This is a genomic window from Kocuria salina (genome assembly GCF_013368965.1).
GTDB classification, from domain to species: Bacteria; Actinomycetota; Actinomycetes; order Actinomycetales; family Micrococcaceae; genus Kocuria; species Kocuria rosea.
Genome location: NZ_SSSF01000006.1, coordinates 170,711 through 274,147, shown reverse-complemented (window position 1 = coordinate 274,147; position 103,437 = coordinate 170,711). Strand labels below are relative to the sequence as shown.

97 protein-coding genes and 1 tRNA gene (1 of these 98 running past the window's edge) are annotated in these 103,437 nt (G+C 74.2%); 51 read left to right on the top strand and 47 right to left on the bottom strand.

Features of this window, described 5'->3' with window-relative positions; translation table 11 throughout:
• The first annotated feature begins 147 nt into the window (after nucleotides 1-147).
• The 6 genes from E7Z53_RS13645 (at nucleotide 148) to E7Z53_RS13620 (ending at nucleotide 4,793) form a co-directional block, all read left to right on the top strand.
• Nucleotides 148-744, top strand: a complete 597-nt coding sequence (locus tag E7Z53_RS13645; protein WP_217905759.1) for a superoxide dismutase family protein — start codon at nucleotides 148-150, stop codon at nucleotides 742-744.
• A 102-nt stretch (nucleotides 745-846) separates the two neighbouring features.
• A complete protein-coding gene (locus tag E7Z53_RS13640) occupies nucleotides 847-1,659 on the top strand; it encodes an alpha/beta fold hydrolase (protein WP_176337974.1) in 813 nt (270 codons plus the stop codon).
• Nucleotides 1,660-1,823: 164 nt separating this feature from the next.
• Nucleotides 1,824-2,762, top strand: coding sequence for an SDR family oxidoreductase (locus E7Z53_RS13635; protein WP_017834107.1), 939 nt, complete (start codon nucleotides 1,824-1,826; stop codon nucleotides 2,760-2,762).
• A gap of 107 nt (nucleotides 2,763-2,869) precedes the next feature.
• Nucleotides 2,870-3,679: a hypothetical protein gene (locus E7Z53_RS13630; RefSeq protein WP_176337973.1), complete on the top strand. Its 810-nt coding sequence runs from the start codon at nucleotides 2,870-2,872 to the stop codon at nucleotides 3,677-3,679.
• Nucleotides 3,676-4,149 carry a phage holin family protein gene (locus tag E7Z53_RS13625; RefSeq protein ID WP_017834106.1) on the top strand — a complete coding sequence of 158 codons (474 nt, stop codon included), beginning with the start codon at nucleotides 3,676-3,678 and terminating at the stop codon, nucleotides 4,147-4,149. The genes E7Z53_RS13630 and E7Z53_RS13625 overlap by 4 nt, the downstream gene beginning before the upstream one ends.
• The gene (locus E7Z53_RS13620; protein ID WP_176337972.1) at nucleotides 4,146-4,793 is read left to right on the top strand and encodes a DUF3618 domain-containing protein; all 648 of its coding nucleotides are present in this window, start codon (nucleotides 4,146-4,148) and stop codon (nucleotides 4,791-4,793) included. Before E7Z53_RS13625 ends, E7Z53_RS13620 begins: the two co-directional genes overlap by 4 nt.
• 100 nt (nucleotides 4,794-4,893) lie before the next feature.
• Here E7Z53_RS13620 and E7Z53_RS13615 read toward each other — a convergent pair whose 3' ends face one another.
• Both E7Z53_RS13615 and E7Z53_RS13610 read right to left on the bottom strand, forming a co-directional pair.
• Nucleotides 4,894-5,733: a GDSL-type esterase/lipase family protein gene (locus tag E7Z53_RS13615; RefSeq protein WP_109222293.1), complete on the bottom strand. Its 840-nt coding sequence runs from the start codon at nucleotides 5,731-5,733 to the stop codon at nucleotides 4,894-4,896.
• 76 nt (nucleotides 5,734-5,809) lie between these two features.
• On the bottom strand, nucleotides 5,810-6,829 hold the full coding sequence (locus E7Z53_RS13610; RefSeq protein ID WP_109222292.1) for an LLM class flavin-dependent oxidoreductase: 1,020 nt from the start codon (nucleotides 6,827-6,829) through the stop codon (nucleotides 5,810-5,812).
• Nucleotides 6,830-6,966: 137 nt separating this feature from the next.
• On the opposite strand from E7Z53_RS13610, the gene E7Z53_RS13605 reads away from it, so the two are divergent.
• The 4 genes from E7Z53_RS13605 to E7Z53_RS13590 all read left to right on the top strand — a co-directional run bounded on the left by E7Z53_RS13605 (nucleotide 6,967) and on the right by E7Z53_RS13590 (nucleotide 9,847).
• Nucleotides 6,967-7,662: an alpha-ketoglutarate-dependent dioxygenase AlkB family protein gene (locus tag E7Z53_RS13605; protein ID WP_109222291.1), complete on the top strand. Its 696-nt coding sequence runs from the start codon at nucleotides 6,967-6,969 to the stop codon at nucleotides 7,660-7,662.
• Between the two features lie 22 nt (nucleotides 7,663-7,684).
• The gene (locus E7Z53_RS13600; RefSeq protein WP_035930494.1) at nucleotides 7,685-8,236 is read left to right on the top strand and encodes a flavin reductase family protein; all 552 of its coding nucleotides are present in this window, start codon (nucleotides 7,685-7,687) and stop codon (nucleotides 8,234-8,236) included.
• A 170-nt stretch (nucleotides 8,237-8,406) separates the two neighbouring features.
• Nucleotides 8,407-9,123 carry a flavin reductase family protein gene (locus E7Z53_RS13595; protein ID WP_017834100.1) on the top strand — a complete coding sequence of 239 codons (717 nt, stop codon included), beginning with the start codon at nucleotides 8,407-8,409 and terminating at the stop codon, nucleotides 9,121-9,123.
• Nucleotides 9,124-9,250: 127 nt separating this feature from the next.
• On the top strand, nucleotides 9,251-9,847 hold the full coding sequence (locus tag E7Z53_RS13590; protein ID WP_176337971.1) for a YceI family protein: 597 nt from the start codon (nucleotides 9,251-9,253) through the stop codon (nucleotides 9,845-9,847).
• A gap of 93 nt (nucleotides 9,848-9,940) precedes the next feature.
• Here E7Z53_RS13590 and E7Z53_RS13585 read toward each other — a convergent pair whose 3' ends face one another.
• On the bottom strand, nucleotides 9,941-10,171 hold the full coding sequence (locus E7Z53_RS13585; protein WP_126346562.1) for a hypothetical protein: 231 nt from the start codon (nucleotides 10,169-10,171) through the stop codon (nucleotides 9,941-9,943).
• Nucleotides 10,168-10,569 carry a cell division protein CrgA gene (locus E7Z53_RS13580; protein ID WP_017834097.1) on the bottom strand — a complete coding sequence of 134 codons (402 nt, stop codon included), beginning with the start codon at nucleotides 10,567-10,569 and terminating at the stop codon, nucleotides 10,168-10,170. Before E7Z53_RS13580 ends, E7Z53_RS13585 begins: the two co-directional genes overlap by 4 nt.
• 142 nt (nucleotides 10,570-10,711) lie before the next feature.
• On the opposite strand from E7Z53_RS13580, the gene E7Z53_RS13575 reads away from it, so the two are divergent.
• On the top strand, nucleotides 10,712-11,350 hold the full coding sequence (locus E7Z53_RS13575) for an anthranilate synthase component II (protein ID WP_017834096.1): 639 nt from the start codon (nucleotides 10,712-10,714) through the stop codon (nucleotides 11,348-11,350).
• A 22-nt stretch (nucleotides 11,351-11,372) separates the two neighbouring features.
• Here the strand turns inward: E7Z53_RS13575 and pknB are convergent, their stop codons facing one another.
• Genes pknB through E7Z53_RS13540 form a run of 7 tightly spaced genes read right to left on the bottom strand, consistent with a single transcriptional unit; the run spans nucleotide 11,373 to nucleotide 21,146 of the window.
• The gene (gene pknB / locus E7Z53_RS13570; protein ID WP_035930253.1) at nucleotides 11,373-13,415 is read right to left on the bottom strand and encodes a Stk1 family PASTA domain-containing Ser/Thr kinase; all 2,043 of its coding nucleotides are present in this window, start codon (nucleotides 13,413-13,415) and stop codon (nucleotides 11,373-11,375) included.
• 3 nt (nucleotides 13,416-13,418) lie between these two features.
• Nucleotides 13,419-15,176 carry a protein kinase domain-containing protein gene (locus tag E7Z53_RS13565; protein ID WP_176337970.1) on the bottom strand — a complete coding sequence of 586 codons (1,758 nt, stop codon included), beginning with the start codon at nucleotides 15,174-15,176 and terminating at the stop codon, nucleotides 13,419-13,421.
• Nucleotides 15,173-16,618, bottom strand: a complete 1,446-nt coding sequence (locus E7Z53_RS13560; protein ID WP_017834093.1) for a peptidoglycan D,D-transpeptidase FtsI family protein — start codon at nucleotides 16,616-16,618, stop codon at nucleotides 15,173-15,175. The genes E7Z53_RS13565 and E7Z53_RS13560 overlap by 4 nt, the downstream gene beginning before the upstream one ends.
• Nucleotides 16,615-18,375 carry an FtsW/RodA/SpoVE family cell cycle protein gene (locus E7Z53_RS13555; protein WP_109243679.1) on the bottom strand — a complete coding sequence of 587 codons (1,761 nt, stop codon included), beginning with the start codon at nucleotides 18,373-18,375 and terminating at the stop codon, nucleotides 16,615-16,617. The genes E7Z53_RS13560 and E7Z53_RS13555 overlap by 4 nt, the downstream gene beginning before the upstream one ends.
• On the bottom strand, nucleotides 18,372-19,868 hold the full coding sequence (locus E7Z53_RS13550) for a PP2C family protein-serine/threonine phosphatase (RefSeq protein WP_017834091.1): 1,497 nt from the start codon (nucleotides 19,866-19,868) through the stop codon (nucleotides 18,372-18,374). The genes E7Z53_RS13555 and E7Z53_RS13550 overlap by 4 nt, the downstream gene beginning before the upstream one ends.
• Nucleotides 19,869-19,871: 3 nt before the next feature.
• Nucleotides 19,872-20,369, bottom strand: a complete 498-nt coding sequence (locus tag E7Z53_RS13545; protein ID WP_017834090.1) for an FHA domain-containing protein FhaB/FipA — start codon at nucleotides 20,367-20,369, stop codon at nucleotides 19,872-19,874.
• Entirely contained in the window at nucleotides 20,370-21,146 is a 777-nt protein-coding gene (locus tag E7Z53_RS13540; RefSeq protein WP_176337969.1) for an FhaA domain-containing protein, read from the bottom strand. It abuts the gene before it with no gap.
• A 172-nt stretch (nucleotides 21,147-21,318) separates the two neighbouring features.
• On the opposite strand from E7Z53_RS13540, the gene E7Z53_RS13535 reads away from it, so the two are divergent.
• The 3 genes from E7Z53_RS13535 to rraA are packed head-to-tail and all read left to right on the top strand — an operon-like array spanning nucleotide 21,319 to nucleotide 24,117.
• On the top strand, nucleotides 21,319-22,029 hold the full coding sequence (locus E7Z53_RS13535; RefSeq protein WP_035930236.1) for a PepSY domain-containing protein: 711 nt from the start codon (nucleotides 21,319-21,321) through the stop codon (nucleotides 22,027-22,029).
• 4 nt (nucleotides 22,030-22,033) lie between these two features.
• On the top strand, nucleotides 22,034-23,596 hold the full coding sequence (locus E7Z53_RS13530; protein WP_176337968.1) for an MDR family MFS transporter: 1,563 nt from the start codon (nucleotides 22,034-22,036) through the stop codon (nucleotides 23,594-23,596).
• Between the two features lie 41 nt (nucleotides 23,597-23,637).
• Complete coding sequence (gene rraA / locus E7Z53_RS13525) at nucleotides 23,638-24,117, top strand: ribonuclease E activity regulator RraA (RefSeq protein WP_176337967.1); 480 nt, start codon at nucleotides 23,638-23,640, stop codon at nucleotides 24,115-24,117.
• Between the two features lie 26 nt (nucleotides 24,118-24,143).
• On the opposite strand, the gene E7Z53_RS13520 is transcribed toward rraA, so the two are convergent.
• The 4 genes from E7Z53_RS13520 to E7Z53_RS13505 form a co-directional block, all read right to left on the bottom strand.
• The gene (locus E7Z53_RS13520; protein WP_035930231.1) at nucleotides 24,144-25,772 is read right to left on the bottom strand and encodes an amidohydrolase; all 1,629 of its coding nucleotides are present in this window, start codon (nucleotides 25,770-25,772) and stop codon (nucleotides 24,144-24,146) included.
• Nucleotides 25,773-25,906: 134 nt separating this feature from the next.
• A complete protein-coding gene (locus E7Z53_RS13515; protein ID WP_017834084.1) occupies nucleotides 25,907-27,943 on the bottom strand; it encodes an NADPH-dependent 2,4-dienoyl-CoA reductase in 2,037 nt (678 codons plus the stop codon).
• Nucleotides 27,944-28,015: 72 nt separating this feature from the next.
• Entirely contained in the window at nucleotides 28,016-28,252 is a 237-nt protein-coding gene (locus tag E7Z53_RS20020) for a hypothetical protein (protein ID WP_217905758.1), read from the bottom strand.
• A 340-nt stretch (nucleotides 28,253-28,592) separates the two neighbouring features.
• Nucleotides 28,593-28,817: a hypothetical protein gene (locus tag E7Z53_RS13505; protein ID WP_017834082.1), complete on the bottom strand. Its 225-nt coding sequence runs from the start codon at nucleotides 28,815-28,817 to the stop codon at nucleotides 28,593-28,595.
• Nucleotides 28,818-29,042: 225 nt separating this feature from the next.
• On the opposite strand from E7Z53_RS13505, the gene E7Z53_RS13500 reads away from it, so the two are divergent.
• The 4 genes from E7Z53_RS13500 to E7Z53_RS13485 all read left to right on the top strand — a co-directional run bounded on the left by E7Z53_RS13500 (nucleotide 29,043) and on the right by E7Z53_RS13485 (nucleotide 32,743).
• Nucleotides 29,043-29,606, top strand: a complete 564-nt coding sequence (locus E7Z53_RS13500; RefSeq protein WP_176337966.1) for a Dps family protein — start codon at nucleotides 29,043-29,045, stop codon at nucleotides 29,604-29,606.
• Nucleotides 29,607-29,620: 14 nt separating this feature from the next.
• A complete protein-coding gene (locus tag E7Z53_RS13495; protein ID WP_017834080.1) occupies nucleotides 29,621-30,457 on the top strand; it encodes an endonuclease/exonuclease/phosphatase family protein in 837 nt (278 codons plus the stop codon).
• A 307-nt stretch (nucleotides 30,458-30,764) separates the two neighbouring features.
• Nucleotides 30,765-31,490: a DUF1028 domain-containing protein gene (locus E7Z53_RS13490; RefSeq protein ID WP_017834079.1), complete on the top strand. Its 726-nt coding sequence runs from the start codon at nucleotides 30,765-30,767 to the stop codon at nucleotides 31,488-31,490.
• A 47-nt stretch (nucleotides 31,491-31,537) separates the two neighbouring features.
• Complete coding sequence (locus E7Z53_RS13485; RefSeq protein WP_217905757.1) at nucleotides 31,538-32,743, top strand: CapA family protein; 1,206 nt, start codon at nucleotides 31,538-31,540, stop codon at nucleotides 32,741-32,743.
• Between the two features lie 3 nt (nucleotides 32,744-32,746).
• Here the strand turns inward: E7Z53_RS13485 and E7Z53_RS13480 are convergent, their stop codons facing one another.
• The 3 genes from E7Z53_RS13480 to serA all read right to left on the bottom strand — a co-directional run bounded on the left by E7Z53_RS13480 (nucleotide 32,747) and on the right by serA (nucleotide 38,032).
• On the bottom strand, nucleotides 32,747-33,634 hold the full coding sequence (locus E7Z53_RS13480; protein WP_176337965.1) for an endonuclease/exonuclease/phosphatase family protein: 888 nt from the start codon (nucleotides 33,632-33,634) through the stop codon (nucleotides 32,747-32,749).
• Between the two features lie 157 nt (nucleotides 33,635-33,791).
• Entirely contained in the window at nucleotides 33,792-36,785 is a 2,994-nt protein-coding gene (locus tag E7Z53_RS13475; RefSeq protein ID WP_176337964.1) for a glycosyl hydrolase family 65 protein, read from the bottom strand.
• Between the two features lie 50 nt (nucleotides 36,786-36,835).
• Nucleotides 36,836-38,032, bottom strand: a complete 1,197-nt coding sequence (gene serA, locus E7Z53_RS13470; RefSeq protein WP_017834075.1) for a phosphoglycerate dehydrogenase — start codon at nucleotides 38,030-38,032, stop codon at nucleotides 36,836-36,838.
• 271 nt (nucleotides 38,033-38,303) lie between these two features.
• Between serA and E7Z53_RS13465 the strand changes: the two genes are divergently transcribed.
• Nucleotides 38,304-39,494 carry a M14 family zinc carboxypeptidase gene (locus E7Z53_RS13465; RefSeq protein ID WP_176337963.1) on the top strand — a complete coding sequence of 397 codons (1,191 nt, stop codon included), beginning with the start codon at nucleotides 38,304-38,306 and terminating at the stop codon, nucleotides 39,492-39,494.
• Nucleotides 39,495-39,585: 91 nt separating this feature from the next.
• On the opposite strand, the gene E7Z53_RS13460 is transcribed toward E7Z53_RS13465, so the two are convergent.
• Nucleotides 39,586-39,672, bottom strand: a tRNA-Leu gene (locus E7Z53_RS13460).
• A gap of 147 nt (nucleotides 39,673-39,819) precedes the next feature.
• On the opposite strand from E7Z53_RS13460, the gene E7Z53_RS13455 reads away from it, so the two are divergent.
• A complete protein-coding gene (locus E7Z53_RS13455; RefSeq protein WP_176337962.1) occupies nucleotides 39,820-40,677 on the top strand; it encodes a formate/nitrite transporter family protein in 858 nt (285 codons plus the stop codon).
• Nucleotides 40,678-40,680: 3 nt separating this feature from the next.
• On the opposite strand, the gene E7Z53_RS13450 is transcribed toward E7Z53_RS13455, so the two are convergent.
• Nucleotides 40,681-41,463 (bottom strand): metal-dependent hydrolase, encoded by a 783-nt coding sequence (locus E7Z53_RS13450; RefSeq protein ID WP_109222273.1) that lies wholly within the window; start codon nucleotides 41,461-41,463, stop codon nucleotides 40,681-40,683.
• 181 nt (nucleotides 41,464-41,644) lie between these two features.
• Between E7Z53_RS13450 and E7Z53_RS13445 the strand changes: the two genes are divergently transcribed.
• The gene (locus tag E7Z53_RS13445; protein ID WP_176337961.1) at nucleotides 41,645-42,235 is read left to right on the top strand and encodes an alpha/beta fold hydrolase; all 591 of its coding nucleotides are present in this window, start codon (nucleotides 41,645-41,647) and stop codon (nucleotides 42,233-42,235) included.
• Between the two features lie 25 nt (nucleotides 42,236-42,260).
• Here the strand turns inward: E7Z53_RS13445 and E7Z53_RS13440 are convergent, their stop codons facing one another.
• Together E7Z53_RS13440 and E7Z53_RS13435 are read right to left on the bottom strand one after the other, a co-directional pair.
• Nucleotides 42,261-42,548 carry a hypothetical protein gene (locus E7Z53_RS13440; protein WP_035925795.1) on the bottom strand — a complete coding sequence of 96 codons (288 nt, stop codon included), beginning with the start codon at nucleotides 42,546-42,548 and terminating at the stop codon, nucleotides 42,261-42,263.
• A gap of 77 nt (nucleotides 42,549-42,625) precedes the next feature.
• Nucleotides 42,626-43,273, bottom strand: coding sequence for an S-adenosyl-L-methionine-binding protein (locus E7Z53_RS13435; RefSeq protein WP_109268592.1), 648 nt, complete (start codon nucleotides 43,271-43,273; stop codon nucleotides 42,626-42,628).
• Nucleotides 43,274-43,484: 211 nt separating this feature from the next.
• On the opposite strand from E7Z53_RS13435, the gene E7Z53_RS13430 reads away from it, so the two are divergent.
• Nucleotides 43,485-43,958 carry an acyl-CoA thioesterase gene (locus E7Z53_RS13430; RefSeq protein WP_017834068.1) on the top strand — a complete coding sequence of 158 codons (474 nt, stop codon included), beginning with the start codon at nucleotides 43,485-43,487 and terminating at the stop codon, nucleotides 43,956-43,958.
• A gap of 24 nt (nucleotides 43,959-43,982) precedes the next feature.
• Here E7Z53_RS13430 and E7Z53_RS13425 read toward each other — a convergent pair whose 3' ends face one another.
• Together E7Z53_RS13425 and E7Z53_RS13420 are read right to left on the bottom strand one after the other, a co-directional pair.
• Entirely contained in the window at nucleotides 43,983-45,848 is a 1,866-nt protein-coding gene (locus E7Z53_RS13425) for a bifunctional sugar phosphate isomerase/epimerase/4-hydroxyphenylpyruvate dioxygenase family protein (RefSeq protein WP_176337960.1), read from the bottom strand.
• Nucleotides 45,848-47,290, bottom strand: coding sequence for an MFS transporter (locus E7Z53_RS13420; protein ID WP_176337959.1), 1,443 nt, complete (start codon nucleotides 47,288-47,290; stop codon nucleotides 45,848-45,850). The genes E7Z53_RS13425 and E7Z53_RS13420 overlap by 1 nt, the downstream gene beginning before the upstream one ends.
• Nucleotides 47,291-47,462: 172 nt before the next feature.
• Between E7Z53_RS13420 and E7Z53_RS13415 the strand changes: the two genes are divergently transcribed.
• A complete protein-coding gene (locus E7Z53_RS13415) occupies nucleotides 47,463-48,233 on the top strand; it encodes an IclR family transcriptional regulator (protein ID WP_126349817.1) in 771 nt (256 codons plus the stop codon).
• A gap of 15 nt (nucleotides 48,234-48,248) precedes the next feature.
• On the opposite strand, the gene E7Z53_RS13410 is transcribed toward E7Z53_RS13415, so the two are convergent.
• The 3 genes from E7Z53_RS13410 to E7Z53_RS13400 are packed head-to-tail and all read right to left on the bottom strand — an operon-like array spanning nucleotide 48,249 to nucleotide 50,202.
• Nucleotides 48,249-49,205, bottom strand: a complete 957-nt coding sequence (locus tag E7Z53_RS13410; protein ID WP_109222268.1) for an aldo/keto reductase — start codon at nucleotides 49,203-49,205, stop codon at nucleotides 48,249-48,251.
• Nucleotides 49,202-49,885 carry a tetratricopeptide repeat protein gene (locus E7Z53_RS13405; RefSeq protein ID WP_176337958.1) on the bottom strand — a complete coding sequence of 228 codons (684 nt, stop codon included), beginning with the start codon at nucleotides 49,883-49,885 and terminating at the stop codon, nucleotides 49,202-49,204. The genes E7Z53_RS13410 and E7Z53_RS13405 overlap by 4 nt, the downstream gene beginning before the upstream one ends.
• Nucleotides 49,886-49,938: 53 nt before the next feature.
• A complete protein-coding gene (locus E7Z53_RS13400) occupies nucleotides 49,939-50,202 on the bottom strand; it encodes a PLDc N-terminal domain-containing protein (protein WP_176337957.1) in 264 nt (87 codons plus the stop codon).
• A 146-nt stretch (nucleotides 50,203-50,348) separates the two neighbouring features.
• Between E7Z53_RS13400 and E7Z53_RS20015 the strand changes: the two genes are divergently transcribed.
• Together E7Z53_RS20015 and E7Z53_RS13390 are read left to right on the top strand one after the other, a co-directional pair.
• Complete coding sequence (locus tag E7Z53_RS20015; RefSeq protein WP_217905756.1) at nucleotides 50,349-51,329, top strand: YsnF/AvaK domain-containing protein; 981 nt, start codon at nucleotides 50,349-50,351, stop codon at nucleotides 51,327-51,329.
• 280 nt (nucleotides 51,330-51,609) lie between these two features.
• Entirely contained in the window at nucleotides 51,610-53,805 is a 2,196-nt protein-coding gene (locus E7Z53_RS13390; protein ID WP_095651302.1) for a catalase, read from the top strand.
• A gap of 110 nt (nucleotides 53,806-53,915) precedes the next feature.
• On the opposite strand, the gene E7Z53_RS13385 is transcribed toward E7Z53_RS13390, so the two are convergent.
• Nucleotides 53,916-55,298 (bottom strand): TIGR01777 family oxidoreductase, encoded by a 1,383-nt coding sequence (locus tag E7Z53_RS13385; RefSeq protein WP_176337956.1) that lies wholly within the window; start codon nucleotides 55,296-55,298, stop codon nucleotides 53,916-53,918.
• 178 nt (nucleotides 55,299-55,476) lie between these two features.
• Here E7Z53_RS13385 and E7Z53_RS13380 point away from each other — a divergent pair, with 178 nt between their 5' ends.
• From E7Z53_RS13380 to E7Z53_RS13370, 3 genes are all read left to right on the top strand, one after another.
• A complete protein-coding gene (locus E7Z53_RS13380; RefSeq protein WP_017834387.1) occupies nucleotides 55,477-56,055 on the top strand; it encodes a histidine phosphatase family protein in 579 nt (192 codons plus the stop codon).
• Nucleotides 56,056-56,189: 134 nt separating this feature from the next.
• The gene (locus E7Z53_RS13375; protein ID WP_176337954.1) at nucleotides 56,190-61,112 is read left to right on the top strand and encodes an NAD-glutamate dehydrogenase; all 4,923 of its coding nucleotides are present in this window, start codon (nucleotides 56,190-56,192) and stop codon (nucleotides 61,110-61,112) included.
• 8 nt (nucleotides 61,113-61,120) lie between these two features.
• Nucleotides 61,121-62,563 carry a phytoene desaturase family protein gene (locus tag E7Z53_RS13370; RefSeq protein WP_109222265.1) on the top strand — a complete coding sequence of 481 codons (1,443 nt, stop codon included), beginning with the start codon at nucleotides 61,121-61,123 and terminating at the stop codon, nucleotides 62,561-62,563.
• Nucleotides 62,564-62,570: 7 nt separating this feature from the next.
• Here the strand turns inward: E7Z53_RS13370 and E7Z53_RS13365 are convergent, their stop codons facing one another.
• Both E7Z53_RS13365 and E7Z53_RS13360 read right to left on the bottom strand, forming a co-directional pair.
• Nucleotides 62,571-63,179: a lytic transglycosylase domain-containing protein gene (locus E7Z53_RS13365; protein ID WP_035925826.1), complete on the bottom strand. Its 609-nt coding sequence runs from the start codon at nucleotides 63,177-63,179 to the stop codon at nucleotides 62,571-62,573.
• Between the two features lie 85 nt (nucleotides 63,180-63,264).
• Nucleotides 63,265-65,901 carry a multicopper oxidase domain-containing protein gene (locus E7Z53_RS13360; protein WP_176337953.1) on the bottom strand — a complete coding sequence of 879 codons (2,637 nt, stop codon included), beginning with the start codon at nucleotides 65,899-65,901 and terminating at the stop codon, nucleotides 63,265-63,267.
• A gap of 156 nt (nucleotides 65,902-66,057) precedes the next feature.
• On the opposite strand from E7Z53_RS13360, the gene E7Z53_RS13355 reads away from it, so the two are divergent.
• Nucleotides 66,058-66,558, top strand: a complete 501-nt coding sequence (locus E7Z53_RS13355; RefSeq protein WP_035925832.1) for a DUF456 domain-containing protein — start codon at nucleotides 66,058-66,060, stop codon at nucleotides 66,556-66,558.
• Between the two features lie 70 nt (nucleotides 66,559-66,628).
• On the opposite strand, the gene E7Z53_RS13350 is transcribed toward E7Z53_RS13355, so the two are convergent.
• The 6 genes from E7Z53_RS13350 to E7Z53_RS13325 form a co-directional block, all read right to left on the bottom strand.
• Nucleotides 66,629-67,996 carry a molybdopterin molybdotransferase MoeA gene (locus tag E7Z53_RS13350; RefSeq protein ID WP_176337952.1) on the bottom strand — a complete coding sequence of 456 codons (1,368 nt, stop codon included), beginning with the start codon at nucleotides 67,994-67,996 and terminating at the stop codon, nucleotides 66,629-66,631.
• Nucleotides 67,996-68,292 (bottom strand): DUF6457 domain-containing protein, encoded by a 297-nt coding sequence (locus E7Z53_RS13345; protein WP_109268599.1) that lies wholly within the window; start codon nucleotides 68,290-68,292, stop codon nucleotides 67,996-67,998. The genes E7Z53_RS13350 and E7Z53_RS13345 overlap by 1 nt, the downstream gene beginning before the upstream one ends.
• A gap of 39 nt (nucleotides 68,293-68,331) precedes the next feature.
• The gene (mobA, locus tag E7Z53_RS13340; RefSeq protein WP_035925839.1) at nucleotides 68,332-68,925 is read right to left on the bottom strand and encodes a molybdenum cofactor guanylyltransferase; all 594 of its coding nucleotides are present in this window, start codon (nucleotides 68,923-68,925) and stop codon (nucleotides 68,332-68,334) included.
• 4 nt (nucleotides 68,926-68,929) lie between these two features.
• Nucleotides 68,930-69,199: a MoaD/ThiS family protein gene (locus E7Z53_RS13335; RefSeq protein WP_017834396.1), complete on the bottom strand. Its 270-nt coding sequence runs from the start codon at nucleotides 69,197-69,199 to the stop codon at nucleotides 68,930-68,932.
• A 6-nt stretch (nucleotides 69,200-69,205) separates the two neighbouring features.
• A complete protein-coding gene (locus E7Z53_RS13330; protein WP_176337951.1) occupies nucleotides 69,206-70,384 on the bottom strand; it encodes a GTP 3',8-cyclase MoaA in 1,179 nt (392 codons plus the stop codon).
• 112 nt (nucleotides 70,385-70,496) lie between these two features.
• Nucleotides 70,497-70,826: a hypothetical protein gene (locus E7Z53_RS13325; RefSeq protein WP_035925846.1), complete on the bottom strand. Its 330-nt coding sequence runs from the start codon at nucleotides 70,824-70,826 to the stop codon at nucleotides 70,497-70,499.
• A 49-nt stretch (nucleotides 70,827-70,875) separates the two neighbouring features.
• Between E7Z53_RS13325 and E7Z53_RS13320 the strand changes: the two genes are divergently transcribed.
• Nucleotides 70,876-72,108 (top strand): molybdopterin molybdotransferase MoeA, encoded by a 1,233-nt coding sequence (locus tag E7Z53_RS13320; protein ID WP_176337950.1) that lies wholly within the window; start codon nucleotides 70,876-70,878, stop codon nucleotides 72,106-72,108.
• A gap of 162 nt (nucleotides 72,109-72,270) precedes the next feature.
• Nucleotides 72,271-72,657, top strand: coding sequence for a hypothetical protein (locus E7Z53_RS13315; protein WP_017834534.1), 387 nt, complete (start codon nucleotides 72,271-72,273; stop codon nucleotides 72,655-72,657).
• A 4-nt stretch (nucleotides 72,658-72,661) separates the two neighbouring features.
• On the opposite strand, the gene E7Z53_RS13310 is transcribed toward E7Z53_RS13315, so the two are convergent.
• Nucleotides 72,662-73,507: an alpha/beta fold hydrolase gene (locus E7Z53_RS13310; protein ID WP_017834535.1), complete on the bottom strand. Its 846-nt coding sequence runs from the start codon at nucleotides 73,505-73,507 to the stop codon at nucleotides 72,662-72,664.
• Between the two features lie 209 nt (nucleotides 73,508-73,716).
• Between E7Z53_RS13310 and E7Z53_RS13305 the strand changes: the two genes are divergently transcribed.
• The 5 genes from E7Z53_RS13305 to E7Z53_RS13285 are packed head-to-tail and all read left to right on the top strand — an operon-like array spanning nucleotide 73,717 to nucleotide 81,933.
• Nucleotides 73,717-77,442 carry a nitrate reductase subunit alpha gene (locus tag E7Z53_RS13305; protein ID WP_176337949.1) on the top strand — a complete coding sequence of 1,242 codons (3,726 nt, stop codon included), beginning with the start codon at nucleotides 73,717-73,719 and terminating at the stop codon, nucleotides 77,440-77,442.
• Nucleotides 77,442-79,115 (top strand): nitrate reductase subunit beta, encoded by a 1,674-nt coding sequence (gene narH, locus E7Z53_RS13300; protein WP_176337948.1) that lies wholly within the window; start codon nucleotides 77,442-77,444, stop codon nucleotides 79,113-79,115. Before E7Z53_RS13305 ends, narH begins: the two co-directional genes overlap by 1 nt.
• On the top strand, nucleotides 79,112-79,804 hold the full coding sequence (narJ, locus tag E7Z53_RS13295; protein WP_095651028.1) for a nitrate reductase molybdenum cofactor assembly chaperone: 693 nt from the start codon (nucleotides 79,112-79,114) through the stop codon (nucleotides 79,802-79,804). Before narH ends, narJ begins: the two co-directional genes overlap by 4 nt.
• Nucleotides 79,801-80,661, top strand: coding sequence for a respiratory nitrate reductase subunit gamma (gene narI / locus E7Z53_RS13290; RefSeq protein WP_017832127.1), 861 nt, complete (start codon nucleotides 79,801-79,803; stop codon nucleotides 80,659-80,661). The genes narJ and narI overlap by 4 nt, the downstream gene beginning before the upstream one ends.
• Before the next feature lie 24 nt (nucleotides 80,662-80,685).
• Nucleotides 80,686-81,933: an MFS transporter gene (locus tag E7Z53_RS13285; protein ID WP_176337947.1), complete on the top strand. Its 1,248-nt coding sequence runs from the start codon at nucleotides 80,686-80,688 to the stop codon at nucleotides 81,931-81,933.
• Nucleotides 81,934-82,028: 95 nt separating this feature from the next.
• Here the strand turns inward: E7Z53_RS13285 and E7Z53_RS13280 are convergent, their stop codons facing one another.
• Nucleotides 82,029-82,496: a pyridoxamine 5'-phosphate oxidase family protein gene (locus tag E7Z53_RS13280; protein WP_017832125.1), complete on the bottom strand. Its 468-nt coding sequence runs from the start codon at nucleotides 82,494-82,496 to the stop codon at nucleotides 82,029-82,031.
• Nucleotides 82,497-82,578: 82 nt separating this feature from the next.
• A complete protein-coding gene (locus tag E7Z53_RS13275; RefSeq protein WP_176337946.1) occupies nucleotides 82,579-83,787 on the bottom strand; it encodes a globin domain-containing protein in 1,209 nt (402 codons plus the stop codon).
• A 170-nt stretch (nucleotides 83,788-83,957) separates the two neighbouring features.
• Between E7Z53_RS13275 and moaC the strand changes: the two genes are divergently transcribed.
• The 8 genes from moaC to E7Z53_RS13235 all read left to right on the top strand — a co-directional run bounded on the left by moaC (nucleotide 83,958) and on the right by E7Z53_RS13235 (nucleotide 90,425).
• Nucleotides 83,958-84,455, top strand: a complete 498-nt coding sequence (gene moaC, locus E7Z53_RS13270) for a cyclic pyranopterin monophosphate synthase MoaC (protein WP_017832123.1) — start codon at nucleotides 83,958-83,960, stop codon at nucleotides 84,453-84,455.
• Nucleotides 84,452-84,991, top strand: a complete 540-nt coding sequence (locus E7Z53_RS13265) for a MogA/MoaB family molybdenum cofactor biosynthesis protein (protein ID WP_035925874.1) — start codon at nucleotides 84,452-84,454, stop codon at nucleotides 84,989-84,991. The genes moaC and E7Z53_RS13265 overlap by 4 nt, the downstream gene beginning before the upstream one ends.
• Nucleotides 84,988-85,440: a molybdenum cofactor biosynthesis protein MoaE gene (locus E7Z53_RS13260; RefSeq protein WP_035925876.1), complete on the top strand. Its 453-nt coding sequence runs from the start codon at nucleotides 84,988-84,990 to the stop codon at nucleotides 85,438-85,440. The genes E7Z53_RS13265 and E7Z53_RS13260 overlap by 4 nt, the downstream gene beginning before the upstream one ends.
• A gap of 5 nt (nucleotides 85,441-85,445) precedes the next feature.
• Nucleotides 85,446-86,618, top strand: a complete 1,173-nt coding sequence (moeB, locus tag E7Z53_RS13255) for a molybdopterin-synthase adenylyltransferase MoeB (protein ID WP_095651030.1) — start codon at nucleotides 85,446-85,448, stop codon at nucleotides 86,616-86,618.
• A gap of 118 nt (nucleotides 86,619-86,736) precedes the next feature.
• Nucleotides 86,737-87,798, top strand: coding sequence for an acyl-CoA dehydrogenase (locus E7Z53_RS13250; RefSeq protein WP_176337945.1), 1,062 nt, complete (start codon nucleotides 86,737-86,739; stop codon nucleotides 87,796-87,798).
• Complete coding sequence (locus tag E7Z53_RS13245; RefSeq protein WP_369597988.1) at nucleotides 87,795-89,153, top strand: PIG-L family deacetylase; 1,359 nt, start codon at nucleotides 87,795-87,797, stop codon at nucleotides 89,151-89,153. Before E7Z53_RS13250 ends, E7Z53_RS13245 begins: the two co-directional genes overlap by 4 nt.
• Nucleotides 89,147-89,860: a glycosyltransferase gene (locus E7Z53_RS13240; protein WP_176337943.1), complete on the top strand. Its 714-nt coding sequence runs from the start codon at nucleotides 89,147-89,149 to the stop codon at nucleotides 89,858-89,860. Before E7Z53_RS13245 ends, E7Z53_RS13240 begins: the two co-directional genes overlap by 7 nt.
• 106 nt (nucleotides 89,861-89,966) lie before the next feature.
• A complete protein-coding gene (locus E7Z53_RS13235; protein WP_017832116.1) occupies nucleotides 89,967-90,425 on the top strand; it encodes an SRPBCC family protein in 459 nt (152 codons plus the stop codon).
• Nucleotides 90,426-90,493: 68 nt separating this feature from the next.
• Here the strand turns inward: E7Z53_RS13235 and E7Z53_RS13230 are convergent, their stop codons facing one another.
• A complete protein-coding gene (locus E7Z53_RS13230; RefSeq protein ID WP_035925887.1) occupies nucleotides 90,494-90,913 on the bottom strand; it encodes a VOC family protein in 420 nt (139 codons plus the stop codon).
• A 173-nt stretch (nucleotides 90,914-91,086) separates the two neighbouring features.
• On the opposite strand from E7Z53_RS13230, the gene E7Z53_RS13225 reads away from it, so the two are divergent.
• A complete protein-coding gene (locus tag E7Z53_RS13225; RefSeq protein WP_017832114.1) occupies nucleotides 91,087-92,016 on the top strand; it encodes an NADP-dependent oxidoreductase in 930 nt (309 codons plus the stop codon).
• Between the two features lie 24 nt (nucleotides 92,017-92,040).
• Here the strand turns inward: E7Z53_RS13225 and E7Z53_RS13220 are convergent, their stop codons facing one another.
• Nucleotides 92,041-92,712, bottom strand: a complete 672-nt coding sequence (locus tag E7Z53_RS13220) for a hypothetical protein (protein WP_241482847.1) — start codon at nucleotides 92,710-92,712, stop codon at nucleotides 92,041-92,043.
• 173 nt (nucleotides 92,713-92,885) lie between these two features.
• Here E7Z53_RS13220 and E7Z53_RS13215 point away from each other — a divergent pair, with 173 nt between their 5' ends.
• Nucleotides 92,886-93,695: an SDR family oxidoreductase gene (locus E7Z53_RS13215; protein WP_109222255.1), complete on the top strand. Its 810-nt coding sequence runs from the start codon at nucleotides 92,886-92,888 to the stop codon at nucleotides 93,693-93,695.
• Nucleotides 93,696-93,762: 67 nt separating this feature from the next.
• Here the strand turns inward: E7Z53_RS13215 and E7Z53_RS13210 are convergent, their stop codons facing one another.
• Nucleotides 93,763-94,497, bottom strand: coding sequence for a GAF and ANTAR domain-containing protein (locus tag E7Z53_RS13210; RefSeq protein ID WP_017832111.1), 735 nt, complete (start codon nucleotides 94,495-94,497; stop codon nucleotides 93,763-93,765).
• A 225-nt stretch (nucleotides 94,498-94,722) separates the two neighbouring features.
• Here E7Z53_RS13210 and E7Z53_RS13205 point away from each other — a divergent pair, with 225 nt between their 5' ends.
• Complete coding sequence (locus E7Z53_RS13205) at nucleotides 94,723-96,006, top strand: glycosyltransferase 87 family protein (RefSeq protein ID WP_176337942.1); 1,284 nt, start codon at nucleotides 94,723-94,725, stop codon at nucleotides 96,004-96,006.
• The gene (locus E7Z53_RS13200; RefSeq protein WP_017832109.1) at nucleotides 95,999-97,213 is read left to right on the top strand and encodes an MFS transporter; all 1,215 of its coding nucleotides are present in this window, start codon (nucleotides 95,999-96,001) and stop codon (nucleotides 97,211-97,213) included. Before E7Z53_RS13205 ends, E7Z53_RS13200 begins: the two co-directional genes overlap by 8 nt.
• Before the next feature lie 25 nt (nucleotides 97,214-97,238).
• Here E7Z53_RS13200 and E7Z53_RS13195 read toward each other — a convergent pair whose 3' ends face one another.
• From E7Z53_RS13195 to E7Z53_RS13175, 5 genes are all read right to left on the bottom strand, one after another.
• Nucleotides 97,239-97,991 (bottom strand): PIG-L deacetylase family protein, encoded by a 753-nt coding sequence (locus E7Z53_RS13195; protein WP_017832108.1) that lies wholly within the window; start codon nucleotides 97,989-97,991, stop codon nucleotides 97,239-97,241.
• 101 nt (nucleotides 97,992-98,092) lie between these two features.
• Nucleotides 98,093-98,785: a signal peptidase I gene (locus E7Z53_RS13190; protein ID WP_052132859.1), complete on the bottom strand. Its 693-nt coding sequence runs from the start codon at nucleotides 98,783-98,785 to the stop codon at nucleotides 98,093-98,095.
• Entirely contained in the window at nucleotides 98,782-99,762 is a 981-nt protein-coding gene (locus E7Z53_RS13185; protein ID WP_017832106.1) for a hypothetical protein, read from the bottom strand. The genes E7Z53_RS13190 and E7Z53_RS13185 overlap by 4 nt, the downstream gene beginning before the upstream one ends.
• Nucleotides 99,763-99,784: 22 nt before the next feature.
• Entirely contained in the window at nucleotides 99,785-100,372 is a 588-nt protein-coding gene (locus E7Z53_RS13180; RefSeq protein ID WP_176337941.1) for a hypothetical protein, read from the bottom strand.
• A 98-nt stretch (nucleotides 100,373-100,470) separates the two neighbouring features.
• Nucleotides 100,471-101,076, bottom strand: coding sequence for an alternate-type signal peptide domain-containing protein (locus tag E7Z53_RS13175; RefSeq protein WP_035925899.1), 606 nt, complete (start codon nucleotides 101,074-101,076; stop codon nucleotides 100,471-100,473).
• 397 nt (nucleotides 101,077-101,473) lie between these two features.
• On the opposite strand from E7Z53_RS13175, the gene fdhD reads away from it, so the two are divergent.
• The 3 genes from fdhD to E7Z53_RS13160 all read left to right on the top strand — a co-directional run.
• Complete coding sequence (gene fdhD / locus E7Z53_RS13170; RefSeq protein WP_109268616.1) at nucleotides 101,474-102,331, top strand: formate dehydrogenase accessory sulfurtransferase FdhD; 858 nt, start codon at nucleotides 101,474-101,476, stop codon at nucleotides 102,329-102,331.
• Nucleotides 102,332-102,371: 40 nt separating this feature from the next.
• Nucleotides 102,372-103,106: a glutamine amidotransferase gene (locus tag E7Z53_RS13165; RefSeq protein WP_109222247.1), complete on the top strand. Its 735-nt coding sequence runs from the start codon at nucleotides 102,372-102,374 to the stop codon at nucleotides 103,104-103,106.
• A 178-nt stretch (nucleotides 103,107-103,284) separates the two neighbouring features.
• Nucleotides 103,285-103,437: the start of an ABC transporter substrate-binding protein gene (locus tag E7Z53_RS13160; protein WP_176337940.1), read on the top strand. The gene runs 1,164 nt beyond the window's last position; the window shows 153 of its 1,317 coding nt (coding positions 1-153); the start codon lies at nucleotides 103,285-103,287; its stop codon lies beyond the right edge, outside the window.

Below are 103,437 nucleotides of genomic sequence, written 5' to 3'. Positions count from 1 at the left end.
AGAAGGGTCGAGCCCCCGCACCACACGGTGCGGGGGCTCCCCGCATTTAACACCCTCCGTCCTCGTTGTATCCCCTCCGACCACGGCTTATGGTCGAGGACCAGGACCCGGTGACGACGAGGAGGAGCCGTGCGACGGAGCAGGCTGATGGCAGCAGTGATCGGAACGGCTGCTCTGGTGCTCGCCGGCTGCGGCGGGGGCGGTGACGACAGCGCCGTGGTCGAGGAGACGTCGGCCGCCCCGGAGGCGGCTCCCGGCTCCCGCGCCGTCCTCCAGGACGCCGAGGGCGCGGAGGTCGGCAGCGTCAGCTTCTCGGAGGTCGCCGCCGGCACGGAGGTCGTGGCCGAGGTGCAGGGACTCGAGCCCGGCTTCTACGGACTGCACGTGCACGCGACCGGCCTCTGCGAGCCCGACAGCGCGGCCCCGGGGGACCCCGGCACCACGGGCGCGTTCCTCTCCGCGGGCGGCCACCTCGGGAACGAGGACGCCGAGCACCCCGGCCACCGGGGCGACCTCCCCGGTCTCCTGGTGACGGAGGAGGGGGCGGGCTTCCTCACGACGGTCACCGACCGCTTCGGTGTCCAGGACCTCGTGGCCGACGACGACGGCAGCGCCGTGGTGGTCCACTCGGGCCCCGACAACCACGCCAACGTCCCGGAGCGCTACGCCCCCGGCGGACCCGACGAGGCCACGCTGGGCACGGGCGACGCCGGCTCGCGGCTGGCCTGCGGCGTCGTCGAATGACCGCGGGCCGTTCCGGCCGCGGGTGAGACCCGGCCCTGCGGCGGCGTCCTTCGCTACCCTGGGAGCGTTCCTGCCGTACGCCCGAGAGAGGGGTCTCCCACCATGCCCGACGTCAGTCCCGCCACCGCCCGGATCAACGGGGTCACCATGACCTACACCGACCGGGGGGAGGGGCCGGTCCTCCTCCTGCTGCACGGTCACGCCTACGACCGCAGCATGTGGACCCGTCAGGTCGAGGTGTTCGCCTCCAGCGGCTGGCGGGTGATCGCCCCCGACCTGCGCGGCTTCGGCGGGTCCGAGGTCACCGAGGGGATCGTCTACACCGAGGAGTTCGCGGACGACGTCGCCGCGCTGCTCGAGCACCTGGCCGTCGACCGGGCGGTGGTGGTCGGGTTCTCGATGTCCGGCCAGATCGCCATGGAGCTCCTCCACCGCCACCCCGGCCGGGTCCGGGCGCTGGTCGTCAACGACACCGTCCCCGAGGCGGAGGACGCCGCCGGCAGGCGGCGCCGCCACGTCGCCGCGGACGCCATGCTGACCGGCGGCATGGAGGCCTACGGCCGCAATGTCCTGGGCAAGATGGTCGCCGAGTCGACGGTGGAGACCCGCCCCGAGGTGGCGGCCGAGGTGCTGGCCATGCTCCAGAACGCCCCCGCGAAGGGGGCCGCCGCGGCCATGCGCGGGCGCGCCGAGCGCCGGGACTTCACCGAGCTGCTCCGCGGCGCCCGGATCCCCGTGCTCGTCGTGGTGGGCGCGGACGACGCCTTCGACGGCGGCGCCGGCCTGCGGATGACCGAGCTGGCCCCCGGGGCGGAGCTCGTCGTCGTCGACGGCGCCGGGCACACCCCCAACCTCGAGCAGCCCGCCGCGTTCGACGACGCCCTGGAGAACTTCCTACACCGTCTCGACGCCTGAGCGCGGTCACCCCGCGGCAGTACGCTCCTGCGCCCCGTGCCCCTCGGCGGTCCCTCCGTCACGGGGGCGCGGGGTGTCCTGTTCTCCCACAGAGAAGCCGTTGTCCTGCCGACCGCATCATCAGTATGCTGTCCAGATCAGTGCACGACGAGAGGAAGTGGAGCATGGCCGAGACGAACAGCGGCAACCCCGAGAACGCCGACCGCGAGACGGTGGACCAGCTCGCGTTCCAGAACCCCGTGACGCGATACCCCGTCCTGTCGCCCCCGAAGCAGGACCAGCCCGAGCCGGGCCTGGACGTCGAACTCGAGCCCAGGACCGACCGCGGGGAGCTCTCCTACCGGGGGACCGGCCGCCTGGAGGGGCGCAAGGCCCTGATCACCGGGGCGGACTCGGGCATCGGCGCGGCCGTCGCCATCGCGTTCGCCAAGGAGGGCGCCGACGTCGCCCTGAACTACCTCCCGGACGAGGAGCCCGACGCGCAGGTGGTCAAGGCCGCCATCGAGAAGGCCGGTCGCACGGCCGTCCTCCTCCCCGGGGACCTGACCGACAAGGACTTCTGCGCGGCCCTGGTCGACAACGCCGTGGACGGGCTGGGCGGGCTCGACATCCTCGTCAACAACGCCGGCAAGCAGGTGGCGGTCGAGAGCCTCGAGGACCTGAGCGACGAGCAGCTGGTCGACACCTTCACCGTCAACATCGTGGCGATGTTCCGGATCACCAAGGCGGCGCTGCGGCACCTGCCCGCGGGGTCCTCCATCATCAACACGACGTCGATCCAGGCGTACCAGCCGTCGCCGGACCTCCTCGACTACGCGTCGACCAAGGCGGCGATCAACAACTTCACCAAGGGCCTCGGCCAGCAGCTGGCGCCCAAGGGCATCCGTGTCAACGCCGTGGCGCCGGGACCGTTCTGGACGCCTCTCCAGGTCTCGGACGGGCAGCCGAAGGACGCGCTGCCAGAGTTCGGGCAGTCGACGCCCCTCGGCAGGGCCGGCCAGCCCACGGAACTGGCCCCCGCCTACGTGTTCCTCGCCTCCTCCGAGTCGAGCTACGTCATCGGCGAGACCCTCAACGTCAACGGTGGCAGCCCGTCGCCGTGAGGACGCGCCGATCCGGCGAAGGTCTTGGCTCCGTGGAGCCTTCGACCTAGGCTAGAACCAGCCCGCACCATCAGTGGACTTATGAAATGTTCCAGAAAGGCGGAATCATGACCACCAACCCCTATGACCCGACCCCCTACGACGCCGGCTCGAGCCACGCGGCCGACACCGGCACCTCGTCCAAGAAGGACGTCGCGGCGGAGCAGGGCAAGGCCGAGGCGAACCAGCTGAAGCACGAGGCCGCCGGCTCCGGCCAGCGCGTCAAGGAGACGGCGAAGGAGCAGGCCGGAGCCGTCAAGCAGGAGGCCACCGCCCAGGCGCAGAACCTCCTCGGCCAGCTCCGGAGCGACCTCAGGGACCAGGTGGCCCCCCAGCAGGAGCGCATCGCCTCGAGCGTCCGCTCCGTCAGCGACGAGATCAACGCCCTGTCCCGCGGTGAGAAGCCCGAGACGGACTTCGTCACGGGTCTGCTCGGCAGCGTCTCCGGGCGCGTCGACTCCATGGCCTCCTCCCTGGAGAACAAGGACGCCCAGGACCTGCTGCAGGACGTCCGCCGGTTCGCGGCCCGCCGCCCCGGGACCTTCCTGGCCCTCGCCGCCGGCATCGGGCTCCTCGCCGGCCGCGCCACCCGCGGCGTCAAGGACAGCGACGAGATCGCGACCGACCGCCAGGGCGCCAAGGAGTACTTCGGCGTCTCCGGCCGGCAGGACCAGGGCACTCCGGCCGGGACGGGCGTCGCCACCGGCGCCGTCTACGACCAGGGCTACGACCGCAACCTCACGGCGACCGAGACCTCGGGCTACACCCCGGCCGACCCCTACGCCTACCGCTCCGACGAGCAGGGCGAGGCGGCCCGCACCTACACCGACCGCGTGCCCGGCACCGTCTACCCGGACCAGGAGGGCGACCGTCGATGAGCCATCCCATTCCCCCCTCGGACGCCGAGGACAGGGCGGAGCACGAGTCGCTCGGTGAGATGTTCAAGTCGCTGAGCACCAACCTCTCCACCCTCATCCAGCAGGAGATCGCGCTCGCCAAGGCCGAGACGACGCAGGCGGTGCAGGAGGCCAAGCAGTCCGCCAAGGACACGGGCAAGGGCGCCGGCATGCTCGCCGGGGCCGGCGTGGCCGGTCACTTCGTCCTGCTCTTCCTGTCCCTCGCACTCATGTGGGGACTCAGCAACCTCGTGGGCCTGGCCTGGTCCTCGGTCATCGTGGCCGTGCTCTGGGCCGTCATCGCCGGCATCCTCGCCGCGATGGGCAAGAAGAACCTCAACGAGGGCAAGCGGGAGATGACCGAGGCGACCCAGGATCCGCTGCCCCTCACCCGCGAGACCGTCTCCGAGATCCCGGACACCGTGAAGCCCTCCAAGAAGGAGAACCGATGAGCCAGCAGAACCCCGAACAGATCCGCGCCGACATCGAGGCCACCCGCGCTCGGCTCGGCTCCGACGTCGACGCCGTCGCGGAGAAGGTGACGCCCGAGCGCGTCGTCGAGCGGCAGAAGGACAAGGTCCGCGGCAAGGTCCAGGACACCGTGCACGGAGTGAGGGAGCGAGTCATGGGTTCTTCCGACGACGAGTTCACGGTGGGCGGCTACTCCACCGGTGACGTCAGGGACGAGGCGGCGTACCGCGCCGACCAGGCCCGCGGCGCCGTGCAGAACGCCCCGGCCACGGCCAAGGCGAAGACCCGGGGCAATCCGCTGGCCGCCGGTCTGATCGCCCTCGGCGCCGGCTGGCTCGTCGGCTCGCTGCTGCCCTCCACGCAGAAGGAGCAGGAGCTCGTCGCCGACGCGGCGGACCGGGTGCAGCCCCACGCCCAGCACGCGGTCGAGTCCGCGAAGAGCGCCGCGCAGGAGGTCGCCCAGGACCTCAAGGAGCCGGCCCAGGAGGCCGCGCAGTCCGTCAAGGAGACCGCGCAGTCGGGCGCCCAGGAGGTCAAGCAGCAGGGCCAGGGCGAGGCCCGGCACCTGAAGTCCTCCGCCCAGGACTCGGCGCAGTCCGTCAAGGACGAGACGAAGAACGCCTGACCCGCGCCCGGCCGCACCCCGGCCGGGAACCGGTGACGCACCGGGCACGACGAGGCCCCCGGACCGACGGTCCGGGGGCCTCGTCGTGCCCGGGGACCGGTCAGCGGGCCCGGGCGGCGTGCCCGAGGAGCCCCGGGAAGTAGCCGGACAGGTAGCCGCGCTCGGTCGGGTGCAGGTTGTGGCTGCCGGCGTCGGGGCCGAAGAGGATCCACGGGTCAGCCGAGCCGACGCCGTGGCCGCGGAAGCGGTCGGTGACGTCCACGAAGACGGCGCCCTCCTCCTCCACGCCGGCCGCGAGAGCCGCGTTGAGCTCGTCGGTCCAGTCGTTGAGCTGGGCGGCCCGTTCGGCGGAGATCAGCGGGCTGTCCGCGCGGTCGTCGAAGAGGTGCGGATAGCCCAGCACCACGATGCGCGCGTCCGACGCCGCGTCGACGGCCGCGACGGTCTTGCCCGCGGAGGCGGCGGCGGACGCGATGAGCGCGGGGGCCTCCGCGAGCTTGGCGTCGCACGGCGCCGGACCGTAGGCGGCCTCGGCGGGGGCGCTGCACGCCTCGATGAACCCGCCCCACCCGATGTCGTTGCCCCCCAGGGTCAGTGTCACCAGGTCGGCCGAGTCGAGGGCGTCGGCGACCGGCTCCGTGGCGACGAGCTTCCGCACATGGTGCGTCTCGTAGCCGGCGCACGCCGCGTCCAGGGTCACCTCGATCCGGGGGTGCGCGTCCAGCTTGTCGACGTGGTCCCGTCCCGTGCCCTGGACGCAGCCGGGAACGCCCTCGACCGCCTGGAGCCCGCCCGTGCCGAAGGCCGCGGAGTAGGAGTCGCCGAGGTTGACGACCTCGACGGTGCGCGGGGCCGCGGCGGCGGGGGAGGCGGCCGCGCCCGAGAGGGCGAGCGCCGCGGCCAGGGCGGTGACGGTGCGTCGGGCGATGATTGAGGACATGGCGGGGACCTTTCGGGGGGCGGTGGCGCCTCCCGGGGGCGGCGCCGTGACGGCGGACGCCGGTGACTCCCTGAATTTACAGTCGCGACGCGGCGGAGGGAAGGTCTGTCCCGGCGTCCTGACCCCAGGACCCGGCCAGGAGCTCGAGGGAGCGCAGCACCTGCTCCTGGGTGGGGGACGCGGGGGCGATCATGAGCTCGTCGGCGTCCGCCGTGGCCGCGAAGTCCTCCAGGGCGGACCGGACCTCGTCGCCCGTGCCCGCGGCCGACCAGTGCAGCATGTGCAGGATCTGCTGCCCGGCGGGGCTGTCCATCACCATGTCCAGCTCGGCCTCGCTCAGCTCGCGGCCGCGGCCCACCATGGCGCGCACCCGTTCGCGCCGGGCGGTCCCGAGCTGCTCGGCGGCGTCCTTGGTGGTGTCCGCGGCGATGACGTTGACGGCCGCGACGACGTACGGCTCCGCGAGCTGCTCGGAGGGACGGAACCCGGCGCGGTAGGCGGCCACGGCGTCCACGAGCGCGTCGGGGGCGAAGTGGGAGGCGAAGGCGTAGGGCAGCCCGTAGGCGGCGGCGAGCTGGGCGCCGAACAGCGAGGAGCCCAGGATCGTGAGGGGCACGTCCGTCCCGGCGCCCGGCACGGCGCTGACCCCCGGGACGATCGAGCGGCCGCTGAGATAGCCCTGCAGCTCGCGGACGTCCTGCGGGAACTGCTCGGCGGCGGAGGGGTCCCGGCGCATGGCCCGCACCGTCCGCAGGTCCGTGCCGGGGGCCCGGCCCAGGCCCAGGTCGATCCGTCCGGGGTGCAGCTCGGCGAGCGTGCCGAACTGCTCCGCGATCACGAGGGGGGAGTGGTTGGGCAGCATGACGCCGCCCGCGCCCAACCTGACGGTGGAGGTGTGCGCGGCGACGTGGGCGATCAGCACGGCCGGGGCCGAGGAGGCGATCGTGGGCATGTTGTGGTGCTCCGAGTACCAGACCCGCAGGTACCCCAGGCGCTCGGCGTGCTGGGCGAGGCGCACGGAGTCGGCGAAGCTCTCGCCCACGGACGCGCCCTTGCGGACGGTGGCGAAGTCGATGACGGACAGGGGCAGCGGCACGGCGGACCTTTCACGGTGATCGGGAGACCCTCCACGCTACTCCTCTCCGCCCGGGACCGCCGTGGCGGGGCGCACACCGGTGCCGCCGCCCGCGGTGCCGGTGCGCGGTGTCGGCGGTCGCGGCTACGCTCGGCAGCATGATCGACCCCTCGACCCCGTTCTCGGCGCCCGAGCTGTTCGAGCTGCCCCGGGAGCGCGCGGAGATCGCCCCCGGCGCCGTCCACGTGCCGGGGTGGCTCGGGCCCGAGGAGCAGCGGGACCTGGTGCTCCGCTGCCGGGAGTGGGCCGTGGGCCCGGTGCCCATGCGGCACATGGTGCTCCCGGGCGGCGGCCGGATGTCGGTGCGCTCCACGACCCTGGGCTGGGACTGGGCGCCCTACCGCTATCTTCGCACCGGGGAGCGCAAGCGGGCACCGGACATGCCCCCGTGGCTGACCGAGCTGGGCCGCCGGGCCGCCCGGGAGGCCTACGGCCCCGGCAGCCCGGACGCGCAGGACTACCGGCCGGACACCGCCCTGGTGAACTTCTACGACGCGGACGCCCGGATGGGCATGCACCAGGACAGGGACGAGGCCTCCGCCGCGCCGATCGTCTCCCTCTCGCTCGGGGACACCTGCGTCTTCCGCTTCGGGAACACGCAGACCCGCTCGGCGCCGTACCGGGACGTGGAGCTGCGCAGCGGCGACCTCTTCGTCTTCGGCGGACCCTCCCGCTACGCGTTCCACGGGGTGCCGCGCATCCGCCCCGGCACGGGGGCGGCCGCGCTGGGCATGAAGGGCGGGCGGCTGAACCTGACCCTCCGGATGACGGGACGGTCCCGGCCGGAGCGCTGAGTCCCCGTGCCAGACTGGCGGGATGGAGCTCCCCGATCCCGCACCGGCCCACCTGATCGACCCGGCGGCGCCGGACGCCGAGGACGTCGGCGCCTACCGCCTGCTCGCCGCGGACATCGCCTCCGGCGTGGCGGTCGTGGCCGCCCGGCACCGGCGGCGGGACGTCGCCGCGACCGTGACCGGGTTCCTCGACGTCTCCTACGACCCGCCCACCATGCTCGTGAGCCTCTTCGAGGAGGGGCGGATCTGCGACGCGGTGGAGTCCTCCGGCGCGTGGACGCTCTCCGTGCTGCGCCGGGACCAGGAGGGCATCGCCAACTGGCTCGCGAGCCCCGGCAATCCGGTCGAGGGCCTGCTGGACGGCGTGCCCTTCCGGCGCGCGCCGCGCTCGGGGGCGCCCGTCCTGGACGGGGCGCTCGCGTGGTTCGAGCTCTCCACCGTGGCCGTGCACACCGCCGCGACGCACCGGGTCGTCGTCGGCGAGGTGACCGCGATGGGCCGCGGGGTCGCGGAGGCCCAGGCCGACGACCCGCTGGTGCACTACGCCCGCGGCTACCGGGGCCTGACCCGGTGACCCGGGGGCGCCGGACACGACGACGGCCCCCGTGCAAGACTGTGACGTCGGGTTTCTCCCGCCCCGTCAGCGGCGGAATCGATTGACTTCCGCTCCGGTTCCGGACGTAGCGTGGACCGGTGGGGCCGCCCGGCGGCACCGTTCCCACGGCTCTCCACGGAAGGACACTCATGGCGGCCCAGCACCACGAACGCCGGCCTCGTCGGGGGCACGGCGACGACGCGCCGGCCGGCGGCGCACCGGAGCAGAGCCCTGCGCGGACGCCCGAGCGGACGGCGGAGGAGCCGCGGCTGAGCGCGGTCCCGCGGCCCGGCCCCCCGGCCGAGCGCGCGGCCGCGTCGGTCGCCGACCTCGAGGTCCCGGCAGACCACCTCCAGGACCTGGAGCACGTGGGCGAGGCGTTCAAGGCGGCCTTCGCCCACCACCCCGCGGGGGTCGCGATCATCACCGCGCGGGGCCCCGAGGGGCCGGTGGGCCTGACGGCGTCCTCGGTGTCCTCCGTGTCGGCCGTGCCGCCGATCCTCGGCTTCTCCCTGCAGGCCCGTCAGGGCTCGGCCGCGCTGCTGGCCGAGGCCGACTCCTTCCTGGTGCACCTGCTGGACGCCGAGAACCTCGACCTCGCCCGGTCCTTCGCCGTCTCCGGGGCGCCGCGCTTCGGGGCGGACATGCCCTGGGAGTACCTGGAGACGGGGGAGCCCCGGCTGCTCAACGTCGCCCGGGTCCTGCGCGCGGTCCCGCTGGCCCGGATCAAGGCCGGGCCCGCCCTCGTGTTCAACGCCGCCGTGGTCGACGTCCTCGGCCACGAGGGCACGGGCGTCCCCCTCGTCTACCACCGCCGCCGGTTCCACGAGCTCAACGACCGCTCCGCCCTGGACCCCGAGGCCTGAGCACCCGGAGACGGGCCCCGAAGTCCCGGAAGAACTTCGGACTTTGTTGTTGACACATCACCAAGGTGCTCCTAGAGTAGTTGACGAAGCAACAACCTGCTCGCCACCGATCCCCAAGGAGAACACCATGTCCCAGCTCAACGGTCTCGTCCCCGGTTCCTGGACCTTCGACCCCGCCCACTCCGAGGTCGGCTTCACCGTCCGCCACGCCGGCATCTCCAAGGTGCGCGGCACCTTCGGCGAGGTCGACGCGCAGCTCGAGGTCACCGACCCGGTCGAGAGCTCGACCCTGAACGCCACGGTCCAGATGGCGAGCATCGACACCAAGAACGCCGACCGCGACGCCCACGTGCGCAGCGCCGACTTCTTCGCGGTCGAGGAGCACCCCACGATGACCTTCACCTCGACCGCCGTGGCCTTCGACGGCGAGGAGGGCACGATCACCGGTGAGCTGACCATCAAGGACGTGACCCGCACCGTCGAGCTCGCCACCGACTTCAGCGGCGTGGTCGTCGACGCCTTCGGCGTGACCCGCGCCGGCTTCTCCGCCGAGACCACCATCTCCCGCAAGGACTTCGGCATCACCTGGAACACCGCGATGGAGGCCGGCGGGGTCCTCGTCTCCGACAAGGTCGTCATCAGCCTCGACGTGGCGTTCACCGCGCCGCAGAACGACCCCGAGGAGACCGTCGAGGGCCAGGAGGCCGCCTCGGCCCAGGCCTGATCCCCGACGGGCGCGCACGGGAGCGGCCCGCACCCCTGCAGGGGTGCGGGCCGCTCCCGTGCGCGCCGTGACCGGTGCCGCGGGCCGGTGCGGCTAGCGGAGCTGCTGCACCAGGAACCAGATCGCGGGACCCGCGACCAGCAGCAGCAGCGCCCACCGGCGCAGCCGCACCTCGAACGTGGCGGCGTTGAACCGCCGCCCGTCCTTCGGCCGGGACTCGGCGATCTCGTCCTCGAGCGGCTTGGGGGAGGGCTCCTGCGACTCCTCGTGCGGGTCCTGGTGCGGGTCCTCGGGGCCGGTGCCGGCAGGGGGCACCGAGGTCACCGCCACTTCGTGGTCATGATCAGCCCCACCATCATCAGGGCCAGGCCCACCCCGATGTTCCACGTGCCGATCCCGGGCACGGGATAGGTGCCCTGGAAGAGGTAGTAGACGATGAGCCACAGCAGCCCGGCCACCAGCAGGCCCAGCATGATGGCCTTGTACCAGGTGGGCGTCGGGGCGTGGGTCTCCGGGGAGCCGTGCCGGGAGCGCTCGGTGAGCTCCTGCGCCACCGCGTTCGCGGCGGCCTCCGGGTCGAACGCGGTGGAGCCGCCGGGCAGCCCCTCCGCCGCCAGCCGCGCCAGCTCCGCGTCGACGGGCGGGGCGGCGGCCGGCGTCGACCGTCCGGAGCCGCCCGGACGGCGGGCCGGCTTCTTGCGGCGGTTCTTGGACTCGGGCACTGATCCTCCTGATCACCAAGCGGGCCGTCTTCACGGCGGGGGGTCCGGTGCACCAGTCTAGCCGCCCGGTGCGCGCCCTCCTGCGGACGCGTAAGCTGGACGGGCGCACGCGCCGAGAGGCACCCCACTCCCAGGAGATCCTGTGACCGTCAAGATCCTCGTCGTGGACAACTACGACAGCTTCGTCTACACCCTCGTCGGCTACCTCGAGCAGCTCGGTGCGAAGACCACGGTCATCCGCAACGACGACCTCGACGAGACCGCCGCGTGCGCGCTCGCCGACGAGCACCAGGGCGTCCTCCTCTCGCCCGGCCCGGGCGCTCCCGCCGACGCCGGCGTGTGCACCGCCCTGATCCGCCACGCCGAGCGGACGGGGCAGCCGCTGCTCGGCGTCTGCCTCGGCCACCAGGCCCTCGCGGAGGCGTACGGGGGAACCGTCACCCACGCCGAGGAGCTCATGCACGGGAAGACCTCCCGGGTGGAGCACAACGGCACGAGCGTCTTCGGCGCCGTGCCCAGTCCGTTCACCGCGACCCGCTACCACTCGCTCGCCGTCGTGGACCAGTCCGTGCCCGACGTCCTCGAGGTCACCGCCCGCACCCCGAACGGGGTGATCATGGGGCTGCGCCACAAGAGCGCCCCGCTGCACGGGCTGCAGTTCCACCCGGAGTCCGTCCTCACCGAGGGCGGCTACCTCATGCTCGGCAACTGGCTCGAGCTCGTAGGGCTCAAGGGCGCGGCGCGGGCCGCCATGTCGCTGTCCCCGCTGATCGCCGTCTGACCCTCGGCCGCCGGCCCGGACGTCAGTCGCGCCGGGGCCCTCGGTCCGCGCCCTGCTCGAGCGCTTCGCGGGCCCGGTCGGCCGCCTGCTGGGGGATCCCGTCCTGCTCGTCGTCGTCGCGCGCCTCGGTCTCGGGGGAGTCCTCCGGGGACGTCTCGGCGGAGTCGTCCGGGGTGCTGCCGGGCTCGGACTCCTCCTCCTCCGGTGCGGCGGTCTCCTCGGCCTCCTCCTCGTCCTCGGTCGCCTCCGGGGAGGGGGACGGGGTGGGCGAGGGGCTCGGCTCCGGAGCGGGCTCGGGCTCCGGGGCGACCGCCACGGTGAGCGTGATCGTCGAGCCCTGCGGCGCGGACTGTCCGGCGTCGACGCTCTGGTCCACGACCTGCCCGGCGGGCACTCCGGCCCGGGGGGTGGTGACGACCTCGGACGAGAGGCGGACCGCGTCCGCGCCGAGGGCCGCGACCGCCTCCTGCCGGCTCAGGCCCACGAGCTGCGGCACGGTCACCCGCCCCGTGGACAGCACGAGCTGCACCTCCGAGCCGCTCGGAACGGTGGTCCCGCCGGCCGGGTCGGTGGCGACCAGCATCCCCTGGGGCACCCACGGGCTGTTCGCCGTGCGGGTCGCCCCGGCCTCGAGCCCGGCGGCCTCCAGGGCGTCCCGCACGTCCTCCTCGGACCGGCCCGCGAGGTCGTCGGGGACCTCCACCTCGGCGGGCCCCCGCGAGACCGCGAGGACCACGGCGGAGCCCTCCTCGACCTGTGTGTCGGCCGTGGGATCGGTGCCCACGGCGTCGCCCTCGGGCACCTCGTCGTCGAAGACCTCCTCGCGCTGCGGCACGAGCTCCGCGTTGCGCAGCGCCGTCTCGGCCACCGCCGCGTCCATCCCCGCCACGTAGGGGACGGCGACGAGCGCGGGTCCGCCGCGCTGGTCCTGGACCCACTGGAGGGCCACGACCCCGAGGACGGCGAGGACCGCGAGGGCGAGCAGGCCGATCAGCGCCGCGCGCAGCGGTCGCCGTCGGCGGTCCCGCGCAGGGGTCGAGCCGCTGCCGGGGTCGTCCGCCGGCACCGGCGCCGCGGCGACCGCCGTGCCCGCCGCCGTCGGCGGAGCGGCCGCCCCGGCGGGCACGGGGACGGGCGGGAGGGTCTTGGTGTCCTCGTCCCGCTGCCGCACCGCGTGCAGGGGCTGGGTGGCCTCCAGGTCCCCCGGCACCGCGGGGCGCAGCTCCCGCAGCGCCCGGCGCATCTGCCCGGCGTCCTGGAAGCGGGCGGAGCGGTCCTTGGCGAGGGCCTTCGCCAGGAAGTCGTCGACGCGCCCGCCGAGCCGCGGGTCCAGCTCGGAGGGCGCGGGGGGATGGTCCCGGACGTGCTGGGCGGCGATGTCCACCGAGGACCCGCCCACGAACGGCGCCCGGCCCGTGAGCATCTCGAAGAGCACGCACGCGGCGGAGTAGAGGTCGGAGCGGGCGTCCACGGACTCGCCCCGGGCCTGCTCCGGGGACAGGTACTGCGCGGTGCCGAGGACGGCCTGGGCCTGGGTCAGGGCCGGCGAGGTGTCCTCCACGGCCCGGGCGATGCCGAAGTCCATGACCTTGATCTGCCGCTCGGGGGTGACGATCACGTTGGCGGGCTTGATGTCCCGGTGGACGATGCCGGCCCGGTGGCTGTACTCCAGGGCGTCGAGGATGCCCAGGGTGATGTCCACGGCCTCCTGGGGCGTCACGGCGTTCTCGTGGATCAGCTCCCGCAGGGTCCGGCCGGGCACGTACTCCATCACGATGAACGGCCGGTCCACGCCCTCGTCGGTCGTCGCGAGGATCTCGCCCGTGTCGTAGACCGAGACGATCGAGTGGTGGTTCAGGGCGGCCACGGACTGGGCCTCGCGCTTGAACCGCTCGTGGAAGGTGCCGTCCCGGGCCAGTTCGGGGCGCAGCACCTTGATGGCCACCCGCCGGCCCAGCCGCAGGTCCCGCCCCAGGTGGACGGTGGCCATCCCGCCGCGGCCGATGGTCTCGCCCACCTCGTAGCGGTCGTTGATGAGGGAGGGGACGGGGTTCCGGCCCGGCACGGCTCAGCCCTCCTGGCCGGGCCCGGTCGGTGTCGCGGTGGGCGAGGGCGATCCGGTGGTGGGGGCGGTGGTGGTCTCGGGCGCCGCGGCGACCCACATCTCGATGGTGTCGCCGGGGCGGACGGTGGACCCGCCCAGGGGCTGGGTGCGCAGCACGGTCCCGGGCTCGGCGTCCTCGGTGGTCTCGTCGTAGCGGATGATGTTCACGCCCAGGAGCCGGATCTCGTCGATCAGCGGGTCGGCCGGGCGGCCGACCATCCCGGAGGGCAGCTCCACGGTGTCCGGGCCGGTCGAGTAGACCACCGTGATGGTGGTGCTCCGCGCCACCTGGCCCACGGGGTTCAGGGACAGGACGGTGTTCTGCTCCTCGTCCGCGGTGCGGCCCTGCCGCTCCACGGGGAAGCCCAGGTCGGAGAGCTCCTGCACCACCTCGTCCACCGGCCGGCCCTCGTAGCGGGCGGCGAGGACCTCCACGGTGTCCGCGCCGGGCTGCTCCGCCGCCGGGGGCGTCGGCTCGCCGGGCACCGTCGAGGTCGAGACGGTGCCCGTGGGGGAGGGCTCCTGGCTCACGGGCGCCGGCTCGCGCAGCAGGAAGAACCACAGCAGCCCCGCCACGAGGAGCAGCACCAGGAGCACCGGCAGCAGCCAGGCCCACACCGAGCGGCGCTCCCGGCGCTCCTCGGGACGGGCCGGACCGGTGCCGGGGTCCTCCCCGGGGCCCTCCCCGGGGCCCTCCGGGCCGTCGACGACGTCCAGCTCGGCGGTGATGGGCCGTGGCCCGCCGGCGGCGGCAGCTCCGGTCGCCGCGGCGGCCGCGGTGCGGTCCCGGTCCAGCACCTGCGTCGGCTCGTCGCGCACGGGCTCGAACGCCTGGGTGGCGTCGTCGTCGGGCAGGTCGAGGAAGGGGCGCATCCCCGGGACGGCCGCGACCGCCGCGTCCTCGTCCCCGCGGCGGATGGCGTCCACGGCGGTGGCCAGGGCGCCGGCCGTGGCCGGGCGGTCCTTGGGGTCCTTCGCCAGCATCGACATCAGCAGCGCCCGCACGGTCTCGGGCACGCTGTCCTTCAGCGGCGGCGGCGGGTCGTTGACCTGCGCGAGGGCGATCGCGATCTGCGACTCCCCGGTGAACGGGCGGCGCCCGGCCAGGCACTCGTAGCCGATGATGCCCAGCGAGTAGATGTCCGAGGACCCCGTGGCGGTCTGACCCGTGGCCTGCTCGGGCGCGAGGTACTGGGCGGTGCCCATGACCTGCCCGGTGGCCGTGAGGGGCACCTGGTCCGCCAGGCGGGCGATGCCGAAGTCCGTGACCTTCACCCGGTTGTCCGGGGTGATCATGAGGTTGCCGGGCTTCACGTCGCGGTGCACCAGGCCCTGGGCGTGCGCGGCCGCCAGCGCCCGTGCGGTCTGCCCGATGTAGTTGAGCACGGTGTCCGGGGCGAGCGTCTTCTGCCGCTCGATGATGTTGGACAGCGGCTCGCCCGGGACCAGCTCCATCACGAGGAAGGCGGAGCCCTCCTCCTCGCCGTAGTCGAAGACGTTGGCCACCCCGGGGTGGTTCAGGAGCGCGGTGTGCCGGGCCTCGGCGCGGAAGCGCTGCAGGAAGTTCGGGTCCCCGTTGTACTCCTCCTTGAGGATCTTCACGGCCACGATCCGGCCCAGGACCCGGTCCTTGGCCTTCCACACCTCACCCATGCCGCCGATCGCGATCCGATCGGTCAGTGCGTAGCGCCCGCCCAGGACGGTGCTCGACGATGGTCTCACTTGTTCAACACCGCCTCGAAGAGTCGCTTGGCACCGGGACTGGTCAGGGAGGCGCCCGTCGCCACGTCCACGTCCTCGAAGACGACGGCGAGGGCCACCTGGGGGTCGTCGGCCGGCGCGAAGCCCGTGAACCAGGAGTCGTTGAGGCCTTCGTCCGAGCCGATCTCGGCGGTGCCCGTCTTCCCGGCCACCTCGACCCCCGGGACGGCCGCGCCGCGGGCGATGCCGTCCTCGACGACCTGCACCATCAGGTCCGAGACGGTCCCGGCGACGTCCGCGCTCGTGGAACGGCGCAGCTGCTCCGGGTTGAGCTCCTCGATCACGGACAGGTCGGCGGAGCGCACGGTGCGCACGAGCTGGGGCTTCATCTGCACGCCGTTGTTGGCGATCGTGGCGCTCATCATGGCCACCTGCAGGGGCGTGGTGCGCACGTCGTACTGGCCGATCGAGGACAGCGCGAGCTGGGCCTCGTTGAGCTCCTCGGGGAACACCGACGGGGTCACCTTGAGCGGCACCGAGAGGGGCTCCCCGTAGCCGAAGTTCCGGGCGGTCTCCCGGATCGCGTCCTCCCCGAGGTCCAGGGCGATCGAGGCGAACGGCGTGTTGCAGGACTGCTCGAGCGCGAACTCCAGGTCCGCCTCCGCACGGGCGGTGCAACCGCCGCCCACGTAGTTGGGCAGGGTCACGTCGGTGGCGGGCAGGGGCAGCTCCTGGGGGTTCGGGATCAGGGTCTCCGTGGTGTAGTCCCCGGACTCGAGGGCGGCCACGGTGTCGATGATCTTGAACGTCGAGGCGGGGGCGTAGAGGTCACCGGCGACGGCCCGGTTGACGAGGGGCGCGTCGGGGTCCGCGTTGAGCCGTTCCGCGGCGGCGATCACGGAGCCCGAGTCGTGCGAGGCCAGCTCGTTGGGGTCGTAGCCCGGGGTGGAGACCATGGCGAGGATCGCGCCCGTCTCCGGGTCGAGGGCCACGATCGAGCCCTTCCGGCCCTCGAGCACCTCGGCCGCGGTCTGCTGCAGCACCGGGTCGATGGTGAGCTCGACCGACGCGCCCGTGGGCTGGTTCCCGGAGAACATGGAGACCACGCGGTCGTAGAACTGCTCGTCGGAGGCGCCGGAGAGCTCCTCGCCGAGGGCCGCCTCGAGCCCGGTGGCGCCGTAGACGAGGGAGAAGTAGCCCGTGAGGTGCCCGTACGTCAGCGGGTCCGCGTAGACGCGCTGGTACTCGAAGTCGTCCTCCGAGGGCACGGAGGACGCCTTCGGGTCCCCGTCCACGAGGATCGCCCCGCGGTCCGCGCCGAACTGGTCGTAGAGGCTGCGGTTGTTCCACGGGTGCGCCTCGAGGGTGCGCGCCGCGACGAACTGCACGTAGGTCAGCGCGAGGAGCAGCACGGTGAAGATCGCCACGCCGGCCACCCAGGTGTGTCGGATCGCCCGGTTCACGATGCTCCTCCGTTCTCGGTGCTCCGGGACCCGCCGGGGCCCCTGCGGTCCTTGTCGGTGAGGCGGGACATCGCCTCGGTGGGGGTGCCGCCGTGGTGGTCCGCGTCCTCGGCGTCCCGGTGCCCGTCGAGGCCCGCAGCGGCGATCGGCTCGGTGGCGGCGGTGTCGGCGGGCACCGCCGGGCCGCGGGCCGTGTCGGCCCCGGTGCCCCGCCCTCCGGCGGCGCGGTCCACCCCGTCCGCCTGCCCCGCGTCCTGCTCGGGCCCGTCCGGATCCGTCCCGGGACGGCGGTCCCGGCGGCGTCCCGGGCGCTCGGCGCGCTCCTGCTCGTCGCGCCGCGCCGCCTCGCGCAGCGCGGCCTCGTGGGCGGCGATCTCGGCGAGGTCGGCCTCGGTGGCCGGACCGGTGACCACGGGCCGGCGGGCCGTGTGGGAGATCGCCAGGATGATCGCCGCGATGATCCAGTTGGACAGCAGCGAGGAGCCGCCCGCGGACATGAACGGGGTGGTCAGCCCGGTCAGGGGGATGAGCCGGGTGACCCCGCCCACCACCACGAACAGCTGCAGCACGATGACCGCGGACAGCCCCGCCGCCAGCAGCTTGCCGAAGGAGTCACGGGTGCCCAGGGCGGCCCGGAAGCCCCGGGTGACGAACAGGAAGAACAGCACGAGCACGGCGCTCAGGCCGATGAGCCCCAGCTCCTCGCCGAACGCGGTCATGATCATGTCCGAGTTGGCGTAGGAGACGAGGTCCGGCCGGCCCTGGCCGAGCCCCTGCCCGAAGAGCCCGCCGGAGGAGAGCCCGAACAGGCCCTGGACGATCTGCCCGGAGCCGCCCGGGGCCCGGTTGTACACCTCCGGGTCGAACGCGTTGAGCCAGGAGTCCAGGCGTGCCGCCACGTGGCCGAAGGTCTGGCTCGCGAAGAACCCTCCGACGGCCACGAGCAGCAGCCCGATGACGATCCAGCTGAGCCGGCTCGTGGCGAGGTAGATCATGGCCAGGAAGAGGCCGAAGAACAGGATCGCGGAGCCGAGGTCCCGCTGGAACACCAGCACGCCGATCGCGATGATCCACGCCGCGAACATCGGCGCCATGTCCCGGAACCGCGGCAGGCGCACGGGGCCGATCTTCTTGCCGGCCAGGAGGATGAGGTCCCGGTTGGTCGAGAGGTAGCCGGCGAAGAAGACGGCCAGGGTGATCTTGGCGACCTCCCCGGGCTGGAAGGTGCGCCCGCCCACGGAGATCCAGATCCGGGCGCCGTTGAGCTCCAGGCCGAGACCGGGCAGGAGGGGCAGGAGCAGCAGCAGCCCGCTGAGCACCAGGCAGATGTAGGTGATCCGCCGCAGCACCCGGTGGTCCTTGAGGAACCAGAGCACCAGGCAAGCGGCGGTCATGGCGAAGGCCGTCCACACCACCTGGGAGCCCGCGGCCGTCTGGTCCGTGGTGAGGTCGATCCGGTGGATCATGGCGATGCCCAGCCCGTTGAGGGCCACCACGATCGGCAGGACGTAGGGGTCCGCGTACTTGGCCCGCAGCCGCAGCACCACGTGCAGGACCAGCGCGCCGATGCCCAGGACCAGCCCGGAGACGAGGAGGTGCGGGTCCCCCGAGCCCACCTGGTCGGGGTCCACGAGGACGTTCGCGCCCACGCCGATGCCCACGGCGAGCACGAGCAGGAGCAGCTCGGTGAGCCGCCGCGGCTTCTGGCGGGGCTCGGCCTGCTCCTCCCGGGGGGAGGTCGCGGCGGGGGCGCTCATCCGTCACCCCCGGGAGAGGCCGCGGGCGAGGGGGTGGGCGAGGCGGTGGGGGAGGCGGTGGCCCGCTGGACGGTGCCCGTCGGGCGCGGCTCCGGGCCGGGCGTCTCCTCGGGCACGGACTCGCGCAGCTCGCCCACGATCCGCTCCGCCTCCTCGAGGCTGCCGGCGGGGATGGCGTTGCGGACCCGTTCCTGGGCGAAGCCCGGGAGGTCCTCGACCCGCAGGTCCGTGGCGCGCTCGAGGTCGCTGAGGCTCACGGGCCCCAGCGACTGCGAGACGCCGTTGTAGATCGCCACGTTGCCCTGCTGCTCGCCGACGTAGTACTGCGAGCTGATCCAGCCGCTCGTCAGCCAGCCCCCGGCCACGAGCAGCAGCCCTGCCGTGGCCAGCGCGAGCACGGCCACGGCGCGCCGGTGGCGGCGCCGGCGCGGGGACGGGACGGTGGCGTCGGCCCGGTGCAGCGCCGACTCGACGTCCCGCGGATCGGCCAGCGTGTCCGGGGCGGAGGTCTGCAGGAGGGTCGCGCGGCGCTCCAGGACGCTGTCGCTCACGGTGGGGATGCGCCCGGTCTGGGTGGCGTTGGCGGCGGCGCCCACCAACAGGTGGGGGCGCGCGGCGAGGTCGCGGCGCAGCGCGGCCGCCGAGGACTCGGCCTCGGCGGTCCCCTGCGTCCCGGCGTCCCCGGTGATCTCGTCCGAGGTGCGGGCGAACTCCGGGTCCGGGACGGCGCCGCGGGCCTCGCCGGCCTGCGGCACGGGGGCGGTGTCGTCGGTCTCGAAGACCTGGACGACCACCACGGTCACGTTGTCGGGGGCCCCGCGGTCCAGGGTCAGCTCCACGAGCGTGTCCACAATCTGGTTGAGGTCGTCGGTGGAGCCCAGCACCGAGTGGATGGTCTCCGGGCGGACCACGGCGTTGAGCCCGTCGGAGCACAGCAGCCAGCGCTCGCCGCGCTCCGGGCGGAGGGTCTCCACGTCGATCTCGGGGGAGGCGTCGACGTCCCCGAGCACGCGCATGAGGACGTTCTTGTGCGGGTGGGACTCGGCCTCGTCCGGGCGCAGCCGGCCCTCGTCGATGAGCCGCTGGACGAAGGTGTGGTCCTTGGTGACCTGGCGGAACTCGTCGCCCCGCAGCCGGTACGCGCGGGAGTCCCCGATGTGGGCCACGACGAGCTCGTCCTGGTCCGCGAGCAGGGCCGTGACGGTGGTGCCCATGCCGCCCAGGCGGGCGTTGCCCAGGACCAGCTTGGCGAGGTTCTGGTTGGCGTTCTGGATCTCGTCCGTGAGCACGGTGGCGCCGTCGCCGTGGTGGTCCGGGCGGTCGAGGCTCGTGAGGTCCATGACCGCGGAGGCCGAGGCGACGTCCCCGCCCACGTGCCCGCCCATGCCGTCGGCGACCACGGCGAGGTGACGGCCCGCGTAGGCGGAGTCGTCGTTCTTCGAGCGGACCCGGCCCACGTCGGAGCGCGCCGCGTAGCGGAAGGCGATCGCCATGCGTCAGGACCTCAGTTCCAGGACGGTCTTGCCCACCCGGAACGGGGTCCCGGGGTCGAGCGGCACGGCCCGGGAGAGGCGCTGCTGGCCGACGAAGGTGCCGTTGGTGGAACCGAGGTCCTCGAGGAACCAGCGGGAGCCCTGCGGGAACAGCCGGGCGTGGCGCCCCGAGGCGTAGTCGTCGCCGAGGGGCACGGTGGCCTCGGGGGAGCGGCCCAGCAGCACCGGGGCGTTGCCCAGCGGGTAGCTGCGGCCGCGGAGCGGGCCGTCGAGGACGACCAGGGTCTGAGGGCGGGAGCGCTGCCCGGTGCTGGGGCCCGCGGCGGGCGGCACCGGGTCCTCCACGGCGCCCCGGCGCTCGGCGCGGGACCTCGTGAGCACCGCCGGGAGCTTCCCGCCGACCGCCAGGTCACGCCCCTGGCTGGCGACGATGCTGAAGATGAAGATCCAGAGCAGCGCCAGGAAGCCGAAGCGGAGCAGGGTGACGGTGAGTTCGGACATTCAGCGGTTCCCCTTCGGGGTCAGGAGGCGGAACGTGATCCTGGTCCGACCCATGGTGATCACGGAGCCGTTGACCAGCTCGGTGCGGCCGATCACCCGCTCCCCGTCCACGTAGGAACCGTTGGTGGAGCCGAGGTCCACGGCCACGAAGTGCTCGCCCTGCCGCCGGATCTCGAGGTGCTTGCGGGACACGCCGGTGTCCTCCACGGTGATGTCCGCCTCGGCGGAGCGGCCCAGCACGATCGAGTCCGCGTTGAGGGAGTAGCGCGCGCCGTCGACGTCGAGCACCGGGATCCAGTGCGGCGCGGGCACGGAGCGCGTCGGCTCCCCCTCGTCCTCCTCCCGGCGGTGGCCGCGGGCGATCCGCTGCCCGCTCGGGGTGGCGGGGGTGTTGGGGGACTCGGCGGTGCGCTGGGCCGAGGAGTGGACGCGGAACTCGCCGGCCTCCACCTCCGGGTTGCGGGTGAAGGACACCTTCACCGCCCCCTGGAGCGTGTAGGCCTGGCTGCGGGCGTGCTTGATGACGACGTCGCACAGCTCCTCCGCGAGCGGCGTGCCCCAGTCCTGGGCGCGCGGGAAGTCCTCGTCCGAGAACTCCACGACGAAGACGTTGGGGGCCATGGTGCGGCCGGCGGAGATCGTGAACGCCTCCTGGTCGAGCTCCCGCCGGAGGGCACTGGCGATCTCGACGGCCTCCACCCGCTTCCGGGAGCCGGTGGAGAAGGTGGCGCGGACGGCCTTCTCGATGTTCTTCTCGAGGCTCTCGAGGAATCCCATGCCGCCTCCTTCCTGGCGTCGATCACGGTGCGCATGCACCCGGTCCCGGGTCAGGCGTTCTCCAGGATAGTAGACGCGACGCCTGTGAGCCCGGTGGGGGGTCCGCGCCGGGCGGGTCAGCGCCCCGGTCACGTCCTTGCCAGGGGGTCCGCAGGGGAGAAGAATCCCGGGTATGAAGCACACTGACCGAAGGCACCTGTCCCTGGCGGCGCTCGCCCTCTCCGCCCTGCTCCTCACGGGCTGCGGCGGCGACGGGGGTGACGGCGGCGCCGGAGGGGACGGCACCACCGCCCCGGCGGAGACCGGCGCCCCGGCCGACACCGCCACCCCCGACGACAGCGCGAGCCCGGACGACACCGCCACCCCGGACGACAGCGCGAGCCCCGACGACGACGGCACCGCCACGGCCTCCGGCTCGGCCTCGCCCTCGGAGAGCCCCGGCGACGACGCCACCGGCGGGTCCGGCGGCGAGGCGGCCGTCGTGGCCTCCGCGGTCGCCGCGGCCGAGGACGCGGTGGGCGGTGACGCCCAGGCCTTCGAGATCGGACGGGAGGACAGCCCGGCCAGCTGGGAGGTCACCGTCGCCGCCGACGACCGCGAGCACCAGGTGTACGTCTCGCAGGACGGCGAGGACGTGATCAGCCAGGAGGAGGAGGGCGGCCTCGACAGCGACGACGGCGAGAAGCTCGCCCAGGTCCGGGTGCCCCTCGACGAGGGGCTGGCCACGGCGCTGGAGACGGTCAACGGCACGGTCGACGAGGCGCAGCTCGAGACGGAGGACGGCACGACCGTGTGGGAGGTCGAGATCGACGAGCCGGACGGCAACTCCGTGGACGTGTTCGTCAACGTCGAGGACGGCTCCGTGCTGAAGATCGACCGCTGACCCCGTGGTCGCGGACCCCAGCCGCACGGAGCGCCGCCGGCTGCGGCTGACGTTCCTGGGCCTGCTCATGGCGGTCCTGCTGGCCGCCCTCGACCAGACGATCGTGGCCACGGCGCTGCCCTCGATCGTCGGGGACCTGGACGGGCTCGACCGGATCTCCTGGGTGGTCACGGCGTACGTGCTCGCCGCCACCGTGGGCCTGCCGGTCTACGGGAAGCTGGGCGACCTCTACGGGCGCAAGCGGATCTTCCTGCTGGCCGTCGTGGTCTTCCTGCTCGGCTCCGTGCTCTCGGGCGCCGCCCAGGACATGACGCAGCTCATCGTCCTCCGCGCGCTGCAGGGCCTGGGCGGCGGCGGCCTCCTGATCGGGGCGCAGGCGATCATCGCGGACCTCGTGCCGGCCCGCGAGCGCGGCCGGTACATGGGCGTGATCGGGGCGGCCTTCGGTCTCGCCTCGGTGAGCGGGCCGCTGGTCGGCGGGTTCCTCACGGACCTCGTGAGCTGGCGGTGGGTGTTCTACATCAACCTGCCGCTGGGCCTGGTGACGCTCCTGTTCATCCCCCGCTTCCTGCACCTGCCGCACGTCCCCCGGGGACGGGTGCGCCTCGACGTGCTGGGCACGGCGCTGCTGGCGCTGGGCAGCGTGGCGTTCGTGCTCCTCACCACGTGGGCCGGCACGGCGTACGCGTGGTCGAGCCCGCGGATCCTCGGCCTCGCCGGGGCGGTCCTGGTGCTCGGCGTGCTGTTCGTGCTGGTGGAGCGCCGCGCCGCGGAGCCGATCATCCCGCTGCACCTGTTCCGCGTGCGCAACTTCGTGGTGCCCACCGCGGCGGCCGTCGGCATGGGCGTGATCATGTTCGCGACCATCACCTACCTGCCCACCTACCTGCAGATGGTCGACGGCGCCTCGGCCACCACCGCCGGCCTGATGATGATCCCCGTGACGGCCGGGATGCTCGTCGGCACGATCGGCACCGGCCGCCGCATCGCACGCACGGGGCGCTACAAGCACTGGCCCGTGCTGGGCTCCGCGGTGATGGCCGCCGGGCTCGCGCTGCTCTCGCTGATCAACGAGTCCACCCCGTACGCCCTGACGGCCGCGGGGATGGCCGTCACCGGTCTCGGCATCGGCTGCCTCATGCAGAACCTCGTCCTGATCGTGCAGAACGCGGTGCCGCCCGCGGGGCTGGGGGCCGCGACGTCGTCGTCGAACTTCTTCCGCCAGATCGGGGCGTCCTTCGGGATCGCCGTGTTCGGCTCCGTCTTCGTCGCCCGGCTCGACGACGCGCTCGGGGGCCGCGCCGTGCCCGCCCTCGACCTCGACGCCCTGAGCCCCCAGGTGCTCGCGGGACTGCCCGCCCCGGTGCAGGAGGCCGTCGCGCAGGCCTTCGCCCAGGCGCTGCCGCCGATCTTCCTGTGGGGTCTCCCGGTCGCGGCGGCGTGCCTCGTGCTGTCCCTGCTCATCGAGGAGATCCCGCTGGGCACGACCGTGCCCGCCGCGCGGGAGGAGGCGCCGGGGCCGGCCGCGGCGCCCGCCGGGGCCGAGCGCGGCGGTTCCGCTGGCTAGGCTGGTGCCGGAACCACCACCGGATGCCTCAGGAGCAGCTCATGACCGATCCGCGCCCGTTCACCACCGCCGACCTCTACGACGAGCGCGGGGAGCAGCTGATGTCCTGCCCGCGCCAGTTCCTCGACCTGGGCGGGACGGCCGCGTTCACCGGGCCGGTGCGCACGGTCCGCTGCTTCCAGGACAACGGCATGGTGAAGGCCGTGCTCAACTCCCCGGGGGAGGGCGCGGTCCTCGTCGTGGACGGCCACGGCTCCATGGGCACCGCGCTCATGGGGGACATGATCGCCGAGTCCGCGGTGCGCAACGGGTGGGCCGGGGTCATCATCAACGGCCCCGTGCGGGACCGGGTCGCCCTGGCCGGGCTGCCCCTCGGGGTCAAGGCCCTGGGCTCCAACCCGCGCAAGTCCGCCAAGGACGGCGTCGGGGAGCAGGACGTGCCGGTCGTCATCGAGGGCGTGACCTTCCGCCCGGGCCGGACGGTGTGGGCCGACGAGGACGGGATCCTCGTGGAGGGCTGAGCGCTGTCCGCTCCGTCCGGCGCCGTTCAGCCGGCGCGGTGGGTGAGCCGGCCGCCGCGGTAGGTCGCGCGCACGCCGATGTGCTCCACCGACCCGCCCCGCCGGTGCACCTCGAGGGGGTTCTCCTCCAGCACCACCAGGTCCGCGAGCTTGCCCGGGGCGAGCGAGCCGATCCGGTCGAACATCCCCAGCGCCTTCGCGGCCTCGGACGTGTAGGCGGCGAGGGCCTGCAGCACGTCGAGCCGTTCCCCGGCGGGCCCGAAGCGCCGTCCGTCACCGTCGAGGCGGTCGGTCCAGGCCTGGACCGAGCGCAGCACGTCGCCGTCGGCGACCGGCCGGTCGGAGCTGCCCGCCAGCCGCACCCCGGCGTCGAGGAAGCTGCGGCCCCGGTAGGTCCAGTCCGTGCGCTCGGGGCCCAGGAGCCGGCGGAACTGGGCGGCCATGGGGCGCAGGAAGCCGATCTGCGGGGTCACCACGATCCCCGCGGCCGCGAGCCGCGGCAGCTGGTCCGGGCGGGTGATGCTCGCGTGCTCGATCCGGTTGGGCAGCCGGTGGCGCCCGTGCTCGTCCTGGCAGCGGGTGATCACGTCGATCGCGAAGTCGATGGCCCGGTCCCCGATCGCGTGGGCGGCCACCGACCAGCCCGCGCGGTACGCCGCGTGGATCGCCTCGGCCATCTGCTCGGGGTTCTCCTGGAAGTAGCCCGTCGAGTGGCCTCCGCAGAACGCCTCGGTCACGGCGGCGGTCTCCCCGAGCAGCGAGCCGTCCACGAACACCTTGACCGGTCCGAGCCTGAGCTCGTCGTCGCCGAAGCCGGTGCGCAGCCCGAGGTCGAGCCCGCGCTCGGAGCCGTCCCCGAGGCCGCTGATCCCGTGCAGGACGTCCAGCACGGGCATCACCTGGGCCCGGGCGTGCAGGACGCCGGCGTCCCGGGCCTGCTGGTAGGCCTGCAGCTCGGAGGGGTTGTGCCCGATCCACCCGGCGCCCACCCCCGCCTCGGCGAACGTGGTGATGCCCTCGGCGGCGTAGCGGGCGGTGGCGCGGTCGAGCGCCGCCACGATCCGGTCCACCGGGTAGGGGCGGAACAGCTCCTGCACCACGGCCTGGGCGGTCTCCTCGACCAGGCCCGTGGCGCGGCCGGTGTCGTCCCGCACCACCCGCCCGCCCACCGGGTCCGGGGTCCCCGGGGTGAAGATCTCCGCCCGCCGCAGCGCCTCGGAGTTCACCACCGCCGCGTGGCCGGACGTGTGCCGGACGAACAGCGGCGTGCGGCCCGTGATGCGGTCGAGGACGTCGATGTCGGGCAGCGACCCGCCCACGGTGGCGGGGAGGAAGCCGGTGGCCATGAGCCACTCCTCGTCCCGCGGCTTCGCGGCCATGCCGCGCTCCAGGGCCGCGTACAGCTCGTCCAGGGATGTGCAGCCGGAGAGGTCCACCTCCGCCAGGCCGAGCCCGAACCACGCGGTGTGGCAGTGCGCGTCCACGAACCCCGGCAGCACGGTGGCCCCGCCGAGGTCCACGGTCTCGGCCGCCGGCACGTCCGGGTCGTCGAGGACCACGATCCGCCCGCCGTGCACGCCGAGGCTCGACGCCGTCGGGCGGTCCGGGTCCATGGTCAGGACCGTGGCGTTGACGAGCAGGAGGTCGAGCTGCATGGGGATCCTTTCCGCGGGAGTGACCCCATCGTGGCACCCGGGGCCCGGTCCCGCACATCGCCGCACGGCGCGGCCCGGCCCCGCCCGGCCCCGCCCGGCCCTGCCCCGCCAGGCCGGGCCCGGGCCGGGAGCGGTCAGCCCAGGGCGGCGACGAGCTCCGTGGCCTGCCGGATCGCCCGCTTGGCGTCCAGCTCGGCCGCCACGTCCGCCCCGCCGATGAGGTGCACCGGTACGGCGCCGGTGTCGTGGCCGGTCCCCAGCAGCGTGTCGTGCAGCCGCCGCAGCGGCTCCTGGCCCGTGCACAGCACCACGGTGTCGACCGGCAGCACCTGCTCGACCGGCTCCGTGCCGTCGGGTCCCGGCGCGGTGAGGTGCAGCCCGTCGTCGTCGATCCGCCGGTACACGACCCCGCTCAGGGTGCGGACGCCGCCGGCCCGGAGCGAGGTCCGGTGGATCCAGCCGGTCGTGCGGCCCAGGCCGGCCCCGAGCTTGCCGGGGGAGCGCTGCAGCAGCGTCACCTCGCGCGCCGGGCGCCCGGGCCGGGGCTCGACCAGCCCGCCCCGGGCGGACAGCGTCGTGTCGACGCCCCACGCGCGGTAGAAGTCCGTGCCGGCGGAGTGCAGGAGGAACTCGGCGACGTCGAAGCCGATGCCCCCGGCGCCCAGGACCGCGACCCGGCGTCCCACGGGCGCCCCGTGCTGCAGGACGTCCCGGTAGCCCACGACCGAGGGGTGCTCCACCCCCTCGATCGCGGGCACGCGCGGTTCCACGCCGGTGGCGAGCACGAGCCGGTCGAAGCCGCGCAGGTGCCCGGGCCCGGCCTCCGTCCCGAGCCGCACCTCCACCCCCAGTTCGGCGAGCCGCACCCCGTAGTAGCGCAGCGTCTCCGCGTACTCCTCCTTGCCGGGGATGCGCAGCGCCATCAGGAACTGCCCGCCGATCCGGTCCGCCGCCTCGAAGAGGGTGACGGCGTGCCCGGCCTCCGCGGCGCCGACGGCGAAGGCCAGCCCCGCGGGGCCCGCGCCGACCACGCCGATCCGCTCGGCCCGGCGGGTGGGGCCGAGGCGCAGCAGGGTCTCGTGCCCGGCCCGCGGGTTGACCAGGCAGGACGCCGTGCGGCCCGCGAAGGTGTGGTCCAGGCACGCCTGGTTGCACGCGATGCACGTGTTGATGGTGTCCGCCCGGCCGCGCGCGGCCTTGACCACGAAGTCCGGGTCCGCGAGCAGGGGCCGGGCCAGGGACACCATGTCGGCGTCCCCGTCCGCCAGGATCCGCTCCGCGGTCTCCGGGGTGTTGATCCGGTTCACGGCGACCAGCGGGATCCCGACCTCGCCCTTGAGCCGGCGCGTCACCCAGGAGAAGCCGCCGCGGGGGACGACCGTGGCGATCGTGGGGATGCGCGCCTCGTGCCAGCCGATGCCGGTGTTGAGCAGGGTGGCGCCGGCGGCCTCGACCGCCCGGGCCAGTGCCACGACCTCCTCGAGCGTGGAGCCGCCGGGGACCAGGTCCAGCATGGAGAGCCGGTAGATGAGGACGAAGTCCGGGCCGGTGCGCTCGCGGACGCGGCGGACGATCTCCACGGGCAGGCGCATCCGGTTCGGGTAGCACCCTCCCCACTCGTCGGTGCGGTGGTTGGTCTCGGCGGCGACGAACTCGTTGATGAGGTAGCCCTCGGAGCCCATGATCTCCACGCCGTCGTAGCCGGCCTCCCGGGCGAGCGCGGCGGTGCGGGCGAAGTCCTCGATGGTCCGCTCGATCTCCTCCGCGGTGAGCTCGTGCGGCACCACGGGGCTGATGGGGGCACGCAGGGAGCTCGGGGCCACGGCGGCCGGGGCCTTGGCGTAGCGGCCGGAGTGCAGGATCTGCAGGGCGATCCTGCCGCCCTCGGCGTGCACGGCGCCGGTCACCAGGCGGTGCCGGGCCACCTCCTCGGGGGTGCGCAGGAGAGCACCCCCGGCCCGGGTGGCGCCCTCGGGGTTCGGCCCCACGCCGCCCGTGACGATGAGTCCCACCCCGCCCCGCACCCGCTCCGCGTAGAACTCCGCGAGCCGCTCGAACCCTCCGGGCAGCTCCTCGAGACCGGTGTGCATCGATCCCATGAGCACCCGGTTGGGCAGGGTGGTGAAGCCCAGGTCCAGGGGTGCGAGCAGGCGCGGATAGGGCACGGTCATCTGATACTCCTCGTCTCAGGTACTTGGTCACCGTAGGCGAGGAGTGAGCCGCCTCACAAGCGCGGCACGGGCTCAGAGCGCGGCCAGCAGGTCCTTCCAGGCCGCGCGCCACCGCACGACGTCCTCCGCGGAGGCCAGGCCGGTGTGCGCGAGGGCCACCGTGGCGCGGCCACCGGCCTTGGCGCCGATGTTCGCGGAGACCCTGGACCCGTCGGCGAGGCGAGCCCGCCAGTAGCGCCACTTCGCGGTGGCGGCGGTGGTGGGCGGCTGCTGGAACGGGACGCCGCCGACCTCCGTGCGGCCGGCCATGAGCGCGCTCCACCGGGCGAGCGCCTCCTCCGGGTGCCGGTCACGGTGCGGCTCGCGCTCGCCCCGAAGGTGCCGTCCCCGGCCTGACCGGGCCGGCGGGCGCCCGTGTGCTGCTCGTAGGCCACCGCGACGGCCTGCGCCCACCACTCGTGGTTGTCGACGGCGCCCTCGAGCTGCTCGGCCACTCGGCGGGCGAGCTCGGCGTGGCCCATCGTCCGGGCGCCGAGCTCGTCGAGCCGGGCCGTCCAGGTCTCCCACGGGACGCCGGTGGCCCGCGCGATCCCGGCGGTGCTGGTGCTGCGGGTGCTCATGGGACCCAGGGCAGCGGCGGCGCGCCGGGTCAGTCCCCGGCCGTGGGGCCGGGGCCGCCTGCCCCCGCGCCGAAGTCCGGGTCGGCGGGGTCCGCGGCGTCCCCCGCGCTCGGCACGCGCTGGCCGGCGTTGGTCTGGCCCAGGGGGTCCGGGGCCGTCTCGAGGTCGCGCGCCGGGGTGTCGGGGACGCCGACGTCGTCGGCCAGGTGCGGGTCGTCGGGGAGCTGGTCGCCGGAGGCGGGAGTCGTGTCCATGGGCCCCAGCCAATCAGTGGCTCCGCGTCCTGGCAAGGCCCCGATCAGGCGTCCTGCGGCGGGCGCGCATCCCCTGGATATCGCGGACAGCGAAGCGGATGGACAGGGTGCTGACAGTGGGTGGGAGGCGTGCCATAGTGGGGGCAGAGGCCCGTCCCGCGGGCCGCCCGCAGTTGTCGAGCCAGGCCGCCGCCCCGCGGCGGCCGGAAACACGGAGACGAACTCATGGCCACCCCGAACCAGCGCACCGCCCCCTACACCGTGCCCGGCCTGTCCACCGAGAACGGTCACGAGGTCGCCCAGACGCTCCAGCAGCGCCTGCACGCCCTCAACGACCTCCAGCTCACGCTCAAGCACGCCCACTGGAACGTGGTGGGCCCCAACTTCATCTCGGTCCACGAGATGCTGGACCCGCAGATCGAGCTCGTGCGCGGCTTCGTCGACGAGCTCGCCGAGCGCATGGCCACCCTGGGCGTGGGCCCCTCCGGGCTGCCGGGCGATCTCGTCCAGGCCCGCACCTGGGACGACTACTCGGTCCACCGCGCCACCGGCGTGGAGCACCTCGCCGCCCTCGACATCGTCTACAACGGCGTGATCGAGGACCACCGCGACGCGATCCAGAAGGTCGGCGAGCTCGACCCCGTCACGGAGGACATGCTCATCGGCCACGTCAAGGAGCTCGAGCTCTTCCAGTGGTTCATGCGCGCCCACCTCGAGAACAGCGGCGGCGACCTCCAGCACGGCGGCGCCCGCACGGAGCAGGGCGCGGCGGAGTCCGCCGCCCAGTAGTCCGCCCCGCGACCGTGGCAGCCCACGCCCGCCCCGGCCCCGCCGACCCCCGTGGTCCGCGGGGCCGGGGCGCGTTCACGGCCATGACCTTCAACGTCCGGCGTCCCCTGCCGAAGTACGGCCGGATGGCGCCGGACGCGTGGTTCACCCGGGCCCCCGCCGTGCAGGCCGTGCTCCGGGCCCACCGGCCGGAGCTGGTCGCCCTCCAGGAGGTCCTCCCGGAGCAGCTGCACCACGTCCGGCAGGCCCTGGGGCCGGACCACGTCCTCCTGGGCGGGGGCCGGGACGCCGACGGCGGCGGCGAGCGGTGCCTGCTGGCCGTGGACACCGCCCGCTTCCGGATCGAGCGCTGGCAGCAGCGGTGGCTGTCCGCGCTGCCGGAGGTCCCGGGGTCGAAGGTGCCGGGGGACCTCTTCCCCCGCACCCTGGTGCTGGCCGACCTCACGGACCGGCGCACGGGAGTGGCCTGGCGGGTGGGCGCCACCCACCTCGACCCGTGGCCGGAGCGGGCGCGGCTGCGCCAGCTGGCCGCGCTCCAGGGCCTCCTCCTCGGGTGGGACGGCCCCCTGGTGCTCCTCGGGGACATGAACGCGGCTGCCGGCCGCTCCCGCACCTGGGACGCCGCGCTCGCCGGCGGGCTGCGGGACACCCTGCCCCCGGACGCCGCGGGGACCTTCCCCCGCTACCGGGAGCCCGGGGCCAGGACGCCGCGCCTGGACTGGATCCTGTACGGCGGCCCGGTCCGCGTGCTCGACGCCCGGGTCCTGGCCGAGCGTCCGCGCGGGGTGTGGGCCTCGGACCACTTCCCGGTGCGGGCCGAGCTCGAGCACGACGGCGGCCCCGCCTCCTGAGGCCGGGACCGCCGTGCCCGGCACGCGGCGCTCCCCAGGGCGGCGATCCGTGCTCCGCGTGCCATCCGCCGCCTCCCGGTGGTAGGAATGAGCCGTCCGCCCGGGAGCACCCGGCAGGTGCTCCGTGCGGCCGCCCTGCCGGTGCGCACCCGGTCGTGGGTGTCGTCCCACCCTGTGCACCCGGGACGGCCCGCCACCAGCACCGCGGGCCCGGCGTGCCGGGGTGGAGGACGTCCCGCCCCGGTCCGCGCGGGGCATCCATCGACAACGAACCGGCCGGCACGGACGTGCCGGCCAGGAGGTGCTCGTGACCTACACCGTGATCGCCCGGAGCGCGGACTCCCGCCTGCTCGGCGCCGCCACGGCGAGCTGCTCGCTCGCCGTGGGCAACGCCGTGCCGGCCCTCGTGCCCACCGCCGGGGTGGTCGCCTCCCAGGCGTGGACCAACCGGCGGCTGCGCTTCGAGATGCTCCGCACCCTGCACCACGGGGGCACGGCCGAGGAGGCGATCGCGGCCCTGACCGACGCCGACCCGGACCTGGCGCTGCGCCAGGTGGCCGTCCTGCCCGTGGCGGGGCCCGGCGCCCACCTCACCGGCAGCCTGTGCACGCCCTGGGCGGGGGGCGTGGCCGGGGCCGACTTCGTGGTGATCGGCAACTACCTGACCGGCCCGGAGGTCGTCGAGTCGATGCGCGCCGCGATGGACGAGGCGCTCACGGGGTCCGGGCCGACCAGCACCGAGATGGCCGGCGCGCTCCTGGCCTGCCTGCGCGCGGGCCGGGACGCGGGTGGGGACAGCCGGGGGCAGCAGAGCGCCGCGGTGCTCGTGGCCGACACGCTCGCGGGCTTCCAGTACCCCGTGCTGCTCGACGTCGACCTGCGGGCCGACAACTCGCCCACCCCGCTGGAGGACCTGGAGGAGATGCTCGCGCTGAAGGGCAGGGCCCACCCGGCGCCGGCCGAGGTGGTGCCCAGCACCGAGGTCCCGCACCGTCCCGAGGACGAGGGGCTCTGGTCGACGGTCCTGTCCTGACCTCCCTCGGGTGGGCGGCCCCCGCCGGGGTGGCCTACCCTCGGTCCATGAGTTCTCGTCGTGTCCTCCCGCCGGTGCGCTACGGCCCCGCGGCGGGCCTGACCGCGGTCCTCCTGGCGGGGGCGACGGTCCTCGCCGGCTGCTCCCCGGAGCCGGCCGGGCCGCCGGCGAGCGCTCCGGACGGGACCGGGGCGGCGTCGTCGGCCCCCGCGACGCCGGAGGCGGCCCCGGACCGGCTGGAGGTCGTGGTCACCGGCGACGTCCTGCTCCACCCGGGGCTGTGGGCGCAGGCCGAGGCGGACGGGGACGGGGACGGGGAGCTGGACTTCGGCCCGCTCGTGGAGGGCCTGCGCCCGTTCACGGAGGACGCCGGCCTCGCCGTCTGCAACATGGAGACCCCGCTCGCCGCGGCCGAGGGCCCCTTCTCCGGGTACCCCTCGTTCGAGGTACCGCCGCAGATCGTCCCGGCGCTGGCGGACCTCGGCTACGACGCGTGCACCACGGCCTCGAACCATGCGGTGGACGCCGGCCCGGAGGGCCTCGAACGGACCCTCGACGTCCTGGCCGACGCCGGGATCGCGACCACCGGCACGTACCGCGCCGCCGAGGACGCGCGGGAGCCGCTGGTCCTGGACGCGGACGGCGTGCGGGTGGGCCTGGTGACCGGCACCTACGGGCTCAACGGCAACGTCCCGGACGCCGCGTGGCGCGTGGACCTGCTGGACGTCCCCGAGATGGTCCGCAAGGCGCGCGCGGCCCGGGCGGCGGGGGCGGAGATCGTGCTGGCCGCGGTGCACGCCGGCGAGGAGTACTCCTCGGCGCCCGACCGGCAGCAGTTCGAGGTCACGCACGCGCTCGCCGACAGCGGGGAGTTCGACTTCGTCTACGGCCACCACACGCACTCGGTGCTGCCGATCGAGAAGCGCGGGGACACCTGGATCGTGCACGGCCTGGGCAACAGCGTCTCGGAGCACGCCACCCGGGTGCCGGTCAACAACGAGGGTCTGACGGTCAGCATGTCCTTCGCGCGCGAGGACGGGGAGTGGGTGGCCGGGGACCCGGTGTGGACCCCGCACATCCTCACCCTGGACCCGATCCGGTGGTGCGCGCTGCCGGCCGAGGACGTCTGCCGCTCCCGCGAGGAGGACGCGGCGTCCCTGGCGCGCACCGCGCGGACCGTGGGGTTGATGGGGGCGGAGGCCGACGGCGCCCGCCCGTGGCGCCCGCTCGCCCTCGGTCCCGCAGGGGAGTAGCGCTCAGTCCCGGTCGAGGGTGACGAGCGCCTGCACCGGGGCGTGGTCGCTGGGGTGGCCCCCCGCGAAGCGGGCGGTGTTGATCGCGGCGCGGCGCACCTGGACGCCGGGGCCGGCCAGCACCCAGTCGATCCGCTCCTCGCCCTCCACGGCCTCGCCGTAGTCCGGGAAGGTGCCCCACGCGGGGGTGAGCCGTTCCTCGGCGGCCGTCCAGGTGTCGGCGAGCACCCCGGAGCCCACGAGCGTCTCGTACGCCCCGGAGTCCCCCGCCTCCGCGTTGAAGTCCCCGGTGACCAGGGTGGGGGTGTGCGGGTGGAAGCTGTGCACGAGCTCGACCAGGGCCTCCGCGCTGCGGTCCCGGGCGGTCTCGGAGTCGTGGTCGAAGTGGGTGTTGACGAGCACGAGGTCGGTGCCGGTGCCGCGGTCCAGGAAGCGGCCCCAGGTGACGATGCGCGGGATGTCGTTGCCCCAGGTGGTGGAGCCGATGAGCTCGGGGGTGCCGGAGAGCCAGAACTGGTCCCACTCCACCAGCTCCAGGCGCCGGGCGTCGTAGAAGATCGCGGAGTACTCGCCCTTGCTGCCCCCGGCGCGCCCGTAGCCGACCATCCGGTAGCCGGCGGGCAGCGCCCGCTCCACCGCCGGCAGCTGGTGGTGGAGGGCCTCCTGCACCCCGAGCAGCGTGGGCTGCTCGAGCTGCAGCAGCCGCGCCAGCCGGGGCACGCGGTCGGGCCAGTGGTCCGGGTTCCCAGCGTGCGTGCCGCTGTGGTGGAAGCGGATGTTGTAGCTCATCACGTGCAGGGCGCGGCCCGTGGCGGGACCGATGAGCGGCACCGCGGGATCGGCGACGCCGGGGGTCGTGGAACGGTCGAGAAGGACGGTGTCTGAGGACATCACTGCTCCAGGGTGGGGGAGTGCGGGGGCGTCGTCGTCCCATGGTGGACCGGGCGGCCCGACCACGGTGCCACCGAGGGGGAACCCCCGGTGATCATCCGGTGAACTCGTGGGGTCCTCCACGGGGACCGCGGCCCCGTGGCCGGCGGTGCACGGCTCAGGCATCGGTCACCGCCACGGGAAAGTGCCGGATCTGCCCGGCGGCGAGCTCGTGGACCTCGCCGTCGACGTTCACGCGCACGGGCTCGGCGGGGCCGGGGGCGAGGTAGAGCCGCAGCCCGGCGCGGGTGACCTCGACCTGGATGGGCTGGTCCCGGTAGCTGATCGAGAAGGACACCTTGGGCAGCTGCGGGGGGATCGCCGGGTGCAGCCACAGCATGTCGTCCCGGACCTCCAGGCCCGTGTAGCAGCGGGTGAGGATGTCCACGGAGCCGGCCATGGCCCCCAGGTGCACCCCTTCGCGGACCGTGTCCCCCTGGGCATCCACGAGGTCGCTGTTGAGCGCCCGGGTGAGGAAGGACCAGGAGCTGGGGCGGTCCCGGCGGGCCTCGACCCAGGAGTGCACCACGTTGGAGAGCGTGGACCCGTGCGAGGAGCGGTCGCAGTAGAAGGCGACGGTGGCCCGGACCGCCTCCGCCGGGAAGTCGTAGCCCATCTGCCCCAGCAGCTCCCGCAGCTCCTCCGCGGAGAACAGGTACAGCAGCATCAGGACGTCGGCCTGCTTGGCCAGCCGGTAGTCGTTCGTGGAGCGCCCCTCGGCGTCGAGGATGAGGTCGAGGCGTCCGATGTAGCCGTAGCGGGCCCGGTAGTCCTCCCAGGCGAGCTCCGGCAGCTCCTCGTAGCCCTCGAACTGGGCGAGGACGCCGCCGGCCAGGAACGGCACCCGCAGCCGGGTGCGGACCCGCTCCCAGCGGGCCACCTCGTCCTCCCGCAGGCCCAGGCGCCGCCACAGGGGCCCGCCGTAGTCCTGGCCGAGACGCTCGACCATCTCGACCGCCCGCGCGAGCAGCCACGCCGTCATGACGTTGGTGTAGGCGTTGTTGCGCAGCCCCGAGCCCGGCGCGCCCGGGGCGCCGTCGTGGAACTCGTCCGGGCCCATCACCCCCGTGATCACGTACCGGTCGTCCTCGGGGTCGTGCACCGCGAGGCTCGAGAAGAACCGGGCGATCTCCACCACGAGCTCGGCGCCCTGCTCGATCAGGAAGCGGGTGTCGCCCGTGGCCTGGTAGTACTGCCACACGCTGTGCGCGACCGCCAGCCCCACGTGGCGCTGCAGCCGCGAGTGGTCCGGGATCCACCGGCCGGTGCGGGGGTTGAACAGCGCCCGCGGGGTCTCCTCGCGGCCGTCGCTGCCGCTCTGCCACGGGAACATGGCTCCCTCGTGGCCGGCCGCGCGGGCCGCCGCCCGCGCCTCGGGCAGGCGCCGGTACCGGTAGGCCAGCAGCGCCCGGGTCCACTCGGGCCGGCGGAGGGTGAGCATGGGGTAGACGAACATCTCGTCCCAGAACACGTGGCCGCGGTAGCCCTCGCCGTGCAGCCCGCGGGGCGGGACGCCGGCGTCCAGGTCCGGGTGCGCGGCCGCCACCGACTGCAGGACGTGGAAGGTGTTGAGGTTCACGGCCAGGCCCTGCTGGCCGCCGGCGTCGGTGGCCACGGCGAAGGCGGACCACAGGGCCTGCCACGCGACCACGTGGGCGGAGAGCAGCTCGTCGAAGCCGCCCGCCCGCTCCAGCAGCGTGGACGCGGCGTGCGCGGGCGTGGCGATCGCCCGGTCCTGCGAGGTCACGAGGGCCACGACCTTCTCGACCCGCACGGCCCGCCCCGGGTCCATCCGCAGCCGCAGCTCGTGGCCCACCACGCCGGGCGCGGGCCGGGACGGGACCCGGGAGAGCAGCCGGTCCTCCGTGCCGCTGCGGAGCACCCGGGTGCGGGCGGCCACGGCGATCCGGACGCCGGACCAGGACGTGGCCACCTCGACCCGTGCGGTCCCGTGGCCCAGGTCCTCGAGCCGGGCGTCGGCCAGGTGCCGGCCGGCCAGGGCGACGTGCTCCGCGACGTTGCGGTTGCGGACGTCGGCGTCCACGAGGCTGCGCACGGTCAGGGTCCCGCTCCAGTCCTCGGCCTCGAAGACCGTCTCCTGCCCCGCCAGATGGCGCTGGTCCTGGGAGACGAACCGGCGGGTGGTCACGCGGGTGGTGCGCCCGGCCTCGTCCCGGAAGCGCAGGGTGCGGGTCAGCACCCCGGTGCGCAGGTCGAGGTCCTGGTGGTGCTCCAGCACGTTGTCCGGGGTGGGCTCGAACCAGTAGCCGTCCTGGACGCGGTACTGCACCAGCAGCCAGTTGGGGGCGTTCACGAGGTCCTCGTGCTCCAGGACGAGACCGGCGGCCTCGGAGCGCAGCCGGTTGTAGACGCCCGCGAGGTAGGTGCCGGGGTAGTGCGTGCCGTCGGCCCGGGACTCGCTCGCGGCGCCGCGCACGGCCATGTACCCGTTGCCGAGGGTGCACAGCGACTCCCGCATCCCCTCGCGCGGCGGGTCGAGGCTGGCGTAGGTCAGGTTCCACGGGCTGCCCCCGCCGCAGCCGCCGGCCCAGTCGGAGTCCTCCGGGGCGGTGGCGACCGGGATGTCGAGGTCCGTGAGGTCGTCCACCACGAGGTGGGCGCCGGCGGCGAGCAGCCGGCCCCGCCGGCCCGCGCCGTCGAGCCCCACGACGAGCCCGAAGCCGTGGGTCACGGCGGTCCGCACCAGGCGGTCGCTGTCGCTGACCACCACGATGTGCTCGGGCTCCACCGCCAGCCGGCGGGAGGCGAGCAGCAGGGAGGCGGCCGGCGGGTGCGGGTCCGGCCCGTCCCGCGGCGGATCGGCCGCGACCACGATGTCCGCCGGCGGTCCCGCGCCCAGCTCCGGGTGGGTGGTGACCAGGGCCGTGAGCACGCCCTCGGCGCGCAGGCGGGCGAAGAGCTCGGCGGCCCCCGCCTCGTGGCGCGGGTGCAGGACTCCGCCGGCGGGGCGTATCGGGACCGGGGCGGCGTCGTCGCCGGCGCGGGCGGTGTCGTCGGGGCCCGGTGCGGCCCCCGCCGGTGCGAGGGCGAGCACCACCGCTCCGTAGGTGCTCCTGCCGTGGACGGCAGGCTGCTCCAGGACGCCGCTCATGCGGTCATTGTGCCACCTGCCTCCGTCAGGAGCCGGAGGCGGGCGGTGCGTCAGTTGATGGTGCTGAGACGGATGGTCTCGGGCAGCCCCAGGATCTGCTCGATGACCTCCCGGGTCACGCCGTTGCCGGCGTCCGTGACGAGGTAGCCGGTGTCCCCGCGGGTGGACAGCTGCTGGCGGTCGATGTTGATGCCGTGGTCGCCGAGCACGCTGTTGACTGTCGCCAGCACGCCCGGGACGTTGCGGTGCAGGTGCAGGATGCGGGTGCCGTTGACGGCGGTGTCCAGCTGGACCTGCGGCATGTTCACCGACAGGGTCGTGGAGCCCGAGGTCGCGAAGGACGAGAGCTTCCCGGCCACGAACCGTCCGATGTCCACCTGCGCCTCCTGCGTGGAGCCGCCGATGTGCGGGGTGAGGATCACGTTGGGCAGGCCCTGCAGCACCGAGGTGAACGGGTCCCCGGCCACCTTGGGCTCGTTGGGGAAGACGTCCACCGAGGCGCCGGCGATGTGCCCGCTGACCAGGGCGTCGCGCAGCGCGTTGTAGTCGACCACCATGCCGCGGCACAGGTTCAGGAACAGGGACCGGGGGCGCATCCGCTCGAACTGCTCCCGGCCGAAGAGGTTGTTGTTGCTGGTGCGCCCGTCCACGTGCAGCGAGACGGTCTCGACCCGTTCCAGCAGCTCCTCCAGCGTGTCGCAGCGCTGGGCGTTGCCCAGGGGCAGGCGGTCCACCACGTCGTAGTAGTAGACCCGCATGCCGAGGGTCTCGGCGAGCACGGACAGCTGGGAGCCGATGTTGCCGTAGCCCACGATGCCGAGGGTGCGGCCGCGGACCTCGTGGGCGCCCTCGGCGGACTTGTCCCACACGCCCTCGTGCATGCCCTTGTTCTTGTCCGTGAGGTGCCGGGCCATCGAGATGATCTCGGCGATCGCGAGCTCCACCACGGACCGGGTGTTGGAGTAGGGGGCGTTGAAGCACGTCACGGCGTGCTCGGTGGCGGCCGCCAGGTCGATCTGGTTCGTGCCGATGCAGAAGGCGCCCACGGACAGCAGCTGCGGGTGGGCCTCGAACACCTCCCGGGTCACGTGGGTCTTCGACCGGATGCCGAGCAGCTCGACGCCCTCGAGGGCGTCGACGAGCTCTCCGGTGTCGAGGGCGCCCTTGCGGGTCTCGACCTCGATGCCCTTCTCGGACAGGATGCGTTCGGCCTCGGGGTGGACGTTCTCCAGGAGCAGTGCTTTCACAGTCGCCCAGTCTATGGCTACGGCGCAGGGGATCGCGACGCCGGGCGTCACCCCGCGGCCGATGTGGTCCGGATCACCGGGCTCCGCGGGGGGCCGTCCCGCGCGGAGCCCGTGGACGTTCCGCCGGCGGACGCAGGTCTACCGAGCAGTACTTCCACTGTTGCGGGCCGGCCGGTGACGGACGTGTGCCATCGCGAATAGCATCGCGAGCACCCCCTCAGGCGCGGCCCCGGGCCGCACCGGCAGCCCCATCCCCCAGGAGGACCAGCACATGATCCCTCAGCACCGAGACCCCGCGACCGCACGCTCCTCGGGCCGCCCGCGCCGCCGGCGCCGGACCGCGGCGGCGCTCGCGCTCGCCGTCGCCCTTCCCCTCGGTGCGGCCGCACCTGCCGCCGCGGACGCGAACTTCCCCGCCACGGAGGGGAGGACCAGCATCTCGAGCATCCTGACCCCCGACGACGTGGAGCGGGAGCTGCAGAAGCTGGAGCGGACCAGCCGCCACGGTGTCGACGCCTTCACCCTGGCCGAGGCCGGCATGGAGGTGAGCACCTCCGAGCAGGGCCGGGACCTGTGGGTCGCGACCGTCGGCTCGGGGACGGAGCACGTGTGGCTCCAGGGCCGGATCCACGGCAACGAGCCCTACGGCACCGACGCCCTGCTGAGCCTGCTCAAGGAGCTCGGCACCAACGGCTCGTCCGAGTACGAGCTGCTGCGCTCGAGGTTCACCTTCCACATCATCCCCATGTACAACCCGGACGGCGCCGAGGCCAACATCCGGCACACCGTCCTGTGGGACCAGGTCTCCGGCGCGCCGGAGGGCGGGACGCCGCAGCGCATCGACCTCAACCGCGACTGGACGGCCGAGGGCTTCGCGGCCGACGAGTCCCGCGCCTTCTACGAGTACTGGACGACGGTCGACCCGGCCTGGGGCGTGGACATCCACCACCAGGGCCTCAAGACGCAGTACGGGACCGGCGACGACGTCACCCTGTCCCTGGGCATCTCCCTCGCTCCCGGCGGACCGACCCTGCCGGGGCTCGAGGGCGGCGTCTACGACCGGCTCACCCGGCAGATGAACGTGCACGTCTACGACGAGCTCTCGAAGTACGGCTCCATCAACATCGACCGCTACCAGGTGGGCGGCAGCTACGAGATCGACATCAAGGGCGGTGTCGTCTCGGCGATGATGCTCGGCCTGGACCACGGCGGGCTCAACCCCGAGGGGCACTCCCACCCGGTGGTGTTCTTCGAGACCTCGGGCAACTCCTCGGACGGCAGCCTCGGTCAGAAGGCCCGCGGCAAGAGCGTGCGGCAGAACGTGCTCGCCGTGAAGGAGCTGCTGCTCGGCCTGGCCACCGGGGAGGTCCAGCAGGAGGACCCGGAGCGCTGGGACGAGATCCCGCACGCCCCGGTCACCGGCTACCAGACCGACTACGCCGGGGTGATCCCGGTCGGCTGAGCCCGGCCGCCGGGGCCCGGCTGCTCCGGCCGGTCCGGGGGCATCAAAAAGGCGAAGCGGGACATCCGTCGGATGTCCCGCTTCGCCTGTGTGGTGCGCGAGGGGGGAGTTGAACCCCCACGCCCTTTCGGGCACACGGACCTGAACCGTGCGCGTCTGCCTATTCCGCCACTCGCGCTGATGGATCACAGCGGCGGACCGCTGTGGGCAACGACGACAATCCTACCCACAGTCGCCCCCGTTGGCCAATCGTGGTCTCCGGCCTGCTGTCAGTAGGCTTGCCGCATCCCGGTCAGGGGTCGACGAGGGCACACAGGGGGCACGGATGGAACCCGACAGGGAGAATCTCGAGGAGAAGCGCAAGGAGCTGGGCAGGACGGACGAGCCGCTCGAGGACGAGCTGGTCGAGGAGTTCGAGAACACGGTCACCGAGGGCGCCGAACGCCTGACCCGCACGTGGCGGGCGATGACCATCACCGGACTCTTCGGGGGCATCGACGTGGGGGTGGGCATCCTCGCCTACCTGGCGGTCAAGGAGGCCACCGGATCGGACCTGCTGGCCGGCGCGGCGTTCGGCTTCGGGCTGCTCGCGCTCCAGCTCGCCCACTCGGAGCTGTTCACGGAGAACTTCCTGGTGCCCATCTACGCCGTCGTCTCCCGGCACAGCACCTGGTGGCAGCTGGCGCGCTTCTGGACGGTGACCCTGCTGACCAACCTCCTGGGCGGATGGCTGTTCACCTGGTTGATCGTGGCGGGGTTCCCGCGGTTCCACGACGTCCTTGAGGAGTCGGCGACCAAGTACCTCGAGGGGGGCCTCACCGTGGAGTCGGCCGCTCTGGCGCTGCTGGCCGGCAGCACCATCACGCTCGGGACGCGGATGAGCCAGGGATCCAGCAACGAGGTGGTGCACACCGCCATCGCGCTCATCGACGGCCTGCTGGTCGTCGGGCTGGGCATGCTGCACGGTGCGCTGAACTCGGCGGTCATCTTCGGGGCGATGCACGCGGGCGCCGACATCTCCTACACGGAGTGGCTGGTGTGGATGCTGTGGGTCATCCCGCTGAACATGGTGGGCGGGCTCGTCATCATCACGATGCCGCGGCTCATCCGCACGCTCGAGCTGATCAAGAAGGAGCGCGGGCAGCAGGAGCGCGAGCACGCCGCCGACGGGCGGGTGGTCTGAGGCTCAGGCGACCACGAGCCCGGTGGTCAGGGCGAAGGCCCCCCACAGGCCCGTCAGGGCGAAGAGGGTGATCGGGGCGAGCAGCGCGATCTCCGCGGCCGAGCCGGCGTTGCCGATCAGCGGCACCGTGAGGAAGGACCGGTTCTTGTACACCGACCGGGGCAGGGGCAGCGGCATCCGCAGCGGGTAGAGCAGGTGGATCCCGCGCGTGGTCACCAGGTCCCCGGCCAGGTGGGCGACCACCCCCGTGGCCACGGCCGCGGCGAACCACCACTCGTGGGCGGGCGGGTGCAGCCCCACCAGGACGCCCAGCCCGATCCCCACGACCCAGTTGAGCTTCGCGACCCGGTCCGGCACGAAGGCGAGCACCTGCACCGCGAAGGCGATGAGGAGCACGGACATCACCGCGGCGAGCGGCCACACCCAGCCGAGGCCCTCGACCGGGATCCCGATCTTCTGCGCCGCGGCGGCCAGGCCGGTGAACACCGCCACGCCCAGCACGGAGTGGGTGCCGCGCCGGTGCCCGCCGGAGAGCCGGCAGATCCCGCGGGCCAGCCAGGTGGAGAGCGGGCGCAGGGACCGGGCCACGGTCCCGTCCGGGTGGTCGAGGTCCGGCAGCAGCGCCGCCCCGGCGGTGACGAGCGCCCCGGTGAGCACACCGGTGTCGCCGACGTCCAGGACGCCCCAGCCGATCGGGACGGTGAGGTCCTGGAGGTGCAGCTGGTAGTCGGCGGTCAGCGCCACCCATGCGGCCGCCCCGCAGGCCGCATGGCTCGGTCCCATCATGGAAGTGATGTCCTCCTCGGATTTTCGGTGCGGTGGGGTCAGGGCGACCTCACCAGCGGAAACACTAGGGTCCCGGCCGGACAGCACAGCGCCGGGGGCCGCCCGACGGGCGCCCGGTGACACCGGATCCCCCGGGTCCGTAGGCTGACGGCCAGGACTCCGCCGACGGAAGGACAGCGCCGTGCTCCGATCCGATCGCTCCGGTTCGGGGGCGCCCACCCTGCTGCTGCTCCCGGGGCTGCTGTGCACCCAGCGGCTGTGGGACCGGGCGCGGCCGCTGCTCGAGGCCTTCCACGACGTGCTCACGGTGGACCTGCCGGGCGTCGGCGGCGGCGACCTCCCGGAGCGAGCCGCCGACCTGGAGGCGTACGCGGACCGGGTGTGCGAGGTGCTCGACGCCGTGCGGGAGCACGGCGTCGCCGCCTACGCGGACCGGCAGATGCCCCGGACGTTCCGGGAGGACGCCCGCGAGGAGGACGTCGAGGCCGCGCTCCGGCAGGCCCGGGACTGGCCGGAGGACGCCGTGGTCCGGGCCCTGGAGGCCATGCGGGACCGGCCGGACCGCACACCCCTGCTGCTCGAGCACACCGAGCTGCCGGTGCTGCTCATCCAGGGGGACGACGACCCCGCGATCGACGCGCTCGACCCGGAGGAGGGCCACGTCACGCGGATCGTCACGGACACCGCGCACATGGGCGTGCTCACCGACCCGCACACCTTCGCGGGCATCGTGCACGGCTGGGTGGCCGACGAGCTCGAGCGCTCTGCCTGACCGGCCCCCGTCGGGGAGCGGGGCGTCAGGGGGCTGCCACGGACCGCCACCCCGCGGAGTCCACCTCGACGACGACGGGTGCCCGGCCGCGCACGCTCCGCCGCCGCAGCGCCGCCTCGATGTCACCCGCGGGGGCGGCGACCACGAAGGTCTCGCCGCGGAACAGGTCGGCGGAGTCCTCGACGAGCGAGACCAGCTCCTCGGCGCCGCGGGCCGTGAACCGCTCGGCCACGCGCAGGCGCGCGGTCCACGGCGGGGGAGGGACGGCGTCGTCGAGCAGGACGGCCGTGGCGGGGCACTGCAGGTCGGTCATGGGCCCAGTCTTCCCCTCGGGCTGCGGCGGGGGAAGGCGGGAGCCGCAGAGCACGGCCACCGGTCCCGGCCGACCGCTCAGTCCAGGGACTTGGGCCGCCACGGCAGCTGCTGGTCGCAGCCGGGGGTGAGCCAGGCCTTCACGAAGCCGCCGGACTGGTAGACGAACTCCCGCAGGTGACCCCGCGGCACGGCCGGGTAGTCGAAGGAGAGCACGTCCAGCTCCCCGGCGTAGCAGCGTTCCAGCAGCAGGCGGGAGCGGGCGACGTGCTGACGGTAGGTGAGGGCGCTGACGTGCTCCCACCCTCGCTGCTCGCTGAGTGCGCGCAGCTCCATGGCCTCGCCCTGGGTGGTCGAGGGGTCGGGGCGGAAGCAGATCACCTCGTAGTCCTGCTCGCCGCCCCCCGCGCAGGTCTGCGCGGCCCGCGTGTAGTACACCCGGCCCGAGGCGTCGCCGAGGTCGCCGGTGCCGGGGTTCGCCACGACCAGCACGGGCGCCACTCCGGCGTCCATGAGCCGCAGCGCCTCGGCCATGCGGGTCCGGTCCGGCGGGCCCAGCACGAGCAGGGCGTCCGAGCGCGCCGGGACGTCGGTCCGGGGGTGCTGGAACGCCGTCCAGCCGGCGACCAGCCAGACCAGGAGCAGCGCGAGCACCGGGACGAGCACCCAGGTCGCCCGGGCAGAGCGGAGGACGGGGCGGCGGGTGGTGCGGGCACTGCGGGGCATCGGGGCCGCTCCTCGCCGGTCGTGGGGACGGAGTCCGGATCAGCCGACATTGTCGCACCCGCCGCTGGGCGCGGCCGCCGTGTGACGGGCCGAGGCCGCCCGGGCGGGCCGGTGCGGGCCTACGATGTAGCACGCCGGTGCGGTGCGCGCGGGCGTGCCGCGCGGACGTGCCGTGCGCACGGCAGGTCGAGGACCGAGGAGGACGGACCGCATGACGGTGGAGGACGAGACCGGGGTGCTGTGCCGGGTGCCCATGCGCTGGGGCGACATGGACCCGTACGGGCACGTGAACAACGTGGAGGTCGTGCGGCTGCTCGAGGAGTCGCGGATCGCGGCCCTGGGCGTGCCCGTGGGCACCGGCGACCAGGTGGAGCCCCCGCTGATCCCGTTCTTCTCCGCGCTGCCGGAGGGCACCCAGGCGCTGATCACCGAGAACCGGATCAGGTACCTCCGCCCCCTCGAGTACCGCAACACGCCGGTGGAGGTCCGGGTGTGGGTCGTCTCCGCCCGCGGCGGGGCGCTGACGCTGGGCTTCGAGATCACCGACGTGGTCTCGCGCCGGGCGTGCGTGCGGGCCGAGACCCAGCTCGCGTTCTTCGTGCCCGCCACGGGGACGGTGCTGCGCATCTCGGCGGAGCAGCAGGAGCTCCTCGCCCCGCACGCGGGCCCGCGCGTCTTCCGCTGACCCGCGCGCCCCGCGGCGGGGTGCTCAGGCCTCCGTGCGCGCCCGGTGGGCCGCCTGCGAGCGCCGGTACTGCGCCGCGAGCCGGACCGGGGCGTTGGGCGCGCCGAAGCCGGAGTACCCGTTGCGGCGCTCGACCACCTCGAAGAACACCGTGCCCAGGGTCTCCGTGTAGAAGTGCAGGAACTCGCCCTCGGCGTCCCGGTCGTAGAGCAGGTGCAGCTCCTGCAGGGAGGCCACGAACCCGGCGTCGAGGTCGAAGCGGGCGTCGAGGTCCTCGTAGTAGTTCTGCGGCACGGGCAGGAACCGCAGCCCGCGCCGGCGGGCCCGCCGGGCCGCGGCGAAGACGTCCGTGCAGGACAGCGCCACGTGCTCGGGGTAGGCCGCGCCCACGAAGGAGCCCTGCTCCGCGGCGGTCGGGGCCACGTTGAGCGGCATCCGCACCGCCCCGTTGGCCGAGCGCATCACCTGGCTGCGCACCAGCCCCGAGGGGCCGGGGACGTCCTGGGCGGCCTGCGCCTCCAGCGCCAGCACCGAGGTGTAGAACAGCACGGCCTCGTCGTAGTGCTGCCACGGCTGGGCCATGTTGACGTGGTCCACCCCGGTGACCAGGGCCCTCGTGTCGAGCTCGTCGTCCGCGCCGAACTCGCCCAGCCACCCCGGGACCCCGTCCGCCGTGCGCTCGCAGAAGAAGATCTCCGTGCCGTCCGGGGCGAACACGCCGCGCAGGACCTGCTCGTCGTCGCGCTGGGAGCGGGGCACGGGCAGGGCCTTGAGCCGGGCGGCCCGGTCGACGGCGGCGTCCGGGTCGGCGACGTCGAAGCCGAGCGCGGCGACCTCGGTGGGGGAGCCGTCCGGGACCGCGTCGTTGACGACGACCCGCACCGGTCCCTGCACCCACACCTGCACGTTCTCCTTGGACTGGTGGTGCCCGCCCAGGGCGAAGCCGAGCTGGTGCAGGAGCCGGGTGGTCTCGCCGAGCCGCCCGGTGCGGATCTCCACGAAGTCGTGGCCGGCCGGCTCCTCGACCGCGGGCAGCGGCTGGAGCTCGAGCGTGTCCCGGGTCCGCTCCCCGGCCAGGGCCCGCCGGGTCTGGTCCTCGAGCCAGCGCAGGGAGCGCAGCCCGTCCACCGCCGTGCGGTTGACGTCGGCCTGGCGGAAGGCGTCGTTGAAGATCTCCAGGGACACGGGGCCGTCGTAGCCGGCGCGGACCAGGTGGGACATGAAGCCGACCATGTCGAAGTCGCCCTCCCCGGGGAACACCCGGTGGTGGCGGGACCAGGACAGGACGTCCAGGTGCAGGAGCGGGGCGTCGGCCAGCTGCACGAAGAAGATCTTCTCCGCCGCGATGTCCTCGATCGGGGCCGGGTCCCAGGCGCGGGAGAGGATGTGGAAGCTGTCGAGGCAGGTCCCCACGCTCGGGTGGTCGGCGAGGTCCACGATCCGCTGGGCGCGCTCGAAGTCGTTGACGAACCTCCCCCAGGCCAGCGCCTCGTAGGCCAGGCGCACGCCGTGGCGCGCGGCGAGCTCGCCGAGCCGGCGCAGCTGGTCGGCCATGACCTCGTCGTCGTCGATCTCGGCGGTGGCCACGTTGGAGCACACGAGCAGGGTGGTGATGCCCAGCCGGTCCATCAGCCGGAACTTGGCCTCGGCGCGCCGCAGGTTCGCGGCCAGCCGCTCGGGGCCCACGGCCTCGAAGTCCCGGAAGGGCTGGTAGAGATCCAGGCTCAGGCCCAGCTGCGCGGCGAGCTCCCGGATCTGCTCGGGGGAGGAGGGGGAGACGACCAGGTCCTGCTCGAAGACCTCGATGCCGTCGAACCCGGCGGCCGCGGCGGCGTGCATCTTCTCCTCGAGGGTGCCCGAGAGGCAGACCGTGGCGATCGAGGTGCGCATCAGCGTGCCGCCCCGGCGGCGGCCGGCTCCGCGGCGCCCTCGTTCTCGGCGCCCCGGCCCCGGGCCTCGAGGGCGCGCAGCTCGGCGGCCTCGGTGCGCGAGGTGTGCAGCGCGTCGATCTCGTCGAGGGACTTCCGCGCCGTCTCCTTCGCGGTGAGCGCGGCGCCGCCGGAGATCAGGCACGCGACCGTGACGAACACGGCCACGCCCAGCCAGTTGTCGCCGGCGGGACCGGCCACGGCGGAGGCGAGGACGGGCGCGAAGCCGCCCGAGACGGCGAAGCCGATCTGGGTGCCCAGGGCCAGGCCGGTGACCCGGACCCGCAGCGGCAGCATCTCGGCGTAGAACGAGGGCCAGATGCTGTTGGCCATCGAGTAGAAGCACCCGGACATGACGGCGCCGAGCACGAAGATGAGCGGCCAGTTCCCGGCGTGGACCGCCGAGAGGTAGGGGTACATCAGCACGGCGGGGCCGAGGACCCCCGTGAGGAAGACGGGCTTGCGGCCGATGCGGTCGGCGAGCACGGCCACGACCGGGATCACGAACAGGGCGACGGCGTTGGCCAGCACGGAGACCCACAGCATGGTGGAGCGCTCGAGGCCGACCACGGAGGTGGCGAAGGAGAGCGACCACACCGTGAACACCACGTTGACGGTGTTGATCATGGCGGCAGCGGCGATCCGGACCACGGCGGCCCGGTGGTGCCGCAGGAGCACGCGCAGCGGGGACTCCGGCTGCTCGGCGGGGGTCTCGGCGCGGGCCTCCCGGAAGGCCGGGGGCTCCTCCAGGTGGCGGCGGATCAGGTAGGCCACCACCACGACGACGGCGGAGAGCCAGAACGGCACGCGCCAGCCCCAGCTGAACAGCGCCTCCTCCGGCAGGAGGGTGAACGGGATGAACACGGCGGTGGCGAGCAGGGTCCCGAACTGGGTGCCCTGCAGGGTCCAGCTGGTGGTGTACGCGCGGCGGTCCTCGTCGGAGTGCTCGAGCGACATGGAGATGGCGCTGGCCTGCTCGCCCGCGGCGGACAGCCCCTGGACCACGCGGCACAGCACGAGCAGCACCGGGGCCAGCATCCCCACCTGGTCGTAGGTCGGGAGGCAGCCGACGGCGAAGGTCGCCCCGCCGATCATGAACAGGGTCAGCATGAGCACGAACTTGCGGCCGAACCGGTCGGCCAGCGGACCCATGACCAGGGCTCCCAGCGGGCGGACGACGTACGCCACGCCCACGGTGCCCATGGCGAAGAGGATGGCCACGCCGGGGGACGTCTCGGCGGGGAAGAAGAGGTGGTTGAGCACCAGGGCGGCGGCGGTGCCGTAGACCGCGAAGTCGTAGTACTCGAGGGCGCTGCCGATCCAGCTGGCCAGCGCGGCCTTGCGGGGCGTCCGGCCGGAGGGCGGCGGGGCCGTGGTCCCGGCGGTCGTCGCTGCTGAGCTCATGGAGGTCCTTCGGGTCGGTCCACAACGCGATCTGGTTCTCATATTGTGGAAGTCACTGCTACTGTGTGATCATGATCTCTGTGAGCTGGTCCACATGTCAACCGCAGGACGGACGGAGCGCTGCTGTGCGAACGTCGATCAGAACCGCCCTCCCCGGCGCCAGGGGCCCCCGGTGACGGCCCCGGAGCCGGCGGGGGCCGCCCGCCAGGACATGGTGGGCAAGGCCCTCCGGCTGCTCGAGCTGCTGGGGGAGCACCCGGACGGGCTGACCGCGGCCGAGGCCACCAAGATCTGCGGCTACCCCTTCAGCACCACCTACCGGCTGCTCAACGCGCTCGTCCGGGACGGCTTCGCCGAGCTGCAGGAGGACAGGCGCTACGTCCTGGGGCTGAAGATCTTCCACGCCGCCCACAGCGTGGCCCAGCGCCTCGGGATCACGGGGACGGTCGTGCCCGTGCTCCGGCGGATGGTCGAGCGCACGGGGGAGTCCTGCCTCTTCGCCGTCCTGGACGGCGACCGCTTCCACACCCTCGCCAAGGAGGACGGGCCGGACTTCCGGGTCACCTCCGACCCCGGCTACCGCGGCGCGCTGCACTCCTCGGCCCTCGGGCTGTGCCTGCTCGCGTTCGCCCCGGAGGACGTGCGCGAGCACCTGCTCGGCACCATCGAGCTCGAGGCCCGCACCCCGGCCACGCTCACGGACCGGGACGAGCTGCGCCGGCGGGTCGAGCGGATCCGGCGGGAGGGCTGGGCCACCCAGGACCAGGAGCACGACGTGGGGATGGTCGCCGTCGCGGTGCCCGTCCTGCGGCCGGGCGGGGGCTGCATCGGCTCGCTCGCGCTGTCCGCGCCGGTGTTCCGGCACCGGCTGGAGGACCTCGTGGACATGGTGCCCGCCCTCCGGGAGGCGGCCGGCGAGCTGGGTGCGCGGCTCACGGGCTGAGCGGCCGGGGCGGGCTCAGGGGACGGACTGGCCCCGCGCCGCCGTGAGCAGCGCGTACCAGTCCTCGTGGCCGAGCCGGGACGCGAGCTCCTCCGCCGCGGCGCACGCGGCGATCCGCTCCGGGTCGGTGGTCCCCAGCACCGGGCGGATCCCGCCGGGGTGCTTCATGAGCCACGCGAGGACCACCGCCTCGCCGGGGACGCCGTGCGCCGAGGCGATCCGGTGGACCGTCTCGGCGGTGGCCGCGGCGTGCTGGTCCTCGGGCGGGATCGGCGCACCGGTGTACAGGCCGCGGGCCAGGGCGCCCCACGCCTGCACCTCGATGCCGTCGGCCGCACAGTACTCCAGGAGCCCCTCCGGGAAGGAGTGCTCCGCGCCCTCGGGGTGGTTGGCCAGGATCTGCTGCTCCACGAAGCTCCGGTGCCGCAGGCTCAGCTCGAGCTGCACCGCGGTGACGGGCGTGCTGAGCACCTGCTGGTAGCGGGACACCTGGCGGGTCGACATGTTGGACAGGCCCACGGAGCGGATCAGCCCCTCCTTGCGCAGCTCGTCCAGGGTCCCCGCGACCTCCCGGGGATCGGCCAGGGGGTCCGGCCGGTGCAGCATGAAGCGCTCCACGGAGTCCACGCGGAGCCGGCGGAGGGACCCCTCGAGGCCGCGCCGGATCGTGTCCCGGTCCAGCCGGTAGTGGGTCGGCGCGCCGGGTGCCGCGGTGTTGCCCGGCAGGCGCACCCCGCACTTGGTCTGGAGGCGCACCCTCCGGCGCAGCTCCGGGTCCTCCGCGAGGAGCTCGCCGAAGACCTCCTCGGACTTGCCGTGGGCGTAGATGTCGGCGTGGTCGAAGTCGGTGATGCCGGCGTCCAGCGCCGCGTGCACCGCGGCCCGGGCACGGTCCACGGTCCCTGCGCTCGGCGGGGCGTCGTCCCACGACCCCCCGATGGTCATGCAGCCGTAGATCAGGCGCGAGCTCATGAACGGTCCTCTCCGTCGGGCACCCCGGCGTCCCGGGCGGGGCTCTGCTGCTCCAGGCGCTGCTGCTCGGCGGACCAGCGCAGGCGGGCGGCCGCCGCGTAGGCGGCCCCGGACTCCTTCATCCGGCCCGCGCGCTCGTAGAGCCGGCCCAGGGCGGTGAAGCACTCCGCCTGGTCCGTGGCCGTGGCCTCGGTCTCCTGGTAGAAGTCCAGCGCCCGGTTGTAGGCCGTGATGGCCTGGGTGTGGCGCTCGCCCAGCTCGTACACCCGTCCCAGGTTGACGTGGCACTGCGCCTGGTCCTGCGCCTCGTGCGGGGCGTCGAGGTACTGGCCCAGGGCGTCGAGGAGGTGCTCCTCCGAGTCGTGGGCGCGGTCCAGCTCGAGCAGCAGGCTGCCCAGGATCAGGTGCGTGCGGGCCAGGTGCTTGCCGCTGCCGGGGATGCGGCAGAACAGCCCGAGGGCGTTCTCGTAGGCGGTGACGGCCCGGCCGGGGCGGTTCATCCCCAGGTAGAGATGGCCCAGGTTGTAGTGGCAGGCGGCCTGCTCCTGGAGGGAGTCACCCTCCTCCTCGAAGAGCACGATGGCCTGCTGGTAGGCGGTCTCGGCCTCGTCGAGCCGTCCGCGGTCCTCGGCGTCCAGGGCCCGGGTGAAGAACCCGTGCCCGTCCTGGGTGTAGCTCATGCGGAGTCCTTTCTCGGCCGGGTCCTGCGGGGGGGGGGGGGGGGGTCAGCGGGCTACGCGGGGTGCGGGTCCTGCGGGCGCGGGGCCCGGCGGCCCAGCGCGAACCACAGTCCCGCGCGGGCGACGGGGAACGCGAGGATCACGAGCAGCCACAGCAGGCGCAGCACGGGATCCAGGGCCGGGCTGCGCAGCAGGGAGACCGAGGCGGCCACCATCAGCACGACGACGACCGCTCCGGCCACCGTCGCACCGCTCTCCCACGCCCCCGTCCGCGCGGCCTCGGCGCCGCCGGCCGCGAGGGCGGTCCAGGTGCTCATGCATCGATCCTCGCACCGTGAGCCCGGGCGGACAAGGGCGGGCGACCCGGCGTGCCGGTCCCCGGTCCCCCGTAGAGTGGAATGCGCCACAGCTCAGCACGCTGATAAAATGTGGCTGTCGACTGCAACCCCGAGGAGAGTCCACGATGTCCACCTCCGACGACCGTCCGTACGACCAGGAGTCCGCCCACGAGGAGCCCACCGCCGGGCGCGCCGGCGGGCGGGACGCGGACGACACCGGGGTGGAGCGCCACGCGCCCAGCTCGGCGACCGAGCTCTGGGACCACAACGCCTACGGGCGGGAGGACGGCGACATCGGCGGCTCCGCGACCTCGGGTGCCACCGACACGCGCGACCCGCGCGGCGGGGCTCCCGCCTACAACATCGACGCCGGGGACGACGACGCCGTCCGTCACGGCGACGACTCAGGCCGCGACGACGGCTCGCCCGTGCGCGGGACCGGCGAGTCGCTGACCGGGGCGGACGCCACGGCCGGCCACGACCGCGAGAGCGTGGGCGACGATCGGCCTGACGACCGGCGCGACCACGGCCGGCGCGACGAGCCGTCCGGCGCCGGCGGAGGGGCCTTCGACCAGGAGGCGACCGGCCGGGACGCCACCGGCCGGGACGTCACCGGCCCGGACACCGCCGACCTGGACACCGTGGACCGGGACACCACGACCCGGGCCGGGGCGGAGCGCGGTGCCGGCCGCCACGCCGCCGGGGACGCGACCGGTGACCTCGGGGGCGGTGGTCGCCCCGGCGAGACCCCCTCCGTGGTCCGGCACGAGGAGCGGCTGCAGGTCGGGACCGAGCGCGTCGAGTCCGGGCGGGCCCGGCTGCGCAAGTACGTGGTGGAGGAGCCGGTGCGCGCGGAGCAGACCCTGGCGTCCGAGGACGTCGAGGAGGTCCGCACCCCCGTCACCGAGGAGGAGCGCGAGGCGTTCCTCGCCGGCCGGGAGCTGCCGGTGGGGGAGGACGAGGTCATCCTCTACCGGGAGGTGCCCGTGGTGCAGACGGTGCGCGTGCCCTACGAGCGGGTGCGCCTGGTGGTGCGCCGCACGGAGCGCACGGAGGTGGTCGAGGAGACCGTGCGCCAGGAGCGGGTCGACGTCGAGGAGGACTGAGCCCCTCCGTCCCGGACCCCCTCGGCCACGGCGCCGAGGGGGTCCGTTCCGCTCCGTCCGGGGAGTCCGCCCGGGGCGCGGTCGGCTGTTCACCCAGCGCGGAGGCGGGTCCGGTGACTTGTGCCCTGCCTCACGGGAGTGCACTAATGGTAAGTGAGCTGGTCGTTCCCGTCCGTCCGGACCGGGACCGGCCGGTGTCGACCGCACTTCGACGACCGGGAGGTCCATCATGCGCAAGAGGCTGAACAGGAAGAGGCAGAGGACCGAGGGGCAGGCGCCCATGGCTCCCGGCGTCCCCGGCAGCGAGACCGCCCCGCTCGCGGAGCCCACCACGCCCCGCCCGCCGCTGCCGCCCAAGCCGGACCAGGGCACGCCGGAGCCGGTGAGCCCCACGGGCCAGGACACCGGGATCGACCCGACCCTCAACGCCCAGGGCGGCGAGCACCTGACCACCGCCCACGGCTCCCGGCGCGCCGACACCGACCACTCCCTGAAGGCGGGCCGGCGCGGTCCCGTGCTCCTGCAGGACCACCACTTCCGGGAGAAGATCAGCCACTTCGACCACGAGCGCATCCCGGAGCGCGTGGTGCACGCCCGCGGCGCCGGCGCCCACGGCGTGTTCCGCTCCTACGGCACCGCGAGCAGGATCTCCTCCGCCGCCGTGTTCGGCAAGGACGTCGAGACCCCGGTCTTCGTGCGCTTCTCCACCGTCCTCGGCTCGCGCGGGTCCGCCGACCTCGCCCGGGACACCCGCGGCTTCGCCACGAAGTTCTACACCTCCGAGGGCACCTGGGACCTCGTGGGCAACAACATCCCCGTGTTCTTCATCCAGGACGCCATCAAGTTCCCGGACGTCATCCACGCGGGCAAGCCCCACCCGGACCGGGAGATCCCGCAGGCGCAGTCCGCCCACGACACCTTCTGGGACTTCGTCTCCCTGCACACCGAGGCGCAGCACCACACGATCTGGAACATGTCGGACCGCGGCATCCCCCGGTCCTACCGCACCATGGAGGGCTTCGGCGTCCACACGTTCCGGCTCGTCGACGACGCCGGCCGCAGCGTGCTCGTGAAGTTCCACTGGAAGCCGAAGCTCGGCGTGCACTCGGTGCTGTGGGAGGAGGCGCAGATCGCGATGGGCATGGACCCGGACGTGCACCGCCGGGACCTCGCGGACGCCATCGAGGCAGGCGCCCACCCCGAGTGGGAGCTCGGGGTGCAGGTCTTCGAGGACAACGAGGAGCAGGTCTTCGAGGGCATCGACCTGCTCGACCCCACGAAGATCGTCCCGGAGGAGCTCGCGCCCGTGGAGCCGGTCGGGCTGATGACGCTCAACCGCAACCCGTCCAACTACTTCGCCGAGACCGAGCAGGTCGCCTTCAACCCGAACAACCTGGTCCGCGGCATCGACGTCACCAACGACCCCCTGCTGCAGGGCCGGCTGTTCTCCTACCTGGACACCCAGCTCAGCCGGCTGGGCGGGCCCAACTGGACCCAGCTGCCGATCAACCGCCCGCACGCCCCGGTCAACGACATGCTCCGGGACGGGATGCACCAGACGGCCGTGCACAGCGGGGTGGCGCCCTACCACCCGAACTCGCTGGACGGGAACAACCCCTTCCCCGCCGACGAGCCGGCCCGCCCCTTCATCGACCACCCGGCCCCGGTCGCGGAGTCGGTCAAGGAGCGCGGGAACCCCGTGACCTTCGAGGACCACTACACCCAGACCCGCCTGTTCTGGCTGTCGATGAGCGACGTCGAGAAGGAGCACATCGCGCAGGCGTACACCTTCGAGCTCGGCAAGTGCTGGGAGCAGGCGGTCAAGGAGCGCCAGCTGCAGGCCCTGGCCAACATCGACGAGAAGCTGTGCGCCGTGGTCGCCCAGGGCCTGGGCCTTCCGGCGCCGAAGCCGACCGTCAAGCACGGGAGGATCAAGCCCAGCCCCGCCCTGTCCCAGGTCGGCGGGCAGTGGCCCCTCGACGGCCGGCAGGTCGGGATCGTGGTGGGCCCCGACCCCGACGAGAACGACCTCCTGGCCGTGGTCTCCGCGATCGACGACGCCGGGATGGTGCCGCTGGTCATCGCCCCGCACGGCGGGCCGGTCGGGCGCGGCGGGAAGGTCGTGGCCCACCGGACCTACCTCACGGCGCGCTCCGTCGAGTTCGACTCGGTGCTGGTGGCCGGCGCCGTCCCGCCGGCCCCGGACGCCCGGCAGGGCCTCGACGCGAAGGCCGGAGCCGTCGCCCCCGGCGGCGTGGACCCGCGCGTGCACCTGCTGCTCGGCGAGGTGTTCCGCCAGGCCAAGGCCATCGGCACCTGGGGCGCCAAGGGCCAGGTGCTCGCCGCGGCCGGCCTGCCCGAGGGCGCGCCCGGGGTGGTCTCCGGCAAGGACGCCGCCGCCGTGGTCGAGCAGGTGGTCACGCTCATGAAGAGCCACCGCGCCTGGGAGCGGTTCCCGGTCTCCGGCCGCCTCTGACGGCCGTCCTGCCGCTGACCCGCCACGTCGGCCCGGGCACCCCGCGGATCCGCGGGGTGCCCGGGCCGACGTGGTGGTCCCGGCGGTGGCGGCGGGCGGGCCGGGGCGGGTCAGAAGCGGCCCAGCTCCTCCCGCAGCGCCGAGCCGAGGTCGGGGTAGCGGAACCGGTAGCCGCGGTCGATGGCCCGGTCCGCCGAGACCCGCTGGTCCGCGAGCGCCATCAGCTCGGCGCCCTCGGAGCCGAGCACGAGCTTCGGCCCGAACCCCGGGGTGGGCAGCAGGGCCGGCCGGCCGAGGACCTTGCCGAGGGTCCGGGCGTAGTCGCGGCCCGTCACCGGCATCGGGGCCACGGCGTTGACGGGCCCGTGCAGGCCGGGGGAGAGCACCGCGTGGGCGAACAGACCCACCGTGTCGTCCAGCGAGATCCAGCTCAGCCACTGGTCCCCGGAGCCGAGCCGTCCCCCCAGCCCCGCGAGGAACAGGGGCAGCTGGGCCTTGAGGGCGCCGCCGGCGGGGCTCTGCACCACCCCGGTGCGCACCGTGACCACGCGGGTGCCGATGGCCTCGGCCTCCTGGGCGGCACGCTCCCACGCCGTGCAGACCTCGGCGAGGAAGTCGTCGCCCGGCGGGGACTTCTCCGTGACGCTCTCCCCGTGCGTGTCCGCCCCGTAGTATCCGATCGCGGAGCCGTTGACCAGCGCGGCGGGGGCCTCGTCGCCGAGCGCGACGAAGGCGCGGACGAGCAGCCGGGTGCCGAGCACCCGCGAGTCGTGGATCTGCTCCTTCGCGGCGTCCGTGAGCCGCCCCCCGATGCTGCGCCCGGCGAGGTTCACCACGACGTCCACCCCCCGCAGCGCGGCGGGGTCCAGCTCCCCGGCCGCCGGGTCCCACGAGATCTCGAGGGGGGTGCGCGCCTCGCGGCGCACGAAGCGCAGGACCGTGTGGCCTCCGGTGCTCAGCAGCGCGGCCAGCTGCACGCCGATGGTGCCCGAGGCCCCCGTGACGGCGACGGTCAGGGGCCGGCCGGGATAGCGGCTGTGGAGCTCGAGGTCGGCGGCCAGCCGCCGGGCGCGGGCCTCGAACTGGCGGCCCAGCGCCGGGCTCATCAGCCGGTCCCCGAACGCCCTGCTGCCCGGCAGCGCCGCGTACTCCACGGTGTCCGTGACCACGGTCCCGCCGTGCCCGTCGTCGTCGAACCGGTGGTGGTGCTCCCACGAGGCGAGCGGGCCCTTCACCATCCGGTCCCGGAACTCCCGGCCGGGGACGAAGCCGTGGTGCTCCGCGGTCCAGGGCACCGAGGCCAGCCCGTAGGAGCCCGGCACGGCCACCCGCAGCCGGGACCGCGTCCCGTCCTGCAGCGGGGGCGAGGACTCCTCCACCACGGAGCCCGTCCACGCGGGCGTGAGCCGGGTGAGCGCCCCCGGGCGGGCGTGCCAGGCGAAGACGTCCTCGACGGAGTGGGGCACGCGGGAGCTGAACGTGAAGGTGGTCATGCGTGCCACTCAACCCGCATTGCCCCGGTTCGTCCAGGACCTCGGGCCGCGGGCCGTCCGTGTCCTGGCCCGGAGGGCCGGCGGCGGCCGGGTGCGGTGCGGTGCCCGGGCCCCCGCGGACCGGGATTCCCGCCGTCCCGCTTGCCCCCCCGGCGGGCCGTCGCCCAGAGTGGGGGACGTGAACACCCCCGGACGCATCGTGCTCATCCGCCACGGCCAGACCGACTGGAACCTCGAGGAGAGGCTCCAGGGCGCCACGGACGTCCCGCTCAACGACGCCGGGCGGGAGCAGGCCCGGGTCGTCGCCCGCCACCTGCACGCCGAGGCCCTCGGCTGGGACGTCCTGGTCTCCTCGCCGCTCGGCCGGGCCGTGGAGACCGCCCGGATCATCGGCGAGGCCCTGGGCCTCGAGCTCGCGGCGACCTACGACGAGCTCGTGGAGCGCAGCTTCGGCCCGCTCGAGGGCTCGCGCCTGGCGGGTCTCGAGGGCGCCGCGCGGGAGCAGGTGCTCTCCGCCGGGGAGCCGCCGGAGGCGGTCGTCCGCCGCGGTCTGGCGGCGCTGCGCCGGATCCGCGCCGACCACCCCGGGCGCCGCGTGCTGGTGGTGGCGCACGGCTCGCTCATCCGCCTGACGGTCTCCGAGCTCAACGGGGAGGCCCATCCCCGGGTCGGCAACTGCGAGGTGGTCCCCGTGCGGACGGAGGCCCTCGGCGCCGCGCGCCTGCGAGATGACGCGTCGGAGTCCACCGCACCCTGACAGTCCCGGCTTCGTTCAATAAGCTGGGACCACCAGGGACGGTCCCACGAGGTGCCGTCCACCCCCTGGGGCGGCGAGGGCGGCGCACGGACCGTGCCCCCTGCCGTCCACGGCGACGAAGGCGTGATGCGGCTGTGGCCTCTGACCAGTACACGATCCCCGACGAGGACCGGACCGAGGCGCTGCAGGTGATCCCGCGGGCCCCCGAGTGGTCCGGGGACCGGGCGTGGATCAACGAGTACTACCGCCACGTGCCCCAGGAGGACCTGCTCGCGCGCACCGAGGACCAGCTGCGCGAGCGGGCCGACCACCACCACGAGGTGGGCCGGGTCCGCGCGCCCCGGGAGATCGCCGTGGGCGTGCGCCAGGAGGACTCGACCTCCGTGGTCTTCGTGGTCACCGAGGACGTCCCCTACCTCGTGAGCACCGTGTCCGCGGAGATCGCCGCGAAGTGGGGCGGTGCCCGCCTGCTCATCCACCCCGTGCTCGTCGCCGCCCGGGACGCAGGGACGCACGAGCTGCGCGAGCTCCAGCAGGTCCCGGACTTCTCGGCCACCTCCAGCGGCGACACCACCGCGCTGCCCAGCCTGGCCGGGTTCCGCTCGGACGGGGGCACCACGCACGTGGTGGAGTCCTGGATCTCCGTGGAGCTCTCCCGGCAGATCTCGGACGAGACCGCCCAGGAGCTGGTGCACCGGCTCACGAGCCTGCTCGAGGACGTCCAGCGGGTCGACGACGACCAGGTGGAGCTCAAGGAGCGCGTCGGACGGCTCGCGGACGAGCTCGACCGGCTGCGGCGGCTGGACCTGCCCGAGGGCGGGCACCCGCCGCTGGTCGGACCGTCCCAGGAGTTCCTGCGCTGGCTGGTCCGGGGCAACTTCATCCTCATGGGCTTCAAGGAGTACGACCTCGAGGACTCCGGCGACGGCCTCTCCCTGGTCAGCCGTCCCGGGACCGGTCTGGGCCTGCTCGTGGAGCACGACCGCAAGCCGCACCGGCAGGTCCTGACCGGGCTGGGCCGGGAGCACGCCCGCGAGGCCGGCACGCTGTTCATCACGAAGGCCAACCGCCGCTCCTCGATCCACCGCCGGGAGTACCTGGACTACATCGGCGTCGCGAAGTACGACGACGAGGGCCGGATCGTGGGCGAGTACCTCGTGCTGGGGCTGTTCACCCGCCGCGCCTACAACACGCCGGCCCGCGAGACGCCGCTGATCAAGGACAAGATGGCCGAGGTCGCCGAGCGGTTCGGCTTCCTCGAGGACTCGCACTCGGCCCGGGACCTCATGGGCAACATCGAGGACTACCCGCGCGACGAGCTGTTCCACATGACCGCGGACGAGCTCTACGACATCATGCGCGGCGTCATGGGCCTGGACGAGCGGCGGCAGACCCGGCTGTTCCTGCGCCAGGACCACTTCGGGCGGTTCATGTCCGCGGTCGTCTTCCTGCCCCGCGACCGGTACAACACGTCGGTGCGCGGGCGGATCGAGGCCGAGCTCAAGCGCACCTTCGACGCCGAGTCCATCGACTTCGACGCCCGGCTCACCTCCTCGACCCTCGCCCGCCTGTTCTTCCGCATCCGGCTGCCCTACACCGGTCAGGTGCAGTCCTTCGACCGCTCGGGCCTGGAGGCGCGGCTGCGGGCCGCGGTGCGGTCCTGGTCCGAGGCGCTGGTGCGCGCGATCCACCGGGACTTCTCGGAGGAGCTCGCGCGGACGCACGCCGAGAACTGGGCGGAGGCGTTCCCGGACGCCTATCGGGCCGACTACGAGATCGAGGAGGCGGTCGAGGACCTCCAGCGCTGCGAGGAGCTGTGGGGACGGGACCCGGACCTGCCCGCGGAGGTGCGCGTCGTCGACGACCCCGGGGGCGTGCGGCTGAACATCTACCTCACCCGCTCCCTGTCCCTGACCGAGCTGCTGCCGATGCTGCAGAACCTCGGACTGACGGTCCTGGACCAGAAGCCGTACGAGGTCACCCCCGCCGACGGCCGCCACTTCCAGCTCTACGACTTCGGGGTGCGGCTGCCGGAGGGCGTGCACGCGACCGGCCCGGAGGACGCCAAGACCGAGGACCTCATCGAGGACACCCTGTGCGCGGTGCTGTCCGGGCGGTCCGAGTCCGACTCCCTGAACCGGCTGGTCCTGACGGAGCGCATGACGTGGCGGACCGTGGCCGTGCTGCGCTCCTACGTCCGGTACCTCCTGCAGCTGGGGCACCCCAACTCCTTCGACTACATCGCGGACACGCTCCTGGGCTTCCCGCGGGTCACCCGGGCGCTGGTCGAGTTCTTCGACGCGAGCTTCAACCCGGCGCTCGACGACGCCGTGCGCGGCTCCCAGCGCGACGCCGCGCAGGGGCGGCTCACCGAGGCCCTGGACGAGGTCCCCACCCTGGACGCCGACAAGCTGCTGCGGGCGCTGGCCGAGTGCATGGCCGCCACGCTGCGCACCAACGTGTACCGGCACCGCCCCACCATGGCGTTCAAGCTGGACCCCCGGCGGATCAGCACGGCCCCGCTGCCGCACCCCATGTTCGAGGTCTGGGTGTGGTCCCCGCGGGTCGAGGGCACGCACCTGCGCTTCGGGCCCGTGGCCCGCGGCGGCCTGCGCTGGTCGGACCGCCGGGAGGACTTCCGCACCGAGGTCCTGGGCCTGGTGAAGGCGCAGATGGTGAAGAACTCGGTGATCGTCCCCAACGGGGCGAAGGGCGGGTTCTACCCCAAGCAGCTGCCCGAGCCGGCCGCGGACCGGGACGCCTGGGTGGCGGAGGGCCGGGAGGCGTACAAGCTGTTCATCGCCTCCCTGCTGGACATCACCGACAACCTCGTCCGCGACGCGTCCGGCCAGGACGTCGTCGTGCACCCCGAGAACGTGGTGCGCCGCGACGGCCAGGACTCCTACCTGGTGGTGGCCGCGGACAAGGGGACGGCGTCCTTCTCGGACACCGCCAACGCGATCTCCGCGGAGTACGGGTTCTGGCTCGGGGACGCCTTCGCCTCGGGCGGCTCGGTGGGCTACGACCACAAGGCCATGGGCATCACGGCCCGGGGGGCGTGGGAGTCGGTGAAGCGGCACTTCTTCGCGCTGGGCGTCGACACCCAGGCGGAGGACTTCACCGTGGTGGGCGTGGGGGACATGTCCGGCGACGTATTCGGCAACGGCATGCTGCTGTCCGAGCACATCCGGCTGCTGGCCGCGTTCGACCACCGCGACATCTTCCTCGACCCCGACCCGGACCCGGCCGTCTCCTACGCCGAGCGCGAGCGGCTGTTCGGCCGCCCGCGCTCCTCGTGGCAGGACTACGACCCGGAGAAGATCTCGGCCGGCGGCGGCGTGTACTCGCGCACCGCGAAGTCCGTGCCGATCTCCCCGCAGGTCCGCGAGGCCCTCGACCTCGACGACGGCGTCGAGGAGCTCTCCCCGATCGAGCTGATGCGGGCGATCCTGACGGCGCCCGCCGACCTCCTGTACAACGGCGGGATCGGCACGTACGTGAAGTCGGCGCAGGAGACCTCCACGGACGTGGGGGACAAGGCCAACGACCCGATCCGCGTCGACGGCGGGGACCTCCGGGCCAAGGTCGTCGGCGAGGGCGGCAACCTGGGCTGCACCCAGCTCGGCCGCGTGGAGGCCGCGCTGAACGGGGTGCTGATCAACACGGATGCGATCGACAACTCCGGCGGCGTGGAGTCCTCCGACCGCGAGGTCAACATCAAGATCCTCGTGGACCGCATGGTCGTGGCGGGCGAGCTCTCCGCGGCGGAGCGCGCCGGCTTCATCGAGGCCATGACCGACGAGGTCGCCGGGCTGGTGCTCGAGACGAACGTGGCGCAGAACGTGCTGCTCACCACGGAGCGCTCGCGCGTGCGGGCCCTCAACGAGGCCTACATCCGGTTCCTGCACTGGCTCGAGGACGAGGCCGACCTCGACCGGGGCATCGAGTTCCTGCCCTCCGACGAGCAGCTGCGCGAGCGGGTCCGCACCGGCCACGGGCTCACGTCCCCGGAGCTGTCCGTGCTGGCGGCCTACGCCAAGATCCAGCTCTCGGAGGCGCTGGTCGAGGGCGGTCTCGCCGAGGACCCGTGGTTCGGGGAGGTCCTGGAGGCCTACTTCCCGGAGCAGATCACCCAGCGTTTCGGCGAGCTCGTCGGCACCCACCCCCTGCGCGCCGAGATCATCTGCACGATGGTGGCCAACCAGATGGTCAACTACGGCGGCATCCCGTTCGTCTACCGCGTGATGGAGGAGACCGGGTGCGGGCCCGTGGAGGTGGCCCGGGCCTTCGTGGCGGCCGTGCAGATCTACGAGATCGACCGCTACGCCCACCAGCACCGGGAGCTGCCCGCGGAGGTGCCCACCGAGGTGTGGGACCGGATGTTCCTGGACATGCGGCGCCTGCTGGACCGCGTGGTGCGCTGGCTCATCAACCGGGAGGAGACGGCCAACCCGGTGGCCGAGGTCATCGACCGCTACAAGCCCACCGTGGACATCCGGTTCCTCGAGGACCGGCTGCTCGGGGAGGACTCCCGGCAGCGGGTCGACTCGCGGGCGGAGGCCGCCGCGCGGCAGGGCGTCCCCGGGGCGCTGGCCACGGAGTGGTCGCAGCTGCTGGACGCGTTCGCGCTGCTCGACGTCGCCCGGCTCGCCCACGCCTCCGGCGAGGCGATCGCCGAGGACGGCGGCCTCGACGAGGAGCAGATCAAGACCATCGCCAAGGTCTACTTCCGGCTCTACGACCGCTACCGCATCGAGAGCCTGCTCAACCGCATCACCGGCCTGCCGCAGACCACCCGCTGGGAGAACCTCGCGCGGATGTCCATGCGGGAGGACGTGTACGCGACCCTGGTGGCCCTCGCCGACCAGGCGCTCGAGGCCCCCGGCCGGGACGCGCGGGAGAAGGTGGAGTCCTGGGAGTCCAGCAACGAGTCCCGCCTGGGCCGGCTGCGCGAGGTGCTGGGGGAGATCGAGGCCGAGGACACGGGCGAGGCCTCCGCGGAGCTCGCGTCCCTGTCCGTGGCGCTGCGGACCATGCGCAGCGCCCTGGTCGGCTAGGACGGCCCGTGCAGGGGACGGCCGCGGTCGTCGGCTCGGGGCCCAACGGGCTCGCCGCGGCCGTGGTGCTGGCCCGCGCGGGCCTCGACGTCACGGTCCACGAGGCGGCGGGCTCGGCCGGCGGCGCGGCCCGCTCCGCGGCCGTGCTCGGCCCCGGCACGGTGGTGGACCTCGGCTCCGCCGTCCACCCCTTCGGCGTGGCCAGCCCGCTGTTCGCGCAGCTGGGCCTGCACCGGCACGGCCTGGAGTGGCTGCACCCGCCGGTCGTGGCCGCGCACCCGCTCGACGACGGCCCGCCGGGCCTGCTGCACCGCTCGCTCGAGCGCACGGCGGCGGGGCTGGGCGCGGACGGCCGGGCGTGGTCCCTGCTGCACCGCGGCGTGGTGGAGCGCTGGGAGGAGACGGTCGAGTCGGTGCTGGGCCCGCTCGTGCGCGTGCCCGAGCACCCGCGGGCACTGGCGTCATTCGGTCTGCGCGCGCCGTGGCCCGCCGCGGCCACGGCGCGGGCGCTGTTCCGCACCGAGCAGGCCCGGGGGCTCTTCGCCGGGTCCGCCGCCCATGCGGTGCTGCCCCCGCGGCACGCGCTGACCTCCGCCTTCGGGACGCTGTTCGGCGCCGCCGCCCACGCCACGGGGTGGCCGGTGGCCCACGGCGGCACCCAGGCCGTCGTCGACGCCCTGGTGGCCGATCTCGAGGAGCACGGCGGGCGGGTGCTCGTCCACTCCCCGGTGACGGACCTCGCCCAGGTGCGGCCGGCCGACGTCGTCCTGCTGGACCTCACGCCCCGGCAGGTGCTGGGCCTGCGCGGGCTCGAGCTGCCGGACCGGTACCGGCGGGCGCTCGCCCGGTGGCGCTACGGCACGGCCTCCTACAAGGTGGACCTGCTGCTGGACGGCCCCGTGCCGTGGCGGGACCCGCGCGTGGCGGAGGCCGGGACCGTGCACGTGGGCGGGACGCTCGCCGAGATCGGCGCCGCGGAGCAGCAGGCGCGGGCGGGCCGGCTGCCGGAGCGCCCGTTCGTGCTCGTGGCCCAGCAGGGGGCCGCCGACCCGTCCCGGGCCCCCGCGGGTCGGCAGGTGCTGTGGGCCTACGCCCACGTCCCCCACGGGTGCGACGACCCCCGGGCGGGGGAGCGGGTGCTCCGGCAGCTCGAGCGCTTCGCCCCCGGGGTGCGCGACCGGATCCGCGAGCGCGTGGACACCTCCCCGGCGGGGCTGGAGGCGTGGAACGCGAACCTCGTGGGCGGGGACATCGGCGGCGGCTCCCTGGACGGGCTGCAGCAGCTGTTCCGGCCGGCCGTGCAGGCCGACCCCTACGCCACCGGCGTGCCGGGGGTCTGGCTGTGCTCGTCGTCGACGCCCCCGGGCGGCGGGGTGCACGGCATGGCCGGGTACCACGCCGCCCGCAGGGCGCTGCGGGGCCTCGCGAGGAGCCGGCGGCCCGCCGGCTGACGAGCGCTCAGGCGCCGACCCCGGCGTACGTCGTGGCCGCGAGCTCGCGGATCTGCGCCACGTAGCCGCGGGTCTCCGCGAACGGGGGGATCCCGCCGTGCCGCAGGACCGCCGTGGGCCCGGCGTTGTAGGCGGCCAGCACGAGGTCGATCTCCTCCCGGGCCGAGGCGGGCGCCAGTCCCCGCACCATGCGCCGCAGGTCCTTGAGGTAGAGGCCCTGGGCCCGGATGGCGGCCCGCGGGTCGAACGGGTCGCCCCGGCCGTAGCGCTTCCACGTGTCCGGCATGAACTGGGCGAGGCCCTGCGCCCCGGCGGGGCTGACGGCCCGGGGGTCCCAGCGGCTCTCGACGTCCAGCTGGGCGGCGACGATCTCGGGCGGGAGCCCCGAGAGCTCGGCGGCGGCCAGGACGTCATCGCCCCACGGCTCCGGGACGGGCGCGGTGCGGATCGGCTCCTCGCCGAGGGACGCCCCGCAGCACCCGGGGGCGTTGGCGTGGAAGAGCCCGCCGGTGCCGATCAGGAGCAGCACCACGGAGGCCAGCAGGAACCACCGGGAACCGCGCGGGGCGAGTTCCTCGGTGCCGGGGCGCGCGGGGTCCAGGACGGTGGTGGCCATTTGTTCCAGGCTAGGGCGGCCCGCCCGCCCCGGTCTGCGGCCTCTTGGGGGGACAGCCTCCACGCCCGCCCGGTGGACGGGAGGGTCAGCCGGTGACCTCGATCAGGCCGCGGGCTCCGCGCTCGGCCTCCACGAGGGAGTGGTTCACGAAGGGATAGGTGCCGGGCTCGGAGAACTCCAGCTCCACGAAGCCGCCCTGGGCAGGGGCGAGGTCGAGGGCCTGGGCCCCGCCGGATCCCGCGCCGCCGCGCTCCAGGAGGTAGGCGCCCTCCTTGTGCACGGTGTCGAACTGAGCGCCGACCACGTGGAAGCTCAGCCCCGTGGACGGCCCGGCCGCGAGGACCCGGATCCGCACCCGCTCCCCGGCGCGGGCGGTCAGCGGCTCGTGCAGGTACTGGGTGGCGTGGCCGTTGAAGACCGTGAAGCTGGGGACCCCGCCCGGGATCCTGGCCGGGTCCACGGCGGCGTCCACCCCCGTCCCGTCGCCGGCGTCCTCCCCGGGCGGGCCCAGGTACGTCTCGTTCTGCACGAGGAGGTAGTCGCGGTCCACCTCCGGGAGCCCCGGCGGGTCGATCACCACGGCGCCGAACATGCCGGCCGCCACATGCGTGCTCATCGGCGCGGTGGAGCAGTGGTAGAGCCAGATGCCGGAGCGCACCGCCTCGAAGCGGTAGACGAGGGAGTCCCCCGGGGCGAGGGTGCGCATGTTCTCGTCGGGCGCCACCGTGCCCGCGTGGAAGTCCACCGAGTGGCCCATCGTTGCGCCGTTGGTCAGCGTGATCTCGAAGACGTCGCCGACCTCCCCGTGCAGCGTGGGCCCCATGTAGCGGCCGTTGTACGTCCACGCCCGCATGCGGACGCCGGGGGCGATCTCGTGCTCGCCCTCCGAGACGTCGAGGTCCACCCGGTGCACCCGCCGGCCGTCCTCCTGGACGCCCGCGCCGACGGGCTCGAGCACGGGGGAGCGGACCTCGACGCCCTCTCCCGGGGCGGCCCCGAGGTCCGCGCCGTCGGCCGGATCGGTGCCGGCGGGGACCACGCCGGGCGCCCCGCGCCGCTGGCCGGCCGCGGAGGGCGCGTCGAGGGGAGCGCCGTCCGCGCCGACGGCGACGACGTCGAGGGTCATCCCCATGCTGCGGTGCCCGACGATCGAGCACCACGCCTCCAGGGGTCCGTCGACCACCCCCGCCTCCACGGTCACCGTCTGTCCGGGGCCGACGCGCCCGGAGCTCGTGCCGGAGGCCAGGACGAGGTCGTGCACGTTGGTCGGGTCGTCGTTCGTGAGCTCGATCACGAGCTGGTCGCCGAGCGGGACCTCCACGACGGAGGGCTCGAAGCGCATCCCCTCCCGGGCACTGACCTGCACGGTGGTCGTCCCGCCCGTGGCCGGGGCCCCGGAGCCGCCGCCGCGCAGGTCGAACCCCGCCGCGGCGGGGTTCACGGCGATGCCCGCCGCGACGCCCAGGGCCACCACGAGCACCCCCGCCAGCGCCTCGCGGGCCGGCCGCGGAGGCGCGGCGGGGGCGACGGCCTCCGGCACGGGCACCGGCTCCCCGGCCCGGCGGGCCATGGCCGCCCGGCGCCCCGCCAGCGAGGTCCGGGCGGCGGAGACCATGAGCGGGACGAACGCGAAGAGCGCCGCCGCGCCCAGGACGGAGACCACGGCCCGGACCCAGGAGGGCACCGCGCCCGGTGGGAGCGCGAAGAGCAGCACGCACAGGTTGACGACCACCACGCGGAACGTCCCGGCGCGGTTGATGGCCCGGTGGGCCGCCCGCACGGTCGCCGGCCCTCCCCCCATGGTCACCGGCAGGAGGTAGGTCATGGCCCCCAGCAGCACCTGTACCAGGAAGCCGGCCACGAACGGGACGGTCAGCTGTCCCAGCGCCGCCGCGTCGAAGCCGTGCAGGGCCACCACGAGGACGGCGGCCACCACGGTGACCGTCCACCACAGGACGCCGGCGGCCACGGACCAGCCCGCGTAGTCGGAGGGACGGGCCCGCACCGCGGTCCGGGCCATGACCGCGACCACGGCGCCCAGCCCCGCCGCGTAGACCGCCAGGCCCGCCGCGGCGAGCACGGGGGACCCGGCCAGTGCCGCCGTCCCGGTGAGCACCAGCCCCCCGGTCAGCACGGGCAGCGCCGCGGTGCTGACCCGGGTGGAGAGCTCCGGCATGCGCGTGCGCAGGATCGTGGGCCACAGGGTGAGCGCGGTCCCGGCGACGGTCAGGCCCACGAAGCCCAGGACGTTGGTGACCTCGTGGGCGAGGAGCAGGCGCGCGTGCCAGGCGCCGGCGGGGCCGGTGGCCAGGAGCGCGCCGAGGACCGCGCCCACCGGCAGCAGGAAGGCCGCGACCACGTAGTAGCGCACGGTGACGGCGAACCGGGACGGCAGCGCCGTGCGCAGCTGCCGGAGCAGGGCCGCCCCGTGCCAGGCCACCGCGGCGCCCACGGCGGTCGAGGCGAAGAGCACCAGCACGTACCAGCCGGTGAGGATTCCCACGACGAGCAGCACGGTGCCGGCGTTGAGCAGCCCGATCCGGGCCAGCTGCCGACCCCGGGCGTCGTCGGGCACCCGGTTCTTCAGCAGGGAGTCGGTGAAGTGCTGTGACCACACCAGGACCGAGTTGGTCACGAGCCCCAGGGTGACGAGGTGCACCAGCAGCCACCGCGTCTCCGGGAGCCAGCGGTGGAAGAGCACGACGAGGAGCAGGGCCGCCATCCACAGACGGACCGGTCTGCCGGCCCGGCGGTGCCAGGACGTCCGTCCCCGGGGGCGTGCGGATGCGTGCACGGAGCTCACCTGCCCATTTAATTTGCGGAGCAAATACTAGTATACGGTGCGGCTGTCGCCGGGTGTGCCGCCTACGATGAGGGCGTGACTGCCGAGATCATCGCGACCCTCATCACCGCCGCCCTGCTCGTCGTCGGGTGCCTCGGCATCATCGTGCCGGTGCTGCCGGGCTCGATCCTGATCGTGGTCGGCCTCCTCGTCTGGGCCCTCACGGTCCAGGCGGTCGAGGGCTGGACCGTGCTGGGGATCGGCTCCGCGCTGGCGATCGCCGGGATGGCCGCGAGCGCCGTGCTCACCGGCACCCGGCTCAAGCGCCGGCAGATCCCCAACCGCTCCCTCCTCTACGCCGCGGCCGGCGCCGTGGTGGGCCTGTTCGTGATCCCGGTGGTCGGGATCTTCGTGGGGTTCTTCGTGGGCCTGCTGCTGAGCGAGACCGCCCGCCAGCGGGACCTCCGGGCGGCGCTGGACTCCAGCTGGGCGGGTCTCAAGGCGGCGGGCCTGGGGATCGTCGTGGAGTTCGCGTGCGCGCTCGCCGCCTCCACGGTCTTCGTGCTGGGCGCGCTGGTCCTCTTCACGACCGCCTGAGCCCGCGAAGCCGGGGACGCCGAGGGCCCGGACACCAGCGGTGTCCGGGCCCTCGGCGTCCCACGGCGCGTCAGCGCCAGGGCAGGGGGACCACCTCGACGTCCTGCCCGGCGGCCACGCCGCCCGGCGGGACCACGGCGATGACGTCCGCGTGGGCGAGCCCGCGGAGCATGTTCGCGCCGACCCGGTCCCGGGGGGCGACCGTCCCGTCCCGGAGGTAGGCGGGCACCAGGGCGGTGACCTTCTGGCCCGGCAGGTCCTCGGCCGCCGGCAGGGTGCGCGTGGCCGGGGGCCGGTCGCTGTGCAGCTTGGCGAGCAGCGGCTGGGCCACCGTGAAGATGCTGGTCATCGCCGCCAGCGGATTGCCGGGCAGGCCCACCACGAAGGGGCCGTCCTCGGGCAGCCGTGCCAGGAACGTGGGGTGGCCCGGGCGCTGGGCGAGGCCGTCGAGCAGGAAGACCGCCCCGAGCTCCTGGAGCGCCGAGCGGACGTGGTCGGCGTCGGAGTGCCCGGTCCCGCCGGTGGTGATGACCACCTCGGTGCGGGCGTCGAGCACCGACGCCATGCCGGAGGGCGCCTCGGTCAGGGCGGAGAGCATCGCCTTCGCGGTGTCCTCGACGCGCCGGAGCTGGTCCACGGACCCGCCCAGCATCTCCACGAACGTGGGCAGCTGGGGGCCGAAGGCGTCCCGGACCTGGCCCGGCTCGGGGATCCCGTCCTCGACCACCTCGCTGCCGGTGAGCAGGATCGTCACGCGCGGACGGCGGCGGACCGGGAGCATGTCGTGGCCGCTGACGGCGGCGAAGGCGATGTGCGCCGGGTTGAGCAGGCAGTCGGCGTGCAGGATGACGTCCCCGGCCGCGACCTCCTCGCCGGTGCGGCGGATGTTCTGCCCGTAGGGGATGTCCTCGGCCGAGGGGGCGTGGGCCGCGATCGTGAGCACGGTGCCCTCCTCGGACAGCTGCGCGTACTCGTCCCGCAGCACGGCCCGGGCCCCGGCGGGGACGAGTCCGCCGGTGACGATGCGGGTGGCCTCGCCGGGCTCCAGGTTGAGCACCGGGCGGTAGAGCTCCCGCGGCGGGATGGTCAGCATCTTGCGGGGGTCGGTCTCCACAGGCTCGGGGAAGACCACCGTCCACGGCTGGGGGCCGGCCACGGCGTAGCCGTCCATGGCGGAGGAGGCGTAGTGCGGGACCGGGATCGGGGCGGTGACGTCCTCGGCGAGGACCTCGCCGAGCGCCTCCTGCAGGGGCAGCCAGTGGCTGGGCAGCGCGGTGGCGATGTCGTAGGAGAACTGCCGGGCCCGGTGCCAGTCGGCGTCGTGGACGGTCTCGACCTCCTCGGGGGCGCTCTCGGGCGTGCCGCTGTCGTCCTCGATGACGGGCAGCGCGTGCTTGTAGGGGCTGTTGGTGTCGTGGGGCAGGGGCAGTCCGGACATCAGTTCTCCTCGGGGGTTCGGCGGGCGGCGGGGACGAGACCGTCGACGGTCTGCAGCGCGCGGTCCAGGACGCGGTGCTCGTCCTCGCCCGCGGCCGCGGCGCGGCCCACGTGGTAGCCGAGCAGGTAGGCGGTGGGCGGGACGGCGGGGCGCACGGTGCCGTGGGCGATCCTGCCGGTGAGTCCCAGCACGGCGTCCAGGGGGAGGCCGGCGTCGGGCACGTCCAGGGCCGCCCGCACGGCCTCGACCCACCGTTCCAGGATCTCGTGCTCGGACGGGCTCAGGTCCTTGGGCATGCGCCGCTCCTCCCGGGCGGTGGGGCCGCCCGCTCGTGGTCAGGTCAGGTGGTGCCTGTGCACATCGTCCCACGTATCGACGTCCGCGGTGGCGTCCTCGGGCACGGTGACGTCCCGGAGCGGGAGCTCGCGCACGAACGAGAACACGGACCGGTCCGCGGCGTCCTGCCCCGCGAAGGCCCGGCGCAGCACGTCGCTGCGGTAGAGGGCGGCGAGGGGCTGGCGGTGGCCGTCGGGCGGGACCGACACGTAGCCGGCGGCGCCGTCACCGGTCCGGGCCGCCTCCAGCAGGAGGGGCACGGCCCGTGACACCCCGGGCATGTCGCACGCCAGGGTCAGGGTCCACTGCGCGGCGGGCAGGGCGTCGAGGGCGCGCAGCCCGGCGGCGATGCCCGCGGCCGGGCCGGAGAACGGCGGGTCCTCCCGGGTGCGCAGCACGTGCGCGGGGACGGCCGGGTCCGCCGGGCCGACGACGACGACGCCCGCCGCCTCCCGGACCGCGTCCAGCGTGAGCTCCAGCAGGGTGCGCCCGGCTCGCCGCAGACCGGCCTTGGGCCGGCCGCCCAGGCGGGCGGAGCGGCCGCCCGCCAGGACCACGGCGTGGAAGACCGGGGCCGGTCCCGGGGCGCTCACGCGCTCATCCGCCGGAGAAGGGCGGCAGGACGTCGAGCACCGCCCCGGACGGGACCGGGGTGTCGGGATCGGGGCAGGCCACGCCGTCGAGCAGGAAGCTGGACCGGGCCAGCACCTGCGCCAGCGGAGGCTGTCCCGGTGGCGGCTCGGGGTGGGCCCGGGCCAGCAGGTTCTCCACGTCCCGGCGCGTGCAGGGCCGGTCGTCGGGGACCTCCAGGGTCTCGGCGTCGGTGCCGGCCGCAGCGCGGGCGGCGGCGAAGTAGCGGATCAGCATCCCTGCTCAGCCTCCGATCGCGCTCATCGAGCGCTCCGGCTGGACGTAGTCGGGGGAGTCCAGGCCTACGTGGTCCATGCCGTGGGCGGCCGGTTTCGCCCACATCGCCGCCCGCCAGCGCTCGGCCAGCTGGGCGTCGGTGGCACCAGCCCGCAGCAGCGGCAGCAGCTCGACCTCCTCGTGGGAGAACAGGCAGGAGCGGATCCTGCCCTCGGCGGTGATCCGGGTCCGCTTGCAGTCGGCGCAGAATGGCTCCGTCACGGAGGCGATGACGCCCACCGTGCCCAGCGGCGGGTCCTGGGCGCCGGGGCGCAGAGCGGAGGACGCGGCGGGGGGCGCCGCGGACGTCGCGTCCGAGGTCGCGCCGGAGTCCACGGGGGCGGCGCTGGCCGTGCGGGGGTGGACGTCCCACAGCTCGGCCGGGGCGCCCTCGCGCGGGCCCGGGTGCGGGGCCAGCCGGAACCGGCCGGCGAGCCGGTGGCGGATCTCGGCGGCGGTGACCATGTCCGCCCGGGTCCAGCCGTGGTCGGCGTCCAGGGGCATCTGCTCGATGAACCGCAGCGCGAAGCCGCGCGCCAGCGCCCAGGCGAGCAGGTCGGGGGCCTCGTGGTCGTTGACCCCGCGCATCAGCACCGCGTTGATCTTCACCGGGGTCAGCCCGGCCGCGGCCGCCGCCTCCGCCCCGGCCAGCACGTCGGCCAGGCGGTCCCGCCGGGCCAGGGCGCGGAAGGTCGCCGCGTCCAGGGAGTCCAGGGAGATGTTGATCCGGGTCAGCCCGGCCTCGGCCAGGCCCTGGGCGCGGGCGGCCAGACCGATGCCGTTGGTGGTCAGCGAGACCGGCAGCTCGGGGTGGGCGGTCCGCACCCCGGCCACGATCTCCTCGAGGTCGGCCCGCACCAGGGGCTCCCCGCCGGTCAGGCGCAGCTCGGTGACCCCGAGCTGCTCGACGCCCACGCGCACGATGCGGGTGATCTCGGCGGGGGTCATCAGCTGGGCGGCGGGCAGCCAGGGCAGACCTCCGGCGGGCATGCAGTAGGTGCAGCGCAGATTGCACTTGTCGATCACCGACAGTCGCAGGTCGGTGGCGCGGCGGCCGTGGCGGTCCACGAGCCCCGCCTCCCGCGGTGCACCGCTCGGGCCCGGACCCGCATCGCGGAGCCGCGGCAGTCCCAGGGAAACGCTCATGTCACCGCCTCGGTGGTCGTCCCCGGCCCGCACGGTGCTCGGCGTGCCGGGATGGTCCGCCCAGTGTAATCAGTCCCCAGCACGCCGAGAACGCCCCGGGCGCCGTACGGCGTCACGCCGGCTCCGGCGGGGCCTGCTCGTCCAGCCGCGCGAGAGCATCCGTCCACCGGGCCTCCTGCTCGGCGGGCGACTGCTCCCACCACGGCGTGCCGCGCTCACCGAGGCCCAGCTTGGCGATCCCCACCCGGTCCCGCACGGCCCGCAGCTCCTCCTCCGTGCCGTCCCGCCGCACCGTGCGGACGGCCGCCCGGGCCCGGCCCAGGTGGGACGTCAGCCGGGCCGCGACGTCCTCGGGCAGCCCGGGATCCTGGCGGCGCCACCGCCGTCCGTCCACCACGATCCACCGGCCGTCCGGCGTGTGCTCCACATCCCGTTGCGTCATGGCCCCGATCCTGCCAGGACGGGCGCGCCCCGGCACCTACGCTGGAGGAATGAGCAGGCACGCGCAGCATCCGGTCCGCAGCGTCGACGAGCACCGCCGCGCGGTCACGGAGGCCCTGCGGGGTCTCCGCGCCCGGACGGAGACCCTGCCGCTGGCGGCCGCGGCGGGCCGGGTCCTGGCCGAGGACCTCGTGGCGCCCCTGAGCCTGCAGCCCTTCGACAACTCCCAGATGGACGGTTTCGCGATCCGTGCCGCCGACAGCCGGACGGCGCCCGGGGAGGACGGGCGCACCTCGTTCGTCGTCGTCGCCCCCGTGCCCGCCGGCCACGTCCCCGGCCCGCTCGGTCCCGGGGAGGCGGCCCCCGTCATGACCGGCGCGCCCCTGCCGCCCGGCGCGGACGCCGTGGTGCCCGTCGAGGAGTCGCTGCCGGGGGGCTTCCCGGCACCCGGGACGCACCTCCGGCTCCCGGCGGGCCAGCCGGCCGGGAGGTTCGTCCGCCGTGCGGGCGAGGACGTCGTCGCCGGGGACACGGCGCTGGTCGCGGGGCAGCGGCTCACCCCCGCCCGGATCGGGCTCGCGGCCGCGCTGGGGTGCGCGGAGCTGACCGTGCGCGCCCGCCCCCGGGCCGTGCTCTACACGACGGGCGACGAGGTCGTGGCGCCCGGCGCCGCGCGCGGCCCGGCCCAGATCTTCGACGCGAACGCGGCGATCCTGCGCGCCCAGCTCGCGGAGGCGGGCGTGGAGGTGGTCGGCGCCCACCTGCTCTCCGACGACGCCGGCGCCTTCGCGGCACGCCTGGCGGAGGACACCGCGCGGAGGCCCGACTTCTTCGTCTCCTCCGGCGGGGTCAGCGAGGGCGCCTACGAGGTCGTCCGGCAGGTGCTCGCGCCCCACGGCGAGTTCGTGCACGTCGCGATGCAGCCCGGGGGGCCGCAGGGCCTCGCGGCACCGGGCGGCGTTCCCTTCGTCTGCCTGCCCGGCAACCCCGTCAGCACCCTCGTGTCCTTCGAGATGTTCCTCCGCCCCGCCCTGACCGGGACCGTGGGCGCCCCGGCGCCGCGGGCCCGCCGCACGGGGCCCCTCGCGGAGGCCGTCCGGCCGCTGCCCGGGCGGACCCAGGTGCGCCGCGCCGTCTGGGACGGCGCCACGGTGCGGATGGCGGGCGGGCCCGGCTCCCACCTGCTGGCCGCCGCGGCCCGGGCCAACGCCCTCGCGCTCGTGCCGGCGGGCGGGGCCGAGCTGCCGGCGGGGACCCCGGTGGAGCTGCTGCTGCTCGACTGACCCGGTGCGCGCCCGGCCCGCGGGACCGCAGGGCCGCACCACCGCAGGACCCCACCACCGCCGGGGCGGCTCCGGCCGGGCCCGGGGCGCCGCGGCGGTGTCCCCGCCGCTCGCTAGACTGGTCCGCGCCCCCGCCCGGACGATCGCACAGAACAGGTCCCCATGACGTCCCTGCTCGCCCCGCTGCTCCTCGCCGCCACCGCCGTGATCCAGGCGCTCGGCCGCTACGAGTACCACCAGAACGGCATCACCGTGGTGGGCCAGATGCTCTTCCCGATCTTCTTCGCCGTCCTGGCGCTCTTCCTCGCCCGCCGCGGCGAGCGGGGCGCCTTCGGCACCGCGCACCTCGGGCTGCTCGTGCTCGGCGGCATCCTGTTCGTGCTCACCCTGGTGGGCTGGAACGGCACCGTCCCCCAGCTCTACCCCTCCGTGGGGATCTACTACGCGGCGTTCGCGCTGCTGGCGGTCCAGGCCGCGCTGCGCATCGCGGGGACCCCCCGGCGCCGGCGCGAGGACGCGCCGTCCGAGGGACCCTCCCCGCGGGGCTGAGCCGCTACGGGGTGTTCGCGGTCCCGCCGACGCGCTCGAGCACCAGTCCCGCCAGCTCCTCGGCACGGGTCTCCGGCAGCCAGTGGCCGGCGTCCAGCTCCACGAACCGGTAGGGCCCCCGCACGTGCTCGGCCGTGAGCTCCGCGGCCCGCCGGCCCAGGGCGGGGTCCCGGGCGCCCCACGCGTACGTGGTCGGCACGTCCACCGGTCCGGTGCGCAGCCGGGACAGCGGCAGGGCGCGGTACCAGTTCAGGGCGCCGGTGAGCGCGCCGGGCTCCCGCATCCGGGCCGCGTAGCGGGCGGCTTCCGCCGCGGGCAGGCCGGAGCGGCGCAGGAGCTGCTCGAGGCGCGGACCGAGCAGCGCCTCCGGGAGCCGGGGCAGCTGGAAGGCCCCGACGTAGGCCGAGCGCAGCGCCTGCGGCGAGCGGGTCAGGGAGCGGGCGAGCGCCCGGGGGTGCGGGACCGAGGCCACCGTCAGGGACGCCGTCCGCTCCGGCCGGTGGGCCGCGAGGGTCCACGCCACGATCCCGCCCCAGTCGTGGCCGACGACGTGGGCGCGCTCCAGCCCGGCGGCGTCCAGCAGCGCCACGGCGTCCTGGACGAGCAGCTCGAGCCGGTAGGCGCGGCGACCCCGGGGCCTGGCGCCGGGGGAGTAGCCGCGCTGATCGGGCACCAGCGTGCGCAGGCCGGCGCGCCGCAGCACGGGCGCGACCCCGGACCAGCTCGTGCCGTCCTGGGGGAAGCCGTGCAGCAGCAGGACGGGCTCCCCGTCCGGGGGCCCGTCGTCGCGCACGTCGAGGCGCACGCCGGGGCGGAGGTCACCGGGAGGGCGGAGGGTCGGTCGGTCCATCCGGCCAGGCTAGTCCCGGCCGGCGCCCGTCCGCGCGAGAGCCGGGGCTCGGTCATCCCCTTTCCGCCGAGAAAAACAAGGGTGCCGGAATTCTTGACGGAAAATGAATTCTGAAATTGATGTGTCATGAATTCTTTTCCACCGAATTGCCGTTCATTGGTCCACAAGAAAATCCTAATTCAGAATGCCGAATTCGATAGGTTGGCACCATGGTTGCCAGCTCCGTTCCGCCGGGCACCGATGGCCCCGCGTCCCACGCCCTGCTCAAGCTCGGGAAGTTCTTCACCCGCTGGGAGGAGTCCCCGGACGGCCGCGCGGTCTACCGCGAGGGCGGGCGGGCCGGTGACGCGTTCTACCGGAACCGGTGGAGCCACGACAAGGTGGTCCGCTCCACGCACGGGGTGAACTGCACGGGCTCGTGCTCCTGGAAGGTCTACGTCAAGGACGGGATCATCACCTGGGAGGCGCAGGAGACCGACTACCCCTCGGTGGGCCCGGACCGCCCGGAGTACGAGCCGCGCGGCTGTCCCCGTGGCGCCGCCTTCTCCTGGTACACCTACTCGCCCACCCGGGTCCGCTACCCGTACGTCCGCGGGGTGCTGCTGGAGATGTACCGCGCGGCCAAGGAACAGGTGGGCGGGGACCCCGTGCTGGCGTGGCAGGCGGTGGTCGGCGACCCGGAGAAGCGCCGGGCCTTCCAGCAGGCCCGCGGCAAGGGCGGCCTGGTGCGCTCGAGCTGGCAGGAGGCCCTCGAGATGACCGCCGCCGCCCACGTGCACACCGTGAAGACCTACGGCCCCGACCGGTGCACCGGCTTCTCCCCGATCCCCGCGATGTCCATGGTCTCCCACGCCGCGGGGGCCCGGTTCATCAACCTCATCGGCGGTGTGATGAACAGCTTCTACGACTGGTACGCGGACCTGCCCGTGGCCAGCCCCCAGGTCTTCGGAGACCAGACCGACGTCCCGGAGTCCGGCGACTGGTGGGACGCCACCTACCTCATGATGTGGGGCTCGAACGTCCCGGTCACGCGCACCCCGGACGCGCACTGGATGGTGGAGGCCCGCTACCGCGGCACGAAGGTCGTCTCGGTCAGCCCCGACTACGCGGACAACACGAAGTTCGCCGACGAGTGGCTGCCGGCCCAGGCCGGCACGGACGCCGCGCTCGCCATGGCGATGGGCCACGTGATCCTGCGGGAGAACTTCGTGGAGCGGCGGGTGCCGTTCTTCGAGGACTACGTCCTGCAGTACACCGACCTGCCCATGCTCGTCACCCTCGACGAGCGCGAGGACGGCACCGTGGTGCCCGGCAAGTTCGTCACCGCCGCGGACCTGGGCGGGGGCGAGGCGACGGCCTCCGACGCGGCGTTCAAGACCGTGCTGATCGACCGCGACGCCGGCACGCCGGTGGTCCCGAACGGGTCCATGGGCTTCCGCTACAACGAGCAGGACGAGGGGAAGTGGAACCTCGACCTGCAGGGCGTGCGCCCGGCGCTCTCGCTCGCGGACGCCTCCTCCTACGAGGGCTCGGTGAGCGCGGTGCACCTGCCCGCCTTCACCGACGCCACGGGGGAGGGCTCGGTGCTGCGCCGCGGCGTGCCCGTCACCGAGGTCGCCGGACGGACGGTCACCACGGTCTTCGACCTGATGCTCGCCCAGTACGGCGTGGGCCGCGAGGGCCTGCCGGGGGACTGGGCGGCCGGGCTCGACGACGTCGCGACCCCCTACACCCCGGCGTGGCAGGAGGAGATCACCTCGGTCCCGGCCCGGGCCGTGATCCGCACCGCCCGCGAGTTCGCGGCCAACGCGGAGAAGTCCGGCGGCCGGTCGATGATCATCCTGGGGGCCGGCATCTGCCAGTGGTACCACGGGGACGTCACCTACCGGGCGATCCTCGCGATGCTCATGCTGTGCGGGTGCCAGGGGCGCAACGGCGGCGGGTGGGCGCACTACGTGGGGCAGGAGAAGGCCCGCCCCATCACGGGCTGGGCCGCGATGGCCGCGGCCACCGACTGGACCCGCCCGCCGCGCTTCATGATCGGCACCGCGTTCTGGTACATGCACACCGACCAGTGGCGCTCCGACGGCTACTCGTCCGACTCCCTCCAGTCGCCCCTGGCGGAGGGGCACCTGAAGGGCATGCACACCGCGGACGTGGTCGCGAAGTCCACCCGGATGGGCTGGATGCCGTTCTATCCGCAGTTCGACCGCAACTCCCTCGACGTCGCGGACCTCGCCGCCGAGGGCGTGGCCCGGGGGGAGGCCCCCGACGAGGCCCGGTGGGTCGCGGACCGGCTGAAGTCGGGACAGCTGCGCTTCGCCGTCGAGGACGTCGACGCCCCCGAGAACTGGGCCCGCACCCTGGTGCTGTGGCGCTCCAACCTGCTGGGGTCCTCCGCGAAGGGCGAGGAGTACTTCCTCAAACACCTCCTCGGCACGCACCACAACGTCATGGGCCGGGACCACTCCGCGTCCCGGCCGAAGGACGTCACCTGGCACGAGGAGGCGCCCGAGGGCAAGCTCGACCTGCTGGTCTCCGCGGACTTCCGGATGACGAGCTCCACCCTGCTCTCCGACGTCGTCCTCCCCGCCGCCACCTGGTACGAGAAGCACGACCTGTCCTCCACGGACATGCACCCGTACGTGCACGCGTTCACCCCGGCGATCGACCCGCCGTGGGAGGCCAAGACCGACTACGAGCTGTTCCGGCTGCTCGCCGAGGAGTTCTCCCGCCAGGCGCGGACCCACCTGGGGGTGCGCAAGGACCTGGTGGCCACCGCGCTCACCCACGACACCCCGGGGGAGATCGCCCAGCCCGGCGGGCACGCGCCCGACTGGAAGCACACCGACCTGCCGGCCGTGCCCGGGAAGAACCTGCCCAACCTCGCGGTCGTGGAGCGGGACTACACCGCGATCGGGGAGAAGTTCTCGGCGGTGGGGCCCCTGGCCGAGCGGCTGGGCTTCACCACGAAGCACATCACCTACGACGTCTCCCACCAGGTGGACCAGCTGGCGCGCCTGCACGGGGTCTTCGACTCCGGGGCCGCGGCGGGCCGCCCGGCCGTGGACACCGACGCGCGGATGGCGGAGGCGATCCTGCTCTTCTCCGGGACCACCAACGGGGAGCTGGCCGTGCAGGGCTTCGAGACCCTCGAGAAGCGCACGGGGGTGGAGCTCGCGGACCTCGCCCGCGGCTCCGAGGAGAAGCGCATCACCTTCGCCGACACCCAGGCCGCCCCGGTCCCGGTGATCACGTCCCCGGAGTGGTCCGGCTCCGAGACCGGGGGGCGGCGCTACGCCCCGTTCACCGTCAACATCGAACGGCTCAAGCCCTTCCACACCCTCACCGGGCGGATGCACTTCTTCCTGGACCACGACTGGATGAAGGACATGGGCGAGACCCTGCCGATCTACCGGCCGCCCCTGGACATGCACCGGCTCTTCGGCGAGCCGCAGCTGGGGGAGCGCGGCGAGCTGTCGATCGCCGTGCGGTACCTGACGCCGCACAACAAGTGGTCGATCCACTCGGAGTACCAGGACAACCTGTTCATGCTCTCCCTGTCCCGCGGGGGCACCACGGTGTGGATGAGCCCCCAGGACGCCGCACTCATCGAGGTCGCCGACAACGACTGGGTCGAGTGCGTCAACACCAACGGCGTCTACATCGGCCGGGCCATCGTCTCCCACCGGATGCCGGCCGGGGTGGTCTACGTCCACCACGCCCAGGAGCGCACCATCGACGTGCCGAAGTCCGAGGCGACCGGGCGCCGCGGCGGGATCCACAACTCGGTCACGCGCATCCTCGTCAAACCCACCCACATGATCGGCGGCTACGCGCAGCTGTCCTGGGCCTTCAACTACCTCGGGCCCACCGGCAACCAGCGCGACATCGTCTCCGTGGTCCGCAAGCGCTCCCAGGAGGTCCAGTACTGATGCGAGTCATGGCCCAGGTCGCCATGGTGATGGCCCTCGACAAGTGCATCGGGTGCCACACCTGTTCGGTGACGTGCAAGCAGGCGTGGACGAACCGCGCCGGCACGGAGTACGTGTGGTTCAACAACGTGGAGACCCGTCCCGGGCAGGGCTATCCCCGCCGGTACGAGGACCAGGAGAAGTGGAAGGGCGGCTGGGAGCTCAACCGCCGCGGCAACCTCAAGCTGAAGTCGGGCGGGCGCTGGGCGAAGCTGGCGGGCCTGTTCGCCAGCCCCGTCCAGCCGGAGCTCGACGACTACTACGAGCCGTGGACCTACGACTACGAGACCCTCACCAACGCCCCCGCCGGCACCGACTTCCCCGTGGCCCGCCCCAAGTCCCTGATCACGGGGAAGGACACCAAGATCGAGTGGTCCGCCAACTGGGACGACAACCTCGGCGGCGTCACCGAGGCCGGCCACCTGGACCCGATCGTGGAGAAGGTGCGCCGCGAGTCCGAGGACAGGATCAAGTTCGAGTTCGAGCAGACGTTCGCGTTCTACCTCCCGCGCATCTGCGAGCACTGCCTGAACCCGTCCTGCATGGCCTCCTGTCCCTCGGGGGCGATCTACAAGCGCACCGAGGACGGGATCGTGCTGGTGGACCAGGACCGCTGCCGCGGCTGGCGGCAGTGCGTCACCGGCTGCCCGTACAAGAAGATCTACTACAACCACAAGTCCGGCAAGGCCGAGAAGTGCACGTTCTGCTATCCCCGGATCGAGGTGGGCATCCCCACGGTCTGCGCGGAGACGTGCGTCGGCCGGCTGCGCTACATCGGCATCTTCCTGTACGACGCGGACCGGGTCACCGAGGCCGCCGCGACCCCGGACGAGCGGGACCTCTACGAGGCCCAGCTGGACCTGATGCTCGACCCGCACGACCCGGGGGTGGTCGCCGCGGCCCGCGCCGAGGGCATCCCCGAGGACTGGCTCGACGCCGCGCGCCGGTCCCCCGTCTACACCCTGGCCAAGGAGCTGCGGGTGGCGCTGCCGCTGCACCCGGAGTACCGGACGATGCCGATGGTCTGGTACGTCCCGCCGCTGTCCCCGGTGGTGGACCTGCTCAAGGACCAGGGGCACGACGGCGAGGACGCGGGCAACCTGTTCGGCGCCATCGACTCGCTGCGCATCCCGGTGGAGTACCTCGCCGAGCTGTTCACGGCCGGGGACACGCAGATCGTCACGGACGTGCTGCGCAAGCTCGCGGCCATGCGCTCCTACATGCGGGACATCGCCCTCGGGGACGCCCCGGACGAGTCGATCGCCGAGGGCGTCGGGATGACCGGCTCCGAGATCCAGAAGATGTACCGGCTCATGGCCATCGCCAAGTACGACGAGCGCTACGTGATCCCCTCCGCCCATCTGGAGGACGCCCACAACCTCGAGGAGATCGGCTGCTCCCTCGACGTGGACGGAGGGCCCGGGATGGGCCAGACCGGCGTCTTCGGCGAGGCCTCCGGGCGCCCCACGCCCGTGGCCGTGGAGAACTTCAACGCCCTGCGGGCGCGACAGACCGGCGAGTCCGCCACCTCGGAGCAGCAGATGGCCGGGCGCGTGAACCTGCTCAACTGGGACGGCCGAGGGGCGCCCGCGGGGCTGTTCCCGCCGCGCTCCGAGGACGGGGACCGGCCGTGAGCCTGCTGGAGAGGCTGCTGGGCAAGGCCGGCAGGGGAACTCTCGACCCCGGGCGCTGCACGGACCGGCACCCGCGGCGCAGCGCGGTGGCCCGGCAGGCCGCCGCCGTGCTGCTCGGCTATCCCGACCACGAGCTCCTGGTCATGCTGCCCGTCCTGCGGGAAGCCCTCGAGGAGGTGGGCGCGCCCGTGCCCGAGGACCTCCTCGACTGGCTGCGCGCCCGCCCGCTCGACCAGGTGCAGGCCGACTACGTCCAGGAGTTCGACCTCTCCCGGCGGCACAGCCTGCACCTGACCTACTGGACCGACGGGGACACCCGGCGGCGGGGCGAGGCGCTCGCCGCCTTCAAGGAGGTCTACCGCTCCCACGGCGCGCAGCTGGACGGGGCCGAGCTGCCGGACTACCTGCCGCTCGTGCTCGAGTTCGCCGCGAAGGTCTCCCCTGAGGACGGCTACGAGCTGCTCCAGCGCTACCGGCCGTCCCTCGAGCTGCTGCGGCTGGCGCTGCGCGACGACGGCCTGCCGTACCACGGCGTCGTCGCCCTCGTGTGCTCCACCCTGCCCGGGGTCTCCCCGGAGGACCGGGACGCCGCCCTGCGGATGGCCGGCTACGGTCCGCCCACGGAGTCCGTGGGCCTCGACCCGTACGACCCCCGGCTGCTGCCCGTCACCGAAAGGAACAGCGCATGACCGCCACCGCCGCGAGCCTGCTCGCGCCCGGGACCTCCCTCCCCCTCGAGGCGGCGGCCCCGGCCGCCGCCTCCGTGGGGGTCGGCGACATCCTGCTCTGGGGCGTGCTGCCCTACGTCGTGCTGGCGGTCGTGATCGGCGGCACCGTCTGGCGGTACCGGTACGACCAGTTCGGGTGGACCACCCGGTCCTCGCAGCTCTACGAGTCCCGCATCCTGCGCATCGCCTCCCCGCTGTTCCACTTCGGCATCCTCGCCGTGCTCGCGGGCCACGTCATGGGTCTGATCATCCCGAAGACCTGGACCGAGGCCGTGGGGGTCACCGAGGGGATGTACCACTTCCTGGCCCTGAGCATCGGGCTCGTGGCCGGCGTGGGCACGCTGCTCGGGATCATCATGCTCATCTGGCGCCGGCGCACCACCGGACCCGTGTTCATGGCGACCACCAAGAACGACAAGTTCATGTACGTCATGCTCGTGGCCGCGCTGCTCACGGGGCTGGGCACCACCCTCATCTCGGTGTTCGACCACTCCGTGCCCGACTACCGCCAGACGGTCTCCCCGTGGTTCCGCTCGATCTGGATCCTGCAGCCGGACGTCGCCGCGATGACGGCCGCCGGGATCTCCTTCAAGGTGCACGCCCTGTGGGCCATGGGGCTCTTCGCCGTCTGGCCGTTCACCCGCCTGGTGCACGCGTTCACCGCCCCCGTGCACTACCTGTTCCGGCCGTACATCGTCTACCGCTCCCGGGACCACCGGTCCACCGGGTCCGTGCCGGTGCGCCGCGGCTGGGACCCCGTCGGGACCCAGGACCGGGACAGGAGCGCCCACCGCAACCGCGCCGGCACCCGCCGCTGACCAGCCCCATCTGCGAGGACCGCCATGTCATCTTCGTCGTCGTCCGCCGCCTCCCCGGGCACCGCGGCCCCGGACCTGCGCTCCGGCCAGCTGCGGAACCTGCTCCTCGCCACGCTGGCGTCCACCGCGGGCTTCTGGGCCTGGACCATCGTGGGCCCGCTGTCCAGGCGCTACGCGGAGCGGATGGAGCTCAGCTCCTCGCAGACCGCGCTGCTCGTGGCGATGCCGATCTTCGTCGGCTCCATCGCCCGGGTGCCCGTCGGCGCCCTGACGGACCGCTTCGGCGGGCGGGTGATGTTCACGGCGATCCTCGCCCTGACCGCCCCGCTGGTGCTGCTCACCGCCCTCGTGGGCCAGCTGGGCAGCTTCGGGCTCCTGCTGGTCGTCGCGTTCTTCCTCGGCATCGCCGGCACGGTCTTCGCCATCGGCATCCCGTTCTGCTCCGCGTGGTACGAGTCCCACCGCAAGGGCTTCGCCACCGGCGTGTTCGGCGCGGGCATGGCCGGCACCGCGGTCTCCGCGTTCGTCACCCCGCGCCTGGTCGCGGGCATCGGGTACCTGGGCGCCCACGCGGTCATCGCCGCGATCGTCGCGGCCATGGCCGTGGTCTGCTGGCTCGGGCTGCGCGAGTCCCCGGTCCGCGCCGGCGCCGTGCCGCAGCCGGTGCTGCCCCGGATCAGGCACGCCTTCACCCTGCGGGTGACCTGGCAGCTGTGCTTCCTCTACGGCGTGGTCTTCGGCGCGTTCGTGGCGTTCTCCAACTACCTGCCCACCTACCTGAACACCGTCTACGGCTTCGACGCCACCGCGGCCGGGACCCGCACCGCCGGCTTCGCCCTCGCCGCGGTGGTCGCCCGCCCGGTCGGCGGGATCCTCGCCGACCGCCTCGGCCCGAAGATCGTCACGATCACCTCGCTCGTCGGCACGGCGGTCCTCGCGATGGTCGTGGCGCTGCAGCCGATCCAGGAGGTGGCCTACGGCGCCACGTTCCTGGCCATGGCGGTGTTCCTCGGCCTGGGCACCGGCGGCGTGTTCGGGTGGGTGGGACGCGCCGCCCCGGCGAAGGACGTGGGCACGATCGGCGGAATCATCGCGGCCGCCGGCGGCCTGGGCGGCTACTTCCCGCCGCTCGTGATGGGCGCCACCTACGACGCCGAGAACAACAGCTACTTCGTGGGGCTGACCCTGCTGGCCGTGTTCGCGGTGGCCGCCCTGGTGCTCACCTTCACCGTGCGCAACGGGGGCAAGGACGACGAGCGGGCCCGGACCTGACCGCCGTCCGGGCGCCGGACGCGCGGCCCGGACCGCAGCCGGCGGTCAGCTCGGGAGCGGGGCGGCCCGGCGGAGGAGCACGTCCCGGCGCAGGCTCACTCGTCGGGGGAGCGCCGCACCCCCGACAGCGGGGTGCGCCACACCTCCGGGTCCGCGACCGGGAACCGGCGGCCGGTCACGAGGGACGGCACGACCCGGACGAAGATGCCCTTGCGCCCCGCCTGCCACGGGAACAGCGGGAGGTCGAGGGTGTCCGTGAGCTCCTGGACCTGCTGGATGCGCTCGGCGCGGCCCTTGACCACCACGCTCCACGCCTTCCCGGCGGGCTCGTCGTACCCGTCGATCTCCACCGCCACGGGGACGTCGGTGAGGGCCCCGGCGACCTTCGTCCCCTCGGCCGAGCGGAAGACGAGGGTCCCGTGGTCCACCACGAAGTTGATCGGGAAGATGTCCGGGTGGTCCTCCACCCACACGGCGAGGCGGCCGACGCCCGCGTCCCGGAGCAGGTCCCAGCAGCTGTTGACCGCCAGCTCCTCCACGTGGTTGCCGTGCGTGTCCGTCATCGTGTCCTCCGTCGTCGTCGTCCGGCCCTCGGGCCGTGTCCTGGTCCTGCCCCGGTCGTTCTCCCGGGGCCTGCACGGCCGGTCACTCGAAGTCGGCGAGCCAGAGGTCCGGGCCGAACACCTCGTACTGGATGTCCCGGGGCGGGACTCCGCGGGAGACGAGCGCGCTGCGCACGGCCTGCATGAAGGGGAGCGGCCCGCACAGGTAGTACTGCGCGTCGTGCGGCAGCTCCACGGCGCGCAGGTCCATGAACCCCTCGTACTCGTTCTCGGCGCGCTCGCCGGCCGCCCGCGGCTGCTCGAACCAGGCCTTCAGGGAGCCGTCCTCCAGGGCGGCGAGGTCCTCCTCGATCTGCCCGCGCAGCGCGAACGTCTCCGGGGAGGCGTCCGCGTGCAGGAACTGCACGGTGCGCTGGGAGCCGTCCTTCACCAGGTGCGAGAGCATGCCCGCCATCGGCGTGACGCCGATGCCCGCGCTGGCCAGCACCAGCGGCCGGTCCGAGTACTCCAGGACCACGTCGCCGGAGGGCACCGAGAGCACCACCTCGTCCCCCACCTGCACCGTCTCGTGCAGGAGGGTGGACATCTCGCCGGCCGGCGTGCCGTTGCCGCGCACCCGCTTCACCGCGAAGCGCCGGTGCTGTCCGTCGTCGGCGCGGGTCAGGCTGTACTGCCGGGGCTGCAGCACGCCGTCGGGCATCTCCATCCTGAGGGTCACGTACTGGCCGGGCAGGGACCGCTTCACCTCCCGCTCGTCGACGCGCTCCACCACGAAGGTCGTGACGTCCTCGGTCTCCGGGATCTTCTCGACCACCCGCCAGGTCCGCCAGACGGTCTCGGGGGAGAGCCGGACCGCCTCGTAGAGGCCGCGCTCCTGGTTGATGAGCACGTTGGCCATCAGCCAGTAGACCTCGTCCCAGGCCGCGGCGACCTCCGGGGTCACGGCGTCGCCCAGGACGTCCACGATGGCCCACATGAGGTTGTCGTGCACGATCTGGTACTGGTCCGGGTGCAGCCCCAGGGACACGTGCTTGTGCGCGATGCGGGACAGCAGGTGGTCCGGGAGCTCGGTCGGCTTGTTCACCAGGTAGCCGGCGAAGGCGGCCACGGACCCGGCCAGCGCCTGCTGCTGCCGGCCGTCCGCCTGGTTGCCGCGGTTGAACAGCCCGTCCAGGAGCTCGGGGTGCTCGCCGAACATGTGCGCGTAGAAGCGCCGGGCGATCTCCTGGATGTTGTCCCCGACCACGGGCAGCGTGGCCTTGACGACGGGGTACGAGGTGTCTGACAGCACGGTGGCTCCTTCCGAGTGCCGGCGGCGTCGACGGCGCTCTGGTCGCGTTCCGTCAAGCTAGCACCGCGCCCCGGCACGGGACCAGACATGACGCGGCGGTGCGCGGCACGGGGGTGGGCCAGAATGGGAGGGACGCACCATACGGGAGAGCCGAAGGGGACCGAACCGACATGACCGAGCAGCAGCAGAGCCTCACGCACGTCCGGGCGGACGGGTCCGCGCACATGGTGGACGTCTCCGACAAGGCCGTGACCACCCGCGAGGCCACCGCGACGGCCACGCTGCGCACCCGCCCCGACGTCGTCGAGCAGGTCTTCGCCGCGGACCTCCCCAAGGGGGACGCCCTGCCGGTGGCCCGGGTGGCCGGCATCATGGCGGCCAAGCGGACCCCGGAGCTCGTCCCGCTGTGCCACCCGCTGCCGATCAGCAAGGTGACCGTGGACTTCGAGCGGCTGGCGGACGGCGTGCGGATCACCGCGACGGTGCGCACGCGCGGGGTGACCGGCGTGGAGATGGAGGCGCTGACCGCGGCCTCGGTGGCCGCCCTGACCCTCTACGACATGATCAAGGCCGTGGACAAGCTGGCCGAGATCGACCGGGTCAGGGTGCTCGCGAAGTCCGGCGGCAAGTCCGGGGACTGGGCGCGGACCGACGGGGACGCCGCATGAGGAGCGCCGCCGTCATCGTCGCCTCCACCCGCGCCGCCGCCGGGGTCTACCAGGACCGGAGCGGGCGGATCGCCGCCGACTGGTTCGGCTCCCACGGCTTCGAGGTCGAAGGTCCGTTCGTGGTGGCCGACGGCGAGGACGTGCGCGCCGAGCTGGAGCGGCTGCTCGTGACCCGGGCCCCCGCGGACCGCCCCCGGGTGGTCGTCACCAGCGGCGGGACCGGCCTCGGCCCGGACGACCTCACCCCCGAGATGACCCGGCCCTTCCTCGACCGCGAGCTGCCCGGCATCATGGAGGCACTGTGGGCGGAGGGCCGGAGGACCACCCCCCTGGCGGTGCTCAGCCGCGGGCACGCCGGGGTCAGCGGCGCCACCTTCGTGGTCAACCTCCCCGGCTCCACCGGCGGGGTCTGGGACGGGCTGAAGGTCCTCGAGCCGATCCTCGACCACGTCTGCGACCAGCTCGAGGGCCACCGCGACCGCGGGCACGACGGCCCCCGCCACGACCCCCGACCGCACGAGGAGACCGACCGATGAGCACACCCGGACCGATCCAGGCGGAGACCGCCGTGGTCGGCGCCTTCGTCACCGAGGAGCCCCTGGACCACGCCCGGGCCGTCGAGGCCGTGCAGGACGAGCGCACCGGCGCCGTGGTCTCCTTCAGCGGTGTCATCCGCGACCACGACGGCGGCCGCCCCGTCACCAGCCTCGACTACACCTGCCACCCCGGCGCGGACCGGGCCGTCCAGGACGTGGCCCGCCGGGTCGCCGAGGAGTTCCCCGGGGTGCGGATCTGGGCCGCCCACCGGGTCGGCCACCTGCGCGTGGGGGACTCCGCCCTGGAGGCCGCCGTGGCCGCCGCCCACCGCAAGCTCGCCTTCGCCGCCTGCGACGCGCTCGTGGACCGGATCAAGACCGAGGTGCCCATCTGGAAGGAGCAGCGGTTCGCGGACGGCTCCACCGAGTGGGTCGGACTGGACGCCTGAGCGCCGTGGACCTCTCCCCGCTCGTCGAGCCAGCCGCGGAGCTCACCGACGCCGAGCTGCGCCGCTACGCCCGCCACCTGACCGTCCCCGAGATCGGCGAGGAGGGCCAGCGGCGGCTCAAGAACGCCCGGGTGCTGTGCGTGGGCGCGGGCGGCCTCGGCTCCCCGGCCCTGCTCTACCTCGCCGCCGCGGGCGTCGGGACCCTCGGTGTCGTCGACGACGACGACGTGGACGCCTCCAACCTGCAGCGCCAGGTGATCCACGGCGAGGGGACCCTCGGGGCGCCCAAGACCGCCTCGGCCGCCGCGCGGATCGCCGACCTCAACCCGCTGGTGCGCGTCGTGGAGCACCGCGAGCGGCTCACCGCGGAGAGTGCGGAGGAGGTCCTCGCCGGGTACGACCTCGTCCTGGACGGCACGGACAACTTCGAGACCCGCTACCTCGTCTCCGACGCGTGCGAGCTGGCCGGTGTCCCGCACGTGTGGGGCTCGATCCTGCGCTTCGACGGCCAGTACTCGGTGTTCTGGGGCGCGCACGGGCCCACCTACCGCGACCTCTACCCCGTGCCCCCGGCGCCGGGCACGGTGCCCAGCTGCGCCGAGGCCGGGGTGCTCGGCGTGCTGCCGGGACTGCTGGGCACCGCCATGGCGGTCGAGGCCGTCAAGCTGGTCACCGGGATCGGCACCACGATGCTCGGCCGGGTCGCCACCTACGACGCCCTCTCGGCGCGCTGGTGGGAGATCCCGCTGGTGCCCACGCCGGGCCGCGCGCCCGTGACCACCCTGGCGTCGGCCGGCGACAGCGCCCCCGCCCGCCCGGCGCCCGGCCCGCAGCCGGGAGGCGTCCCCACCGTGACGGCCCCCGAGCTCGCGGAGCTGCTGGCGGCACGGGAGCGCGGCGCCGCGGACTTCGAGCTCGTCGACGTCCGGGAGCCCTACGAGGCCCGGCTCGCGGCGATCCCCGGGGCACGGCTGCTCCCGCTGGACCAGTTCGAGTCCGGGGAGGCCCTCGCCCGGATCGCCCCGGGCCGCCGGGTGCTGCTGCACTGCAAGGCCGGGGCGCGCTCCGAACGGGCCCTGCACCTCCTGCGCGCCGCGGGCCGCACCGACGTCGCGCACCTCGAGGGCGGGGTGCTGGCGTGGATCGAGCAGGTGGACCCGTCCCAGCAGGCCTACTGACCCGGTCCGCCGAGGCCCGCTCGCGGGTCCTCGCCGGAGCGCTGCGGAGGGGCGCGAGCGGGCCCGGCGGGCAGGACGTAGGCTGATCGTCTCCCTGCCGCCGACCGATGGACACCGCATGCCCCCGCCGCACCCCCGACCCGCCGCCGGCCCCGGACGCGCCGAGGAGGCCGCGGCGGCCCTGCGCGCCGGCACCCCGGGCGCCCTGGACCGGGCCCTGGGCGTGGCCCGGGCGCTCGGCGAGGAGCTCCCCCTGCCCGGCGCCGGCCGCACCGGACAGCTGTGGCGGCGGCTCGCCGAGCTCGCCCGGCTCGACCTGTCCCTCGCCCGCGTGGTCGAGCCGCACCTGGACGCCCTCGCGATCCTGCACCAGGCGGGACTCGAGGAGCTCGCCGGTCCGCCCGCCGCCTGGGGCGTCTGGGCCGCCGAGGCCCCCGGTCACGAGCTCGTGGCCCGCCACGGGACCGGCGGGTGGGAGCTCACGGGCACCAAGGCGTGGTGCTCGCTCGCCGCGCACCTCGACCGGGCCGTGGTCACCGCGAGCACCGGCGGAGGCCGCCGCCGGGCCTTCGCCGTGGACCTCGCCCACCCCGGGGTCGTCCCCGGGAGCACCGAGGACTGGCGGCCGGCCGGGCTGCGGGACGTGCCGACCGGCGCCGTGCGGTGCACGGCGGTGCCGGCCGTGCCGGTCGGCGAGGACGGGTGGTACCTGGAGCGCCCCGGCTTCGCCTGGGGCGGGATCGGCGTGGCCGCGTGCTGGTACGGCGGCGCGGCCGGGGTGGCCGACGTCCTGTGGGGAGACGCCGTGCGGCGCTGGGCCCCGGACGTGCGGCCGCTGGACCAGGTGGGCCACGCGGCGCTCGGCGTTGTCGACACCCTCCTGCACTCCGCCCGCACGGCCCTGCGCTCGGCGGCGGAGCAGGTCGACGCCGGCCGGGCCGGCGGGGAGCGCGGCGCGGTCCTGGCCCTGCGCACCCGCCGCGTCGTCGCCCGGACGGCGGAGGCCGTGACCGCGGAGGTCTCGGCCGCCACCGGGCCGGGCCCGCTCACCGGCGCGCCCGAGCACGTCCGCCGGGTGAGCGCCCTGCAGGTGTACGTCCGGCAGGAGCACGCGCAGCGGGACGCCGCGGCACTGGGCCGGGCCCTGCTCGAGGGCGCGGCGGGGGACCGCCCGTGGTGACGTTCGACCACCGGGACCCCGGCACCCCCGAGGCGGTGTGGGCGCGGGCGCCGCGCCTGCACGCCGCGCGCCCGCTCGAGCTCGACGGGATCGACCGCCTCGTGGTCCTCGCCGCCCACCCGGACGACGAGAGCCTCGGCGCGGGCGGCCTGATCTCCCTCGCGGCCCGGGCAGGCGCCCGGGTGCGGGTGGTCGTGGCGACCCTGGGCGAGCAGTCGCACCCGCGCTCGCCGACCCGGACCCCCGCCGACCTCGCCCGGGTGCGCCGGGCCGAGGCCGCCGCCGCCACGGACCGGCTCGCCGACGGCGTGGTCCCCGAGCTCCTGGGGCTGCCCGACGGGGCCCTGGCATCGGCGGGGGAGGCGCTGCGCGCCCCCGTGGCCGAGGCCGCGGCGTGGGCCGCCGCGGGGCGGCGTGGCGTGCTGGCCGCCCCGTGGGGCGACGACGGGCACGTCGACCACGAGGTGCTGGGCCGGGCCGCCCGGGCGGCCGCCTCCGTCCACGGCGTCGAGTGTCTCGAGTACCCCGTCTGGCTGTGGCACTGGGGCGGGCCCGAGGACCTGCCCCCGCACGGGATCCGGGTCCTCGCCCTGGACGCCCCCGCGTGCGCGGCCAAGGAGCAGGCCCTGGCCGCGCACGCCTCGCAGGTCCTGCCGCTGTCCCCGGCCCCGGGCGACGAGGCCCTCCTGGGCCCCCACGTGCTGGCCCGGTTCCGCCGCCCGGCCGAGCACTTCTTCGTGCTCCCGCCCGCAGGGCAGGCCCCGGACGCCGCCGCCGTGTTCGACGACGTCCACCGCGGCGCCGAGGACCCCTGGGACGTCGACTCATCCTGGTACGAGCGGCGCAAGCGCGCCGTGACCCTCGCCGCGCTGCCGCGCCCCCGGTACCGCCGGGTCCTGGAGGCGGGGTGCTCCCTCGGCGCCCTCACCGCCGAGCTCGCGGACCGGGCGGAGTCCGTGCTGGCCGTGGACGCGAGCGGGGTGGCGGTCGAGCGCGCCCAGCAGCGGCTGGCGGAGCTCCCCGGCGTGCAGGTGGAGCAGCGCAGGCTGCCCGGGCAGTGGCCGCCCGGGCGGTTCGACCTCGTGGTGGTCTCCGAGACCGGCTACTTCCTCGACGCCGCGCAGCTGGGCGGGCTCCTCGACCGCGTGGCCGGGTCCCTCGAGCCGGACGGCCACCTCCTGCTGTGCCACTGGCGCCACCCGATCGAGGGCTGGCCCCTCGACGGGGCCGACGTGCACGCCGCCGTGCACGCGGACGCCCGCTTCGGGCCCCTGCTGCGCCACACGGAGCGCGACTTCCTGCTGGAGGTCTTCGAGCCCGTGGGGCCGCGGACCGCCGGCGCGGGCACGTGCTGACCGGGGTGGAGCGGGTGGTCGTGGTGGTGCCGGTCCGGAACGAGGAGCGGCTGCTCGGCCGGTGCCTGGCCACGGTGCAGCACGCCGCCGCCCGGGCGCGGGCGGCCCGGCCCCCGGTGCAGGTGGACGTCGTCGTGGCCCTGGACCGCTGCACCGACGGCAGCGCCCGGATCGCGGCGGCGGCGGGGGTGGACGTCGTCGCCGGGTCCTGGGGCACCGCGGGGGCGGCCCGGGCCGCCGCGGTGGCCGCCGCGGGAGCCGCCGGGGCGCGCACCTGGATCGTGTCGACCGACGCCGACAGCGCGGTGCCCGCGCACTGGCTCACCGGCCACCTGGACGCCGCCGGGCGCGGGGCGGAGCTGCTCCTGGGCACCGTGGAGCCCGACCCCGGGGACCTGGCCGCGGGTCTCCTGGCGCGCTGGCACGCCCGGCACCGGCTGGAGGAGGGGCACCCCCACGTGCACGCGGCGAACCTGGGCGTGCGCGCCGACGTGTACGCCGCGTGCGGGGGCTTCCCGGCCCTGCCGCACGGCGAGGACGTCGGGCTGGCGGAGGCGGCGCGGGCGCGCGGGCACCGGGTGCTCGCCACGGACCGGGTGCGGGTGCTGACCTCGGGCCGGAGCACCGGCCGGGTCGACCGGGGCTTCGCCGGCTATCTGCGGGCGCTGGCGGGGGAGCCGCAGAGCCTCGGCGCGGGGCAGGGCTGAGCGCACGGGCCGGACCCGGCTACGCGGGGAGCGGACAGCCCTGGCCAGGGACCGGCCCCGTCTGCCTACGGTGGGGCCGTACCGTTGCCGACGAGAGGAACCACCCGTGTCCGAGAACAGCCTGTCCGCCAGCCGCGTCATCGACGCCCCCGCCGACGCCATCTTCGACGTCCTCAGCCTGCCCTCGCGCCACCGGCAGATCGACGGCTCCGGCACGGTCGTCTCCGGCGACGACCAGCGCATCCAGAAGGTCGGCCAGGTGTTCGTGATGAACATGAACGGCGAGCACATGGGCGGCGACTACGTCATGGAGAACACCGTCTCCGGCTACGACGAGAACAAGCTCCTCGCCTGGAAGCCCAAGCCGCAGGGCGCCGAGCTGGAGGGCTGGGAGTGGATCTGGGAGCTCGAGCCCCAGGGCCCCGGCGCCACGCTGGTCACCGAGACCTACTCGTGGGAGCACGCGACCCCGGAGGCCAAGAAGGCCGTGTCCTTCCCGCTCTTCGAGGAGGGCGCCCTGGAGCACTCCCTCGAGCGGCTCGCGGCGGCCGTCTCCGAGAAGTGAGCACCTGAGCCGCCGAGACGGGACGGAGCCCGGTCACCCGTGGTGACCGGGCTCCGCCGTGCCCGCGGTCACCGCCGGCGGGCGGCGCGGACGGAGGCCGCCGCGGGATCGACCCACAGGATCTCCCACTGGTGGCCGTCGGGGTCCCGGAAGCAGCGCGAGCGCAGGAAGCCGTAGTCCTGGGCGTCGCCCTCGGTCCCGCCGGCGCGGACGGCGCGGTCGACGATGACGTCGATCTCGTCCGGGGAGTCGACGCTGAGCGCGTTGACCACGGAGGCGTCGGCCGGGGTGCCGGGGGTCCCGGGCCCCACCAGGCGCAGGTGGCGGTCCTCGCTCAGGACCATGACGTGCTCGTCCTCGCGGATCTCGACGGTCCCGGCGCCGGTGCCCTCGAACGCGGGGTGCAGCCGCCAGCCGAGACAGGAGTAGAACCGTTTCGATCGCTCCAGGTCCGAGACGGGAAGGGTGATGAAGTCTGTCGGTGCCATGGTGCTCCCCTTCGTGGTGCGGCGGGACCCGCCCTCAGCATGGCCCCGGACCGGCGGGGCCGCAACGGTGTGACGGGATCCTCGCCCGCATGTCAGGACGGCATCGGAACGGCATCGGAACGGCATCGGTGCGGAGCCGGAATGGGTGCGGGCGCCCCGGGGTTGGAACGGGCATGCGAGTCATCGGAGTCGAGACGTTCGGAGGGCCCGAGGTCCTCGCCGTCCACGAGGTGCCGGACCCCCACCCCGGCCCCGGAGAGGTGCGGATCCGGGTCAGGGCGGCCGCCGTCAGCCCCACGGACACCCTGCTGCGCGCGGGCGGTCAGCCCGTGGAGCACCTGCGGCCGCCGTACGTGCCGGGGATGGACGCGGCCGGGGTCGTCGACGAGGTGGGGGAGGGCAGCGCCTGGCGGGTGGGGGACGCGGTCATGGCCATCGCCCTGCCGCGCGGGGAGCACGGGGGCGCCTACGCGGAGCTCCTGGTCGCCCCCGACGACTCGATCGCCCGCCTCCCGGCGGACACGGACTTCGCCACGGCCGCCACGCTGCCCATGAACGGGCTCACGGCCCTGCAGGTCCTCGAGGTGCTGGACCTCCAGCCCGAGCAGACCCTGGCCGTCACCGGGGCCGCCGGGACCCTCGGCAACTACGTGGTGGAGCTCGCCAAGCACGAGGGCCTCACCGTGATCGCGGACGCCGCGGAGCAGGATCTGGAGCTCGTCGACAGTCTCGGCGCCGACCACGTGGTGGCGCGCGGGGACGACGTCGCCGAGCGGATCCGGGAGTTCTTCCCCGACGGGGTCGACGCCCTCGTGGACGCCGCCGTGCTGAGCGAGAAGGCGGCCCCTGCCGTCCGGGACGGCGGAGGGTTCGCGACCGTGCGGCACTGGACGGGGGACCCGGGCCGGGGGATCACCGTGCACCGGATCAGCGTGCCCCAGGAGTACCACTCGGGCGCGAAGCTGGACCGGCTGCGCCGGTACGTGGAGGAGGGGGTGCTCTCCCTGCGCGTGGCCGCCGTCCTGCCCGCCGCGGACGCCGCCGAGGCGCACCGCCGGCTCGAGGCCGGGGGCGTGCGGGGGCGGCTCGTCCTCGAGTTCTGACCCGCCCCGGTCCCGGAAGCGGTCCTAGAAGTGCGAGCGGTACTGGTGGTCGATGCCGGCCTGGTCCACCTTCCGGTGGAAGCGCATCCCGGCCAGGCCGCCGAGGACCGCCGCGAGCAGCGGGATCAGGACGGCGACCACCAGGGCGATGATGCCGCCCGTGGTCAGGGCGCCCTCGCCGATGGGGATGCGGGGGAAGCTGTTGAGCTCGCGCAGCACGTTGAACTGCTCGCCCGCCACCGCGCCCAGGACCGCCAGGACGATCGCGATGAGGACCGCCCACACCCACACGGCCACCCCCTGCTTCGCTCCGTCGAACCGGGCCATCCGCCCGGCCACGTAGCCCCCGGCGAAGTAGGCGACGAAGAGGACCAGGGCCAGGGCGATGCCGCTGACGAGGCCCACGGTGCCGGCGTCCTGCGCCACCTGCTCCGCGATCTCGCCCGGGTCCGAGCTGGTCGCCACCCCCACGCCCGCGCCGATCGCACCGAGCAGGGCGGTGAGCAGCACGGCGATGCCCGTGGCGGTCATCCAGCCGAAGAACGCGGAGCCGAACTTCACGCCCCCGAACTCCCGCTTCTCCGCGGCGACCACCTCCTGCCGCCGCCCCCGCGGGGTGGAGGCGCCCGGCCGGTCCTTTCCGCGCTCCCGGGGATCCTCCGGGACGGTCGATCCTGACGGGTCCTGGTGTGCCATGACGCTCTCCTCGTCTCCGACCATCAGCTTGCTCAAGAGCTTCCTCTCCTCGGTCGCGGTCCGCAACGGCTCCGGCCGGGGGGTGTGCGCCGCGTCACCGCCGGGAATAGGCTGGTGCCCCCGGGCCGTCCCGCACGGCGGTCCGCGCTCTGCACGGAGGGAAGGCGACGACTATGGAGCACGCTCCCGACTTCGAGCCCCGCACGGCCGTGGTGACCGGCTCCGACTCCGGCATCGGGCGTGCGACCGCCGTGGCGCTCGCGGCGGCCGGCATGGACGTGGGGATCACCTGGCACCGGGACGAGGAGGGTGCCGAGCGGACGGCGGAGGAGGTCCGGTCCTACGACCGCCGGGCCGTGGTGGCGCGGCTGGACACCACGGAGCTGGAGCGCTGCGGCGCCGTCGTCGATGGCCTCGTGCAGCGGCTGGGCGGCCTGGACGTGTTCGTGCACAACTCGGGCACGGGGGCGAACGTCCCGTTCCTGGAGACGTCCCTGGGCACGTGGCGCAAGGTGCTCGCCACCGATCTCGACGGCGCGTTCGTGTGCCTCCAGGCGGCGGCGCGGCATCTGGTGGCCGCCGGACGGGGCGGGCGGCTGATCGCCGTCACGAGCGTCCACGAGCACGTGCCCCGGGTCGGCTCGAGCGCCTACGACGCCGCCAAGCACGGCCTCGGCGGACTCGTGAAGACCATCGCGCTCGAGCTGGGGGAGCACGGGATCACCGCGAACTCGGTGGCCCCGGGGGAGATCGCCACCCCCATGACGGGGCAGGAGGACGAGAACCCGCGGGCCGCCCACCGTCCCGGCGTGCCGCTGGGCCGGCCCGGGGACGCCCGCGAGGTCGCCGCGGTCATCGCGTTCCTCGCGTCCCCGGCCTCCGCCTACGTCACCGGGGCGTCCTGGGTCGTCGACGGCGGCATGGTGCAGATGGGACCGCAGGCGGGCTCGCACCTGACGAGCGACGAGTGGCGGAAGGGGTAGCCGCTCCCGCGCCGCACGCGGCCACGGTCCCTCCGCGGGAGCGGAGCGGAGCCCGCCGGAGGTGTGCTCAGCGGTCGAAGTGGGTGGTGGCCGGGCCCTGTCCGACGGTGGCGACCAGCTCCGCGGCCAGGTCGCGCAGCTTGACGTTGCGGTGGCTGGAGGCGGACCGGAGGATGTCGAAGGCCTGCTCCTGGGTGCAGCGGTTCTGGCCCATGACGATGCCCACGGCGAGATCGATGGTGGTGCGCGAGGCCATGGCCGCCTTCAGGTCCGCCTCGGCGTCCCGGTGCTTCTCCATCCGCACGGCCAGGCGCAGCGCGCTGGAGGCGGAGGCCACCTCGCGCTGGATGACCTCGATCGTCGCCCGGTCGAACTTGTGCGGACGGTCGGCGTAGACGTCCAGGGCCGCCGAGGCCTCGCCGGCGAGGTCCAGGGGCACCCCCAGGGCGGAGAGGATGCCGTGGGCGGCGGCGGCCCGGCCGTACTCGGGCCACCGGGGATCGGAACGGGTGTCCGGGACGTGGACCAGCCGGTTCTCGCGGGACGCCGTGAGGCACGGCCCGTCGCCGTAGTGGTACTGGATCTCGTCCAGGGCCTCGGCCGCGGGGCTCGAGGAGGCCACGGTGGAGGACCGCTTCGGCCGGAGCAGGGTGACCGCGCACCACACCTCGTCCCCGTCGGTGGACAGGGCCTGGGCGATGCGGCCCGAGAGGGCGTCGAGGAAGGACGCGATGTCCTCGCTCTCGAGCAGCAGCTCGTGCGGGGACGCCCCCGCCGGGCCGCCCGTCTGGTGCTCCGTCATGGTTCTCCTCCGGTGCTCGCGGCAGGCACGCGGTCCCGGTGCCCGGGGTCCGTGCCGTCGCGGTGTCTCCGACGTGTCAGGGTCCATCATGCCGTGTTCCCGGGCGGTCGGTCCTGGCCCCGGGCCGACCGGGACGGGAGACGGGGCCGGGCGGGCTTAGAGTGGGGGCCGCAACCTCCGCCTGCGTCCGCTCCGGCACGCACCGACCCGAGAACTGAGGCCCTGGTGAGCGTTCCGTCCGCCGCCGTCGCGTCCCGCACCGGACGCTCGACGGCGCTGACCGGCCTGGTGTGGCTGCTGCTGGCGGGCGTGCTGGTGCGGTCCGTGTGGCTGGTCCTCGACAGCAGCATCGACCTGGACGTCTACCGGCTCGGCGGGATGGCCTTGGTGGACCGGCACGGCTTCGACGACGAGCTCTACGGCCCCGGGCTCAGCCCGGACGGCGACGGCGGGCTGCCGTTCACCTACCCCCCGTTCGCGGCGCTGCTGTTCGTGCCGCTCGCCTTCCTCCCCGAACGGCTCACCGAGCTCGCCCTGGGTCTCGCCTCGATGGGCGTCGCCGCGGTCCTCTCGGCCGTGCTCCTGCGCCGGGCGGCCGCCCGCGGCCGGCCGCTGCCCCTGCAGGCCCTGCTGGGCCCCGCCACCGCCGTGGCCGCCGGCACCGCCGTGCTGCTGTGGTCGGGGCCGTGGATGCGCAACGTGGGTCTCGGGCAGATCAACGCGCTGCTCATGGCCCTGGTGCTCTACGACCTGCTGCGCACCCGCGACGACACCCTGCTGGGCCGGATCCCGCGCGGGTTCTGGATCGGCCTGGCCGCCGGCATCAAGCTGACCCCCCTCGCGTTCGGGCTGGTGTTCCTCGTGCGCGGACAGCTGCGGCCGATCCTCACGATGGGCCTCACCTTCGCCGCGACCGTGCTGATCGGGTTCCTGGCGCTGCCGCGGGACGCGGTCGTGTTCTGGACCGAGGCCGTGCTCAGCGACGAGCGCGTCGGCGACACCGCGTACGTCGACAACACCTCGCTGCAGGGGGTGCTCCTCCACCTCGGCGTCCCCGGGGGGCCGGAGCCCCTGCTGCGCGGGGTCCTGCTCCTCGCCGCGGTCGTGGGCGTCGCCCTGCTGATCCGGGTCCTCGCCGCCCGGGGGATGATCCTCTCCGTGGTGGCGGTCAACGCCCTCCTCATGCTCTACCTGTCCCCGGTCACCTGGTCCCACCACCACGTGTGGTGGGGGCTCGTGTGCACGGCGCTGTGGGTCGAGGCGTGGCCGGCGTTCCTCCGGGACGGTCCGCGCCGGCTCGCCCTGGTGCTGGGCGGGGTCGCGCTGGTGGGCCTGTACGTCGGGCCGATCCGCTGGGACGCGTGGCTGAGGCCGGTGGGGGTCCCCGGGCCGGCGATCGACGTCGTGGCCGCGCTGCCCTATCTCGCCCTGTTCCTGCTCCTGGGCCTGTGGGTGGTCACCGGGCTGCGGGCCGGGGCCCGGGAGAACCGCGGGGCCGGTCGTGGCTGAGCCCGGCGGCTGGACCGGCTACGACCGCGGCAGCCGGGGCTACCGCCGGGTGCTGCTGGCGCTGCTGTGCGCCGGCGTGGCGACGTTCGCCCAGCTCTACTCCGTGCAGGGCGTGCTGCCCCTCCTGGCCGCGGACCTCGGGATCGACGCCGCGCGGGCCTCCCTGGGCGTCTCCGCCGCGACCTTCGGCCTCGCCGTGGGCGTCCTGCCGTGGTCCGTGGTCTCCGACCGGTGGGGCCGGCTGCGGACCATGGTCATGGCGGTCGTCTCCGCCACGGTCCTGGGGCTCGTCATGCCCCTGGCGCCGAGCTTCGAGGCCGTGGTGGCGCTGCGCTTCGCGGAGGGCATCGCCCTGGGCGGGATCCCCGCCGTGGCCATGGCCTACCTCGCGGAGGAGCTCGACCGCCGGCACGCCGCCGTGGCCGCCGGCACCTACGTGGCGGGCACCAGCCTGGGCGGCCTTGCCGGGCGCATCATCGCCGCACCCGTGGGCGACGCGTTCGGCTGGCGGACCGGCACGATCACCGTGAGCGTGCTCGCCGCGCTCGCCGCCGTGGTCTTCGTCCTCATCGCCCCGCGCCAGCGCGGGTTCGTGCGCCAGACCGTCCGGCTCACCGGGCCGGCCGGGCTGCTCGGGCGGCTGGGGGCGAATCTGGCGGACCGCGGTCTGCTGGTGCTCTACCTGCAGGGCTTTCTGCTCATGGGCGGGTTCGTGGCGATCTACAACTACCTGGGCTTCCACCTCGGCGAGGAGCCGTTCGGGGTGTCCCAGACCGTGGTGAGCCTCCTGTTCCTCGCCTACCTCTCGGGCACCTGGTCCTCCGGGACGGCCGGCCGGATCGCGGCGGCCCACGGGCGCCGGGTGGTCCTCGCGAGCAGCGGGACCGTGATGCTCGCCGGGCTGCTGGCCACGCTGGTCCCGTCGATCCCCGTGATCGTCGTGGGGCTGCTGCTGTTCACCGCGGGCTTCTTCGCCGCGCACGCCGTGGCGTCCGGGTGGGTCCCGGTGCGCTCCCGCACCGGCAAGGCGCAGGCCTCGTCCCTCTACACGCTCTTCTACTACGCGGGCTCGTCCGTGCTGGGCACGGCCGGCGGGGTCTTCTACACGGTCACCGGCTGGGCCGGGGCCGTCGGCTTCGTGGCGGCCCTCGTGGTCCTCGCCGTGCTGCTGGTGCTCCTGGTCCTCCGGGAGCCCGAGCCGGCCTGAGCGCTCCGCGCCGGCGGAGCCGGGCTCAGTCCTCCGTGCCGCCCCACCGCAGGGGGAGCACCTCGAAGGAGCTCGCGAGCGGCACCCCGAGCCGCTCGCCCACGGCGGCGGCGTTGCCCCGCAGGAAGGCGTCCGGGTCGAAGTCGGTCCAGCCCAGGCCCTCGAGGTAGGCGCCGTGCGCGCGCAGGGACTCCACGCCGGCGTCGAAGGTCTCCGTGACGTCCGCCGCGTGCCGGGAGTCGGGCGAGGCCGCCGCCCATACCGCCAGCACGTCGGGCCACGGCTGCAGGCCCGCCTCGACCTGCTCCGGGAAGACCCACCGGTTGCCGGCGTCCCGCACGGCGTCCAGGGTGGCCCGGCCCGTGGCGATGTGGTCGGCCTGGTTCAGGTTGGTGGCGCCGTCCCAGGTGTCGCGGAAGTTGTTGGTGATGACCACGTCCGGGCGGTGCCGGCGGACCACCTCCGCGATCCGGCGCCGCAGCGCCACCCCGTACTCGAGCACCCCGTCCGGCAGGTGCAGGAACTCCACCTGCTCCACGCCCACGACCCGGCAGGACTCCCGCTGCTCCGCCTCCCGCAGCGGACCGCACTGCTGCGGCTCGAGGCCGTCGATGCCGGCCTCGCCGCTGGTGACGAGGCAGTACACCACGTCCTTGCCCTGTCCGGTCCAGCGGGCCACGGCCGCGGCGGCGCCGAACTCCATGTCGTCCGGGTGCGCCACCACCACCAGGGCGCGCTGCCAGTTCTCGTCGACGTGCGTGAGCGGGGTCTCGGTCATGGTCCCCATCATGGCCCCGCCGCCGGGGACCGGCAACGGCGGCTCGCCCGGCGTCGACGGTCCGGCAGGCCGCCCCGGCCCCCGGGCGAGCGCTGCGCCGCTCAGCGGCCGGCGGCGGCGGGCACCAGCGCCAGCGCCTCCGTCGGGGCCTCCGCCGGGGACGTCTGCTCCCCGGCCGGGAACTGCTCCGCCACACCGCCGGTGCCGTGGTCCCGCTCCGCGTCCCTGTCCGCGTCCGTGCTCTCGTCCGTGCTCTCGTCCGTGGGCCGGGCGCGGTCCCGGACGGCGCCCACGAGCTGCCACAGCGCGTAGCCGAACAGCGCCGCGGCGACCAGCACGATCCCGCTGCGCTTCTGCTCCGCGTCCAGGAGGGTGGCGGCGTAGCCGGCCCAGGGCACGTGGTACTTCACCAGGCCGCGCAGCTGGGTGGCGGTGACCGGCTCCGCGTCCGGGGCGGCGTTGGCGTCGCCCTGCGTCGTGAAGCTGCGCCGCCCTTCGCCGTCCACCGCGACGCCCACGATCCGGTGGGTCACGAGGGTCGGGTCGTCCGGACGGGGCATGAACGTCACGACGTCCCCGGTGCTCAGTCCCGCGGCGTCGTCCTCGCCCTCGAGCGGGGCGACCACGACCTGGCTGCCGGTCGGGACGGTCGGCTCCATCGAGCCGGAGAGCACCGTCAGGGGCACCCAGCCGAGCGCGAGCGGGAGGACGACGACGGCGAGCAGCAGCGCGGCCACCGCGGCCAGGGCGAGCACGAGCAGCGGGTGGAGGGTCTTGCGGAGCACGGTGGTCATGACGGGAGTCCTTCACAGTTCATCTTGCCGCTTCCGCCGGGCGTCTTGAGCTTCCACGCGTAGGCGCTGTCCGCGTGGGACGCGGGCCCCGTGGCGAACACTGCCCGCACGAGGGTCTCGTAGTCCTGGCTGGGCCGGTTGTCCGATGAGGCCGGCAGCTCGGAGACGGCCACATGAACCGTCCGTGCCGCTCCGCCCGAGACGGTCTTCACCCGAGTGGGCGCCGCCGTGGTGCCCAGCGGGCGCATCCAGATCTCCCATGCGGTGACGGCCGGAGCATCGGCGCCACCGGACCAGGTCCACCGGAGCAGCGCGGCTGGCCCGTCAACGCTGCACTGTCCCGCCGCCGGGCGGGGAGGAGCGGTCGTCGGCTGCTCCTCGGCCGGCATCTTCAGGACGAGCGGCACTGTCCACGGGCGGGTCGCGGGCCAGGCGCCCTCCTCGAGCGAGGCGGCCTCCACCTGCGTCACGACCCGCAGTTCCTGCTCGTTCAGCGCACGCAGCGCGGCGACCGGAACGGCCTCGGTCGAGACGGTCAGGCACAGCCCGGCAGGCCGGTCGTGCTCCAGGGACGCCCGCGTCCCGCCGTCGACGCGGGCCGGGGCGGATCCTCCGGGTGCGGTGGCGGTCCACTCGGCCGGCGCCGCGCCGTCGTCGCAGGCCGCGCCGGTGCGGTACGCGAAGCGCATGCCCGCCGGCGCGGCCACGGACCGCCCGGCGGAGTCCACCAGGGAGACCTGCACCGGCCGGTACCGGACGTCGAAGCCGGACGTGCTGGTCAGGGTCGCGGCGCCTCCGGCGCCCTCGACCGCGGCGATCTCGAAGCCGATCCGGCCCGTGGTCATGGTGGGCACCTCGGCGAGGGCGGTGGCGGACCAGCGGGCGTGGGTCCCGCCGTTCGGGGTCGTGAGCACGATGACGGCGAGCAGGACGAGGACGCCGAGCACGTAGGCCGTGGGAGTGCGGTACTGGCTCATGGGAGCTCCTGGGGGAGGGGGGTCAGTGCTGGGTGAGGGCGACCGTGAGCGGGCCCGGCGTGACGGTCGTGCCCTGGGCGGCGGGGTCCGGGGACACCTCGTAGGAGACGGTGACGTCGTAGACCGCGCCGTCGTGGGCCGAGGTCACCGTCCAGGAGGACGGCCCGGGCTGCGGCGGCGCGCCGGAGACCGGCACGAGCTCGACGCGGGGGACGACCGCGCCGCCGGCCGGCACGCCGGGATCGACCGTGAGGGTCGCGGCGAGGTTCGCGCCCTCGACGTCGAGGACCGCGCGGGTCGTGACGACGACCGTGTCGCCGGGGGCCAGCGCGGACAGGGCGTCCGCCGCTCCGGTGAGGTCGGTGGTTCCGCGCCGGAGGGCACCGGTCGTGGGATCGACGTCGGTGCGGTGGAGGGTCGCCCGCGCGGGCTCCAGCGCCACGTCGAGGGTGCCGGTGGTGACGGCCTGCGTCTCGAGCGGTGCCGTGTCGGACCACCGGGCGGCCGTTCCGAGGCTGTTGCCCAGCAGGGTCAGCGCCAGGAGCGCGGCCGCGGCGGCGGCGAGGGCGCGGCCGGCGGTCGAGGGGCGGAAGCGGGGAGTGCGCGTCATGGGGGCCTCTGGGGGTGAGACGGAGCGAGACGGGGGCGGGGCACCCCGGTGCGACATCGTCGCTACACCGGGGTGCCGTGGGGCCGGTCGGCCCCGCGTCACACGTTCTGCACGAGCGTGAGCTTCATGGCGTCCAGGGCGAAGTTCTCGTCCTGCATCGTCTGCCCGTTAGTGAGCTGCTCCGGCCAGGTGATTTTCGCCGTCACTGTGATCGGCTGACCGTTGTCCGCCGGCGTGACCCGGTACTTGCCGTCGCCGTCCGTGTCCTGGTCGGCCAGACCCGTGATCGTGGCGTCGTAGCCCAGGGCGCCGTGGGCCAGCATCTGCTGGATGCCGGTCGGCAGCTCGGAGGTGTCCACGGAGAGGGTGCCGGTGACGTTCTTGCCCTCGGCGACCACGGAGCTGCCGACGGTGTAGGACAGCGAGTCGCCGGGGACCATTTCGAAGGAACCGAAGTCCTCGAGCACGCCGTGCTGATCGGACCACTGGGTCGTGGTGATCTTGCCGAGCTGGAGCTTGCCGGTGGACACCGAGGTGCCGGCGGCGAAGATGTCCTTGTCGTCGGACCACTTGGAGAAGGTGCCGCCGCCGGCGGCGAGGAGGCCGACGGCCACGGCGCCGGCCAGGACGGCCTTGCCGGCGCGCCGGTTCCGGCCGGCCTTCGCGGTGGACTCGGACAGGGGGGTCTGCGCTGCAGTGTTCATGGTTCCGCCTTCGAGCGAGAGAGGGGTGAGAGGAGAGGCCGCGCTGGATCGGTGCGCGTGTGGTGCCGGGCATCCGGTGGGGTGTCCGCGGAGGCGGCGTGCACCCGGTCCCCCCGGATCACGGGGGACGGGGTGCCCGCTGCGACGGCCGCGCCTCGGCGCGCCGGCCCGTGGAACCGCAGTGGATCGCCCGGGGGATCCGCCGGCAGCCCTGCCGCCGAATTCCCTTGACACGTCAACTCTAGACAAAAGTCTATGAATAAGAACAGAACATGCCTGTCCCCACTTCGCCCGACGTTACTGCTCGGTAATGCCGCCGCTTCGGCCCCCGCGGGCCGCGCCCATAGGATGCCGGGGGAGGGCTCCCACCCGGTGGAGCCGGGACCGGAGGACCGCCATGACCCGAGCTTCCCAGCGGCGCCGCGTGCACCGGTACACCGCCGACGGCGGCGGGACCGGACGCGCGGACACCCTGGCCGGTGAGGAGCCCCTGGAGATCCGGCTCGACGGCAGGCCGTTCACCGTCACGATGCGCACCCCGGGTCACGACTTCGACCTCGTGGCCGGGTTCCTCGTCTCCGAGGGCGTGGTGCGCGCGCCGGCCGAGATCGTGCAGATGGACTACCGCAGCGGCGTCGGCCCGGACGGGCAGCGGACCTACAACGTGGTGGAGGTGCGGCTCGCGCCGGGGGTCGCCCTGCCGGACACCTCCATGGAGCGGCACGTCTACACGTCGTCGTCGTGCGGGGTCTGCGGCACGGCGTCCATCGAGGCCGTCACCAAGGTCTCCTCGTTCGACCCCGCCGCGGACCGGACCGGGCTCCCCGTGCCCGCGCTGCTCGCCCTGCCGGACCGGCTGCGCACCGGGCAGAAGCTGTTCGCCACGACCGGCGGCGTCCACGCCGCGGGGCTCTTCCGCTTCCCGGACGGCCCCGACGGCGACGGTGCCGGCGAGCCCGAGCTGCTGTGCGTGCGCGAGGACGTGGGGCGGCACAACGCCGTGGACAAGGTGGTGGGCTGGGCCCTGCGCGAGAATCTCCTGCCTCTGGGCTCCACCGTGCTCCAGGTCTCGGGCCGCGCCTCGTTCGAGCTGGTGCAGAAGGCGTACATGGCCGGCGTCCCGGCGCTCGCGGCCGTCTCGGCGCCCTCGGCACTCGCCGTGGACCTCGCGGAGCAGACGGGGGTCACCCTGCTCGGCTTCAGCCGCGGCACCTCCTTCAACGCCTATGCGCACCGGGAGCGCCTGGTCCCCTGAGCGGGCGGGGGAGCGCCCCGCCGCTGGCTACGATGGGGTCATGAAGCCCTTCCTGCTGCTCGCCACCCGCGCCGAGGACGACGTCGCGGACGAGGAGTACGAGACCATCTGCCGCTTCAGCGGCCTGCAGGAGAGCCACCTCCACCGGGTCCGGCTGGAGGCCGGGCCCATGCCGCCGATCGACCTCGAGCGCTACTCCGGGGTCGTCATCGGCGGGTCCCCGTTCAACTCCTCCGACCCGCCGCAGCAGAAGTCGGAGGTGCAGCGGCGGGCCGAGTCCGAGATGCGGGACCTGCTCGACGAGGTCGTCGCCCGGGACTTCCCGTTCCTCGGCGCCTGCTACGGCGTCGGCACCCTCGGTACGCACCAGGGCGGGATCGTGGACCGCACCCGCGGCGAGGAGATCGGCGTCATCGAGGTCACCCTGACCGAGGAGGGGCTGCGGGACCCGCTGCTCCGGGAGTTCCCGCCGGCGTTCCACGGGTTCGTGGGGCACAAGGAGGGCACGCGCACCCTGGCGCCCGCAGCCGTCCTGCTCGCGACCGGCGCGGACTGCCCCGTCCAGATGTTCCGGATCAAGCAGAACCTCTACGCGACCCAGTTCCATCCCGAGCTCGACGCCCCCGCCCTGCTCCGCCGGATCGAGGCGTACAAGGAGCACGGGTACTTCCCGCCGGCCGAGGCCGAGGACGTCAAGGACCGGATCCGCACGGGGCCGCCCGTGACCGAGCCCGAGAAGATCCTCGCCGCCTTCGTGGACCGCTACGCCCGCTGACGCGTCGCGGACGGGCCCGTCCCGTCCCGTCCTCGCCGCACGACGCGGAGCGACTTCTCCGAGATCTGAGAGAGCGCTCTCTTGACGGTGTGAGCCACGGCACATACAGTCGAGGCACAGCAGAGAGAGCGCTCTCTCGAGAGCAGCTCCTCTCCAGCCCTTCACACAAGAAGTGACCGTGGGACACACGCGACTCAAGCGAACGACAGCCCTGGCGGGTGCGGCGGCACTGGCAGCCGTCGCCACGGGGTGCGGCGGGGGCGGAGGCGAGCCGGCCAGCGCCGACAACCCCGTCGAGCTCACCGTCACCACCTTCGGGACCTTCGGCTAC

Excerpts from the sequence above, each read along its gene's own strand:
- E7Z53_RS13595 (WP_017834100.1), top strand. The coding sequence starts at position 8,407 with ATGGCGGCCCAGCACCACGAACGCCGGCCTCGTCGGGGGCACGGCGAC.
- E7Z53_RS13285 (WP_176337947.1), top strand. The coding sequence starts at position 80,686 with ATGTCATCTTCGTCGTCGTCCGCCGCCTCCCCGGGCACCGCGGCCCCG.
- E7Z53_RS13180 (WP_176337941.1), bottom strand. The coding sequence starts at position 100,372 with ATGACGCGCACTCCCCGCTTCCGCCCCTCGACCGCCGGCCGCGCCCTC.
- E7Z53_RS13420 (WP_176337959.1), bottom strand. The coding sequence starts at position 47,290 with ATGAGCTCAGCAGCGACGACCGCCGGGACCACGGCCCCGCCGCCCTCC.
- E7Z53_RS13600 (WP_035930494.1), top strand. The coding sequence starts at position 7,685 with ATGGAGCTCCCCGATCCCGCACCGGCCCACCTGATCGACCCGGCGGCG.
- E7Z53_RS13450 (WP_109222273.1), bottom strand. The coding sequence starts at position 41,463 with ATGATGGGACCGAGCCATGCGGCCTGCGGGGCGGCCGCATGGGTGGCG.
- E7Z53_RS13435 (WP_109268592.1), bottom strand. The coding sequence starts at position 43,273 with ATGCCCCGCAGTGCCCGCACCACCCGCCGCCCCGTCCTCCGCTCTGCC.
- E7Z53_RS13630 (WP_176337973.1), top strand. The coding sequence starts at position 2,870 with ATGACCACCAACCCCTATGACCCGACCCCCTACGACGCCGGCTCGAGC.
- E7Z53_RS13310 (WP_017834535.1), bottom strand. The coding sequence starts at position 73,507 with ATGGACCGACCGACCCTCCGCCCTCCCGGTGACCTCCGCCCCGGCGTG.
- E7Z53_RS13620 (WP_176337972.1), top strand. The coding sequence starts at position 4,146 with ATGAGCCAGCAGAACCCCGAACAGATCCGCGCCGACATCGAGGCCACC.
- E7Z53_RS13480 (WP_176337965.1), bottom strand. The coding sequence starts at position 33,634 with ATGTCCTCAGACACCGTCCTTCTCGACCGTTCCACGACCCCCGGCGTC.
- E7Z53_RS20015 (WP_217905756.1), top strand. The coding sequence starts at position 50,349 with ATGTCCACCTCCGACGACCGTCCGTACGACCAGGAGTCCGCCCACGAG.
- E7Z53_RS13640 (WP_176337974.1), top strand. The coding sequence starts at position 847 with ATGCCCGACGTCAGTCCCGCCACCGCCCGGATCAACGGGGTCACCATG.
- E7Z53_RS13260 (WP_035925876.1), top strand. The coding sequence starts at position 84,988 with ATGAGCACACCCGGACCGATCCAGGCGGAGACCGCCGTGGTCGGCGCC.
- E7Z53_RS13545 (WP_017834090.1), bottom strand. The coding sequence starts at position 20,369 with ATGTCCGAACTCACCGTCACCCTGCTCCGCTTCGGCTTCCTGGCGCTG.
- E7Z53_RS13590 (WP_176337971.1), top strand. The coding sequence starts at position 9,251 with ATGTCCCAGCTCAACGGTCTCGTCCCCGGTTCCTGGACCTTCGACCCC.
- E7Z53_RS13465 (WP_176337963.1), top strand. The coding sequence starts at position 38,304 with ATGATCCCTCAGCACCGAGACCCCGCGACCGCACGCTCCTCGGGCCGC.
- E7Z53_RS13500 (WP_176337966.1), top strand. The coding sequence starts at position 29,043 with ATGGCCACCCCGAACCAGCGCACCGCCCCCTACACCGTGCCCGGCCTG.
- E7Z53_RS13250 (WP_176337945.1), top strand. The coding sequence starts at position 86,737 with ATGCCCCCGCCGCACCCCCGACCCGCCGCCGGCCCCGGACGCGCCGAG.
- E7Z53_RS13195 (WP_017832108.1), bottom strand. The coding sequence starts at position 97,991 with ATGACCGAGACCCCGCTCACGCACGTCGACGAGAACTGGCAGCGCGCC.
- E7Z53_RS13615 (WP_109222293.1), bottom strand. The coding sequence starts at position 5,733 with ATGTCCTCAATCATCGCCCGACGCACCGTCACCGCCCTGGCCGCGGCG.
- E7Z53_RS13515 (WP_017834084.1), bottom strand. The coding sequence starts at position 27,943 with ATGACCGTGCCCTATCCGCGCCTGCTCGCACCCCTGGACCTGGGCTTC.
- E7Z53_RS13505 (WP_017834082.1), bottom strand. The coding sequence starts at position 28,817 with ATGGACACGACTCCCGCCTCCGGCGACCAGCTCCCCGACGACCCGCAC.
- E7Z53_RS13220 (WP_241482847.1), bottom strand. The coding sequence starts at position 92,712 with ATGGCACACCAGGACCCGTCAGGATCGACCGTCCCGGAGGATCCCCGG.
- E7Z53_RS13315 (WP_017834534.1), top strand. The coding sequence starts at position 72,271 with ATGACGTCCCTGCTCGCCCCGCTGCTCCTCGCCGCCACCGCCGTGATC.
- E7Z53_RS13645 (WP_217905759.1), top strand. The coding sequence starts at position 148 with ATGGCAGCAGTGATCGGAACGGCTGCTCTGGTGCTCGCCGGCTGCGGC.
- E7Z53_RS13215 (WP_109222255.1), top strand. The coding sequence starts at position 92,886 with ATGGAGCACGCTCCCGACTTCGAGCCCCGCACGGCCGTGGTGACCGGC.
- E7Z53_RS13400 (WP_176337957.1), bottom strand. The coding sequence starts at position 50,202 with ATGAGCACCTGGACCGCCCTCGCGGCCGGCGGCGCCGAGGCCGCGCGG.
- moaC (WP_017832123.1), top strand. The coding sequence starts at position 83,958 with ATGACCGAGCAGCAGCAGAGCCTCACGCACGTCCGGGCGGACGGGTCC.
- E7Z53_RS13190 (WP_052132859.1), bottom strand. The coding sequence starts at position 98,785 with ATGACCACCGTGCTCCGCAAGACCCTCCACCCGCTGCTCGTGCTCGCC.
- E7Z53_RS13175 (WP_035925899.1), bottom strand. The coding sequence starts at position 101,076 with ATGAACACTGCAGCGCAGACCCCCCTGTCCGAGTCCACCGCGAAGGCC.
- fdhD (WP_109268616.1), top strand. The coding sequence starts at position 101,474 with ATGACCCGAGCTTCCCAGCGGCGCCGCGTGCACCGGTACACCGCCGAC.
- E7Z53_RS13325 (WP_035925846.1), bottom strand. The coding sequence starts at position 70,826 with ATGACGCAACGGGATGTGGAGCACACGCCGGACGGCCGGTGGATCGTG.
- E7Z53_RS13440 (WP_035925795.1), bottom strand. The coding sequence starts at position 42,548 with ATGACCGACCTGCAGTGCCCCGCCACGGCCGTCCTGCTCGACGACGCC.
- E7Z53_RS13350 (WP_176337952.1), bottom strand. The coding sequence starts at position 67,996 with ATGTCCGGACTGCCCCTGCCCCACGACACCAACAGCCCCTACAAGCAC.
- E7Z53_RS13230 (WP_035925887.1), bottom strand. The coding sequence starts at position 90,913 with ATGGCACCGACAGACTTCATCACCCTTCCCGTCTCGGACCTGGAGCGA.
- E7Z53_RS13265 (WP_035925874.1), top strand. The coding sequence starts at position 84,452 with ATGAGGAGCGCCGCCGTCATCGTCGCCTCCACCCGCGCCGCCGCCGGG.
- E7Z53_RS13455 (WP_176337962.1), top strand. The coding sequence starts at position 39,820 with ATGGAACCCGACAGGGAGAATCTCGAGGAGAAGCGCAAGGAGCTGGGC.
- E7Z53_RS13320 (WP_176337950.1), top strand. The coding sequence starts at position 70,876 with ATGAGCAGGCACGCGCAGCATCCGGTCCGCAGCGTCGACGAGCACCGC.
- E7Z53_RS13520 (WP_035930231.1), bottom strand. The coding sequence starts at position 25,772 with ATGCAGCTCGACCTCCTGCTCGTCAACGCCACGGTCCTGACCATGGAC.
- E7Z53_RS13535 (WP_035930236.1), top strand. The coding sequence starts at position 21,319 with ATGAAGCACACTGACCGAAGGCACCTGTCCCTGGCGGCGCTCGCCCTC.
- narI (WP_017832127.1), top strand. The coding sequence starts at position 79,801 with ATGACCGCCACCGCCGCGAGCCTGCTCGCGCCCGGGACCTCCCTCCCC.
- E7Z53_RS13330 (WP_176337951.1), bottom strand. The coding sequence starts at position 70,384 with ATGAGCGTTTCCCTGGGACTGCCGCGGCTCCGCGATGCGGGTCCGGGC.
- rraA (WP_176337967.1), top strand. The coding sequence starts at position 23,638 with ATGACCGATCCGCGCCCGTTCACCACCGCCGACCTCTACGACGAGCGC.
- E7Z53_RS13425 (WP_176337960.1), bottom strand. The coding sequence starts at position 45,848 with ATGCGCACCTCGATCGCCACGGTCTGCCTCTCGGGCACCCTCGAGGAG.
- E7Z53_RS13165 (WP_109222247.1), top strand. The coding sequence starts at position 102,372 with ATGAAGCCCTTCCTGCTGCTCGCCACCCGCGCCGAGGACGACGTCGCG.
- narH (WP_176337948.1), top strand. The coding sequence starts at position 77,442 with ATGCGAGTCATGGCCCAGGTCGCCATGGTGATGGCCCTCGACAAGTGC.
- E7Z53_RS13390 (WP_095651302.1), top strand. The coding sequence starts at position 51,610 with ATGGCTCCCGGCGTCCCCGGCAGCGAGACCGCCCCGCTCGCGGAGCCC.
- E7Z53_RS13555 (WP_109243679.1), bottom strand. The coding sequence starts at position 18,375 with ATGAGCGCCCCCGCCGCGACCTCCCCCCGGGAGGAGCAGGCCGAGCCC.
- E7Z53_RS13540 (WP_176337969.1), bottom strand. The coding sequence starts at position 21,146 with ATGGGATTCCTCGAGAGCCTCGAGAAGAACATCGAGAAGGCCGTCCGC.
- E7Z53_RS13185 (WP_017832106.1), bottom strand. The coding sequence starts at position 99,762 with ATGAGCCAGTACCGCACTCCCACGGCCTACGTGCTCGGCGTCCTCGTC.
- E7Z53_RS13345 (WP_109268599.1), bottom strand. The coding sequence starts at position 68,292 with ATGCCCAAGGACCTGAGCCCGTCCGAGCACGAGATCCTGGAACGGTGG.
- E7Z53_RS13335 (WP_017834396.1), bottom strand. The coding sequence starts at position 69,199 with ATGCTGATCCGCTACTTCGCCGCCGCCCGCGCTGCGGCCGGCACCGAC.
- E7Z53_RS13475 (WP_176337964.1), bottom strand. The coding sequence starts at position 36,785 with ATGAGCGGCGTCCTGGAGCAGCCTGCCGTCCACGGCAGGAGCACCTAC.
- E7Z53_RS13485 (WP_217905757.1), top strand. The coding sequence starts at position 31,538 with ATGAGTTCTCGTCGTGTCCTCCCGCCGGTGCGCTACGGCCCCGCGGCG.
- E7Z53_RS20020 (WP_217905758.1), bottom strand. The coding sequence starts at position 28,252 with ATGGCCGGCCGCACGGAGGTCGGCGGCGTCCCGTTCCAGCAGCCGCCC.
- E7Z53_RS13605 (WP_109222291.1), top strand. The coding sequence starts at position 6,967 with ATGATCGACCCCTCGACCCCGTTCTCGGCGCCCGAGCTGTTCGAGCTG.
- E7Z53_RS13635 (WP_017834107.1), top strand. The coding sequence starts at position 1,824 with ATGGCCGAGACGAACAGCGGCAACCCCGAGAACGCCGACCGCGAGACG.
- E7Z53_RS13430 (WP_017834068.1), top strand. The coding sequence starts at position 43,485 with ATGACGGTGGAGGACGAGACCGGGGTGCTGTGCCGGGTGCCCATGCGC.
- E7Z53_RS13365 (WP_035925826.1), bottom strand. The coding sequence starts at position 63,179 with ATGGCCACCACCGTCCTGGACCCCGCGCGCCCCGGCACCGAGGAACTC.
- E7Z53_RS13625 (WP_017834106.1), top strand. The coding sequence starts at position 3,676 with ATGAGCCATCCCATTCCCCCCTCGGACGCCGAGGACAGGGCGGAGCAC.
- E7Z53_RS13360 (WP_176337953.1), bottom strand. The coding sequence starts at position 65,901 with ATGGCGGCCCTGCTCCTCGTCGTGCTCTTCCACCGCTGGCTCCCGGAG.
- E7Z53_RS13550 (WP_017834091.1), bottom strand. The coding sequence starts at position 19,868 with ATGGCGATCGCCTTCCGCTACGCGGCGCGCTCCGACGTGGGCCGGGTC.
- E7Z53_RS13210 (WP_017832111.1), bottom strand. The coding sequence starts at position 94,497 with ATGACGGAGCACCAGACGGGCGGCCCGGCGGGGGCGTCCCCGCACGAG.
- E7Z53_RS13280 (WP_017832125.1), bottom strand. The coding sequence starts at position 82,496 with ATGACGGACACGCACGGCAACCACGTGGAGGAGCTGGCGGTCAACAGC.
- E7Z53_RS13225 (WP_017832114.1), top strand. The coding sequence starts at position 91,087 with ATGCGAGTCATCGGAGTCGAGACGTTCGGAGGGCCCGAGGTCCTCGCC.
- E7Z53_RS13405 (WP_176337958.1), bottom strand. The coding sequence starts at position 49,885 with ATGAGCTACACCCAGGACGGGCACGGGTTCTTCACCCGGGCCCTGGAC.
- E7Z53_RS13410 (WP_109222268.1), bottom strand. The coding sequence starts at position 49,205 with ATGAGCTCGCGCCTGATCTACGGCTGCATGACCATCGGGGGGTCGTGG.
- E7Z53_RS13385 (WP_176337956.1), bottom strand. The coding sequence starts at position 55,298 with ATGACCACCTTCACGTTCAGCTCCCGCGTGCCCCACTCCGTCGAGGAC.
- E7Z53_RS13305 (WP_176337949.1), top strand. The coding sequence starts at position 73,717 with ATGGTTGCCAGCTCCGTTCCGCCGGGCACCGATGGCCCCGCGTCCCAC.